The organism is Paracoccus methylarcula, assembly GCF_003007735.2.
GTDB classification, from domain to species: domain Bacteria; phylum Pseudomonadota; class Alphaproteobacteria; order Rhodobacterales; family Rhodobacteraceae; genus Paracoccus; species Paracoccus methylarcula.
This window is the reverse complement of the sequence record NZ_PXNQ02000007.1, coordinates 169,553-262,531: the sequence shown is the minus strand read 5'-3', so window position 1 is coordinate 262,531 and position 92,979 is coordinate 169,553. Positions and strand designations below refer to the sequence as shown.

80 protein-coding genes and 12 pseudogenes (1 of these 92 running past the window's edge) are annotated in these 92,979 nt (G+C 64.5%); 42 read left to right on the top strand and 50 right to left on the bottom strand.

Annotated elements, in window-relative coordinates; genetic code table 11:
• Positions 1-75 precede the first annotated feature (75 nt).
• Entirely contained in the window at positions 76-1,002 is a 927-nt protein-coding gene (fabD, locus tag A7A09_RS13045; RefSeq protein WP_106691800.1) for an ACP S-malonyltransferase, read from the bottom strand.
• A 147-nt stretch (positions 1,003-1,149) separates the two neighbouring features.
• Positions 1,150-1,572 (bottom strand): nucleoside-diphosphate kinase, encoded by a 423-nt coding sequence (gene ndk / locus A7A09_RS13040; protein WP_106691799.1) that lies wholly within the window; start codon positions 1,570-1,572, stop codon positions 1,150-1,152.
• Positions 1,573-1,771: 199 nt separating this feature from the next.
• Between ndk and A7A09_RS13035 the strand changes: the two genes are divergently transcribed.
• A complete protein-coding gene (locus tag A7A09_RS13035) occupies positions 1,772-2,527 on the top strand; it encodes a GNAT family N-acetyltransferase (RefSeq protein WP_106691822.1) in 756 nt (251 codons plus the stop codon).
• 332 nt (positions 2,528-2,859) lie between these two features.
• On the opposite strand, the gene A7A09_RS13030 is transcribed toward A7A09_RS13035, so the two are convergent.
• From A7A09_RS13030 to A7A09_RS13005, 6 genes are all read right to left on the bottom strand, one after another.
• Entirely contained in the window at positions 2,860-3,498 is a 639-nt protein-coding gene (locus A7A09_RS13030; RefSeq protein WP_106691798.1) for a trimeric intracellular cation channel family protein, read from the bottom strand.
• Positions 3,495-3,944, bottom strand: coding sequence for a ribonuclease HI (gene rnhA / locus A7A09_RS13025; protein ID WP_106691797.1), 450 nt, complete (start codon positions 3,942-3,944; stop codon positions 3,495-3,497). Before rnhA ends, A7A09_RS13030 begins: the two co-directional genes overlap by 4 nt.
• The gene (locus tag A7A09_RS13020) at positions 3,941-4,543 is read right to left on the bottom strand and encodes a LysE family translocator (protein ID WP_106691796.1); all 603 of its coding nucleotides are present in this window, start codon (positions 4,541-4,543) and stop codon (positions 3,941-3,943) included. Before A7A09_RS13020 ends, rnhA begins: the two co-directional genes overlap by 4 nt.
• Positions 4,540-5,145, bottom strand: coding sequence for a glutathione S-transferase family protein (locus A7A09_RS13015; RefSeq protein ID WP_245999328.1), 606 nt, complete (start codon positions 5,143-5,145; stop codon positions 4,540-4,542). The genes A7A09_RS13020 and A7A09_RS13015 overlap by 4 nt, the downstream gene beginning before the upstream one ends.
• Positions 5,146-5,218: 73 nt before the next feature.
• Complete coding sequence (ispH, locus tag A7A09_RS13010) at positions 5,219-6,175, bottom strand: 4-hydroxy-3-methylbut-2-enyl diphosphate reductase (RefSeq protein WP_106691795.1); 957 nt, start codon at positions 6,173-6,175, stop codon at positions 5,219-5,221.
• 287 nt (positions 6,176-6,462) lie between these two features.
• On the bottom strand, positions 6,463-7,908 hold the full coding sequence (locus A7A09_RS13005) for a cobyric acid synthase (RefSeq protein ID WP_106691794.1): 1,446 nt from the start codon (positions 7,906-7,908) through the stop codon (positions 6,463-6,465).
• Between the two features lie 71 nt (positions 7,909-7,979).
• Here A7A09_RS13005 and secG point away from each other — a divergent pair, with 71 nt between their 5' ends.
• Together secG and pyrG are read left to right on the top strand one after the other, a co-directional pair.
• Positions 7,980-8,675 (top strand): preprotein translocase subunit SecG, encoded by a 696-nt coding sequence (gene secG / locus A7A09_RS13000; protein ID WP_106691793.1) that lies wholly within the window; start codon positions 7,980-7,982, stop codon positions 8,673-8,675.
• A gap of 153 nt (positions 8,676-8,828) precedes the next feature.
• Positions 8,829-10,472, top strand: coding sequence for a CTP synthase (gene pyrG / locus A7A09_RS12995; RefSeq protein ID WP_106691792.1), 1,644 nt, complete (start codon positions 8,829-8,831; stop codon positions 10,470-10,472).
• Positions 10,473-10,624: 152 nt separating this feature from the next.
• Here the strand turns inward: pyrG and A7A09_RS22145 are convergent.
• From A7A09_RS22145 to A7A09_RS12955, 8 genes and pseudogenes are all read right to left on the bottom strand, one after another.
• Positions 10,625-10,810: pseudogene (locus A7A09_RS22145) on the bottom strand (hotdog domain-containing protein); the annotation flags it as partial.
• 134 nt (positions 10,811-10,944) lie between these two features.
• Positions 10,945-12,033: an acyl-CoA dehydrogenase family protein gene (locus A7A09_RS12985; RefSeq protein WP_106691790.1), complete on the bottom strand. Its 1,089-nt coding sequence runs from the start codon at positions 12,031-12,033 to the stop codon at positions 10,945-10,947.
• Between the two features lie 4 nt (positions 12,034-12,037).
• Positions 12,038-13,222: an acyl-CoA dehydrogenase family protein gene (locus A7A09_RS12980; protein ID WP_106691789.1), complete on the bottom strand. Its 1,185-nt coding sequence runs from the start codon at positions 13,220-13,222 to the stop codon at positions 12,038-12,040.
• A gap of 4 nt (positions 13,223-13,226) precedes the next feature.
• Complete coding sequence (locus A7A09_RS12975) at positions 13,227-15,317, bottom strand: 3-hydroxyacyl-CoA dehydrogenase NAD-binding domain-containing protein (protein ID WP_106691788.1); 2,091 nt, start codon at positions 15,315-15,317, stop codon at positions 13,227-13,229.
• Positions 15,318-15,344: 27 nt separating this feature from the next.
• Positions 15,345-16,534: pseudogene (locus A7A09_RS12970) on the bottom strand (3-oxoadipyl-CoA thiolase).
• Between the two features lie 15 nt (positions 16,535-16,549).
• Positions 16,550-18,034: a class I adenylate-forming enzyme family protein gene (locus A7A09_RS12965; RefSeq protein WP_211341123.1), complete on the bottom strand. Its 1,485-nt coding sequence runs from the start codon at positions 18,032-18,034 to the stop codon at positions 16,550-16,552.
• Complete coding sequence (locus tag A7A09_RS12960; protein ID WP_106691786.1) at positions 17,970-20,048, bottom strand: TRAP transporter permease; 2,079 nt, start codon at positions 20,046-20,048, stop codon at positions 17,970-17,972. Before A7A09_RS12960 ends, A7A09_RS12965 begins: the two co-directional genes overlap by 65 nt.
• A 177-nt stretch (positions 20,049-20,225) precedes the next feature.
• Positions 20,226-21,365: a TAXI family TRAP transporter solute-binding subunit gene (locus A7A09_RS12955; RefSeq protein WP_106691785.1), complete on the bottom strand. Its 1,140-nt coding sequence runs from the start codon at positions 21,363-21,365 to the stop codon at positions 20,226-20,228.
• Positions 21,366-21,599: 234 nt separating this feature from the next.
• Between A7A09_RS12955 and A7A09_RS12950 the strand changes: the two genes are divergently transcribed.
• The gene (locus A7A09_RS12950) at positions 21,600-22,403 is read left to right on the top strand and encodes an IclR family transcriptional regulator (RefSeq protein WP_106691784.1); all 804 of its coding nucleotides are present in this window, start codon (positions 21,600-21,602) and stop codon (positions 22,401-22,403) included.
• A gap of 21 nt (positions 22,404-22,424) precedes the next feature.
• Here A7A09_RS12950 and A7A09_RS12945 read toward each other — a convergent pair whose 3' ends face one another.
• Positions 22,425-23,345, bottom strand: a complete 921-nt coding sequence (locus tag A7A09_RS12945) for a LysR family transcriptional regulator (protein ID WP_106691783.1) — start codon at positions 23,343-23,345, stop codon at positions 22,425-22,427.
• Between the two features lie 458 nt (positions 23,346-23,803).
• Between A7A09_RS12945 and A7A09_RS21535 the strand changes: the two genes are divergently transcribed.
• From A7A09_RS21535 to A7A09_RS12925, 6 genes are all read left to right on the top strand, one after another.
• Entirely contained in the window at positions 23,804-24,283 is a 480-nt protein-coding gene (locus tag A7A09_RS21535) for a TAXI family TRAP transporter solute-binding subunit (RefSeq protein ID WP_245999327.1), read from the top strand.
• The gene (locus tag A7A09_RS21530) at positions 24,223-24,927 is read left to right on the top strand and encodes a TAXI family TRAP transporter solute-binding subunit (protein WP_245999326.1); all 705 of its coding nucleotides are present in this window, start codon (positions 24,223-24,225) and stop codon (positions 24,925-24,927) included. Before A7A09_RS21535 ends, A7A09_RS21530 begins: the two co-directional genes overlap by 61 nt.
• 72 nt (positions 24,928-24,999) lie before the next feature.
• The gene (locus A7A09_RS12935) at positions 25,000-26,943 is read left to right on the top strand and encodes a TRAP transporter permease (protein WP_106691782.1); all 1,944 of its coding nucleotides are present in this window, start codon (positions 25,000-25,002) and stop codon (positions 26,941-26,943) included.
• A complete protein-coding gene (locus tag A7A09_RS12930; RefSeq protein WP_436277799.1) occupies positions 26,940-27,479 on the top strand; it encodes a 3-oxoacid CoA-transferase subunit A in 540 nt (179 codons plus the stop codon). The genes A7A09_RS12935 and A7A09_RS12930 overlap by 4 nt, the downstream gene beginning before the upstream one ends.
• Positions 27,479-27,607, top strand: a complete 129-nt coding sequence (locus A7A09_RS22235) for a hypothetical protein (RefSeq protein WP_436277798.1) — start codon at positions 27,479-27,481, stop codon at positions 27,605-27,607. Before A7A09_RS12930 ends, A7A09_RS22235 begins: the two co-directional genes overlap by 1 nt.
• Entirely contained in the window at positions 27,604-28,239 is a 636-nt protein-coding gene (locus tag A7A09_RS12925) for a 3-oxoacid CoA-transferase subunit B (RefSeq protein WP_106691781.1), read from the top strand. The genes A7A09_RS22235 and A7A09_RS12925 overlap by 4 nt, the downstream gene beginning before the upstream one ends.
• A gap of 187 nt (positions 28,240-28,426) precedes the next feature.
• Here A7A09_RS12925 and A7A09_RS12920 read toward each other — a convergent pair whose 3' ends face one another.
• From A7A09_RS12920 to A7A09_RS12885, 8 genes are all read right to left on the bottom strand, one after another.
• The gene (locus tag A7A09_RS12920) at positions 28,427-29,860 is read right to left on the bottom strand and encodes a hypothetical protein (protein ID WP_148043660.1); all 1,434 of its coding nucleotides are present in this window, start codon (positions 29,858-29,860) and stop codon (positions 28,427-28,429) included.
• Positions 29,861-29,882: 22 nt separating this feature from the next.
• Positions 29,883-30,803: an SDR family NAD(P)-dependent oxidoreductase gene (locus A7A09_RS12915; RefSeq protein ID WP_106691779.1), complete on the bottom strand. Its 921-nt coding sequence runs from the start codon at positions 30,801-30,803 to the stop codon at positions 29,883-29,885.
• A gap of 11 nt (positions 30,804-30,814) precedes the next feature.
• Complete coding sequence (locus A7A09_RS12910; protein ID WP_106691778.1) at positions 30,815-33,088, bottom strand: acyl-CoA dehydrogenase family protein; 2,274 nt, start codon at positions 33,086-33,088, stop codon at positions 30,815-30,817.
• A gap of 12 nt (positions 33,089-33,100) precedes the next feature.
• Positions 33,101-33,955, bottom strand: a complete 855-nt coding sequence (locus A7A09_RS12905) for a MaoC/PaaZ C-terminal domain-containing protein (protein WP_106691777.1) — start codon at positions 33,953-33,955, stop codon at positions 33,101-33,103.
• A complete protein-coding gene (locus tag A7A09_RS12900; RefSeq protein WP_106691776.1) occupies positions 33,945-36,062 on the bottom strand; it encodes an acetate--CoA ligase family protein in 2,118 nt (705 codons plus the stop codon). Before A7A09_RS12900 ends, A7A09_RS12905 begins: the two co-directional genes overlap by 11 nt.
• On the bottom strand, positions 36,052-37,203 hold the full coding sequence (locus A7A09_RS12895) for a thiolase family protein (RefSeq protein ID WP_106691775.1): 1,152 nt from the start codon (positions 37,201-37,203) through the stop codon (positions 36,052-36,054). The genes A7A09_RS12900 and A7A09_RS12895 overlap by 11 nt, the downstream gene beginning before the upstream one ends.
• A complete protein-coding gene (locus A7A09_RS12890; protein ID WP_106691774.1) occupies positions 37,203-37,571 on the bottom strand; it encodes a Zn-ribbon domain-containing OB-fold protein in 369 nt (122 codons plus the stop codon). The genes A7A09_RS12895 and A7A09_RS12890 overlap by 1 nt, the downstream gene beginning before the upstream one ends.
• A gap of 136 nt (positions 37,572-37,707) precedes the next feature.
• Positions 37,708-38,601 carry a LysR family transcriptional regulator gene (locus A7A09_RS12885; protein ID WP_106691773.1) on the bottom strand — a complete coding sequence of 298 codons (894 nt, stop codon included), beginning with the start codon at positions 38,599-38,601 and terminating at the stop codon, positions 37,708-37,710.
• Between the two features lie 108 nt (positions 38,602-38,709).
• On the opposite strand from A7A09_RS12885, the gene A7A09_RS12880 reads away from it, so the two are divergent.
• Entirely contained in the window at positions 38,710-40,443 is a 1,734-nt protein-coding gene (locus A7A09_RS12880) for an acyl-CoA dehydrogenase family protein (RefSeq protein ID WP_106691772.1), read from the top strand.
• 85 nt (positions 40,444-40,528) lie between these two features.
• Here A7A09_RS12880 and hrpB read toward each other — a convergent pair.
• Positions 40,529-42,945, bottom strand: a pseudogene (hrpB, locus tag A7A09_RS12875) (ATP-dependent helicase HrpB).
• Positions 42,946-43,054: 109 nt separating this feature from the next.
• Between hrpB and A7A09_RS12870 the strand changes: the two are divergent.
• From A7A09_RS12870 to A7A09_RS12860, 3 genes and pseudogenes are all read left to right on the top strand, one after another.
• A pseudogene (locus A7A09_RS12870) lies at positions 43,055-44,424 on the top strand (YcjX family GTP-binding protein).
• Positions 44,421-45,492: pseudogene (locus A7A09_RS12865) on the top strand (YcjF family protein). Before A7A09_RS12870 ends, A7A09_RS12865 begins: the two co-directional pseudogenes overlap by 4 nt.
• A 184-nt stretch (positions 45,493-45,676) precedes the next feature.
• On the top strand, positions 45,677-45,883 hold the full coding sequence (locus A7A09_RS12860) for a cold-shock protein (protein WP_106691771.1): 207 nt from the start codon (positions 45,677-45,679) through the stop codon (positions 45,881-45,883).
• A 285-nt stretch (positions 45,884-46,168) separates the two neighbouring features.
• On the opposite strand, the gene A7A09_RS12855 is transcribed toward A7A09_RS12860, so the two are convergent.
• The 5 genes and pseudogenes from A7A09_RS12855 to A7A09_RS12835 form a co-directional block, all read right to left on the bottom strand.
• Entirely contained in the window at positions 46,169-46,729 is a 561-nt protein-coding gene (locus tag A7A09_RS12855; RefSeq protein WP_106691770.1) for a F0F1 ATP synthase subunit B, read from the bottom strand.
• Positions 46,726-47,313 (bottom strand): F0F1 ATP synthase subunit B', encoded by a 588-nt coding sequence (locus A7A09_RS12850; protein ID WP_106691769.1) that lies wholly within the window; start codon positions 47,311-47,313, stop codon positions 46,726-46,728. Before A7A09_RS12850 ends, A7A09_RS12855 begins: the two co-directional genes overlap by 4 nt.
• Positions 47,314-47,387: 74 nt before the next feature.
• Positions 47,388-47,623 (bottom strand): annotated as a pseudogene (locus A7A09_RS12845) (F0F1 ATP synthase subunit C).
• Positions 47,624-47,675: 52 nt separating this feature from the next.
• Positions 47,676-48,431: a F0F1 ATP synthase subunit A gene (locus tag A7A09_RS12840; RefSeq protein WP_279432720.1), complete on the bottom strand. Its 756-nt coding sequence runs from the start codon at positions 48,429-48,431 to the stop codon at positions 47,676-47,678.
• Positions 48,432-48,433: 2 nt separating this feature from the next.
• Complete coding sequence (locus tag A7A09_RS12835; protein ID WP_106691768.1) at positions 48,434-48,784, bottom strand: AtpZ/AtpI family protein; 351 nt, start codon at positions 48,782-48,784, stop codon at positions 48,434-48,436.
• 220 nt (positions 48,785-49,004) lie between these two features.
• On the opposite strand from A7A09_RS12835, the gene A7A09_RS12830 reads away from it, so the two are divergent.
• From A7A09_RS12830 to A7A09_RS12820, 3 genes and pseudogenes are all read left to right on the top strand, one after another.
• Positions 49,005-49,358 (top strand): ArsR/SmtB family transcription factor, encoded by a 354-nt coding sequence (locus A7A09_RS12830; protein WP_106691767.1) that lies wholly within the window; start codon positions 49,005-49,007, stop codon positions 49,356-49,358.
• A 114-nt stretch (positions 49,359-49,472) separates the two neighbouring features.
• Positions 49,473-50,354, top strand: a complete 882-nt coding sequence (locus A7A09_RS12825; protein WP_106691766.1) for a PfkB family carbohydrate kinase — start codon at positions 49,473-49,475, stop codon at positions 50,352-50,354.
• Positions 50,351-51,273, top strand: a pseudogene (locus A7A09_RS12820) (pseudouridine-5'-phosphate glycosidase). The gene A7A09_RS12825 and the pseudogene A7A09_RS12820 overlap by 4 nt, the downstream one beginning before the upstream one ends.
• Here A7A09_RS12820 and A7A09_RS12815 read toward each other — a convergent pair.
• On the bottom strand, positions 51,250-53,133 hold the full coding sequence (locus tag A7A09_RS12815; protein WP_106691765.1) for a Hint domain-containing protein: 1,884 nt from the start codon (positions 53,131-53,133) through the stop codon (positions 51,250-51,252). The pseudogene A7A09_RS12820 and the gene A7A09_RS12815 sit on opposite strands and share 24 nt — an antisense overlap.
• A gap of 273 nt (positions 53,134-53,406) precedes the next feature.
• Between A7A09_RS12815 and A7A09_RS12810 the strand changes: the two genes are divergently transcribed.
• On the top strand, positions 53,407-54,108 hold the full coding sequence (locus tag A7A09_RS12810; RefSeq protein WP_106691764.1) for a DUF502 domain-containing protein: 702 nt from the start codon (positions 53,407-53,409) through the stop codon (positions 54,106-54,108).
• A 101-nt stretch (positions 54,109-54,209) separates the two neighbouring features.
• On the opposite strand, the gene A7A09_RS12805 is transcribed toward A7A09_RS12810, so the two are convergent.
• On the bottom strand, positions 54,210-54,959 hold the full coding sequence (locus A7A09_RS12805; protein WP_106691819.1) for a DsbA family protein: 750 nt from the start codon (positions 54,957-54,959) through the stop codon (positions 54,210-54,212).
• Positions 54,960-55,113: 154 nt separating this feature from the next.
• Between A7A09_RS12805 and A7A09_RS12800 the strand changes: the two are divergent.
• The 5 genes and pseudogenes from A7A09_RS12800 (at position 55,114) to prfB (ending at position 63,617) form a co-directional block, all read left to right on the top strand.
• Positions 55,114-56,246 (top strand): annotated as a pseudogene (locus A7A09_RS12800) (pyridoxal phosphate-dependent aminotransferase).
• An 8-nt stretch (positions 56,247-56,254) separates the two neighbouring features.
• Positions 56,255-57,472 carry an N-acetylmuramoyl-L-alanine amidase gene (locus A7A09_RS12795; protein WP_245999325.1) on the top strand — a complete coding sequence of 406 codons (1,218 nt, stop codon included), beginning with the start codon at positions 56,255-56,257 and terminating at the stop codon, positions 57,470-57,472.
• Positions 57,473-57,622: 150 nt separating this feature from the next.
• On the top strand, positions 57,623-60,166 hold the full coding sequence (locus A7A09_RS12790) for a penicillin-binding protein 1A (RefSeq protein WP_106691762.1): 2,544 nt from the start codon (positions 57,623-57,625) through the stop codon (positions 60,164-60,166).
• Positions 60,167-61,121: 955 nt separating this feature from the next.
• Positions 61,122-62,333: pseudogene (locus A7A09_RS21860) on the top strand (Hint domain-containing protein).
• A gap of 156 nt (positions 62,334-62,489) precedes the next feature.
• On the top strand, positions 62,490-63,617 hold the full coding sequence (prfB, locus tag A7A09_RS12780; protein ID WP_106691761.1) for a peptide chain release factor 2: 1,128 nt from the start codon (positions 62,490-62,492) through the stop codon (positions 63,615-63,617).
• A 1-nt stretch (position 63,618) separates the two neighbouring features.
• Here the strand turns inward: prfB and A7A09_RS12775 are convergent, their stop codons facing one another.
• Complete coding sequence (locus tag A7A09_RS12775) at positions 63,619-64,221, bottom strand: GNAT family N-acetyltransferase (RefSeq protein ID WP_106691760.1); 603 nt, start codon at positions 64,219-64,221, stop codon at positions 63,619-63,621.
• 349 nt (positions 64,222-64,570) lie between these two features.
• Here A7A09_RS12775 and A7A09_RS12770 point away from each other — a divergent pair, with 349 nt between their 5' ends.
• A complete protein-coding gene (locus A7A09_RS12770) occupies positions 64,571-65,056 on the top strand; it encodes an EF-hand domain-containing protein (RefSeq protein ID WP_170167099.1) in 486 nt (161 codons plus the stop codon).
• A 229-nt stretch (positions 65,057-65,285) separates the two neighbouring features.
• Positions 65,286-66,349 (top strand): annotated as a pseudogene (locus A7A09_RS12765) (patatin-like phospholipase family protein).
• Between the two features lie 46 nt (positions 66,350-66,395).
• On the opposite strand, the gene betA reads toward A7A09_RS12765, so the two are convergent.
• The 3 genes from betA to betI are packed head-to-tail and all read right to left on the bottom strand — an operon-like array spanning position 66,396 to position 70,021.
• Positions 66,396-67,982, bottom strand: coding sequence for a choline dehydrogenase (betA, locus tag A7A09_RS12760; protein WP_106691758.1), 1,587 nt, complete (start codon positions 67,980-67,982; stop codon positions 66,396-66,398).
• 30 nt (positions 67,983-68,012) lie between these two features.
• A complete protein-coding gene (betB, locus tag A7A09_RS12755; protein ID WP_211341127.1) occupies positions 68,013-69,452 on the bottom strand; it encodes a betaine-aldehyde dehydrogenase in 1,440 nt (479 codons plus the stop codon).
• Between the two features lie 2 nt (positions 69,453-69,454).
• Positions 69,455-70,021, bottom strand: a complete 567-nt coding sequence (betI, locus tag A7A09_RS12750) for a transcriptional regulator BetI (RefSeq protein ID WP_106691756.1) — start codon at positions 70,019-70,021, stop codon at positions 69,455-69,457.
• 89 nt (positions 70,022-70,110) lie between these two features.
• Between betI and choX the strand changes: the two genes are divergently transcribed.
• The 4 genes from choX (at position 70,111) to choV (ending at position 73,882) form a co-directional block, all read left to right on the top strand.
• Entirely contained in the window at positions 70,111-71,052 is a 942-nt protein-coding gene (gene choX / locus A7A09_RS12745) for a choline ABC transporter substrate-binding protein (RefSeq protein ID WP_106691755.1), read from the top strand.
• Entirely contained in the window at positions 71,049-71,945 is an 897-nt protein-coding gene (locus tag A7A09_RS12740) for an alpha/beta fold hydrolase (RefSeq protein WP_106691754.1), read from the top strand. The genes choX and A7A09_RS12740 overlap by 4 nt, the downstream gene beginning before the upstream one ends.
• Positions 71,946-72,008: 63 nt before the next feature.
• Positions 72,009-72,857, top strand: coding sequence for a choline ABC transporter permease subunit (gene choW, locus A7A09_RS12735; RefSeq protein ID WP_106691753.1), 849 nt, complete (start codon positions 72,009-72,011; stop codon positions 72,855-72,857).
• Positions 72,854-73,882 (top strand): choline ABC transporter ATP-binding protein, encoded by a 1,029-nt coding sequence (gene choV / locus A7A09_RS12730; protein ID WP_106691752.1) that lies wholly within the window; start codon positions 72,854-72,856, stop codon positions 73,880-73,882. Before choW ends, choV begins: the two co-directional genes overlap by 4 nt.
• A 175-nt stretch (positions 73,883-74,057) precedes the next feature.
• Here the strand turns inward: choV and A7A09_RS12725 are convergent, their stop codons facing one another.
• Positions 74,058-74,447 (bottom strand): DUF2147 domain-containing protein, encoded by a 390-nt coding sequence (locus A7A09_RS12725; RefSeq protein WP_106691751.1) that lies wholly within the window; start codon positions 74,445-74,447, stop codon positions 74,058-74,060.
• A gap of 138 nt (positions 74,448-74,585) precedes the next feature.
• Between A7A09_RS12725 and hisA the strand changes: the two genes are divergently transcribed.
• The 6 genes and pseudogenes from hisA to aat all read left to right on the top strand — a co-directional run bounded on the left by hisA (position 74,586) and on the right by aat (position 79,065).
• Entirely contained in the window at positions 74,586-75,302 is a 717-nt protein-coding gene (gene hisA / locus A7A09_RS12720) for a 1-(5-phosphoribosyl)-5-[(5-phosphoribosylamino)methylideneamino]imidazole-4-carboxamide isomerase (protein ID WP_106691750.1), read from the top strand.
• Positions 75,303-75,319: 17 nt separating this feature from the next.
• A pseudogene (gene hisF, locus A7A09_RS12715) lies at positions 75,320-76,080 on the top strand (imidazole glycerol phosphate synthase subunit HisF).
• Complete coding sequence (locus tag A7A09_RS12710) at positions 76,077-76,409, top strand: phosphoribosyl-ATP diphosphatase (protein WP_106691749.1); 333 nt, start codon at positions 76,077-76,079, stop codon at positions 76,407-76,409. Before hisF ends, A7A09_RS12710 begins: the two are co-directional and overlap by 4 nt.
• A gap of 145 nt (positions 76,410-76,554) precedes the next feature.
• Positions 76,555-77,073: an acetyl-CoA carboxylase biotin carboxyl carrier protein gene (accB, locus tag A7A09_RS12705; RefSeq protein WP_106691748.1), complete on the top strand. Its 519-nt coding sequence runs from the start codon at positions 76,555-76,557 to the stop codon at positions 77,071-77,073.
• Positions 77,074-77,080: 7 nt separating this feature from the next.
• Positions 77,081-78,427, top strand: a complete 1,347-nt coding sequence (gene accC, locus A7A09_RS12700; protein WP_106691747.1) for an acetyl-CoA carboxylase biotin carboxylase subunit — start codon at positions 77,081-77,083, stop codon at positions 78,425-78,427.
• An 8-nt stretch (positions 78,428-78,435) separates the two neighbouring features.
• The gene (gene aat, locus A7A09_RS12695; protein WP_106691746.1) at positions 78,436-79,065 is read left to right on the top strand and encodes a leucyl/phenylalanyl-tRNA--protein transferase; all 630 of its coding nucleotides are present in this window, start codon (positions 78,436-78,438) and stop codon (positions 79,063-79,065) included.
• Here aat and A7A09_RS12690 read toward each other — a convergent pair.
• The 4 genes from A7A09_RS12690 to A7A09_RS12675 all read right to left on the bottom strand — a co-directional run bounded on the left by A7A09_RS12690 (position 79,032) and on the right by A7A09_RS12675 (position 82,072).
• Complete coding sequence (locus tag A7A09_RS12690; protein ID WP_106691745.1) at positions 79,032-79,451, bottom strand: DUF2155 domain-containing protein; 420 nt, start codon at positions 79,449-79,451, stop codon at positions 79,032-79,034. The two genes, aat and A7A09_RS12690, sit on opposite strands and share 34 nt — an antisense overlap.
• On the bottom strand, positions 79,452-79,826 hold the full coding sequence (locus tag A7A09_RS12685) for an NADH:ubiquinone oxidoreductase subunit NDUFA12 (protein ID WP_106691744.1): 375 nt from the start codon (positions 79,824-79,826) through the stop codon (positions 79,452-79,454). It abuts the gene before it with no gap.
• 182 nt (positions 79,827-80,008) lie between these two features.
• Positions 80,009-81,274 (bottom strand): ATP-dependent Clp protease ATP-binding subunit ClpX, encoded by a 1,266-nt coding sequence (clpX, locus tag A7A09_RS12680; protein ID WP_106691743.1) that lies wholly within the window; start codon positions 81,272-81,274, stop codon positions 80,009-80,011.
• Between the two features lie 165 nt (positions 81,275-81,439).
• Positions 81,440-82,072, bottom strand: coding sequence for an ATP-dependent Clp protease proteolytic subunit (locus A7A09_RS12675; RefSeq protein WP_106691742.1), 633 nt, complete (start codon positions 82,070-82,072; stop codon positions 81,440-81,442).
• A gap of 165 nt (positions 82,073-82,237) precedes the next feature.
• On the opposite strand from A7A09_RS12675, the gene pth reads away from it, so the two are divergent.
• Genes pth through A7A09_RS12655 form a run of 4 tightly spaced genes read left to right on the top strand, consistent with a single transcriptional unit; the run spans position 82,238 to position 85,093 of the window.
• Positions 82,238-82,969 (top strand): aminoacyl-tRNA hydrolase, encoded by a 732-nt coding sequence (gene pth / locus A7A09_RS12670; RefSeq protein ID WP_106691741.1) that lies wholly within the window; start codon positions 82,238-82,240, stop codon positions 82,967-82,969.
• Positions 82,966-84,054, top strand: a complete 1,089-nt coding sequence (locus A7A09_RS12665) for a DUF2332 domain-containing protein (protein ID WP_106691740.1) — start codon at positions 82,966-82,968, stop codon at positions 84,052-84,054. Before pth ends, A7A09_RS12665 begins: the two co-directional genes overlap by 4 nt.
• A 60-nt stretch (positions 84,055-84,114) precedes the next feature.
• Positions 84,115-84,489, top strand: coding sequence for a DUF2237 family protein (locus A7A09_RS12660; RefSeq protein WP_106691739.1), 375 nt, complete (start codon positions 84,115-84,117; stop codon positions 84,487-84,489).
• Positions 84,467-85,093, top strand: a complete 627-nt coding sequence (locus A7A09_RS12655; RefSeq protein WP_170167098.1) for a DUF4893 domain-containing protein — start codon at positions 84,467-84,469, stop codon at positions 85,091-85,093. Before A7A09_RS12660 ends, A7A09_RS12655 begins: the two co-directional genes overlap by 23 nt.
• Positions 85,094-85,154: 61 nt before the next feature.
• Here A7A09_RS12655 and A7A09_RS12650 read toward each other — a convergent pair whose 3' ends face one another.
• The 8 genes and pseudogenes from A7A09_RS12650 to ychF form a co-directional block, all read right to left on the bottom strand.
• Entirely contained in the window at positions 85,155-85,922 is a 768-nt protein-coding gene (locus A7A09_RS12650) for a hypothetical protein (RefSeq protein WP_106691737.1), read from the bottom strand.
• Between the two features lie 126 nt (positions 85,923-86,048).
• Positions 86,049-87,275: a tryptophan synthase subunit beta gene (trpB, locus tag A7A09_RS12645; RefSeq protein ID WP_106691736.1), complete on the bottom strand. Its 1,227-nt coding sequence runs from the start codon at positions 87,273-87,275 to the stop codon at positions 86,049-86,051.
• A gap of 46 nt (positions 87,276-87,321) precedes the next feature.
• Positions 87,322-87,765 carry a GNAT family N-acetyltransferase gene (locus A7A09_RS12640; protein WP_106691735.1) on the bottom strand — a complete coding sequence of 148 codons (444 nt, stop codon included), beginning with the start codon at positions 87,763-87,765 and terminating at the stop codon, positions 87,322-87,324.
• A complete protein-coding gene (locus A7A09_RS12635) occupies positions 87,762-88,403 on the bottom strand; it encodes a phosphoribosylanthranilate isomerase (RefSeq protein WP_106691734.1) in 642 nt (213 codons plus the stop codon). Before A7A09_RS12635 ends, A7A09_RS12640 begins: the two co-directional genes overlap by 4 nt.
• 6 nt (positions 88,404-88,409) lie before the next feature.
• The gene (locus A7A09_RS12630; protein WP_106691733.1) at positions 88,410-88,829 is read right to left on the bottom strand and encodes a LapA family protein; all 420 of its coding nucleotides are present in this window, start codon (positions 88,827-88,829) and stop codon (positions 88,410-88,412) included.
• Positions 88,830-88,891: 62 nt separating this feature from the next.
• Positions 88,892-89,175: pseudogene (ihfB, locus tag A7A09_RS12625) on the bottom strand (integration host factor subunit beta).
• Positions 89,176-89,375: 200 nt separating this feature from the next.
• Positions 89,376-90,179: a GNAT family N-acetyltransferase gene (locus A7A09_RS12620; protein WP_106691732.1), complete on the bottom strand. Its 804-nt coding sequence runs from the start codon at positions 90,177-90,179 to the stop codon at positions 89,376-89,378.
• A gap of 58 nt (positions 90,180-90,237) precedes the next feature.
• Entirely contained in the window at positions 90,238-91,335 is a 1,098-nt protein-coding gene (ychF, locus tag A7A09_RS12615) for a redox-regulated ATPase YchF (RefSeq protein WP_106691731.1), read from the bottom strand.
• Positions 91,336-91,417: 82 nt separating this feature from the next.
• Between ychF and A7A09_RS12610 the strand changes: the two genes are divergently transcribed.
• The 3 genes from A7A09_RS12610 to trpA form a co-directional block, all read left to right on the top strand.
• A complete protein-coding gene (locus A7A09_RS12610) occupies positions 91,418-91,855 on the top strand; it encodes a VOC family protein (protein WP_106691730.1) in 438 nt (145 codons plus the stop codon).
• Between the two features lie 149 nt (positions 91,856-92,004).
• Entirely contained in the window at positions 92,005-92,229 is a 225-nt protein-coding gene (locus A7A09_RS12605) for a hypothetical protein (protein WP_106691729.1), read from the top strand.
• A gap of 208 nt (positions 92,230-92,437) precedes the next feature.
• Positions 92,438-92,979, top strand: partial view of a tryptophan synthase subunit alpha gene (gene trpA, locus A7A09_RS12600; RefSeq protein WP_106691728.1) — the 5' portion only. It continues 256 nt past the right edge of the window; 542 of the gene's 798 nt are visible here — the first part of the coding sequence; it begins with the start codon at positions 92,438-92,440; the stop codon falls past the right edge of the window.

The window sequence follows — 92,979 nt, the reverse complement described above, 5'->3', positions numbered from 1 at the left end:
CTCTTCTTCTTCATTCAAATATCCTCTGGGGGGTCCGGGGGGCGAAGCGCCCCCGGAAAATACCCCCGGCCCGTCTTACCCCTTCAACGCCGCGATATCCGCCGGAACGCCGACATTCTTCACCACCGCCTCGCGCGAAATCCGCTTGATCATGCCCGACAGCGCCTTGCCCGCACCGATCTCCCAGAACTCGGTCACGCCCGCCTCGGCCAGATGCGCCACCGATTCGCGCCAGCGGACCGTGCCGGTCACCTGCTCGACCAGCAACCGCCGGATCGCACCGGGCTCGGTCACCGGTTCGGCGCGGACATTGGCGATCAGCGGCACGGCAGGCGACTGGATATCCACCCCGGCCAGTGCATCCGCCATGACCGCGGCGGCAGGCTGCATCAGCACCGAATGGAAGGGTGCGGATACCGGCAGCATCAGCGCCCGCTTCGCCCCGGCCTCCTTCGCGGCGGCGGCGGCCCGCTCCACCGCCTCCTTGTGGCCCGAGATCACCACCTGCGCCGGATCATTGTCATTGGCGGCCTGCACGACCTCGTCGCCCGCCGCCTCGCGCGCGATCCGGTCCACAGTTTCGAAATCGAGCCCAAGGATCGCCGCCATCGCGCCCTGCCCGACCGGCACCGCCTCCTGCATGGCCCGTCCGCGCAGGCGCAAGAGCTGCGCCGTATCGGCCAGTGTCAGCGCACCCGCCGCGCAGAGCGCCGAATATTCGCCCAGGGAATGCCCGGCAACATAGCTGGCCGCGGAAATACCGATCCCCTCGGCCTCCATCGCCCGGAATGCCGCCATCGAGGCCGCCATCAGCGCCGGCTGCGCGTTCTGCGTCAGCGTCAGCGTCTCGATATCGCCCTCCCAGATCAGCGCCGACAATTTCTCGCCAAGCGCCTCGTCCACCTCGGCGAAGACCTCGCGCGCCGCCGGATAGGCCTCGGCCAGTTCGCGTCCCATGCCCACGGTTTGCGCACCCTGCCCCGGAAACACAAATGCCCGCATCTCAACCCCCAGAATTGTTTTCCTTATGCTCCGGCATAGCGCGCGTGGGGCATTGCCGCAACTCGTGGGCAACAGGAGCGCGGCTGCCGCAATGAAAAAGGGGGCCCCGAAGGCCCCCTTTTCCGAATTCTGAGCCGTGAGAACCGATCAGCCGACCAGTTCCAGCCCCGAAAAGAAGAACGCGATTTCCTGCGCGGCGGTTTCCGGCGCATCCGAGCCGTGGACCGAGTTCTCGCCGACCGACAGGGCGAATTCCTTGCGGATCGTGCCCTCGGCAGCATCGGCCGGATTGGTCGCGCCCATCACGTCGCGGTTCCTGGCAATGGCGTTCTCGCCTTCCAGCACCTGCACCACGACCGGCTCCGAGGCCATGAACTCCACCAATTCGCCATAGAAGGGGCGTTCCTTGTGGACCTCGTAGAACTTGCCGGCCTGTTCGGGCGACAGCTTGATGCGCTTTTGTGCGACGATGCGCAGGCCCGCCTCTTCGAATTTGGCGTTGATCTTGCCGGTCAGGTTGCGCTTGGTGGCGTCGGGCTTGATGATCGACAGGGTGCGTTCGGTGGCCATGGATATACCTTTGTCTGCGGCAGGCTGTGCCCGCCATGAATGAGATCCGCGTCCGGTTATCAGGCTTCCTTCTGACCGGCAAGACTACGCGCCCGCCAGTCCGGCCGGGGTACAAAAAATCGCCGCCCCATTGCGCTTTCGTGAAACCGATACAACATTGAGGTAGTTGATCCGCGTGGCAAGCAAAGGCGGCGCCGACATGCAACCATTCCGCAAGGGCCAGTATCAGGCGAGACTGGCCGAAACGCCCGAGGATATCCGCGCAGCGCAGCGCCTGCGCTGGCTGTGCTTCATCGCCCGCAACGAAGCGGGCGACGGCGGCGACCAGATCGACAGCGACGCACTCGACGCGGAATGCCGCCACATGCTGGTCGAGGACATGGCGACCGGACAACTCCTGTGCTGTTTCCGCTTCCTGCCCCTTTCGGGCGGATCGGAAATAGCCCGCAGCTATTCGGCCCAGTTCTACGATCTCGACGCATTGGCGGATTTCGACGGTCCGATGGTCGAGATGGGCCGCTTCTGCATCCATCCCGAGGCCCGCGATCCGAATATCCTGCGGATCGCATGGGCGGCCATGACCCGCTTCGTCGACGAGGCCGGGATCGAGATGCTGTTCGGCTGCTCCAGCTTTACCGGCACCGAGCCCGAGGAACATGCCGAGGCATTCGCCATGCTCAAGGAGCGCCATCTCGCCCCCCGGCGCTGGCTGCCGCGGGTCAAGGCGCCGAAGGTCTTCCGCTTCGCCCGCGCCCTGCGGCTGCGCAAGCCCGACCCCAAGCGGGCGATGGCCGCGATGCCGCCGCTCTTGCGTAGCTACCTGGCCATGGGCGGTTGGGTTAGCGATCACGCCGTGGTGGATTCCTCGCTGCGGACCATGCATGTCTTTACCGGCGTCGAGATCCGCGCCATCCCGCCGGCCCGCAAGCGGCTCTTGCGCGCGGTCGCGGGATAGCGGCGCATCGGCGGGTTTGCGTCCCGCGATGGCCGGGGCTCTGCCTCGGACCCCGGGATATTTTCATGAAGAAGAAGCGGCGAGTCGGCATGATCGCAACCGTTTTAGTATGTTTTTCATACTGAACTTGGATGCGTCGATCCGGGCCTTTCGCATGGAATGCCCCGGTTTCGGCATGAATGGCGGCCGATGACCACGCAGCGCGTGCATGCGGGCTGTGACGGCAAATTCCCGCCATTTCCGAGAGGAGCCGGGTGCGTGTTGCGTGGCGGTTCCGATGCAACGCAGGCTACCGCAGCGTTTCGCCATCTCGCCCGTCCTCTGCCTATATGCTAACCCCGCATCCGGGGAGGACGTGGCCGGTAGACCGGCAGCTTCCAGCCCCAGATCAGGCTTCCCGCGCGCAGCACCCAAACGAGTGTGGCGCAGGCGATCAGGGCTTCCCCGCGCTGGAATTCCAGCCAATCCATCGCCGCCGCCATCAGCGCGCCCCCAAAGGCCGCGGTCAGGTAAAGCTGTCCCTGCTTGAGCACCAGCGGCACCTCATTGCCGACGACATCGCGCATGAGCCCGCCGAACGTGCCGGTCACGATGCCCATGATGACAATGATGACGGGCCCATGCCCCTCTTCCATCGCCACGCCCACCCCGGCGGCGACGGCCACGGCCAGCGCCACGCTGTCCAGCCAGACCAGCAACCGGTAACGGCTCTCGAACAGATGCGCGGTCCAGAAAACCAGCAGGGCAGCGCCGGCGGCGATCAGGATATAGGCCGGCTGTTCGACCCAGAACACCGTCTCGCGCCCAAGGATCAGGTCGCGCAAGGTGCCGCCACCCACCGCCGTCAGCGCTGCCATGAAGATGAACCCGACCGGATCGAGCTGCGCCCGGCTGGCCACCAGCGCCCCGGTCAGCGCGAAGATCAGCACCGAGCCATAATCCAGCGCGACAAGCAGCCCCGCAAAGCTCATTTGAACGGAGCCATCCCGGCACGTGCAAGCTTGTCCGCCCGCTCATTCTCGGCATGACCTGCATGGCCCTTGATCCAGCACCATTCGACCTTGTGCCGCGACCGGGCCTCGTCAAGCCGCTGCCAGAGTTCGATATTCTTGACCGGCTTCCTCCCGGCCGTGCGCCACCCGTTCTTCTTCCAGCCATGAATCCACTGGCTGACACCGTTTTTCACATAGGCACTGTCAGTCGTGATGGTGATTTCGCTTGGCCGCGTCAAAGTCTCCAATGCCGAGATCGCGGCCATCAGTTCCATGCGGTTATTGGTCGTCTCGGCTTCCCCGCCCTGCAATTCCCGCTCTTTCACGATCCGTTCGCCATCCATGGCGCGCATCAGAACGCCCCAGCCACCGGGACCGGGATTGCCGCTGCACGCCCCATCCGTCCATGCAAACAACTTTGTCACGCCCGGCTCACCGCCAGCTTCAGGCCCAGCATCGCGAAGGACGCCGCGAAGATACGCCGCATCCAGCGCATCGCACGCTCCGAGGCCAGCAGGGCGTCACGCCCGCTCGCCGCCAATCCCGCATAGATGGCGAACACCGCGAATGTCATTCCGGTGAAGCCGAGACCCAGTTCAACCAGCGCCCCCAACCCGGCCCCGGCGGGCAGAAATTGCGGCAGAAACGCCATGAAGAAGATCGGCAACTTGGGGTTGAGCAGGTTGAGCATGATCCCGCGCCAGACCAGCCGCCCGGCGGGCATCGGCCTCCCGGCGCCGAATTGCAATCCGCCCGAGCCTTGCAGGGCGCCCCAAGCCATCCAGAGCAGATAGGCGACACCTGCGAATTTCACCACCTGGAACAGCACGGCGCTGGCATGCAGCAATGCCGCCAGCCCGGCCATCGCGACCAGCATATGCATGACCGTCGCGATCGTGCAGCCGAGCGCCGCCCAGAGCCCGGCCCGCATGCCCCCACCCAATGTCGAGGAGAGCGTGTAGATCACCCCCAGCCCCGGCACGACGCAAACGATGAAGGCAGTGAGCAGATATTCGGGGTTCATTGATCCAGCCTCACATATCCGGGCATCGCCTCTATCCGGCGCAACCAGGCCGTGATCGCGGGAAAGCGGCCCATCTCGAATCCCCCGCGGGTTCCCGCGCTGTGGGTGTAGGCGTAAAGGCACAGGTCAGCCAAGCTGGCCCCGCCCAGAAGCCAGTCATGCACGGCAAGCCGATCCTCCATCACCTGCAATACCGCGTGCCCCCGTTCCAGCAACTCGGCCAGGTTTTCAGGCGTAGCATCTGACGCCCGATGAGGATAGCACAGCAGCGCCTGGCGAACCGCGATGACAGGCTCATGGTTGTATTGCTCCCAGAACATCCAGCCCAGCATTTGCGCCCGCTCGACCGGATCACTCGGGATAAAGGAGGTTCCCTCGCCCAGATACCACAGGATCGCGTCGGATTCTCCCAGCTTTCGCCCGTCATCGAGCACGAGCGCCGGTACCTTGCCAAAAGGCAGCGCCGCCTCGGCCTTGGCTCGCGCCAGCGCCTCCGAGCCGTTTTCGCAATCGATCACCTCGGCGTCGCGCCCCGTCAGCGCCAGCAGAAGCCGGATCTTGTAGCTATTGCCCGACGAGGGCATCGAATAAAGCCGCATCATCGCCCCTTCTTCCATGTCCCCGAGAACTCGACGAAACCCGGCCGGACAGGCCTGGCGGGAACCGCGCCCACACTCACGCGATCTGCCGCAACACGCGCGGCACCTTGAACTCGATATTTTCCTGTGCCGTCTCGACGATCTCGACGGTGACCTCATAGCGGGCCCGAAAGGCGTCGATCACCTCGTCGATCAGCACCTCGGGCGCGCTTGCCCCCGCCGTCACCCCGACATGACGAACGCCTTCGATCGCGCGCCAGTCGATCTGATCGGCCCGCATCACCAGTTGCGAATAATTGCAACCTTCCGCACGCCCGACCTCGACCAAGCGCTTGGAATTGCTCGAATTCTGTGCACCGATCACGAGCAGGGCCTCGATCCGCGGCGCGATCGCCTTGACCGCCGCCTGACGGTTGGTGGTCGCATAGCAGATATCCTCTTTCGCCGGGCCGACAATTTCCGGGAATCGTGCCTGCAGGGCGGCGACGATCGCTGCGGTGTCATCGACCGACAGGGTCGTCTGCGTGATGAAGGCCAGCCGGGCCGGATCGCGGGGACACATCCGGGCGACATCATCGACCGTTTCAACCAGGATGACCTCACCCTCGGGCAATTGCCCCATCGTGCCCAGCACCTCCGGATGACCGGCATGGCCGATCATGACCAGTTGCAGGCCGTCGGCATGATGGCGCGCCGCCTCCATATGCACCTTGCTGACCAGCGGACAAGTCGCGTCCACAAAGACCATGTCGCGCCGCCGGGCCTCGGCCGGGACCGACCTGGGGACGCCATGCGCCGAAAAGATCACAGGCCGGTCGTCGGGACATTCTTCCAATTCCTCGACAAAGACAGCCCCCTGCGCCCGCAATGAATCGACGACATATTTGTTATGTACGATCTCATGCCGGACATAGACCGGCGCGCCCCATTTCTGCAGTGCCATCTCGACGATCTTGATGGCGCGATCCACGCCGGCGCAAAAGCCGCGTGGCGCGGCGAGAAAGAGTGTCAAAGGCGGTTTTGCATGTTCCATATCCCTGCCCTAACGTGACCATGATGCATCGTCCAGACACAGCGCGTTTACATCCCGCATATCGATACCGCGTAGGCATTGCGGCGCCAACCCATGAAATCATGAGCTTTATACATAAATTTTAATGACTTGGAAATTGACCCAGGCCCGGATGGAGGATTTGATGACATCACCACCCCAGGCAAGTCCAAGGTTGATACATGTCTCGATTTCCGGCCCATGTCACAAATGTATTCCTTGACTGCGCAAAGCGAATGCGGGCCGGTTTGGCCCGAATCCGACTTCCTTCAATCCGCAAGGGCGAGAATCGCGGCCACATCCAGATGCGTTTCAAGATGTCGGGCCAATTCATCCAGCGTCTGCTCCACCCCCGCTTCGTATCCCGATTGCGAGGCAGCACCCAAGCGTTCCAGATAAGCAGCACGGAACCGGTCATCAGCGAACAATCCGTGCAGATAGGTGCCCATGATTCGCCCGTCGCGGCTGACTGCGCCGTCCGGCCCGGGCACATGCGCAAATGGGCGGGTACAATCCGGGCCGGCGCTCAGGCCCATATGGATCTCGTATCCCGACACAGGCTGGCCCAGGGCTTGGCCGTTCACGCGGACCAGACGCTTTGTTTCGGCTATCTCGGTCACGATGTCGAGCAGGCCGAGCCCCTCGGTTGCGCCCCTGGCTCCATCGGCACCGGACGGATCGCGGATCATCTTTCCCAGCATTTGATAGCCACCGCAGATGCCCAGCACATGCCCCCCGCGCCGGACATGCCCGGCCAAATCCTGTTCCCAGCCCTGCGCACGCAGAAAGGCCAGATCGGCAAGGGTCGATTTCGTCCCGGGGATGATCACCAGGGCGGCATCCCCCGGAATCGGCTTTCCCGGCGCCAGCATCGTCAGGCGCAATCCGGGCTCGGCCGCCAGGGGATCGAGATCGTCGAAATTGGCAATGCGGGACAGGGTCAAGCACACGACATGCGGCCCCTCCCCCCGCGACATCCGCAGATCGACCGCATCCTCGGCAGGCAGGCGATGGGCGCCGTCGAACCAGGGCACCATGCCGAATCCCGGCCAGCCGGTCCGGGTCTCGATCAGCCGGAAACCGTCGTCGAACAATCGTGGATCGCCGCGGAACTTGTTGATCAGAAAGCCGCGGATCATCGCTGCATCCCGGGCCTCGATCACCGCCTGCGTGCCGACAATCTGGGCGATGACCCCGCCGCGATCGATATCGCCCGCCAGAACCACCGGCACATCCGCCGCACGGGCAAAGCCCATATTGGCGATATCCCTGGAGCGCAGGTTTACTTCGGCCGGGCTGCCCGCGCCCTCGACGATAACAAGATCATGCGATGCGGCAAGCCGGTGGAAACTGTCCAGGACAGCTTGCAAAAGCCGGGGCCTGAGCGCCGCGTAATCGCGCGCCTGTGCCCGGGCGATGGCATGCCCGTGCAGGATCACCTGTGCTCCCGTATCCGTTTCCGGCTTGAGCAGGACCGGGTTCATGTCCGTCACGGCCTCCAGCCCGCAGGCACGCGCCTGCAGCGCCTGTGCACGGCCGATCTCGCCGCCATCGACCGTGACCGCCGCGTTGTTCGACATGTTCTGCGGCTTGAAAGGAGCGACCTTCATCCCCCTTCGGAGAGCCACCCGGCACAGTCCCGCGACCAGCATCGACTTGCCGACATTCGAGCCGGTTCCCTGAATCATCACCGCGCGAGAGTTCTTGGTCGGCATGGGACACTCCGCTTGCCATCATCTGCACGGATGACTAGATAGGCCCGTCCGCAAATGAAAGGCCGAATTCCGTGCAAAATGTCGTGCTGACCATTCACCTGATCCTGGCGGTCCTGCTGACCGGGGTCGTATTGCTGCAACGCTCCGAAGGCGGCGGGCTCGGAATGGGTGGCGGCAGCGGCGGAGGCGTCATGTCCGGCCGGCAGGCCGCCAATGCGATGACCCGGCTGACATGGATTTTCGGCGTGGCGCTGTTCGTGACCTCGATCAGCCTGACGATCATCGCGGCACGGCAATCCTCCACCAGCTCGATCATGGATCAGCTTGGCGTCCCTGAATCGCAGCAGGGGTCGGGCCGGGAACAAGGCCTGGAATATACGCCTCCACCTTCGACCGGGGACGATCCCCTGACGCCGCCCTCGCCCGCGGCCTCTACCACGGATGACGATGCGGCCGGAGCAGATGGTGACGCGGAAGCGCTTACGCCGCCCGCACCGGAAAACACTGCGACCGAAACGCCGGCGACAGAAGGTTCCACCACCACAGGGGCGGATGCCGATGCGACCGGGGCAGAAGACGATGCGGCAGCCCCCACGGTGCCCGCGGCCGAAACCGGCGCGACCGAGGCACCGGCAGTGGAGGAAACCCCCGAAGCCATGGACGGCGCGGCGACCGAATCGACCGACCCCGCCACGGATGACGCCGCCGCCAGCGGGTCCGGAAACGACGAAACGGCCGGATCCGGGACTGACCAACAGTCGAATTAAGAACACACAATAGATAGGGGCAGAATAAATCTGCCCCACATCAACTTGCGGTCCATTGCGGCCACGGGGCGAATCGCTTATAACTTAAGTCCCGTGATGCTGGCTGTTCGATGGCCCGCAGACATACCGAATTTGCACATCACGGGGGCTTCCATGGCGCGTTATATCTTTATCACCGGCGGCGTGGTTTCGTCCCTCGGCAAGGGGCTGGCATCCGCCGCGCTCGGGGCATTGCTGCAGGCCCGTGGTTTCACCGTCCGGCTGCGCAAGCTGGACCCCTATCTGAATGTCGATCCCGGCACCATGTCGCCATTCGAACATGGCGAGGTCTTCGTCACCGATGACGGGGCCGAGACGGATCTGGATCTCGGCCATTACGAACGCTTCACCGGCGTGTCGGCCCGCAGCACGGATTCCGTCAGTTCCGGGCGAATCTATTCCAATGTGCTGGAAAAGGAACGCCGCGGCGAATACCTGGGCAAGACCATCCAGGTCATTCCCCATGTCACGAACGAAATCAAGGACTTCCTTTCCATCGGTGCGGACGAGGTCGATTTCATGCTCTGCGAGATCGGCGGCACGGTCGGCGATATCGAGGGCCTGCCCTTCTTCGAGGCGATCCGGCAGTTCAGCCAGGATCGGCCGCGCGGGCAATGCATCTTCATGCATCTGACATTGCTGCCCTGGCTGGCGGCATCCGGCGAGTTGAAGACCAAGCCGACCCAGCACAGCGTCAAGGAATTGCGCTCGATCGGGATCGCGCCCGATGTGCTGGTCTGTCGCTCGGAGCAGCCGATCCCGGAAAAGGAACGCGCCAAGATCGCGCTGTTCTGCAATGTCCGTCCCGATGCGGTGATCCCCGCCTATGACCTGAAAACCATCTACGAAGCCCCGCTGGCCTATCACCGCGCCGGTCTTGACCGGGCGGTTCTGGACGCATTCCAGATCAGCCCGGCCCCGCGCCCCGACCTGTCGCGTTGGGAGGACGTGATGGATCGGCTGGAACATGCGGAGGGCAAGGTCAGGATTGCCATCGTCGGCAAATACACCCAGCTTGAGGATGCCTATAAATCCATCGCCGAGGCGCTGACCCATGGCGGCATGGCGAATCGGGTCCGGGTCCATACCGAGTGGGTCGATAGCGAGAAGCTGGAAGGCGACGGCATATCCCTGCTTGACGGCTATCACGGGATCATCGTGCCGGGCGGTTTCGGGGAACGCGGCACCGAGGGCATGATCGCCACCGCCCGCTATGCGCGCGAGAAGAAGGTGCCCTATCTGGGCATTTGCCTGGGCATGCAGATGGCCGTGATCGAAGCGGCGCGAAACCTTGCGGGCATGCCCGATGCGGGCTCGGAGGAGTTCGATCACGAGGCCGGCAAGACCCGCTTCACCCCGGTGGTCTACCATCTGAAGGAATGGGTGCAGGGCAATTACAAGGTTCAGCGCAAGCTGACGGATGACAAGGGCGGGACGATGCGGCTTGGCGCATATACCGCCATTCTCGCGCCTGATTCCAAGGTTTCGGCGGCCTATGGCGGAGCATTGCAGATCGAGGACCGCCATCGCCACCGCTACGAGGTCGATGCAACCTATCGCGAGGCGCTGGAAAAGGTCGGGCTGTCATTTTCGGGCATGTCGCCGGATGGCAAGCTGCCCGAGGTGATCGAATATCCCGACCACCCCTGGTTCATCGGCGTGCAATCGCATCCCGAACTGAAATCCAAGCCCTTCGATCCGGCACCGCTTTTCGCCGGCTTTGTTCGTGCCGCGATGGAGGAAGGCCGGCTGGTATAGTGAAATGCCCGGATCAAGGGATCCGGGCATTTCATGACCTGTTCGACGTGACCTTGACGGGGCTCAGCGTTTTTCACTACCCGGAATATCGCGGACGCCGTAGCGAGCAGGCGTCCATCTTCGGCACGCAAATCCGCTTCGATGAATTTCAGGCTTTGGCCGCCACCGGTCACGCGACCCGTGGCGGTGACCCGCCCTTCGCTGGCGCCTGCAATGAAATTCACGTTGATCGAGACCGTCACCACGCCACCGCCGACATCTCCCAGGTGGTTGCGCAGGGCGGTGCCGCAACCGTTATCCAGCAGCATCGAGACAAAGCCGCCATGCAGCACCCCCATCCGGTTGAGATGCTGCGGACCGATTTCAAGCGAACATGCCCCGGTCTGGTCATCCGGCAGGAAAGACCTGTAACCGACCAGTTCCCTCGCGCCCGACCGATCGATCGGTAACAGATCGTCGGCCTCGCCCTCCATCATGCGGCCCTGCCCTTTGCCGCATCGCCCAGTTCGAGCAAGCGCAGCACATGGTCATTGTGATCGCCCAGCTGATGGTCGATCATCACCAGCCGCTTGGCATAATGCGCACCGGGATATTCCCAGGTCATGCCGATACCGCCATGCATCTGGATGGCCTCCTCGGCGATTTTCCGGCCCATCCGCCCGATCAGGTTCTTGGCCATCGACACGTTGCGCGCCTGATCCTGAGTGCCGAAACCGGCCACAGCCGCGATGGTGATGGAACGGCATTGCTCCAGTTCCACCAGCATATCCACCAGGCGGTGTTGCAAAGCCTGGAAGGTCGCGATGGGCCGGCCGAATTGCTGGCGCTGGCCAAGGTAATCCATGGTCAGATCGATCAGATGGGCCATCGCGCCCACCGCCTCGGCACATAGCGCGACGCGGCCCATGTCCAGCGCATCCTCCAGATCGGCGCGGCAATCGGGCGACAGGCATTCCGCCTTCAGCTCATCCATGACCAGGTCCGATACGCCGCCGCCATCGACCATCGTGGCAGAGATCAATTCAGGACTCTCGACCAGGAACAGGCCGATCCCCGCATCTGTCCGCGCCGCGACCAGCAGATGATCGGCACCGGGCGCGCCATAGATGGCCGATTTGCGGCCCGTCAGCCGCCAGCCATCGCCCTCTTGCCGCGCCTGAGCCTCGATATGGGACAGGTCACAGGCGACATGCGGTTCATAGACGGCCAGCGCGACGCGCGTGCTGCCCGCCACGATCGCCTCGGCCAGATCGCCACGACCGAGACGCGCCAGCAGCCGCAGCCCCATCAGCGCACCCAGCAGGGGTTCGGCGCACAGGCCCCGCCCGATCTCTTCGAAGATGACCGAGACATCCTCGGCGCTGCCGCCGAAGCCGCCCTGTTCCTCGCTGATGAAGGCACCGATGATGCCAAGCTCTGCCAGCCCGGCCCAGGTCTCGGACGAATGCCAGGGCTCGGCATAGGCCTGCGCGTTGCGTGTCTCGATATCGTAATTGTCGGTCAGATAGCGGCGCAGGCTGTCCGCTAGCATCTGGTGGTCCTCGGAAAGATTGAAGTCCATGGGCTCACCTCCGGAACAGTTCTTTGGCAACGATGTTGCGCTGGATTTCATTCGAACCGCCGAAGATCGACAGCTTGCGATTGTTGAAATAGGCGGGGGCGGCGCGGGCGGCCTCGACCGGCACCGCCAATTCGTTCTCGGACAGTTCATTGGCCATCGGCGCGGCCTGCGGCCCGAGGGCCGAGCGATACAGGTCCTGAATCGCCTGCCGCACCTGCGTGCCCTTGAGCTTCAGCATCGAGCTTTCGATACCGCCTGCCGCACCGCCCTTCGCATTGGCCAGCATCCGCAGATTGGTGATCCGCAATGCCTCCAGCTCGGTCTCGATCTCGGCGGCGCGGGCGGCATAGACCGGGTTGTCCGCGATCTTGCGGCCGTCGCGGGTCATCTGCCGCGACAGGCGGTGAAACCGCTCCATGTCCTTCATCGAGAAACCGGTGCCGGCGATATTGGTGCGCTCATGCGTCAGCAGGTATTTGGCGATGGTCCAGCCCTGGTTTTCCTCGCCCACCAGGTTGGCGGCGGGGACGCGGGCATCGGTGAAGAACACCTCGTTGACCTCGTGCCCGCCCTCGATCAGCCGGATCGGGCGCATCTCGACACCCTTTGTGTCCAGATCGACCAGCAGGAAACTGATCCCCTCTTGCGGCTTGCCCTCGGTCGAGGTCCGCACGAGGCAGAAAATCTTGTTGGCGTGCTGGCCAAGCGTGGTCCAGGTCTTCTGCCCGTTGACGACGTAGTGATCGCCGTCGCGAACCGCTTTTGTCTTGAGACTGGCCAGATCGGACCCCGCCCCCGGCTCGGAATAGCCCTGGCACCACCAGTCGCTGCCATCCAGGATCCGGGGCAGGATCTCGCGCCGCTGCTCTTCGGTGCCGAATTTGAGCAGCACCGGCCCCAGCATGTTCAGGCCGAAGGGCACCAGCCGCGGCGCGTTGTGCAGCGCGCATTCCTCGGCGAAGATATGGCGCTCCACCGCGCTCCAGCCGGGACCACCATATTCCTCGGGCCATGTCGCGGCCAGCCAGCCGCGCGCGTGCAGGATCGCCTGCCAGCGCAGCAGATCCTCTTTCGTCAGCTCCTTGCCCGCCGCCACTTTCTCGGCCAGTTCCTCGGGCAGATTATCTTTCAGGAAGGCACGCACCTCGTCGCGGAACGCGCGCTCTTCTGGGGTGAAATCGAGATCCATCCGTTCAATCCTTGTTCAAATCGGCAAAGCTGCGGCCAGTATCGGCCAATTCACGCAAGAGCGGCGGAATCTGCCAGTAATGCGCATCTTCGCTGGCATAGGCTTCGATCCGCTCGATCAGCGCCTTGGGTCCGATCCGGTCGGCATAATTGAGCGGCCCGCCCAGATGGCGCGGGAAACCATAGCCGAACAGGAACACCGCATCGACATCGACGGGACGCTGCGCGACCCCCTCCTGCACGACGCGGGCGGCTTCGGAGATCATCGCGGTCATGTAGCGGGCGGTGATATCCTCGTCGCTGAACTCGCGCGGGGTTACGCCTGCGGCCTTGCGCTCGGCTTCGACGATGGCGACGGCATCCGGGTTCGGCTTGCGCGTCTTGGGATCGTCATAGAGATAATAGCCGCGCCCGGTCTTGCGCCCGAACCAGCCATTCTCGCAGATCCGGTCGGCGATGGTGACATAGCGTTCCTCGGGCGGACGGTCCGGTGCCTTGCGCTTGCGCGTTGCCCAACCAATATCCAGCCCGGCCAGGTCGCCCACGGCAAAGGGCCCCATCGCGAAGCCGAAATCCTCCAGCGCCCGGTCGATCTGTTCGAAGGACGCGCCGTCCAGCAGCATGTAATCCGCCGCCTTGCGGTAATGGGCGAGGATGCGGTTGCCGATGAAGCCATCGCAGACGCCCGAACGCACCGCGACCTTCTTCATCCGCGCCGCCAATGCCCATGCCGTCGCCACCACCTCGGGCGCAGTCTTGTCCGCCACCACGACCTCGAGCAGCCGCATGACATGAGCCGGAGAGAAGAAATGCAGCCCGATCACGTCCTGCGGGCGAGAGGTCATCTCGGCGATGGCGTTCACGTCAAGATAAGAGGTATTCGTGCCGAGCACCGCACCGGCTTTGCAGATCCGGTCGAGCTTGCCGAAGATCTCGGCCTTGACCGACATCTCCTCGAATACCGCCTCGATCACCAGATCGACGGGGGCGAGGCTTTCCAGCTTGGTCGTGGCGGTCAGGGCGGCCAGCGCCTTGTCGCGGCCCTCTGCCGTCATCTTTCCGCGCTTGACCGCGCCATCAAGGTTCCTGGTCACGGCAGCCTTCGCCGCCTCGGCCCGCTCGGGTGCCATCTCGATCAGCGTCACCGGGATGCCGGCCTGCAACAGGGCAGTGGCGATACCCACCCCCATCGTGCCGCCGCCGATGACCCCGGCGGTCTCGATCTTGCGCGGCTCTGCCTGAGCCTCGGGGATGCGCTTGACGGCGCGTTCGGCGTTGAAGGCATGGATCAGGCCCTGCCGGTCGGGGCTGTCCATCAGCTCCATGAACAGCGCCCGTTCGGCCTTCAGCCCTTCGGCGAAGGGCTTCGCGATCTGCGCCACGGCCTCGACCGCCTTGATCGGCGCGGCCAGCGCCGGGCGTTTCTTGCGCAGGCGCTCGGTGGCGGCCTCGATCAGCGCGGGGTCCAGATCGACCGAGATCTCCGCTGTGCGCCGGGTTGGCAGAGAGCCGTCCCGCACCGCTTTCGCCCCGGCCAATGCGGCCTCGCGCGGGGTGGCGTCGTCAATGCGATCCACGATTCCCAGCTCTTTCGCCTCATCAATGGGAACCTGACGGCCCGAGCTGATGATATCGATGGCCTTGTCCAGCGCGATCAGGCGCGGCAGGCGCTGCGTGCCGCCCGCGCCGGGCAGCAGGCCCAATGTCACCTCGGGCAGCCCGACCCGCGCTCCGGGCAGGCCGATCCGCGCGTGGCAGGACAAGGCAAGCTCCAGCCCGCCGCCAAGGGTCGTGCCATGCACCACGGCGATCACCGGCTTGTCGCTGGCCTCGATCCTGTCCAGAACGTCGGGCAGGCGAGGCTCTACCGGCGGCTTGCCGAATTCGCGGATATCGGCACCCGCCGACAGCGCCCGCCCCTCGCCATGAATGGCGATGACGCGGATCTGCGGGTCGGCATTCAACGTGTCGATCGCATCCGACAGCCCCTGCCGCAGGGCTGCCCCAAGCGCGTTGACCGGAGGATTGTTCAGGCAGATCAGCCCGATCTCGCCCTCGGTCTCGACCCGCACCGGCATTGTTTCACTCTGGCTCATATCTGATCCTTTCGTTTCCTGCCGCGTTCAGGCGACGCGCTCGATGACCATGGCGATGCCCTGCCCGACACCGACGCACATAGACAGGCAGGCATAGCGCCCACCGCTGCGTTCCAACTGGCGCATCGCGGTCAGGATGATCCGCGCGCCCGAGGCGCCAAGCGGATGGCCGATCGCGATCGCGCCGCCATTGGGGTTCAGGCGGCTGTCGGACGGGTCCAGATCCAGTTGTTTGCAGCAGGCGAGAACCTGGCTGGCGAAAGCCTCGTTGATCTCGATCAGGTCCATGTCCTGCATGGTCAGCCCCGCGCGTTCCAGCGCCTTGGGCACGGCGAAGCCCGGCCCGATCCCCATGATCCGGGGCGGCACCCCGGCAATCGCGCCCGACACGATCCGCGCCCGCGGCTTCGGCCCCAAATCCTTGGCCCCCACCAAGAGCGCCGCCGCGCCATCATTGCGCCCGAGGCATTGGCCGCCGTCACCACGCCGCCCTCGAAGATCGGCTTCAGCGACGCCATCTTTTCCAGCGTCGTCTCGGGGCGGGGATGTTCATCCGCATCGACCACGGTCACCGCACCCTTGCGGCCCGGGATCTCGATGGGCAGGATTTCGTCCTTGAAGAAGCCATCGGCCCGCGCCGCCTCGTATTTCTGCTGGCTGGCATGGGCGAAGGCATCGCTTTCCTCGCGCCCGATGCCGTATTCACTGGCCAGGTTATCGGCGGTCTGCGGCATGGTGTAGTCGCCGAACTCCTTGGCGAATTGCTTGTTCGGAAAGCGGGTGCCGATGGTCGAGTCGTAAATCTTGGGCTGGCGGTCCCATGCGCTTGGCGATTTGCCCATCACGAAGGGCGCGCGGGTCATGCTTTCGGTGCCACCGGCCAGATAGAGACCGGCCTCGCCCACCGTGATCGAGCGCGCCGCGTCCAGCGCCGCAGCCATGCCCGAGCCGCAAAGCCGGTTGACGGTCAACCCGCCTGCCTCTTCGCGCACGCCACCCAGAAGCCCTGCGAAACGCGCCACGTTGCGGCTGTCCTCGCCCGACTGGCAGACATTGCCGAGAATGACATCCTCGATCCGCTCCACCGGCAGGTCCGAGCGTTCGACCAATGCGCGGATGACCCTGGCCGCCAGATCATCGGGGCGAACCGCCGCCAGCGCGCCCGCGTGACGCCCGAAGGGGCTGCGCAAACCGTCATAGATATATCCCTGAAGCATGATCGTCCTCGTCCTCTAGATGTCGTCCAGTGCTGCCCGGAAATGTTCCAGCAGCTTGTTTTTCAGGATCTTGCCTGTCGCCGCCTGTGGCAAGGCATCGGCGATGATGACCCGCGCGGGCACCTTGTAGGGCGCCATCCGTTCACGCACCCAATCGCGCAACTCGGCCTCGGTCACCTTGTCCTGCGTGGTCACGAAGGCCAGCACGTCCTCATTGCCGTTCCGCGCCCGTCCGACCACGGCGGAAAGCGCGACGGCGGGATGGGCGGTCAGCACGGCCTCGACCTCGGGCGGGTAGACGTTGAAGCCGGAATGGATGATCAGCTCCTTCAGCCGCCCGGCGATATGCAATGTGCCGTCGGCTTCCTGCCGTGCCAGATCGCCGGTGCGCAGGAAACCGTCCTCGGTCAAGGTAGTGCGGGTGGCTTCCGGGTTGCGGAAATAGCCCTTCATCACGTTGGGGCCGCGCGCCCATAGCTCGCCCACCCCGTTCTCGTCGGGCTCATGGATCAGCACCTCCATCCCCGGCACAGGCAGGCCCACCGCCGTATCGCTGCGCGGACATTCAAGCCGCGTGGTGGCGATACCCGGCGATGCCTCGGTCTGGCCATAACCATTATGCAGGACCTGTCCGAAGATCCGCTCGGCCCGTTCCTTCAGGCTCAGGTCCAAAGGCGCGCCGCCTGCATAGATATAGCGCAGCCGATGTTCGGGCTTTTCGATGCCAAGCTCTTTCAGGCGGCGCAGCAGGGCGGCGAAAATCTGCGGCACGGCGGGCAGGATGGTCACGTCCTCGCGGATATGGCCCAGCACCTCGTCGGCATCGAAACGCGGCATGGCAATGAGCCGCGATCCCCCCATCAGCCCGGCCAGGAAAACCGAGGTCAGCCCGAAGATATGGGTTCCCGGGATCACCGCCAGCGTCGTGTCCTCCGGCCCGATCCGGCGCAGCCCGGCCGAGGTCCGGCACATGAACAGAAGGTTGCCATGGGTCAGCATCACCCCCTTGGGCTCTCCGACCGTGCCGCTGGTATAGATCAGCGCGGCGGTCTGGCCGGGGCCATCCTCGACCGGCTCGGGCATTGCCTCGCGCGGGGGCGTTACCAGCAGGTCGCCACAGCGCAATTGCCCCAGTGACACGGCCTCCAGCCGTTCGGCATGCGCCCTTGCCGCCGATGACGCCTCGGGGGTAAAGATGGCGCAGCGCGCATCCGCGACCTCTGTCAGCCGATCCAGTTCGGAGGGGGTCAGCCGGGCATTGGCCAATGTCGCCCAGGCATCCAGGTGGCTCAGGGCAAGCATCGCGGCCAGATAGGTCACGCAATTCTCGCTGACCACCAGCACCCGATCGCCCGGACGCACCCCATGATCGCGAAGCTTACCGGCGATCGCCGTGACAAGTTCGCCAAGCTCGGCATAGCTGTATTGGCTGCCATCATGATCGACGATGGCGGTATGGGTGGGTTTGCCCTGCGACAGAACCTCGTGAATACGTCTCAATACCGGTCTCCCTTCCGCAAGTTTGCCGATCTGTTCCATCACGCTGCCCCAGTTCCGCGACCACGGGACGGCCGCGCCGATAGGCCACGAGGATCGGCAGGATCGTCAGTGCCGCGCCGATGGCCGCCGTCGTGCCGAAACCGATCCCAGCAAAGGGCATCGCAGGCAGGGCGAACAGGAAACCGCCCAGGCACAGCATGGCGCGCAGAAGATAATCCCCGCGCCCCGCCAGCGACCCGGCGGCCACGACATAGCCCTGCAACCCCATGCCGATGATCCCGACCCCGATCACCGCGCAGACCAGCGCCACAATGACTTCGAGCGCAGGGGCATTGCCGATCAGCGCCGGGTTCAGCACGAACAGGAAGGGCACGATATAGATGATGCTGCCAAGCCGCATCGCCTCGAATCCTGCCTTCATCGGACTGGTGCCCGCAAGCGTCGCGGCGGCATAGGCACCAAGGGCGACAGGCGGGGTGATATAGCTGACCATGCCCCAGTAGAGGATGAACAGATGCACCGCGAGCCGGTCCAGTCCCCCCGCCTCCAATGCCGGGGCAAGGACGATGGCGAGGAAGATGTAACAGGCCGTCGCCGTCATCCCCATGCCGAAGATAAAGGCCGTCAGCGCGCCCATCACCAGCAGGATGAAGACATTGTCGCCTGCGATGAACAACAGCTCGTTCACCAGCGTCCCGGCAAGGCCGGTGGCCGAGAAGGATCCGACGATCAGCCCGACGCCAAGGATGACGGCGGTCAGTTCGGCGAGGCTGGAGCCGACGCCCATGACGATCTCGACCAGCTTGCGCCATGTCATGCGGCTGCCGGGAAGGAACTGGTTGATCGCCAGCAGCAGCAGCACCGAATAGAAGGGTGCCTTGGTTTCCTGCCGCAGCACCACCATCATGAAGATCAGCAGCGCGAAGACCAGCACATAGGGCCAGCCCTTGCGCAGCGTGTCGCGCAGGGCCGGAACCTCGCCCCGCGGCAATCCCTTCAGGTTGCGGCGCGCCGAATAGGCGTCGATCTGCGCGAACAAGGCGAGATAGAACAGCAGCGAGGGGATGGCGGCGGCGACCACGATCTCGGCATAGGGAAGCGACAGGAAGGACGCCATGACGAAGGCCGTCGCCCCCATGATCGGCGGCATCAGCACACCCCCGGTCGAGGCGCAGGCCTCGGTCGCGGCGGCGGTCTTGGCGGAAAAGCCGGTGCGGCGCATGGTCGGGATCGAGACGGTGCCGGTGGTCAGCACGTTCGAGATGACGCTGCCCGACATCGACCCCATGAAACCGCTGGCAAAGATCGAGACCTTGGCGGCCCCGCCGCGATAGCGCCCCACCAGCCCCAGGGCGAGATCGTTGAAGAAGGCTCCGCCGCCCGTGTGTTGCAGCACCGATCCGAAGATGATGAAGCCGATCACCACCCCGCCGAATGCCCGCATCGGGATGCCGAATATGCTTTCCGAGGAATAGACATGATAGGAGAATGTCTCGCTCAGCGTGCTTTGAAAGCCCGAGAAGGGTGCAGGGACATGCCCGGCAAAGCTGGGATAGAAGGCGACGAGGGTCACGATGATGGCAAGCACCAGCCCCCCGGCGCGGCGGGTCGCCTCAAGGACCAATCCGGCGAACAGGAAGGCCACCCATTGCGCGCCCACCGGCGCGGCGAATTCCCAGCCCTCGTTGAGGTTCTGCTGCGCCGTCACCGCGATATAGGCCCCCGCCCCCAGAGAGGCCGCGGCCAGCAGCCAGTCCAGCGGAGAGACCGAGCCGAAACGCCTGCCCCGGATGTCGAACACCAGGAAGGTGGCCGCCAGAAACAGCGTGGCGAGGATGTTGAGATAGCGGCCTTCCAGCATCACCATCCCGAAAGGCCTGATATTGAACAGCTGGTTGATCACCAGCAGGACCGCAGCGACGGTCAGGACAAACAGGGTGATATGTCGGGGGTTCCGATATCCGCTGTCGGGCGTTTTCTCGGGGTCTTCCAAGACGGTGTCGGCGGGTTGCACACGGACCTCCTCTCCAGGCGCGGGGGGCTGGCGGAGCGCGAAGGGAACTGCGCGATCCGCCCTGGCTGTCGGGGCCGGATATCCCGGCCCGTGTCTCGCCCGTCCCGCATGCGGCGGGGCGGGGCGATTAAAGGCGGAGGCCTGCTTACGCCGCCGCCCGAACGCTCGGATGAACGGTCAGAACACCACCTTGAAGCCCGCCGCTTCCAGTGCCTCGCGGCGCTTTTGCGACCAGGCGGCGGTCCAATCCTCGGGGTTCTCGGCCTCCAGTTCCTCCCAGGCAGCCTGCAGGATTCCCTGCCGCTCGATCAGCCGGTCGTTATGGGCCTGCGCCTCGTCGGTCCAGACACCGAGTTCCTTGAAATAGGCGATGGCCCCCTCGTGATAGGGGACAACCCAGGTGAAGTTCTGCTTGTCGATATTCCAGCCGCCGATCCCCGGCGCCTTGCCGTCATATTGCGGGAACAGCTCGACCATGGCCTTGGTCATGTTGTAGACCAGATCGGGATCCGCATCCGCCATGCTCACCAGCACCGGATAGGCATAGGTCGCCCCCTCAACGCCATCGGTGCCATCGATACCGGCACCGATGGTCGCCTTGTTCCGCGTATAGAAGGGCGCGATATCGGTCAGCCGCTTGAACGCCTCTTCATCCTCCGGATCCATCGCCGGCCAGAACAGGCCGCGCGGCCCCGCCGTCGCCTCATATGCCGGGCCGGTATTGGTCGAGCCGAACATCGCGTCCACCTCTCCCTCGATCAGCCCGGTCCAGGCGGCACCGTAGCCGCCGAACTCGACCTTGGTCACATCGTCCCAGGTCAGGCCCGCATAGGCCAGGTAGGCGTCCATGTTGACATTCAGCCCGGGCGCCCCGGCAATCCATGCCACGCGCTTGCCGCGCAGATCGTCATAGGTCTCGATCCCCGCATCCGCCGCCACGCCGACCGAAAGATTCACGTCGCCGCCGAAATTCGCCAGCAGGACGCGCAGGGGCTGCGGCCCCCAGTTCTTCTCGCCGAATTCGAACGCTCCCTCCTGCGCCATGAAACTGCCGCCGATCCCGGTTGCCGAGAACTCGACACGGCGCTGGCGCAGAGGCTGGGTGCGCGACACATCGTTCTTGCCGGGCAGGACCCGCAGGCTGGTGCCGGTGGCCTTCTGAAGCTCGCCGCCGATGGCGACGGCCTGGTTGAATCCCGCCGATCCGGTGTCATAGGCGGTCCAGGACATCTGCCTGGGCAATTCGATCTCCTGCGCGCCGGCCCCACCCGCCAGGAACAAGGCGATTCCGGCTGCGGCCCCTTTGAGAATATTCATCGATCTCCTCCCTGCGGATAACGGCTGCGCCGGAATCCTTGTCAAATCAGTATTGCGAATTATTGTTTCGCACAGCGAACGGATAATGTTTGGATACCTTCTGAGTCAAGTGATTCAGCATCCAAATCTGCAAAACATCGGTTCGCATTGCGAAATTTCTTGCATCGGTATCATCTTTGCCGAAGATTGGCTATGTGCTCACCAAGGCAAACAGGCATGATATTGAAAGATCGAATGACGCAGGAAACAGACCAACCGGAAGAGACGGAAACCGGCGACCGGCAATTCGTCAGCGCATTGGCGCGGGGACTGGACATCCTCGGCTGCTTCCGCACCGATGACCGTTTCCTGTCCAATCACGAGATTTCGCGCCGGACCGGGCTTGCCAAGCCGACGGTCTCGCGCCTGACCTATACGCTGACCAGGACCGGCCACCTGCTGCGCGACGAGGGGAGCGGCGAATACCGGCTTGGCGCCAAGGTCCTGCAACTGGGCTTCGGCGTGCTCGCCGCGACCAGCATTTCCGACCGCGTCACCGCGGAACTGGGCGCGCTGTCGAAAGGGCCGAATCCCTATGTGACCGCGGCCTTGGCCGAGCGCAGCGGCATCCGCGCCGTCTACCTGGCGGTGCGGCGCTCGCATCAGGCGGTGTCGCTGTCCATCGGCGTGGGCGCGCGGCTGCCCCTGTTCTATTCCGGCATCGGGCGCGCCATCATCGCCGGGCTGTCCGAAGAGGAACGCGCCGAGCTGTTGGCCATGGGCATCCGCGAATTTCCCGAGCAGCAGGAACGGATGGCGCAAAGCATCCGCGACGCGGTCGGCGATTACGAAGCCCATGGCTATTGCACCAGCTTCGGAGCGTGGAAGCCCGAGATCAACGCCATCGCCGCCCCGTTGCGGTCGCTGGACGGCACGACGGTCTATGGCGTCAATGTCGGCGGGCCTTCTTTCCTGATCTCTCCCAAGGAACTGCACGAGGAATACGGCCCGGCCTTGCTGGAAACCGTCCGCAAGCTGGGCGGGATCCCGGCGGGCTGACAGGCCCCCGCAACCGCCAGATCAGAGCCAGCGCGCCTCCCATGTCCCGGATTCGACCAGGATCCGCGCCTGCTCGACCAGCATTTCGGCAAAACGCCTGACCAGCCGGTCATTCCCGGTGAGCCCGGGTGTCCACAGGACCACTGTCCGCCCCAGCTCGGGCGAGATGATCGGACGGGCCGCCAATTCGCCATTGGCCAGCATGTCGCGGACCGAGATGCGCGACAGGATCGTGTTGCCAACCCCCTGCTGGACGAAATTGAGCATCACCTGCACGATATCCACCTCGAGCACGACCTCGGGCGTGATCCCCTGCCCCGCCGCCGCCGCCTCGATCAGGCGGCGCAGGCCATGGGCCGGGCTCGGCAGGATCAGGGGTTGCTCGAAAGCTTCGGCGAATCCTATGGGTTGAGAGCCGGTCCGGCCGGATGCCGGGCAGACGAGATAGAGCTGCTCATAGACCAGCGCGCGCGCGTGATGGTCGCTCGACGGGCCGGTTTCATAGGTGATGCCCAGATCGATCGTGCCGCGCTGCAACCAGTCCCTGACATGACCGGTGAATCCCGACACGATACGCAGCCGGACTTGCGGGTATCGCGCGTTGAAATGCGCAATCAGCGGTTCTGCCAGCAGTTCCGCCACCGAGGGTGGCAGGCCCAGGGTCAGGGTGCCGCGCAACTCGTCCTCGTTGCCCGGAACATCGCGCAGGATGCTGTCGGCATCGGCCAGGAGCTGCTCGGCACGGGTCAGCAGCAATTCGCCCTGCTCGGTCGGCTCGACTCCGCGGCCATGACGGCGCAGCAGCGCAACCCCAAACTCGTCTTCGAGCGCCTGCACCTGCCGGCTGAGCGCGGGCTGGGCGATATTCAACCGCTCGGCCGCGGCGGTAATGCTGCGCATCTGGCAGATTCGGATGAAATTGCGAAGCTGGCGAAGTTCCATGATGCCGGTATTCTATCGCTGATAGATCTCCAATGCATTTGAAATATGGTCGCGATATGACGAAGATGCCGAAAAGATGTTCAGCTTTTTCGCGGCTCATCCGGGATGTGGTTCATCTGCAGGAGGGTAAGACAGCGCAGCAGCCGGAAGGTAATGCAGATGGGATCGGTCATTCATAAAGATATATCGAACAATAGGCCGATAGTATTGGAAATCATATCCTGAAATATGGCCTTCTTCCGCAAAGCCCGCGATACCGGAAAGCCTTCATGCCCAGGGGAAAGTCACCAGAGCAGCCCCGGCATGAAGACCTTCGGATTTTCGAACGGATGCCGACATGGCATGCCGCATCGCAATACCGATCCGAGGAGGAGAATAATCGGCGAGGTTCCCGGGGTGATCGCGGCAAGACATCGCAAGACGCGACACGCCATGACAACAATAATGGGAGGAATATCATGATACTACGCTCTATACTGACGACAACGGTCCTGGGTCTCGGCACGCTGGCCGCTTCGGCACAGGAATTGCCCAAGACGATGATCTGGACGGCCTATGATGTCGGCTCGGCGGGATATGCCGAAGCCTCGGCCATCGCGGATGCCTTCGGCAAGCAATTCGGCACCAAGGTCCGCATCCAGCCCTCGGGCACCGCCATCGGACGATTGCAGCCGGTCCTGCAGGGCCGGGCCGATTACGGTTTCCTGGCCACCGAGTCGTTCTTCGTCGCCGAGGGAGATTTCGATTTCGCCACGCCGGAATGGGGGCCGCAGAACCTGCGGGCGGTCGCCGGGCGGCCTGCCTCTTTCGCCATGGTGACGGCGGCGGATGCGGGGATCGAGGAGATCGCCGACGCCAAGGGCAAGCGCGCCGCTTCGTGGTCGGCAATCCCTCGGTCAATCTCAAATGCGAGGCGATCCTGGCCTTTGGCGGGCTGACCACCGACGATGTCGAGGTGGTGATGTTCCCCACCTATGCCGCCGCCATGTCCTCGATGACCAAGAACGAGGCCGATTTCACCTGCACCACGCCCACCACCAGCCAGCTTTACGAACTGGCTGAATCGCCGCGCGGCATCCGCTGGATTCCGCTGGAAGCGGAAAACCAGGAAGGCTGGGCCGCGCTGGACGGCGTCCTGCCGATCATGTCCCCGTTCGAAGAGGATATCGCCGCCGGGCTGGCAGAGGGCGAGAATGTGCAGATGGCAGCCTATCGCTATCCTGTGATCGCCACCACGGCCGAGAAATCCGCGGACGAGGTCTATGCCTTCATCAAGGCGCTGGACGAGACCTATGATCTCTACAAGGACGGCACCGCGACCATGATCCGGTGGGATCTGGCCCAGGCCGGGCTGCCGCCCGCCGATGTGCCTTTCCATGAAGGCGCGATCCGCTACCTGAAGGAGAAGGGCATCTGGACCGACGAGGCCGAGGCCTGGAACCAGAAACGCATCGCCCGGCTGGATGCGATGATCGCGGCATGGGAAGAGTTCCTGCCCGCCAACCAGGATCTGCCGGCCGAGGAATTCGCCGCGAAATGGAAAGAGAAGCAAGCCGAGGTCATTGCTTCGCTCGACTCGTAAGTCAAGCTGCTTGCCGGTCGGATCGTGCCTGCGGGTCCGGTCCGACGCTTTCCCTGTAAAGGATTTCCCGAGATGAGCCAGACCGATCCCATGTCCGGTGATCCCTCGCCATCACCTGCCGCAACCCCGCCTCGCCTTTCCGGCGCAGCGGGAATCGCGGTCCATATCCTTGGCGCTGCCGGTATCCTGCTGGCCATCAACCAAGTATTCCTGCTGAACCTGTTCGGTTTTCAACCGCTCGGGAATTCCTATCTCTACTACCTGATCGGCATCTTCCTCGCGATCGCCTTTCTCAGTCTGCCCGCCCGGTCATCACAATCCACCCGGGTGCAATGGTTCGACTGGATTCTCTCGGCCATCGCGCTGAGTGCCTGCGGCTTTCTTGGCCTGCATGGCATGGACATCATCCAGAAGGGCTGGGAATTCTCTGCCCCGCTATCGATAAACATCGCCGCCGGAGCGGTCCTGATCGCCACGCTGGAAGGCGTACGGCGCGGGGGCGGGCCGTTGCTGCTGGGAACGGCATTGCTGTTCGGCGCCTATCCGCTATTCGCCGATTACATGCCGGGATTCCTCTGGGGCACCTCGTTCTCGCTGCCCGAGACGATCCGCGTCCATGTCCTGGGTGTCGAGAGCATCATCGGCATCCCGATGCAGGTCGTGGCCGAACTGGTCGTCGGCTTCGTCATCTTCGGGTCGGTGCTGACGGCGACCAAGGGGGCCGATTTCTTCATGGACCTGGCCTCGGCCCTGCTGGGGCGCAGCCGGGGCGGACCGGCCAAGGTCGCGGTCCTGGGCAGCGGTATCCTGGGATCGCTGTCGGGCAGCGTGATCTCGAACATCCTGACCAGCGGGCCGTTCTCGATCCCGACGATGAAACGGGTGGGCTACCCCCCGACCTATGCCGCCGCCATCGAAAGCTGCGCCTCGACCGGGGCCACGCTGATGCCGCCGGTCATGGGAACGGTCGCCTTCATCATGGCATCCTTTCTCGGCGTGCCCTATTCGCAGGTCGTTGCCGCCGCCTTCCTGCCTGCCCTGTTGTTCTATATCGCGCTACTGTTCCAGGTCGACATGTTCGCCGCGCGCAAGGGGCTCAAGGGCCTGCCCGCCTCGGAAATCCCGCCGCTGCGGGGCGTGCTGCTGCGCGGCTGGCCCTATCTTCTCTGCCTTGCCGTCCTGATCTATGTGCTGATGGTATTGCGGCTCGAGACCTATTCGCCCTATGCGGCCTCGGTCGTCCTGCTGCTCGCCACCGCCCTGCGCAAGGAGACCCGCCTGAACTGGGAGCGGGCAAAGCGGCTGCTGACCGACACCGCCTGCAATATCGCGGCACTGGTGGCGATCCTGGCCGGGATAGGGCTGGTCGTGGGCGGGCTGTCCTATACCGGCGTCGCCGGCGCCTTCTCGCGCGAATTGCTGCTCTATGCCGGAGGCAACGTGCCATTGATGCTGATCGCGGGCGCGGTCACCAGCTTCGTGCTGGGCATGGGAATGACCGTCAGCGCCTGCTATATCTTCCTGTCGATCCTGCTTGCCCCCGCGCTGATCGAAGCTGGCCTGAACCCCTTGGCAAGCCATCTGTTCATCCTCTACTGGGGAATGCTATCCTATATCACCCCACCGGTGGCACTGGCCTCGATCACGGCGGCCAGCATCGCCGGATCGAACCCGATGCGGACCGGGATCTATTCGATGCGCTTGGGCGGGGCGCTGTTCCTGCTGCCCTTCATCTTCGTCTACGATACCGGGCTGGTCTTTGCCGGATCGCTGCCCGATATCGCCACCTCCTTCCTGATCGCCGCCCTGGCGCTATGGGCGCTGACCTCGGCGATGGAAGGCTATCTCTACGGGATCGGCCCGGCGGGTCCGGTCAGCCGCGTGCTGATGGGCGCGGCCGGACTGATGGCCATCGTGCCGGAATTCTATTCGGACCTTGCCGGGCTGGGGCTGATCCTGGGCGTCTACGGGGCGAACCTGATTTTCCTGCGCAATGAAAAGAGGACTTCTTCATGATCGACAAACGGATCGGCGATCTGGCCACGGCCGTCGCGCCGATATTCGATGGCGCCGTGGTGATGGTCGGAGGCTTCGGCAATTCCGGTATCCCGGCCGGATTGCTGACCGCCCTGCTGGATCAGGGCGCGCGCGAGCTGACCATCATCTCGAACAATGCCGGGGCGGGCGAGGACGGCATCTCGTCGCTGCTGCGCGAAGGCAGGGTCCGCAAGGTCATCTGCTCCTACCCGCGCAGCCCCGGCTCGATCTGGTTCGAGCGGCGCTACGAGGCGGGCGAGATCGAGCTCGAGATCGTCCCGCAAGGGACGCTGGCCGAACGCATCCGCGCCGCAGGGGCGGGGTTGGGCGGTTTCCTCACCCCGACCGCCTATGGAACGCTGCTTGCCGAAGGGAAGGAAACGCGGGAAATCGACGGCGTGGGCTATGTGTTCGAGAAACCCCTGGCGGCGGATTTCGCGCTGATCCGGGCCGAGGCCGGAGATCGTTGGGGCAATCTGCGCTATCACGTGACGGCGCGGAACTCAATCCGGTGATGGCCACCGCCGCGAGCCACAGCATCGCCGAGGTCCGGCACCTGTCCGGCGAAGCCCTGGACCCCGAGGCGGTCATCACGCCCGGCATCTTCGTCGACAGCATCGTTGAATACGGGGTAAGACCATGAAGAAACTTGATGAAAACGCCATGGCGGCGCGTCTTGCGCAGGACATCCCCGATGGGGCCTATGTCAATCTCGGGATCGGGCTACCCAACAAGGTGGCGCATTTCGTCCCCGAGGGGCGCGAGGTGATGTATCATACCGAGAACGGTTTGCTGGGCGTCGGCGGCGCGCCTGCTGCGGGCGAGGAGGATCCCGAACTCATCGATGCGAGCAAGAACCTCGTTACCATGCTTCCCGGCGCGGCGCTGTTCGACCATCCGCTGGCCTTCTCGATGATGCGCGGCAACCATCTCGGCATCGCGGTGCTGGGCGCCTACCAGGTCGCCGAGAACGGCGATCTGGCGAATTGGGCGACGCTGGAGCAAAGCTTCCCTCCCGCGGTCGGCGGCGCGATGGATCTGGTCGCGGGTGTTCCGCAAATATTCGTCCTGATGCGCCACACCGCCCGGGACGGCTCCCCCAAGCTGTTGAAACAATGCAGCTACCCGCTGACCGGAGCAGGCGTCGTGACCCGCGTCTATACCGATCTCTGCGTCCTCGAAGTCACGCCCGAGGGCTTCCGGCTGGTCGAACTCGCCCCCGGAAACAGCCTCGAAGAAGTGCAGGCGGTGACCGAGGCGCGCATCCTCGCATAGCTCCATGGGCATTGCACAGCGGGGCGCAGCCCCGCACAGGCAAGGCAAGGTCCCTGCTGTTGCCCCATGCCTCGCGCCCTTCTTCTTCACGCAAATATCCCGCGGGGGGTCCGGGGGGCGCGAAGCCCCCCGGCCATCGCGGGACGCAGGACGCAACCACGCCTCATCCGGGCCGATCCATGACGGCTCAGAGCAGCCCGAAATGCACCGCCAGCGACATGCCGCAATTCCACAGCAACAACAGCCCGATGCTGTAGGGCCAGTTCCAGCGGATGCCGACACTCACCGGCGACTGCCCGATCAGCGCACCGGCATAGGCGACGGTGGTGATGAAGGGTGAAAAGCACATCACCGCCGCCCAGGTTCCCATCAGCGTCAGGGCCGCCGCCGGGGTGGCGAGCCCGGCGATACCCAGCTGCGAGACAAGGCTGCCCAGGACCGAGGCCGAGATGATCGGGTTGATGCCGATGCAGCCGCTCAGGAACATCGTCAGGCTGATCGCCCAGACTGCTGCCACCGGCGTCATGCCAAGATCGCCCGTCAGCACCCGGATATCCTCGACCGGCAGGACCGAGATCACCAGGACCGAGAGCAAGCCACCGGAGGCGAAGACGCCAAGCTCGGATGTCGCGGCGCCGAAACTGCGCAGGCTGTCCCGGATCATGCGGCCCGTGGCGGGTATCGCGCCCCCTGTCGCCCGCCACCCCGTCCGGGCCATCCACAGCAGGGCATAGCTTGGCAGCACCAGCAGCAGGGCCTGCTGGAAACTGACCGGCGCAAGGCTGCTGAGCGCGATCACGGCCCCGCCCAGCACACCCAGATGGGCCAGCAGCAGGCCGACCGCCCCCCTGTCGGCGGGATCGGGCGAGGCGGTTCCCCGCGGCAGGTTGCGCCCTTTCGGGGCCAGCCTGCGATCCAGGAGCCAGCCATAGCCGGCAACAACAAAGGACAACGCGAAGCCGACCGGCCCGACATCCAGGTAATCCAGATCCGGCATCGACAGCAGCAGCGAATTCACCGAGAAGGCCAGCGGCGACCACAGCGCTACAAGGCCGAATCCGCGCGTCACGGCCAGGGTCATCCGGCGCAGTTTCAGCCGCTGCAGATCGGGCGGCAGATGCGCCGATCCCCTGCCCATGGCCCGCGCCGCCATGTCCAGCAGGATCGCCATTCCGCCAAGATTGATCAGCATGCCAAAGACATGACCGCCGAAATTCAGCGCCAGGTAGCGCCGCCCGGGCGGCTGCGCGGTGATATAGCGCCCTGCCCGCTCGATCTCGGGCGCGGCCGAAGCGGCAACGCGCAGCATCCCCAGCAGGGCCAGCAGCGAAGCAAGGAAGCAGGCGCGTTCGAAGGCATGAATGAAGCTTTCCAGCGGCACATCGCGCAGCACGGCCAGGACCAGCATCACCAGCGACAGGGTTATCGGAATCGCGCTGATCAGCGTCAGCCGCCGCCATGACAGCAGGAAATACGCGACCAGCGCCGCGCCGCCGATCAGCCCAAGCAGAGGGCGCGGAGCAAAGATCTCGATCAGCGAAACGGCAATGACAAGGCAGATGCAGCCCCGTGCCGCCAAGGCGGAAACACTCCGCTGCGACGGTTCCGCAGTTACCGACACGAGACCTTTTCCGCGCCCCGGCTCACATCGGATCCCATGCGAAGACATCGCCGCTGACATCTACCGGCTGGAAACCGGCGCGAAAGGCGGGCAAGGCGCGCTCGGCGATCATTTCGGGCGTCCAGCCGCCATCGGCATGGGCGCTGCGGACCGGGCGGGGCTGGTTGAACAGGAACAGTTCGTTCAGCCGGGCGGCAAAGATCTGGCCCGTCACCTCGCGCGCGGCCTCGGACGCCAGGAAGACCGCCAGCGGGGCGTTGGTCTCGGGTGTCATGCGTTGCAGCTTTTCGACCCGCGCCTTTTCCTCGGGCGTATTGGCGGGGATCGAGCTGGTCATCCGGCTCCATGCGAAAGGCGCGATGCAGTTCGAGCGGACATTATAGCGTTTCATGTCCAGAGCGATGGATTTCGACAGCGCCGCGATGCCCAGCTTGGCCGCCGAGTAATTGGCCTGCCCGACATTGCCGATCAGCCCCGAGGTCGAGGTCATATGCACGAAGGCACCGCCATGCTGTTCGCGGAACAGCGGCGCGGCGGCGCGGCTGACATAGAAGCTGCCGTTCAGGTGCACGTCGATGACGGATTTCCAATCCGCCGGGTCCATCTTGTGAAAGATCGCGTCGCGCAGGATACCGGCATTGTTCACCACCGCGTCGAGACGACCGAAACTGTCCATCGCGCATTGCACGATCTTTTGCGCGCTGTCCCAATCGGCGACGCTGTCAGTGTTGATCGCGGCTTCGCCCCCGGCGGCCTCGATCATCGCCCTGGTTTCCTCGGCCGGGCTGGCCGAGCCGCCCTCGCCGCCCAGTGAGACGCCGATATCGTTGATGACGATCTTGGCACCCGCGCGGGCCATTTCCACGGCTATGGCCCGGCCGATGCCGCCCCCCGCCCCGGTCACGATTGCCACCTTGTCCTTCAGCCCCAGGTCGATTGTCATCTTTTCCTCCTTCAGCGCATGGTTTCGCTCAGGCCCAGCACTTGCTTGGCCACGATATTCTTCTGGATCTCGGATGAGCCGCCATAGATCGAATGAGGCCGCGCCTGGATGAAGGCACTGGCCGGGTAGAGACTGCGATCATCCTGCAGCGGGTCGAGCAGCGCGGCATGCTCACCGGCGATCCCGATCATCCGGTCGGTGATCTTCTGATACAGGGCCGAGAGGTTGATCTTGAGCATCGACACATCGGGGCCAAGGCTTTCTCCGCGCCGGACCTGATCGGCGAAGGTCGTGTAGAGGGATTTGTGATCCTCCAGTTCCATCCGCAATTCGTTCAGCATTACCCGGATGGCGGGATCGTCCTGGCGGCCCAGATGACGGATCAGCCGCGTCAGGTGATCCAGCGCGCCGGTGGCCTGAAACGGTGAGCCAAGGAAGATGCGCTCGAAGCCGAGCAGGTTCTTGGCGATGGTCCAGCCCTGGTTGACCTCTCCGACGATCGAGTCGGCGGGGATGCGGACATCGCGGAAGAACACCTCGCAGAATTCGTCATGGCGGTCGAGATTGAGGATCGGGCGGATCTCGATCCCCTTTGTGGTGACCGGCATGATGAAAAAGCTGATGCCCTTCTGCTTTGGCGCCTGCATGTCGGTGCGGGCAAGGACGAAAATCCAGTCGCCGTCCAGGCCGAGCGTCGTCCAGATCTTCTGGCCGTTGATCACCCATTCATCGCCCTCGCGCATGGCACTGGTGCGCAGCGCCGCGAGATCCGAGCCCGCATCGGGTTCCGAATAGCCCTGGCACCAGATGATCTCGCCCGACAGGATCCGCGGCAGGTGATGGGCGCGTTGCGCCTCGGTGCCGTGGCGGATCAGCAGCGGGCCGACCATGGTAATGCCCTGATCGGGCAGCCGGGCAGCACCGTGACGTTCCATCTCCTCGATCAGGATCAAATGCTTGGCGGGGGACAGGCCCATGCCGCCATGTTCACGCGGCCAGTTCGGGGCAAGCCAGCCCTGCCGGGACAGCGCGTCATACCATGGCCGCCCCTCGGCAATATGCAGGCGGCGTTGCGGGTTGCGCAGATGCGGCGGGTAATTGGCCTCGATCCAGCGCCGGACGGTGGCGCGGAAATCCAGGTCTGGCAGCGGGTTCAGGTCCTGGTGCGGTTCGGGCTCGATGGCGGGCAGCGGCGCGGGATCCTGACGAAGCGCGATACGACCTTCGGCGATGTCATCTCCGGTCAGTTCGGCATGGCGTGCGCGGTGCCAATCGGGCGACCCGTAGCGATTGCCGATCGTCAGCGCCTTGCGCAGGAACAGGCCGATATCGGCCTCGTCGGTATAACCTATCGCGCCGTGCAACTGGATCGCCTGACGCGTGACCAGCATCGCGGCATCCGCGGCCCGCGCCTTGAGCCGCGACACCGCAGCCGCCACGTTTCGCCCGTCATCCATCGCCACGCAGGCATCACGCAGGACCGCGCGGGTGATCTCGATCTGCAGCTTCAGATCAACGGTGCGGTGCTGCAGCACCTGGAAACTGCCGATGGGGCGACCGAATTGCCGCCGCGTCTTCAGGTAATCCAGCGTGATTTCGAAGCTGCGCTCCATCGCGCCCAGCAGATAAGCCGAAACCGCAAGCGCCGCTGCCTCCAGTGCCGGGCCGGGCGATCCGGGAACCGGTGTCGCGGGACTGTCCCGGAACCGCAGTACCGCCAGATGCCCGCCATCCTGAGTCGGCCTGCTGTCGACCTGCACATCGGATCTCGCCACGAGGAACATGCCCTCACCGGTCGTCACCAGCAAACGGTCGGCGGCCTCGGCCATCGGCACGAAAAGCTTTTCGCCGTTCAGGCGATTGCCCCCCTCGACCTGCACGCCCCCTGCCGGATCCAGCCCATCGGGGACAGAGGCCCATGCCGGCAGGATGATCTCGTCCCCTGTCAGCACCGCTGGCGGGGTCACCGCGCCCATCATGTCGATGGCAAGCTGCGCCTCGATAAGGGGTTCGGGCAGCAGGGCTGCGCCTGCCTCGCAGGCAAGCGCGGCATATTCGAGCGCGCCGAGCCCCGCGCCGCCCGCATCCTCGGGCAGGCGCAACCCGAGCCAGCCCATTTCCGCGATCCTCGACCAGGTGGCGCGGTCGATCCCCGGCTGCGTGAAGCGCAGACCCCGCAACCGCGAGAAATCGCCCTGCCGGGGGGCGATCCCCGCCGCGCTGTCGATCAGCATGCGGATCTGGTCCTGCCGTTCTTCATCCTCGATCTGTGCCGCAAGACTCATCCGGGCATCTCCTCAGCTAACGAATATGCAGCGGCCATTGCCGATGGCGATCACGTCGCGTTCGACCACGCGGGTCCGGAAAGAGCCGTCCTTCCAGATCTCGGTCCGCAATGTCTCGCCCGGAGTCACCGTCGCGGTAAAGCGCGCCTCCAGCCCCCGGAACCGCGCCGGATCATTGCTGCATAGCCCTTGCAAAAGCGCCTTGGCCGCCACGCCGAGCGAACAGAGCCCGTGCAGGATCGGCCGCTGGAATCCCGCCTGCGCGGCGATTTCCGGGTCAAGATGCAGCCGGTTGTCATCGCCGTTCCAGCGATACCAGAGCGCCTGCTCGGGCCGGGTCGGGCTGTCGATCACGATATCCGGTTCCGTCTCGGGCAGGTGATGGGTGGGTTTGGCCGGGCTGTTCGGGCCGCCGAAACCGCCATCGCCGCGCAGGAAGGTAGTGCTGGTCGTGGTCGCCAGAAGCCTGCCGGTCGCCGTGTCGCGCAGCTCCTTTTCGGAATACATCAGCGCGCCGCGCCCCTCGCCCTTGTCGATCAGCCCGGTCACACGGGTCTTGCCGGTGACACTGCCCGATGGCGGCAGGGGTTCATGGATGGTGATGCCCTGCTCGCCATGCACCACCTTGACGGCATCGACCCCGGTGCGCGGATCGACCAGCCAGAAACCGGGATGGCCCAGCACCAGCGGCATGGTCGGAAAGGGCGGGATCTCGGGCAGTCCCCCGGCAAAGCGCAATTGCTCAGGGTCCATCGGATCCTGCCCCAACCCGATCGACAGCGCGTAAAAGGCGCAGTCGCGGGGGCCATAATCCTGACGGATCTCGGGGATGTCAAAATTCAGCAGATGCTGGGGATCAATCGGCATGAGCGGGTTCCTCCTCTTGCAATTCGATCACCGCGTCCAGCGCCACGGCGCCCTGCCCCGCTGGCAAGGCCATGACCGGGTTGAGATCGACCGAGAGCAGGCGCGGACCGGCTCCGGCTGCGAAATGCGACAGGCGAGAGAGCGTGCGGGCCAGCGCGTCCAGATCGGCCGGGGGGCGGCCACGCGCGCCGGTCAGGATCGTAGCGCCGCGGATCGACAGGATCATCTCGCGCGCGGTTTCCTGATCGAAGGGGCATTGGCGCAGGGCGATGTCGCGCAGGATCTCGACAAAGATCCCGCCCAGCCCGAAAGCGGCGATGGGGCCGAAAGAAGGATCGCGGCTGATGCCCATGAAGCACTCGACCCCGCCGCTGACCTGCTGCGCCACCAGTATCCCGTTGATGCCTGCATCGGGGCGATGCTTGCGGGCGGCGGCAAGCAACTCGTCATGGACGGATGCGGCCTCATCCGCAGAGGTCACGTTCAGGCGAACCCCGCCGATATCGGATTTATGCAGGATGTCGGGCGAGACGATCTTCATCACCACGGGAAAGCCGATCCCGGTCGCGGCATCGCGCGCCTCTTCGGCGCTGTGGACCATCTTTTCAGGCGAAACCGCGATGCCCGCCTTGGCCAAGAGCGCCTTGGACTGGAACTCGTCGGGCGCGGTCGAAGGCAGGTGAATATCGGACCGGGCTTCCAACCGCGCGCCCCTTGCCGACAGGAGTTTGCCCACCCGCCCCATCGCAGCCAGCGCACGGGTCGCGCGGCTTGGATCCTCGAAGACCAGGAAGCCCGCCTTTTCATAGCGTTCGACGATCTCGGGCGGGGCGACCGCGCAGATGACGATCAGCCGGTCGGGGAATTCCTCGCGCAGGGGCAAGAGCGCCTCCAGAAGCCGGGGCGCCATGTCCGGGCTGCCCGCGACGGTGGTGGCAAAGCAGATCACCGAGCGGTAACCCCCCTTGTCGAGCGCGGCATGGATGAAGGCCCTGAACAGGTTCAGGTCGTTCAGCGCCTGCGCCGTGCAATCCACCGGGTTGGCGGGCGCGCAAAAGGGCAGAAGCGCGCGCAGTTCGGCCTGCGCCTCGGGCGGCATGGGCGGCATCGGCAGGCCCTGCTGCTCGGCCTCGTCGCTGGCAACGATCCCCGCCCCGCCCGAGACGGTGATCACGCCAAGGCTGTTATCGACGGGATAGATCCGCTTACGCGCCACATAGGCCAGGTCCAGCATCTGCTCGGTATCATTGACACGCATGGTCCCATGCGCGCGCAGAACCTCGTCCGCGACGGCATCGTCACCCGCCAGCGAGGCGGTATGAGAGGCGGCGGCGCGTCCCCCCACCTCGCTGCGCCCGCTTTTCAGGATGAACACGGGCTTGCCCGCCTGCCGCGCGGCATCAAGGGCCGCGAGCATCCGGCCCGGATCGGTGAAACCTTCCTGATAGGCGCAGATCACGTCGATGCGGTCGCTCTGGGCCATCCAGCCGATGGCATCGGCAACCGTGATATCGGCCTCGTTCCCGGTCGCGACCAGGACCGGCACACCGATCCCGCGCCTGCGCGCCACCGCCGCGACATGGGTGCCGAAAGCGCCGGACTGGCTGGCCATGCCGATCTTGCCCGGCAGCGGGTAGCCCAGATCCAGCGACGAGGTGAAACTGCCGAAATAGCCCAGATCCACATTCCAGCATCCAAGCGTATTCGGCCCCAACAGGCGCATGCCATGCTGCCGAACCAGCGTGACGAGACGCTCTTGCTCCCTGCGCCCATCCTCGCCCAGTTCCGCGAAACCGGCAGTGAACATCGTGACCGTCTTGCATCCGCGCTGGCCCAGGGCATCGACGGCATCCAGGGCGGCATGGGCGGGAACCGCGACGATGGCGGCATCCGGCGCCTCGGGCAAGGCGGCAATATCGGGATAGCAGGTCAGGTCCTGCACGCGGTCGCGCTTGGGGTTCACCGGCAGGATGCGCCCGCGAAAGCCCCCTTGAAGCATGACCCGGATCGGTCTGCCACCTATGCGGGTCGGATCGGCGGAGGCGCCGATGATCGCGACAGAATCCGGTTCAAGAAGCCGCGACAAGCCACCGAAATCATATCGCATTTTCGGATCCAAGGAATGCCGTGACCTGGCTGGAGAGCGTGCCGCCATTGCCATGCAGCAAGGCGATATCGGCGCGCTCAAGCTGACGCTCGCCCGCCTGTCCCCGGATCTGCGCGACGGCCTCGGCGATCAGGAACATGCCATACATGCCGGGATGCACGCAGGACAGCCCGCCGCCATTGGTATTCACGGCCAGTTCCCCTCCCGGCGCGATCCGTCCGCCCTCGACGAAACGCCCGCCTTCGCCCTTTGGGCAGAAGCCGAGATCCTCCAGGAACAGGATCGTGTTGATGGTGAAGGCATCGTAAAGCATCAGCAGATCGACATCGCTGTGCCGCAAGCCCGCCATCTCGAACGCCCGGGGCCCGCTTTCAGAAGCCGCGGTCACGGTCAGGTCCGGCATCGCGACGATCGAGCGGTGCCAGTTCGCCCCCGCCGCGCCAAGGAAATAGGCGGGCTTTTGCGGGAAATCCTTTGCCCTGTCGGCGCTGACGAGGATGCAGGCCGCCGCGCCGTCGGTGACAAGGCAGCAATCCCCCTTGGTCAGCGGATCGGACACCATCCGGCTGGCCAGCACATCCTCGCGTGTCAGCGGGCCATGGGCAAAGGCCTCGGGGTTCAGGTTGGCCCATTGCCGCGCCGCCACCGCAACATCGGCCAGTTGTTCCCGGCTGGTGCCGTATTCATGCATATGCCGTGCCGCCGCCAGCGCATAGGCAGTGATCGGGTGACGCGGTCCATAGGGGGTCTCGTGCCATTGCGGCTCGGACATCGAGACCAGCCGCCCCCCGGCGGTGCGCTGGTTCGAGCCATAGCAGATCAGCGCCACCTCGCAGAGCCCGGCCTCGATGGCCAGCGAGGCCTGCAGAAGATGCATCTCGAAGCTGGAGCCGCCGATATTGGTGCCGTCGAAGAATTTCGGCTTCACCCCCAGATATTCGGCCACGCTCATGGTTGGAAAGGCATGTCCGCTGGTGGCCGCGAAAATGCCGTCGATATCCGAGAGCTTCAGACCCGCATCGCTCAGCGCGCCGAGCGTCGCCTGCCCCAGCAATTCGATGGCGGAATAGCCCGGAGCCTCGCCCATGCCCGCCGTAGCCATGCCGACAATCGCCGTGCGTCCCCTGATCGGATGAGCCATCACGCGTCCTCCCCGACCGGATCAAAGACCACGCGCGGCGTTTCCCCGGCCTCGATCCGAGCGCGCACGCGGGCGCCGATGGCGATGGTTTCAACCCCCGCCACGGTCGCCATCATTCGCGGTCCCTCGTCAAGATCGATCAGCGCGACGTTGTGATCGCCATCCCGCTTGCGATTGACGGTGATCGAATAGACCCGGCCCATGCCGCTGGCGGGAACCCATTCGAGATCAGCCTCGCCCGAACCCGGCACCATCACCCGCGGCCAGAACAGGTAAGTCCCGGTCGAACGCGATCTCTGGATCATGAATTTGCCGTCGGCCAGATAGGCCTCGAATGCCTTTTGCGGCCCGAGCGCGTCATGCGACATGCTCTCCTCCCCGGTTTATCTCGTCATGGGGATGATGTCCGCTGGCGGGCCATTGTTCAAATGCATGTTGATGATTTCAGCCATGCCGGATCGGCATTTCCTGTGGGCGGGGCTTTCGAGGCCCCGGCGCGAACAATCAGAACTGATCCGCCTGCCCGGTCACGAAGCGGATGAAATGCCGTGCCGTGTCGGTGAGGTTCTCATCCCTCCAGATCAGCGAGATCCGATGCTCGGCTGCCGCTTCCTCGATCTCGATATATCGCACATTGGCAAAGCTGCTTCTGGCCAGCGATTGCGGAACCAGCGAGATCCCCATCCCCTGACCGACCAGCGCCACCACGGTAAACCAGTGCTGGATCCGATAGCCGTCGAAAGGCCGGTTATCCGCCGCCTGCAAAAGCGTGGCGATCTTGTCATGGAAATGCGGGGCGAATTCGCGCGCGAAGATCAGCACCCGTTCGCCCGCCAGATCGGACACCCGTATCCGGCTGCGCCCCGCCAGGGGGTGGTCACGCGGCACGCAGCACAGCATCCGTTCGGTGCCAAGCACATGTTCGGTGATCGTCTCAGGGAACGGCACGGAATGGACGAAGCCGAGATCGACTCGATGCGCAAGCAACGCCTCGACCTGCCGGGCGGTGTTCATCTCGTGCAGGCGCAACTCGATTTCGGGATAGGCGTCCTGCACCTCGCGCAATGTCTCGGCCAGCCGGCGAAACAGCATCGAGGGCACGAAGCCGATGGTGACCTTGCCGGCGACCTGCTTGGCCGCCTGCGCGGCCAGCGCCTCGGCCGCGTCAAGCTGGCCCAGGATGCGCCGGGCATGTTCGGCATAGACGGCCCCGGCGGGGGTAAGCCGCACCAGCCTATGCGAACGCTCCATCAGCGCGAAGCCAAGGGTCTCTTCAAGCTGCTTGAGACTGGCGCTCAGCGGCGGCTGCGAGATGTGCAGCTTTTGCGCCGCGCGCCCGAAATGCAGTTCTTCTGCGAGGACGAGGAAATAGCGCAATTGTCGAAAGGTGATGGCCATGGCATTCAATCATTCGGAAACATGTATTGAATTATAGGTCGATAGTATTGGAAATCATATCCATGAATATGGCCTTCTCCTGCCGAACAGATCAGCCCGGAGAGCCCCATGCCCAAGGAAATCCATCAGAACATCCCCGACAGTTCCGGCATGAACGCCTTTCGCGCCGATCCCGCGATGGCCGATCTGCTGCGCATCTACCTGCCGCCCGATATGGCCTCGCTGGCGCAGGCTCAGGCGGACCGGATGGGCGCGCTGGTCGGCGAAAGGCTGGAAGAACTGGCGCTGAGCGCCGACAAGAACCCTCCGGTCCTGCATATCCGCGCCCGCAACGGTGCACCGGATGAGAGGATCGTCAAGCATCCGGCCTATGAGGAACTGGAACAGGTCGCCTTCGGAGATTTCGGGCTGGCGGCAATGTCGCATCGGGCCGGGGTGTTCGGCGCGGACAGCAAGCTGCCGCCCCTGGTGAAATACGCGCTGGTCTATCTGTTCGTGCAGGCCGAGTTCGGGCTGTGCTGCCCGCTGTCGATGACCGACTCGCTGACCCGCACCTTGCTGCGCTTCGGCTCGGACGAGCTGATCTCGCGCTATGTCGAGCGTCTGACCAGCCAGGACATGGATCAGCTTTTCCAGGGCGCGATGTTCATGACCGAACAGGTGGCGGGCTCGGATGTGGGGGCGATCGACACCGAGGCGCGGCAGGTCGATGGCGAATGGCGGCTTTACGGCGACAAGTGGTTCTGTTCCAATCCCGATGCCGCGCTGGCGATGGTTCTGGCCCGGCCCGAGGGCGGGGCGGCGGGCACGCGCGGGTTGTCGCTGTTCCTGCTGCCGCGCGAGTTACCCGACGGGCAGCGCAACGCCTATCGTATCCTGCGCCTCAAGGACAAGCTGGGCACGCGGTCGATGGCCAGCGGCGAGATCGCGCTGGAGGGTGCCACGGCCTATATGGTCGGCGATCCGGGACAGGGCTTCCGGCAGATGACCGACATGATCAACATGTCACGGCTGGCCAATGGCGTGCGCTCGGCCGGATTGATGCGGCGCTCGACAGGCGAGGCCTTGTTCATCGCCCGCAACCGCACCGCCTTCGGCAAGCGCCTGATCGAACTGCCACTGATGCGCCGCCAGCTTGCCAAGATGCTGGTCACCGCCGAACAGGGCCGCGCGATGGTGTTCCACACCGCCCGGGTGCTGGAGGCTTCCGACAAGGGCGATGCCGCCATGGCCAGGGTGCTGCGGATCCTGACCCCGCTGATCAAGTTCCGGACCTGCCGCGATGCCCGCAAGCTGGCCGGGGATGCGATGGAGGTGCGGGGCGGCTGCGGCTATATCGAGGAATGGTCCGATGCGCGGGTGCTGCGCGATGCCCATCTGGGATCGATATGGGAAGGCACCAGCAATATCGTCGCGCTGGACGTGGCCCGAGCGGCGCGGCGCGAGGATGCACTGACGGCGCTTGCCGCCTATATCGGGGGTCTGAACCGGGAAACAGAGGCGGTTCTGGGTCCCCTGCCCGGTTTTGGCGAGGCATTTCACCGCGCTACGGATCTGCTGCAAGGCGTTGCGGGTGATCCCGCCCGCGAGATCGAGACCCGGCAGGCGGCAAGCGCAGTCTACAATGCCGTTTCGGCCTGCATCATGGCATGGGAAAGCGCCCGGCTGACATCGCTTGGCGCGGCGGGCGCCCCGGATCGCCTGCATCTGGCGCAGGCCGTGCTGCGCCACAAGCTGAACCCGCGCGACCCGCTGGCTGCGCCGGAAGGCGAGGACGATCTGGTGCTGGACATGCTCGACGCCGAACCGGGTGAGGATATTTTCGAAGAGGTCACGCGGTGACAGTCAGGTCACCGGAATTGCGGCGGCACCCATTCGCGCCTCCTTCCGGGTGGAGGTCCGGCTATGCCTGCACCCAACCCATCTTCTACGTCCCGCGCGGCTTGGCACGCGTGGTCGGCGCGGCCTCGGTCGGATCCTCCGGCCATGGGTGGCGAGGATAGCGGCCACGCATATCCTTGCGGACATCATCATAGGAGGACGCCCAGAAACCGGGCAGGTCCGTCGTCACCTGCACCGGCTTCCCCCCCGGCGACAAGAGCGAGATGCGCAGCGGGCGTCCGCCCACCACCGGATGACGGGTCACGCCGAAAAGCTCCTGCAGGCGCAGCTCGATCGAAGGCGTCTCGTGATCGTAATCGATCGGCACCTTGCGCCCGAGCGGGGTGGTGAAATGCGCCGGTATCTCCGCGGCAAGGCGTTGCTGACCGTCCCAGCCTATCCGCGCCTTCAGGGGTTCGGTCAGATCCAGCGCGCGCAGATCGGCCAGCGTCCTGCACCGCCCCAGCCATGGCAGCAGCCAATCACCATCGGCCAGCAGGCCGACATCATCCACCGGCCCCAGCCTCTCGACCAGCGCGATGCGGGCGCGCAGGCGGGCGGCGGCGGACGTCCATGGCAAGCCGTCCTGCCGCAAGCCTTCCAATGCCGCGCGCGCCACGGCGTCCTCCGGCGCGTCCTTCCAGATCCGGTCCGACAGCACCAACGCCCCGAACCGCTCTTGCCGACGGGCCAATACGCGGGCCTCGCGCCGGGACCATTCGCAGATCGCCACCCCTTGGATCTGTTCACCATAGAGCGCCCGCAATTCGGCCTCGTCCAGCGCGGCGGCCATACGGATCCGCGCCTCGCGCTGATCGCCGTCCAGATCGACCGCCACGATCAGGTGTTGCCCGGCAAGGGTATCGCCCTCGTCCAGCGCCGCCCCCTTGCCCCCCGACAGCACGAAACGCGGCGCCTCGCCCTTGCGGCGCAGTCCTATCCGGTCGGGATAGGCGAATGCCGCCATCGCCCCCGGTGTCATCGGCGCGGCCTCGGGAACCAGTTTCCGAAGCCTGCGCGACTCCTCGCGGATGCGCTGCAGGGCGGGGCGGTTCAGATCATGGGGATAGCGGTCGGCAAATGCCCTGGGATCGCGGATCGCCGCCAGGCGCAGCGCCAGGTCCGAGGGCGCGCCGCGCAGAGGATCGCGATCCGACAAAAGCGCCGCCAGATCCGCCGCTCCGCGTCCGGCACGCAGCAGCATATGCGCCAGCCTCGGATGCAGGGGCAGCCGGGCCAGCGCCTTGCCGTGGCCGGTAATCCGCCCTGCCCGATCCAGCGCCCCGAGTTCCGTCAGCAATGTCTGCGCCTCGGTCAAGGCCGCTTCGGGCGGCGGCGTCAGAAAGGCCAGATCGGCAGGTTCCGCCCCCCAAGCGGCCAGTTCCAAGGCCAGCCCGGCCAGATCGGCAACCATGATCTCGGGCGGGGCGAAAGCGGGCAGCGCGCCCTCCTCGGCCCGCGCCCACATGCGATAGCAGATACCCGGCGCCACACGCCCCGCGCGCCCCCGGCGCTGGTCCGTCTCGGCGCGGCTGACACGCTCGGTCACCAACCGGGACATGCCGCTGCCGGGATCGAAACGCGCACGCCGCGCCCGGCCGGCATCCACGACCACCCGCACCTCGGGGATGGTCAGCGAGGTTTCGGCAATCGCCGTCGCCAGCACGATTCGCCGCCTGTCCCCCGGTGGGGCAAGCGCCGCCCGCTGCGCCCTGGCGTCCAGCGCCCCGTAAAGCGGCAGCACCTCGCAACCCGTTGCCCCCAGCATGCCGGACACACGCCGGATCTCTCCCTCTCCCGGCAGGAAGGCGAGGACCGTGCCGCCGGTCTCGCGCGTCTCCTCCTCGGCCCGCAGGATCAGCCGCACCGCCTCGTCGGCCAGCCGCGCACGGGCAGGCAGGGGCCGCTCCAGCCATCGGGTTTCGACCTCGAAGGCCCGCCCCTCGGATCGCAGCACCGGCGCATTGTCCAATAGTGCCGCGACGGGTTCCGCCTCCAGCGTGGCCGACATCACCAGCACCGCCAGATCCTCGCGCAGCGCGCCCCGCGCCTCCCAGACCAGCGCAAGGCCCAGATCGGCATTCAGGCTGCGTTCGTGGAATTCATCGAAGATCACGCAGCCGATGCCCTCCAGCGAGGGGTCCGACTGGATCATCCGGGTCAGGATTCCCTCGGTGACGACCTCGATCCGGCTGCCCGGCACCGCTTCACCCCGGATACGATAGCCGACCTGACCGCCGGGTTCTTCTCCCAATCCCGAGGCCAGCCGTTCCGCCGCCGCCCGTGCAGCCAGCCGCCGTGGCTCCAGCATCACGATCTTGCCAGGGGTCTGATCCATCAGGGCCAGTGGCACCCGCGTCGTCTTGCCCGCCCCCGGCGCGCGACCAGCACCGCCCGGCCATGCGCTGACATCGTGTCGCGCAGGGCGGGAATGGCATCGTCTATGGGCAACTTTTCAAGCATTTGCGGCGTTATGACAGAAGCGCGAATGACGCGAAAGACGGCCGTGACCTATGCAAAGCCGCATGGCCGACATATCTTCCGGTGAAACGGGGCAAGGATAGCGGGCGGAATGGGAATCGGCAGTGATCTGATGCGCGGGCTCGGGTTTGGCGATCCGGTGATCCGCTTGGGCGTCACCGGCCTGTCGCGGGCGGCAAGACGGTGTTCATCACCTCGCTGGTGGCGAACCTGATGGATCGGGGGCGGATGCATGCCCTGCGCGCCGCCGCCGATGGCAGTCTCAAGACCGCATGGCTGCAGCCCCAGCCCGACGACACCGTGCCGCGCTTCGATTTCGAGCGCCACCTTGCCGCCATGACCGGAACCGATCCGCATTGGCCCGACAGCACGCGCCATGTCAGTCAGTTGCGCCTGTCGCTGCGGATCGAGCCACGCGGGTTCTTTTCCGGCCTGCGCGGACCGCAGACCGTGCATCTGGATATCGTCGATTATCCCGGCGAATGGCTGCTGGACCTGCGGCTGATGGAGAAGGATTTCGGGGATTGGTCCGCCGAGGTCCTGGCGCGGATCGATGGCCGCCCCGGCGCGGGGGAATATCTCGACGCGCTGTCCGGCCTCGATCCCGTTGATCGGCTCGACGAACCGACCGCGCAGCGCCTGGCCGAGGCCTATACCGCCCATCTGCAGGCCGCGCGCGCGGCGGGCTGGTCGGACTGCACCCCCGGCCGCTTCCTGATCCCCGGCGAATTGGCGGGCTCTCCGGCGCTGACATTCGCGCCCCTGCCCGAGGGACTGCAGGGCGGCAAGCTTTACAAGGAGTTCCGCCGCCGCTTCGACGCCTATAAGTCGCGGGTGGTCAAACCTTTCTTCCGCGATCATTTCGCCCGGATCGACCGGCAGGTGGTGCTGGTCGATGTGCTGGGCGCGATCCATCAGGGTCCGCAGGCGGTCGAGGACATGCGCCGCGCCATGGCCGATATCCTGACCGCCTTCCGCCCCGGCCGCGCGGGATGGCTGGCGCAGCTTCTTGGCACACGGCGGGTCGAGCGGATCCTGTTTGCCGCCACCAAGGCCGATCACCTGCACCATATCCAGCATAACCGGCTGACCGCGATCCTCTCGGCCATGCTGCGCGAGGCGCGCGACCGCGCCGATTTCTCGGGCGCGCGGACCGAGGCCATGGCCATTGCCGCCCTGCGCGCCACGACCGAGGACGTGATCCGGCAGGAGGGCGAGGAACTGCCCGCCGTGCGCGGACGGCTGACCGATGGGCGGCAGGCGGCCTTCTATCCCGGAGAACTGCCCGCCGAGCCGTCGCAATTGCTGAACCCGGCCCGCGACGGGGCAAAGGACTGGCTGGATGCCGATTATGCCGTGATGAATTTCGCCCCCGCGCCGATGACCCGCCGTCCGGGGGATGGCCCGCCCCATATCCGGCTGGACCGCGCCGCCGAATTCCTGATCGGAGACATGTTGTGAGCGACACCCCGAAACGTGGCCCCATGCTGGTGGAGCTCGACTCTCCTGCCCCCGCCGATCCCGCGACCGGTCCGAGCCAGGAGGCACGTGACGAGGCAGGGCGTGCCCAGCCCAATCCCGCCGACGCGCCCCCCATCGACGAGACGGACAGCGCGCTTCCCCGCCCGCGCACGATGGAGATGGTCACCCGGCTGATCGGCCGCCCGCCCTCGCCTCTGACACGGCTGTTCATCAATTCCGGCGTGGCGCTGTTCGTGTTCCTGCTGACCGTCGCCGCGCTGGATTTCATCTCGGGGCTGCTGAACAGCTATCCGCTTCTCGGCTGGATCGGCATCGGCCTTCTGGGCCTGTTCACGCTGGCCAGCCTGGGGATGGCATGGCGCGAATACCGGGCATGGGCGCGTTTTGCCCGGATCGATGCGATCCAGCGGCAGGCCGGGCAGGCATTGACCGAGGAGAGCACCGACAAGGCGCGGCGCGTCATCGATCAGCTGGTGTCCCTCTATCATCCTCGCCCCGATCTGAAATGGGGCGCGAGCGGCTCGCAGAAAGGCGGGACGAGGCCTATGACGCCCGCAGCCTGATCACCATGGCCGAGACCGAATTGATGGCGCAACTGGACCAGGAAGCCCGCCGAGAGATCGAGCCGCCGCCCGCACCGTCGCCGCCGCCACCGCGCTGATCCCGTTGGCACTGGCCGATGTCGCGGCGGCGCTGGCGGCCAATCTGCGGATGATCCGGCGCATGGCCGAGATCTATGGCGGCCGGGCCGGCACGGTCGGAAGCTGGCGGCTGGCGCGCACGGTGATGACCCATCTGGTCGCCACCGGAGCCGTCGCGGCGGGCGACGACCTGATCCACACCGTTGCCGGCGGCGGCGTGCTTGCCAAGCTGTCGCGCCGTTTCGGCGAAGGCGTGGTCAATGGCGCACTGACCGCCCGCGTGGGCATTGCCGCGATGGAGGTCTGCCGCCCGCTGCCCTTCCTTGCCCAACCCCGCCCCAGGGTCGGCAACCTGGTCACGCGCGGATTGCGGGGATTGTTCGGCAACGATGACGGCGGACGCTGACCCGAGGGGCCCGCGCCTCTCGGCGAATTTGCTTGCGATCCCGAGGAAAACAGCTTAAAGGGGAGGCGCTACGTTATCGCTTCTTCGACCTGTCTCCTTCATCTGGCTTCAGTCTTAGAGTTTGAACTGACAAAGCCGGGTTCGTCGCACTCATGCGGACGACATAAGTAAAGGAGATCTCACGATGGCCAACGGCACCGTGAAATGGTTCAACGCCACCAAAGGTTATGGCTTCATCGCGCCGGAAAACGGCAAGCGGGACGTGTTCCTGCATATCTCGGCCCTGGAGCGCGCCAACCTGGCCGCCCCGGCTGATGGTCAGGCCGTGACCTTCGACATCGAAACCGGTCGCGACGGACGCGAATCGGCAATCAACGTCGCTTTCGCCTGAGCGCGATCCGCGCCCATTCGACCGAATGACCGACATGAGCCCCCGCCCTTGACCGGCGGGGGCTTTTCTCATGCGAATGCCGGAAGGGTTTCCGGCAAACAGCTGCCCGCCCCCGAGAACGCGAAATATCCCGGGATCGCCATGGAGAATGATCGTTCCGGCATGCGGTGCCCGCGCGGATTCCGGCCTGCGCCCCCCTTTTTGCCCCAACCTATGCCACCGCATGAAAAAACCCCCGGCCCTGATGAGGCCGGGGGTTTCGGTTCACTGTCCGTCGTGAATGCTTCAGTTCAACCGGCGCGCCACGTCTTCGATGGCGTCGTCGATACCGGCGGAACGCTGCCCGGCCTTGACCTGCGCGGCCAGCAGCTCGGATGCGGCGGCCACCGAAGCCTGCATGGCCTGGTTCTGAACGGCACGAACGGCGTCCTTCTCGGCGCTGGCGATCTGGTCTTCGGCTGCCTTCAGGCGGCGCTGGATCGAGGTCTTGAGGTCCTCCTTGGCCTTGGCGGCCTGTGCCTCGGCCTCGCGGCGGGCATTCGCGATGATCTCGTCTGCCTGCCCCTGCACCTCGCGCTGGCGGCGCTCGTAGCTGGCATAGATCTCCTGCGCTTCCTCGCGCAGGCGGCGAGCCTCGTCCAGATCCTTGCGGATACCGTCGGCACGCTCGTCCAGCTTGCCACCGAGGATCGAGGGCACCTTGAAATAGATCAGGACGCCGACAAAGACCAGGAAGGCCAGCAACACGATGAAATCGGTATTGCGCAGCGAGAAGAACGACCCGCTTGCCGCTGCCGCCGGAGTGGCGGCCAGCAACGAGATGGCGATTGCGCTGATACGGTTCATTGCAAGGCCCCCTTCAAGCGGCTCTCGACGGCGCTGTCCACGGCAGCCTGATCGACATTGCCACCAAAGCTGCGCACCAGTTCGGCGGTGACGTCGCGGGCCACCTCGCGCGCATCGGTCGCGGCGGATTCGCGGATCTCGCGGATGCGCTTTTCGGATTCCGCGGTGCGGGCCGCGATCTCGGAATCGGCATGGGCGATGGCGGCGTCGAGTTCCTTCTGGATCTCGGCCCGGTTCGCCTCGACGATCTTGTGCGCCTCGGTCCGGGCATCGGCCAGCGCCTTGTCATAGGCGGCCTCGGCTTCTTTCGCCTTCTGCTTGAACTCCTCGGCAGCCATCAGATCGCCGGTGACGGCGCCCTGACGATCCGACAGAACGGCGGCAATCCGGGGCAGCGCGATGCGGGACAGCACCCAGTACAGCACCGCCAGCGTGACGATGAGCCAGAAAATCTGGTTCGGGAAGGTGCTGAAATCCAGCTGCGGCATGCCCGAGGATTGCTCGGCGCCATGACCGGCTGCAGCAGCAGCTTCTTCCGTATGTTCGGCGGCCGTCGCGGCTGCCGTTTCTAACAGGCTGATCATTTCCTACCCCTTGGCCTTTCAGGTCACGATGGGGCGGAGGCGAACCTCCACCCCGCCGCAAGGATGGCAGGTGATCAGACCGCGAACATCAGCAGAAGCGCGACGAGGAACGCGAAGATCCCCAGGCTTCCGCGAAGGCGATGCCGATGAACAGCGTAGCGGTTTGACCGCCGGCAGCCGACGGGTTGCGCAGAGCACCCGACAGGAAGTTCCCGGCGACATTGCCCACACCAACGGCGGCAGCGCCCGAACCGATGGCGGCCAGACCGGCACCGATATACTGACCGAGTTCGGCGATATTCCCTTCCATGATGAATCTCCTTGCGGTTGGAAGTAGTGAATGAGGATTGAAGAACCTGGCCCTAGTGCTGCGGATGCAGCGCGTCCTTCAGATAGACGCAGGTCAGGATGGTAAAGACATAGGCCTGGATGAAGGCGACAAGCACCTCGAGGCCATACATGGCGGTCACGGCGAGGATCGACACCGGCGAGATGACGGCGATGGCGGCAAAGCCCGCGAACACCTTCATCACGGCGTGGCCCGCCATCATGTTGCCGGCAAGACGAATGGAATGGCTGACCGGACGAACGAAATAGCTGATCACCTCGATCACCGCGAGGATGGGCCGCAGCACCAGCGGCGCCGAGGTCACCCAGAACAGGCCGAGGAAATGCGTGCCGTTCTTGACAAAGCCAAGCACGGTGACGCTGACGAAGACGGCCAGTGCCAGCACGCCGGTCACGGCGATATGCGAGGTGACGGTGAACGCCTTGGGCAGCAGGCCCAGCATGTTCGAGAACACGATGAACATGAACAGCGTCATGATATAGGGGAAATATTTCAGCCCGTCCTTGCCGGTCACGTCCTCGACCATCTTGTAGGTCATGCCATAGGCCAGCTCGGCGACGGATTGCACACGGCTCGGCACGATGGCGCGTCCACGGGTCCCGGCCACCAGGAGCGCGATGATCGCGGCGGCGACGATGAACAGCCAGAGCGTCACGTTGGTCGGCGTGTACCAATGCACCTCGCCGGTCCCGAACAGGGGTTTCACAAGGAACTGGTCCATCGGGTGGAACGACAGGCCGGTTTCTTCACCATGTGCATCGGATGCCACGATCAATCCCTCTTTTCCCTGTCCGGCGCTGTCTCGCCGGGCTTTGTGCCAAGCTCGGACGCGGTGCGCATCATCGTCTTGATGCCGGCCGCGAAGCCGAGAAATACGAACAGGATCATCAGGAACGGCGTCGTGCCGAACAGATAATCCAGACCAAAACCGATCCCGAAGCCAAGCCCGATGCCCGCCACGAGTTCGATCACCATGCGCCAGGCAATATGCGCCTGGTCATAGGCTGCCTTCGGCCTTTCGGCCTCGGGCTTGGGGGTCATGCGGGACAGCCGCTTCTCCAGATCGCGCAGCCGGTCGGTATTGTTTTCCCGATCCGCGCCATTCTGGGGCCCTTCGGCCATCTGTCACGCCCCCGTTATCACTCGGCCCGGTGTCTAGGGTGGATCCCGGTTCAAGTCAAGCAACTGAGGCGGGATCGCAAAAGACTGATTTCGCTTTATTTTCCCAACCACCCGATTCTGTCGCCCGGCTTGCATTCCGGTGACCCGGCAGACATTATTCAACCGCCAAGTTGAGCATTCCGCGCCATCCGCCCATTCCATCACCAAGGGACCGCCCTCCATGCCCGCCCCCTCTCCCGACCGGCTGGACCTGATCTTCGCCGCCCTCGCCGATCCGACGCGGCGGAAGGTCCTGTCGATGCTGCTCGAGGATGACATGGCGGTCAGCGATGTCGCCGCACCCTTCGAGATGAGCCTTGCGGCGATCTCGAAGCACCTGGGGGTACTTGCGGCGGCCGGGCTGATCCGGCAGGAACGGCGGGGCCGGATCAACTGGTGCATGCTGGATCCCGAGGGAATGCGTGCGGCCTCGGTCTGGATGCAGGGTTTCGGGCAGTTCGATCCGGTGGACCTGGACGAGTTCGAACGGTTTCTGGATGTGCAGATGCGCGAATGGGGCGAGGATCAGGCATGATGTTGCTGCGTTATCCGGTGATGGCCGGTGCCAGGCCGGGCGCTGCCCCGTCGCCGTTCCGGCGACTCCCCGGGATATTTGGATGAAGAAGAAGCGACACAGGGTGGGAGTGGCATGAGCCTTCGCCCGGATATCCTGTGCATCGGCGCGATGCTGTGGGACGTGATCGGGCGGTCGCCCCGTCGGATGGCCCCTGGTGCCGATGTGCCCGGACGGATCCGGCATTTGCCGGGGGGCGTGGCGCTGAATGTCGCCATCGCGCTGGCGCGGTGGCAGTTGCGGCCCGCCGTGCTGTCGGCGGTAGGGCGCGATCCCGAGGGCGAGGCACTGTTGGCCGAGGCCGAGCGGCTTGGCGTGCTGACCGGATGGCTGACCCGCGATGCCGGGCCGCCCACCGATTGCTACATGGGAATCGAGGACAGCCAGGGCCTGATCGCCGCCATCGCCGATGTCCACGGGCTGGAACAGGCGGGCGAGGCGATCCTTGCGCCGCTCTCCGGTGATCTGGCCGGATGGACCGGGCCGGTGGTGCTGGACGGCAACCTGACCGAGGATCTGCTGGCCGCAATCGCCCGCGATCCCGCATTGGCCAAGGCCGATCTGCGCATCGTTCCCGCCAGCCCCGGCAAGGCCGAGCGGCTGGAGCCGCTGATTGCCGCCCGGCGCGGATGCTTCTATCTCAACCGGCTGGAGGCCGAGATCCTCGCCGGACGGGCCTGTCCCGACGCCGCCTCTGCCGCCGAGGCCGTGGTGGCGCGCGGTGCGGCGCGGGTGCTGGTCACCGATGGCCCCCACCCTGCCGCCGAGGCTGTCGCGGGCGGTACGACATTGACCGCCGCGCCGCCGGTGGTGCATGTCGCACGTGTCACCGGGGCGGGCGATTGTTTCCTGGCCGCGCATCTGGCGGCCGAACTGAACCACCAGCCGCGCGACGCGGCCCTGCGGCAGGCAGCCTTCGCCGCCGCCGCCCATGTTTCCGGAAAGGATGTTCCATGAAAGACGCCCCGCTGACATTCTCGCCCGAGGTTTCGGCCGCGCTGGCCGATCATCGCCCGATCGTGGCGCTGGAATCGACGATCATCACCCATGGGATGCCCTATCCGCAGAACCTGGAAATGGCGCGCGAGGTCGAAGGCGTGATCCGCGACGCGGGCGCACCCCTGCCACCATCGCGGTCATGGACGGGCGGATCCATATCGGCCTGACGGACCAGACGCTGGAGGCGCTGGCGCAGACCCCGTCCGACCAGGCCATGAAGCTTTCCCGCGCCGACCTGGCCGTGTGCCTGGCCCTGGGCCGCACCGGGGCAACCACCGTTGCCGCGACGATGATCTGCGCCCATCTGGCCGGGATCCGGGTCTTTGCCACTGGCGGCATCGGCGGGGTTCATCGCGGGGCCGAAAGCAGCTTTGACATCTCGGCCGACCTGCAGGAGCTGTCACAGACCCCGGTGACCGTGGTGGCGGCGGGCGCCAAGGCGATCCTCGACCTGCCCAAGACATGGGAGGTGCTAGAGACGCTCGGCGTACCTGTCTTCGCCTATGGGCAGGACGAGTTGCCGGCCTTCTGGTCGCGCAGCTCGGGGATCGTGGCACCGCTGCGCGCGGACAGCCCGGCCGAGATCGCCGCAAGCGCCGCGATGCGCGCCCGGCTCGGGCTGACAGGCGGGCAGTTCGTCGCCAACCCGATCCCGGCGGAGGCGGAAATTCCGCGCGACGAGATCATGCCGGTGATCGAACAGGCGCTGACCGAGGCCGAGGCACAGGGTGTCGCCGCCAAATCGGTCACGCCCTTCCTGCTGCAACGGATCTTCGAGCTGACCGAAGGGCGGTCCCTGCAATCGAATATCGCGCTGGTGATGAACAATGCGCGTTTGGCGGCGGGCATCGCCTCAGCCATGAGCGCCGAGACGTGAATCGGGCTTCTGCAGGGATTTGCCGTTCCTGATATGCCGCGCGACCAGGCGGCGGGCCCGTTGCGTCCGCATCAGGCTTGCGGCGGGTGAGACCGTGCCGAAATCCCGGAATATCTCGGCATATTCCGCGACCACCGCCTTGGGCAGCACTTGCATCGCCTCTTCGCCGGGATAGAAGCTTTCGCTCCAGCAGCCATCGGCCTCGATGATCTCGTGGGTTTCGAAGACCAGGTGCATATAGGTCACCGGCGCATCGGGACGCGGCTGCGTCACCCCCGGCAGATCCAGCAATGCCTTGGCCGGGATCAGCGCGGTCGATCCGGTCATCCGGCTGGCGATCCTGCTGTTGACGAGAATGCGATGCTGCGGCGAGACGCGCATGTCGCACCGTGGAACGCCCTCTCCCAGGGCTCCGGCTGAAATGAGCACCGGCCACAGGTGGCGGCGATCCCGCAATTCCCGCAACCCCAGGGTCCGGCTGTGAATGGCCCGCAATGTCCTGGCCGAGCCATCATAGCTTGGCACCATCTCGCCCGGAACCAATGTGCCGATCTCTTTCTCGCCCGCCGCTGTCCGGATCGAGGTGCCGGCGGCAAAGCAGATGACATTGAGATTCGCCGCGTTCAGATCCGCCGTGGTCGTATTCAGCACCCTGACGAACCCGTCACCCGAACCGCCGGACAGGTCGATCAGGATCGAGCCGTCATCCATCTCGGTGGTTGCGGCCACGACATCATCCATCGTCTGGAAATAGGAGCCGAGATCGATGACATCGCCGCCCCCGGCCTCGAAATCGGTAATCAGGTCGGTCGTGCCGCCGCCGAATCCGCTTCCGGCGAACCAGTCCGCCCCCGCGCCGCCGGTCAACATGTCATCGCCGCTGCCGCCATCGACATAATCCGCACCCGTTCCGCCATCGATGCTGTCGCCGCCCTCGCCGCCGAAGATGCGATCGTCCCCGCCCGCGCCAAGCAGCGTGTCCGCGTTCACCCCTCCATGGATGTCCTCGTGAAAGAACTGCCCCTGCACGGTGGTCAGCGTGGAGCCCGCCGTTTGCGCCGAAAGCAACGTCATGCGTGCGAAATCATCGGCGGTCCGGGCGGCATCGCCGTCCAGCCCCTCGATGGCACTGGCCAGATCGGCGTAATGCGGCGAGAAGGAAGGGGATTCGGCCCAGATCTCGTGCAATGGCGTCCCGGGCGCACCCGATTCATAGACGCGGGCAGTGGTTCCGATCAGATAGGTTTCTGCCGTGCCGTCGCCATCGGCATCGTAATCGAGGTAATTCGCGCCGCCGCTCATCCCGCCGACCACCTCGGCGCCATCTATGCGGAAATAGCCGCCGATATCGCCATTCACATCCTGCTCGGTATAGGAGGTCAATGTTCCGCTGGTCTGGTGTAGCGTCCCCTCCTGCCCGTCCAGCGAATTCGCCGCACCCGGATACCCGGTGATCGTGACAATGCCCGACAGGTCGTTCGGATCATTGGCGATCAGAAGCGGGATGGCGGGACCATCATAGAATTCGCCGGTGCTGGCGAGGCGGTCGCCGACATGCATGCTCATGTCGAAACCAGCCTTCACGAAGTCCGGATTCCCGTCGCCATCGGTATCATCGCGATAGGCGTCCCACGGCTCGCCCCCTTCGGGCAGGGTATAATCCAGCTCCGTCGTGCCGTGGCTCTCTGCCTCACCGGCAAGGCTGCGTTGGGGGACCGCCGTGCTGCTGCCGCCCGGTGCCGGATTGTGATTGGCGCTGAAATATATTCCGCCACCGATATGCATGCCCGAGAATTTCACGTCCACCGAGGTGAGATGTTCATCCTCGGTCGAATTGGGATCGACGATTTCCAGAGCCATGATGTCCCCGAGTTGCCTGCGAATGTTGAGACAGATCAACAAGCAAAACTGGAACGCGGGAAAAAACCTGTCCTCCCTCCCATAGCATGAGAATTCTCACGAGTCATTATTAATTTTTAGCGATTTCAACTTATTGAGATATATTTCTAGAATCATGCAACCGTGGCGTGACGCCTCCTTGCCGCCGCCCGAAGGGATCGCGGCAGATAAAATGACCGCCGCATCCAAATAGAGTCTTGACCGGAACGCGGCCTGCCCTGTTCTCTGCATCCCATGTCGAACCCCGAGCCTACCCCCCTGCAATTGCCAACCCGCAAACCGGGGCTGCTGGCGATGCTGCGCTCGAATTTTCTTGCCGGGCTGGTGGTCGTCGCGCCGATCGGCATCACCGTCTGGCTGATCTGGACGCTGACCGGCTGGATGGATAGCTGGGTGCTGCCGATGATACCGGCCCGCTGGCGGCCCGAGAATTACGTCGGTCTCAACCTGCGCGGTCTCGGCGTGGTCGTCTTCCTGCTGTTCACCGTGCTGATCGGGTGGCTGGCCAAGGGGTGGCTCGGACGGGCCCTTTTGCGCACGGGCGAGCAGATCGTGGCACAGATGCCCATCATCCGCTCGGTCTATGGCGGGCTCAAGCAGATCGCCGAAACCATCCTGTCACAAAGCGAGGCCCGGTTTGATCGCGCCTGCCTGATCGAATATCCGCGCAAGGGATTATGGGGCGTGGGCTTCGTCGCGGGCCCGGCAAAGGGAGAAATCCTCGACCATAGTTCCGAGGACCTGATCGCGGTCTTCGTGCCGACAACGCCCAACCCGACCTCGGGCTTTCTTATCTACACCCCCGCCAGCGAGGTGGTGTTCCTGGACATGTCGGTCGAGGACGCGGCCAAGCTGGTCATCTCGGCCGGGCTGGTCTATCCGCCAGCAAGAAAGCCCAAGCAGAAAGGCGGCAGGCAAACGCCCAAGACCGAATAGAAGGGCCGCCGGGTCTTCCGGGTGGCGCCCTCTTCTTCATGCAAATATCCCCGCCGGAGGCATCCGCGACCGCAGGCGCGCCAAGGCCGGGATAACGCGAATCAGCCCTCTTCCGACATCTTCGCGCGCAGCCCCTCGACCGCGGCGGTCAGCCCTTCGGCGGGCACGCCCCGCAAAAGCTCGTCGCCGATCACGAAGGTGGGCGTGCCCATGATCGCCATCCGCTCTGCCAGTTGATGGTTCTCGCGCAGCACGTCGCTGACCTCGTCGGTATTCATCCGGTTCACGACCTCGTCGGCATCGACCCCGATCTTTTCCGCGACCTTCTTCAGCGCCTCGATGGTTGCCGGGCTGCGCAGGGTGATCAGCTCGTCATGGGCCTTCATATAGGCTTCGTCCCCGGCGATCTGCTTGACGGCCACGGCAAAGCGGGAAGACGCTTCGCTATCCTGCCCGAGAATAGGAAATTCCTTCAGGATCAGCTTGATATTACCATCATCCTCGACAACCTTCTTGACTTCGTCATTGAAACGGCGGCAGACGCCGCAGCGGTAATCGATGAACTCGACCATGGTCAGGTCGCCATCGGGATTGCCGCCGACCCATGAATGCCCGTCCTCGAAAATGGCCTCGCGATTCGCCGCGACCAGTTGCTGGTCGTTCTGCACCGTCTCGGCGGCGCGGCGCTCCTCCAGCACGTTGATCGATTCGACCAGCACCTCGGGATTGGCCATCAGGTATTCGCGCACCGCCTCGCCGAAGGCGGTTTTCTCCTCTTCGGACATCGAATTGATATCGAATGCCATTACCGGGGTCGCGGTGAGCAGCAGCGCGGCGATCAGTCGTTTCATCGAAAACCTCTGGACATAATTCGGATGCAACTTGGCCCCTGTGCGCGGTAATGGCAAGAAATGCCGCAACACGGCTCTGTGAAGCCGCCCAAAAGACTAGAGCCTGCCGCCGCGCCGCGTTAAGAAGGCGCAAAACGAATATCGAGGCCCGAGCATGCGCCAATCCGCCCGCGGACAGGTTGATCCGTTCATCGTCATGGATGTGATGGCGGCTGCCGCGCGGGCCGAGGCCGCAGGCCGCCACATCATCCATATGGAGGTCGGCCAGCCCGGCACCCCCGCCCCCGCAGCGCGCGCAAGGCGCTGGCCGCGGCACTGGATCAGCCGCTTGGCTATACCGTCGCCCTCGGCCTGCCCGAATTGCGCCGGGGGATCGCGGATTTGTATCGCCGCTGGTACGGGATCGATCTCGATCCGGCCCGCGTGGTGGTGACATCGGGCAGCAGCGGGGCCTTTATCCTGGCCTTCTCGGCACTGTTCGATGCCGGGAACCGGGTGGCGATGGGATTTCCCGGCTATCCCAGCTATCGCCAGATCCTGCGCGCCATGTCGCTGGAACCCGTGGGGATCGAGACCCGGCCCGAGGACCGCTATCAACCCCGGCCCGACGCGCTGCCCGATGCGCAGGGGTTGATCCTCGCCTCGCCCGGCAACCCTTCGGGAACGGTGCTGCGGCTTGATGAGATGCGGGCATTGACGCAAGCCGCTGCGGCAAAGGGCATGGCCGTGATCTCGGACGAGATCTATCACGGGCTCAGCTATGGCGACCGCTGCCATTCGGCACTTGAGGTTACAGATGAGGTTTTCGTCGTAAACTCTTTCAGTAAATACTTTTCCATGACCGGGTGGCGGGTCGGATGGATGATCGTTCCGGAAACGCATCTGCGCACGGTCGAGCGTCTGGCCCAGAACCTGTTCATCTGCCCGCCCCATGCCAGCCAGGTCGCGGCGCTGGCCGCGCTGGATTGCGAGGACGAGGCGCAGGCCAATCTGGCCTTCTATCGGGAAAACCGCCGCCTGATGCTGGAAGGGCTGCCGAAAGCGGGCTTTACCCGGATCGCACCGCCGGAAGGGGCGTTCTACATCTATGCCGATGTGTCGGATTTTACCGATAATTCGCTGGCATTCGCGACGGAAATTCTTGATCGTGCCGGGGTGGCGGTCACGCCGGGACTGGATTTCGACCCGGATCGGGGTGCCCGGACCCTGCGGTTCTCCTATGCCCGCGCGACATCTGATATTGCCGAAGGGTTGCGGCGATTGACGGAATTCATGGCGTCACGATGAGCCTTGCCTTGCCCAGATGGCTGCTGCTGAGCCTCTTGCTGCTGATCCCCGCCCCCGCCCCGGCGCAAGAGGCCGCGCGGCTACTTGTCGGCGCCTCTTCCCTGACCGCCGAGGAGAGTGGCTGGGGATGGGGTTGGGGCCGCGAACCGACACTGGAACTTGAACTCGCGCTAAGCCGGGCGGTGCCCTATCGCGCCGTTATCGTGGGCGATCCGGTGCGGCTGATCGTCGATTTGAAGGAGACCGATTTCAGCGGGTTGCGGACCGAGGATCTGTTCGGCCACGATGCCGTCCCGGCGATCCGCTGGGGCGCGTTCCGGCAAGGATGGTCCCGTATCGTGGTGGAACTTCCCGGCCCCTACAGGATCACCAGCGCAAGCCAGCGGACCAAGGCTCCGCAGCCGGTCATCCGGGTCAGGCTGGAGCCGGTCGCCGAGGATGAGTTCGCTCCGCTGCCCAGTGCCACCGCGGCGCTGCGCAACCTGCCCGCCCCCGCCGATCTGCCTCCCCCCACAGCCGATGCCGAAGGCCTGACGGTGGTGCTGGATCCCGGGCATGGCGGCTTCGATCCCGGCGCGCAGGCGGGCGGAGAGACCGAGGCCGACCTGGTCCTGGGCTTTGCGAAAGAGCTGCGAACCGCGCTGGAGGCGCAGGGCGTCACGGTCAGGATGACGCGGGAAGATGACAGCTTCGTCAGGCTTGAGAAGCGGATGACCATGGCCCGGGATGCAGGCGCGGACCTGTTCCTGTCGCTCCATGCCGATGCCCTGCCGAGCGGTCAGGCGGCGGGGGCGACCATCTTCGTCTGGAATCCCAAGGCCAATGGAAAGGCGGCCAGGCAACTGGCCACGCGCCATGATCGCAGCGACCTGCTGTCGGGGATAGACCTGACCGGCAAGGATGACGGGCTGGCCTCGGTGATGATGGATTTCGCCCGCACCGATACCCAACCGAGATCCGAGAATTTCGCCCGTTTCCTGACTTCGCGCATGGCCTTGCAGGGGATCGGATTGCATGACCGGCCGATCCAGGGCGCGGCATTCTCGGTGCTGAAATCCCCCGACATCCCTTCGGCCCTGCTCGAACTGGGCTTCATCACCGATGAGCACGACCGTGCCAATCTGACCGATCCGCAATGGCGCGCCCGCATGGTGCGGGTGCTTGTCGAGGCGATTTCCGGTTGGGCAAGGGACGAGCGGTTCCGCGAAACGAATCTGCGGCACTGAATGACCCGGCCTTTCCGAACCCGGCTTGCCCGCGCGGCAATCCCCCTCCGGCGGCCCGCAATTTGCCGCGTTCCGATGACCCAGTGTTGTTTTGACGCTTGTTGATGCTCCCGCTATAGACTGGGACAAACAGCGAAAGGCCTCTCTTCCGTGCTGCGCAGCATTCTCTCATTTTTCGGCTCGATCTTCTCGTGGTTCGTGACCGCCTGTTTCTTCATCGCGCTGACCCTTGGCGGGATTTTCTGGATGTATTCCCGCGACCTGCCCAGCCATGAGCAATTGGCGCGCTACACGCCCAAGACCATCAGCCGGATCTATTCGAGCGAAGGCCGCCTGATCGACGAATTCGCCGAGGAACGCCGGATCTTCGTTCCGGTCGAGGAAATCCCCGACCTGCTGAAACAGGCCTTCATCAGCGCCGAGGACAAGCATTTCAACGATCATCCGGGCTATGACATCCGGGGCATTGGCAGCGCGATCTGGCAAGCGGTCCGCAGCGGCGGAGAAAGCGTGCGGGGCGCTTCGACCATCACCCAGCAGGTGATGAAGAATTTCCTGCTCTCCAGCGACCGCAGCGTCGAGCGCAAGGTGAAGGAACTGATCCTCGCCTCGCGGCTGGAACATTCGCTGAGCAAGGACCAGATCCTCGAACTCTATCTGAACGAGATCTATCTTGGCCAGAACAGCTACGGGGTGGCCGCCGCCGCGCAGACATTCTTCAACAAGTCGCTGTCCGAACTGGCCCCGCACGAGGCCGCGATGCTGGCGGCCATGCCGCAGGCACCGGGCCGCTATCACCCCGTCCGCGCCAAGGAGCGGGTGACCGAGCGGCGCAATTACGTGCTGCGGGAGATGTGGCAGAACGGCTATATCGACGAGGCCACCTATGAGGCCGAGGCGAAACTGCCGCTCAAATCCGTGCAGAATGGCGATTATCCCTCCTTCCGCGAGCAGATGCCGTCGCGCGATTATTTCACCGACGAGATCCGGCGTCAGCTCAGCCGCGAATTCGGGCATGACGAATTCTTCGGCGGCGGGCTGACCATCCGCGCGACCATCGACCCGGAAATGCAGGACCAGGCCGCCGATGCGCTGCGCGAGGCGCTCGAGAAATACGACCGCGGTCTTGGCATCTGGAACGGCACGGGAGAGACGATCCCGCCCGGGAAACTGGCGAACGAGGCGTCCTGGCGGGGCGCGCTGTGGGATCTGCAGGTGCCGCGCGACATTCCCGGCTGGTATCCGGCGGTGGTGCTGGAACAGGGCGAGCAGGATGCCCGTATCGGCATCGAGGGCATCGAGGAGGATGCCGACGGCCACTGGATCCCGGCCCAGGACGTGCAATGGGCGCGCAAGCGGCTGTCCGATGGCAGCCTCGCGTCCCGCGCGCAGGTCGCAAGCGATCTGCTTGAAATCGGCGATGTGGTGCTGGTGCGCGCCATGACCAGCGACAGCGACGGCAGCTTCATCCGCTGGACGCTGCGGCAGGTCCCCCGGGTCCAGGGCGGCTTCATGGCGATGGATGTCAATACCGGCCGCGTCATCGCCATGCAGGGCGGATTTTCCTACCAGTCCTCGGTCTTCAACCGCGCCACGCAGGCGCAGCGGCAGCCGGGCTCCAGCTTCAAGCCCTTCGTCTATGCCGCCGCGCTGGACAACAATTACACCCCCGCCACGATCGTCGTGGACGAGCCGATCCGCGTGAACACTCCCGCCGGATTGTGGGAGCCGAAGAATTCCAGTGGCCGCCATTACGGCCCGACCCCGCTGCGCACCGGGATCGAGCAGTCGCGCAACCTGATGACGATCCGCATCGCACAGGATATCGGCATGGAGACCGTTGCGGCATATGCCGAGAAATTCGGCGTCTACGACCGTCTCAAGCCCTTCCTGGCGAATTCGCTCGGCGCGCAGGAGACGACGCTGTTCAAGATGGTCGCCGCCTATGCGATGTTCGCCAATGGCGGCGAGCGGGTGGAGCCGACGCTGGTGGACCGGGTGCAGGACCGTCGCGGGCGGACCATCTATCGCCATGACCGCCGGGTCTGCGAGACCTGCGGCCTGCAGGCCCTGCCCGCCGGCCGCGCGCCGGTGATCGACAGCAATCGCGAGCGGGTCATGGATGCCGTCACCGCCTATCAGCTGACCTCGATGCTCGAAGGCGTGGTCGCGCGCGGATCGGGGAAGGGCGTGAACCTGCCGGTGCCGATCGCCGGCAAGACCGGCACCACGAATGACGCCAAGGATGTCTGGTTCATCGGCTTTTCCAGCAATATCGTGGCCGGCTGCTATCTTGGCTACGACCAGCCGCGCAGCCTGGGCTCGCATGCCTATGGCGGGACATTATGCGTGCCGGTCTTCAACGCCTTCATGCGCGAGGCGGTGAAGGAATTCGGCGGCAGCGAATTCAAGGTTCCGCCCGGCGGTTACTGGGTCAAGATCGACCGCGTGACCGGCCAGCGCCTGCCCGACGATGCGAACGGCCCCAATGTCATCGCCGAATATTTCCGCGACGGCACCGATCCCGACTGGCTGTCGCCCTATGTCGTCGCCGGTTTCGGAGACGAGAATGTGGTGCTCCCCTGGGAGGCCGGATCCGATGGCGGAACCGCTGTCACCACCTCGACCGGAGAGCGCAAGGTGATCCCGAAAAAAGCGGATTTCGGGACGATGTCCTCGGGCGGGCTGTATTGATCGAAGCCGGGGCATGCTGGACCGGAACAGGCGTTCGGGCCGCGTGACCCGGGGCGAGCCTATGGGGGGGCGATCTCTCGGGGGAATGATCCGACGAGCAGAATACGCGGCTATCCTGATCGTTGCGGGAAAAGCGCTATCAACCGACGGCTGTAATATCGATGCGGCGGAACATTGATCCGTGCTGGCGGACTCCCTGCCTTACCATGCCATGGGCGCCTATTAACCAGCCAGTCAAGTTTCCATTTACAGATCCCGGTGAAGAGACGCATTTTCACATGTGAATCGACGCATTTAGCGGAAAGCGAATGCAGTCGCCTTCACGCGATTTATGCGCATCTGGTTAACATTGTTCGGTCAAGGGTAAGGAAGTTTCGTGGTTATATCTGTAAAAAACTCCGATGGAACGGGACAGGGTGAAGTTGCCGCCGACGGGGAATCCTACTCCGGTAACATCAACCAGGGCGATAACGACGCCAACTACGTCATCGACAATAACAGCACCTATACCGGCAGCTTCGCGACCGGCGCCGGAAATCACACCATCCTTCTGGATTCCGGTGGCGTTGTTGAGGGCACCATCCAGCTCGGCGGTTACGGAACACATTCCAACACGATAGAGGTTTTCAACAATTCCGCAGATGATCTGCCCCCACGACAAACCCAGATAGGCGGCAGCCTCAGTGGCGGCGGAGGTCGGGACACCATCATCGTGGACGGATCCGGTTACGCAGGGTCCGATGAATACGCGATTTCGATCGGTGCCGCGAATGGAATTGGCGGTATAGACGCCGGTACTGGCGACGACTCAATCACCATTGCGAACGGGGTTCACATCGCCAAGGATGTTCACCTTCAATCCGGCAATGATACGCTTTCGATCGGTCCCGATGTCCTTATCGATGGAAATGTTCTGTCAGGGGGCGAGCCTGTCGATGGCACCGCCGACGCAGTCATGATCCATGAAGGCGCAATTGTCAACGGATCGGTGATCCTGGCGGACAGCGACGATTCTCTCACCATTTCCGGCCATGTCGGGAACGGTTCCACCTATGACCAGATCGCGTCGGGCGAGGGTGAGGATACCGTAACGATCACATCTACAGCGGTCGTGGATGTTGCCCGGATCAATATCGGATCAACGCATGGCAGCTCGCTTGTCCTCGAAGCCGGCTCGCATGTTACATTCACACCAGGCGGATATGCCGGTGCCTCCATAAGTTCCAGTCATGCCAATGACTATTTTTTCCTGGGTGGAACGATTGAAAGTTCTTACAGCGGAAATTACCTGACCGGGCCGGATATAACAGCGAATTACGGCGCCGATACGATCGAGATCGGGAAGGAATTCTCTGCCATCAAGGAAAATTCAAATCCATTCCTTATCGACGGCGGCGGAGGTTCCGATGATAACGATACGCTTGACCTGAAGGCTCTTGCCGGTCGCATTGTCAGCCACGAAATAGATCCGAAAAATTCGGAAAGCGGCAAAGTCATCCTGGATGACGGCACGATTATCGAATACCGGGATATCGAGAATGTCACCATACCCTGTTTCACAGCCGGAACAATGATCGAGACGGCTAGTGGTACGCTTGCAGTGGAAGATCTGCGATCCGGCGACTTGGTCATGACCGCCGATAACGGCCCTCAGCCAATCCGCTGGATCGGCTCGCGCAAGCTTTCCGCGATCCATCTGAAAAAAGCTCCGAACCTGCGCCCCATCCGAATCCGAGCCGGTGTGCTTGGCAAGAACACACCGACTAGCGAACTGGTTGTCTCTCCGCAGCACCGTGTGCTGGTCCGCTCGAAAATCGCACAGCGCATGTTCGGAACCGACGAGGTTTTGGTTGCCGCCAAGTAATTGCTGGCCATTGACGGGATCGAACTCGCCGAGGATATGACCGGGGTCGAATATTGGCATTTCATGTTCGATCGGCACGAGGTCGTCCTGGCAAACGGCGCCAGGACCGAGAGCCTCTATACCGGGCCAGAGGCTCTGAAATCGATTGGCAAGGAGGCGTTGAAGGAAATTTACCAGATCTTTCCCCGGCTTCGTGACGATGATGGCTTCAAGCCTGAATCGGCGCGCAGGCTCGTGAAAGGGGCGCTTGGCCGCAAGCTCGCGACACGTCATCTCAAGAACGCTGTCGCGCTGGTCAACTGAAACCCTGCTGCGAAGCGGATTGGTGACACGCCTGTTCCAGCAGTGATCGCATTTTTCCTGACAGCTCATGAAAGATCGTATTCGGGCTTGGACTTGTCGTGTCGCCCTGCGCGCGCTATCACCCCTGACCTGACGCAAGAGCCCCAGGAGCCGATCATGCGCGCCGAGACGCAGTCCACTATCGAAACCATCCGACGCTCGCTGAACCTGCTGGGGCAGCGGATGGATTGGCAGACCGCTCCACATCGGCTGGAAGAGATGAACGCGATGATCGAGGCCGGGGATCTGTGGTCCGACCCGGCGAGGGCGCAAAAGCTCATGCGCGAGCGGCAGGCGCTGGTCGATGCCATCGACACCTACAAGCGCATCGAAGGCGATCTGACCGCCAATGCCGAGATGGTCGAACTGGCCGAAGCAGAGGGCGACGAGGAACTGGTCACCGAGGCCGAGGGCAATCTCAAGGCACTGGCCGAGATGGCCGCACAGAAAGAGCTAGAGGCGCTGCTGAATGGCGAGGCGGATGCCAATGACACCTTCCTCGAAATCAATGCCGGCGCGGGCGGCACGGAAAGCTGCGATTGGGCCGCGATGCTGGCACGCATGTATGTGCGTTGGGCCGAGAAGAAGGGTTACGAGGTCGAGCTGATGAGCGAAAGCGCCGGGGACGAAGCCGGGATTCGCAGCGCCGCCTACAAGATCACCGGGCATAACGCCTATGGCTGGCTGAAATCGGAATCGGGCGTGCATCGGCTGGTGAGGATCAGCCCCTTCGACAGCTCGGCGCGCCGGCATACCTCATTCAGCTCTGTCTGGGTCTATCCGGTGGTCGATGAGAATATCGAGATCACCGTGCCCGATAATGAAATCCGCATCGACACCTACCGCTCCTCGGGCGCGGGCGGACAGCATGTGAACACCACCGATTCGGCGGTGCGGATCACCCATATCCCCACCGGAATCGTGGTGACCAGTTCCGAGAAGTCGCAGCACCAGAACCGCGCCAATGCCATGGCAGCGCTGAAATCACGGCTTTACGAGATGGAGCTGCGCAAGCGCACCGAAAGCATCCAGGCGCAGCATGACGCCAAGGGTGATGCTGGCTGGGGCAACCAGATCCGCTCTTATGTGCTGCATCCCTACCAGATGGTGAAGGACCTGCGCACATCCGAGGAAACCAGCGATACGCAAGGCGTTCTGGACGGCGATCTGGACGCTTTCATGGCCGCCACCCTGGCGATGGATGTCGCGGGCAAGAGCCGTGCCGAGGCGCAATCCGAGGACTGACCTATCCCGGCAGGCAGGGAATATGAGGGGCGACGCTTTCGGGCAGCAGCCCGTTCAGACGCGGATCGGGGATAATTTCGACCTGACGCCGGATCGGGGTAAAGCCCGAGCGGCGATAGAAATCCACTGCCGCCGGATGATCCATCGTGCAGGTATGCACCCATAGCCGCGCCAGGGGCCGCGCCCAAGCGATTTCCAGGGTCCGGTTCATCAACCAGCGCCCCGCGCCGCTGCCGATGAGTTCCGGGGACAGGCCGAAAAACGCCAGCTCGCATTCATCCCCGCCCCGGAAGTCCAGCTCCAGCAGGCCGACCCCCTCGGGGGTGACAAGCCTGCGGATCTCGACCTTCGGATCATGGATGATCGCGGTCAGTTCGTCATCCGCCATCATCAGCCGCGAACACCAGAGCCAGTCCTCGCCGACACGACGGAACAGGCTGCGATATTCCGCGGGCGGAGGCCGGTGCCAATCTTCGAGCCGCCAATCGCCGGCCTCGCGTTCCGGTCGCGGTGCCGGGGGGCTGCGCATCTCGAACGAGGTCACCACGGTTGCGACCGTTCCCGGCGCGGTGTCGTGATAGCCCGAAGCCAGGGCAGATTGCATGGCCGTCCTCCTTCATCTGCTCCCGGCGAGCGTTTCGGCGGCACCCTAGCCGCCCCGAACCCTGCCGGCAATATCGCCGCAAGGAGGAAAACCCACGGATCATCGGCAGGGAACCGGCCATGCCGCGCAGCAAGATCGCCCGATGCCATGGACAGGTTCGATCCAGTCACCGGTTTCTCTCGATATCGTCAGTGTTCTTAGCTGAAAACGGCCAACCCGCCCCCGCAGCCCCGGCAAGATAATGCCCAAAATACGCAAACCATCGATGCACGGGAACGTGCGGTTGTCCTGTCCCGTTAAGGTCGTGGACAAAAAACCCGTCGAGTTAATCAACCTCAAGGAGTCTGACATGAAATCGATGATCAAAGCCGGAGTGATCTCCGCCCTGACTGGCCTGGGTGCCGTCGCGATGCTTGCACCCGCATATGCTGCCGGGTTCGCCGAGCTGGACGCGAATGCCGATGGCCAGCTCGACATGACCGAGCTGCAGACGGCCTTCGACACCCATGCCGAGGCAACGCTGGAAGCATATGACACGGATGGCGACAGCATGATCAGCGTCGAGGAAGCCGAGGCGATGGCTGCGGGCTCGGCGGCGGCTTCGGCCGAAGCATCGACCGAGGCAGCCACCGAAGCGACCGCCCAGGGTGCAGCCAATGCGGCACAGGGGCTCGAACAGGCAGGCAGCGTGGCCGCCGATGCCGCGGAGACCGGATTGTCGACGGCGACGGAAGCGACCGAAGGGGCGGCCGAGGCAGTCGGAAATGCGCTGCCCGTCACCGGTGGAGTCGAAGCCGACGCCTCGGTCGAGGCGGGTGCCGAAATGTCGAACTGATCGCATACCGATCCCATGACAGGGGCTCTGGCCGGGTATCCCGGCCGGAGCCTTCGCTTTTTCAAGGGTTCGCGCCCTGCCCATGGCGGTGCCATGGCGTTTCGGAAGCCCATCTCATTTCACGAATCCATAGCTCCTTGTTTTGTGCTTATTTTCGGACGGAAAACCGGTGTCGCCCGGTGTGGTAAATGCTCTATGCTGCCCCTGTATCGAGTTCGGGAACCGGGACATGAAAGAAAAAAGCATCAATCTCGCATTGCAGGGCGGCGGCGCGCATGGCGCCTTTGCCTGGGGCGTTCTGGACCGGCTCCTGGACGAGGACTGGCTGAGGATATCGGCGATCACCGGCACCTCGGCGGGGGCGCTGAACGGCGCGGCACTGAAAGCCGGGCTGTCCCGTCGCAGCGGCGTCAGGGGGCGGCAGGCAGCGCGGGAGAATCTCGATCGTCTCTGGGGCGAGGTCGGGCAGATCTCGGACAACAATGTCGTGCGCTGGATGCATTCGCTGATTCCCATGCCCCGCGGTTTCCATCGCCTGACCGAGATGTTCTCTCCCGCCGCATGGATGGACAGCATGACACGGGTCTTCAGCCCGTATGATTACGGTCCTTTCTACGTCAATCCGCTGGCGGCGGTGCTGCACGAGTTGCCCTATCCGGATTTCAGCACCGAACAGGGGCCAGAACTATTCGTCGCGGCAACCAATGTGCGCACGGGGCGCATGCGCGTCTTTACGGGGCGCCAGGTGACACCCGACGCGGTGATGGCCTCGGCCTGCCTGCCAAGCCTGTTTCGCGCCGTCGAGATCCGGGATTCGGAAACCGGCGAGACCGACGCCTATTGGGATGGCGGCTTTACCGGCAACCCGGCCCTGTTCCCGCTCTATCGCGCCCATCTGCCGCGCGACATCGTGATCGTGAATATCAACCCGATGATCCGCGACTGCGTGCCCAGAACCCCGGTCGAGATTGCGACCGCGTCAACGAGATCAGTTTCAACTCGGCGCTGATGGCCGATCTGCGGGCGATCAATTTCGTCAAGAAACTGGATGCCGAGGATCGCTTGGGCGACCGGGCGATGAAGGTTCCGCTGATCCACATGATCCTTGACGACACGCTGATGAACGATCTCTCCGCGCGTTCCAAGATGATGCCCGAGCCGGGAATGCTGACCCGGATGAAAGAGGCCGGGCGCGTGGCCGCCGACAGTTTCCTGAACGATCACGCAGATGCGCTGAACAGCAGCGATACGGTGGACCTGTCGGCACTGTTCACCCGGGTCACCGTCGGATAACCGTCGGGCGCTTTCTTGATCGAGAGCGCCCGCTCCGGCCGGGAATTTACCCTTTCAGGATATGATCGGCGGCCTTTTCCCCGACCATGATCGAGGGACCGTTCAGGTTGCCATTGGTGATACGCGGAAAGACCGAGCTATCGGCCACGCGCAGATTCTCGGCCCCGATGACGCGAAGTTCGGGATCGACCACGGCCATGGGATCATCCGGCCGACCGATCTTTGCGGTGCCGCAGGGATGAAACGCGGATTCGGCATGTTCGCGGATGAAGGCGTCGATCTGCTCGTCGCTTTGCACATCGGCACCCGGCTGGATCTCGTCGCCGCGATATTCCTCGAACGCCTTTTGATCGAAGATCTGCCGGGTCAGGCGCACGCAGGCGCGGAATTCCTTCCAGTCATCGGGATGCGACATGTAATTGAAGCGGATCTCGGGTGCCTCCGCCGGATCGCCCGAGGCCAGCCGGATGGTGCCGCGCGATTTCGACCGCATCGGGCCGACATGAGCCTGGAACCCGTGCCCCTTGGCCGCAGCCTTGCCGTCATAACGCACCGCCAGCGGCAGGAAGTGATACTGGATATCCGGATAATCGATATCCTCGCCCGAACGGATGAAGCCGCAGCTTTCGAACTGGTTCGACGCGCCAAGGCCGGTTTTTTGCAAGAGCCACTCGATCCCGACCCGGCTTTTGCCCAGCAGATTATAGTAAGTATACAGGCTGACCGGCTTCAGCGCCTTGTATTGCATGTATATTTCAAGATGGTCCTGCAGGTTTGCCCCGACGCCCGGCCGGTCGGCCAGCGGCGTGATCCCGTGTTCGCGCAGGTGGTCCGCCGGGCCGAAGCCGGACAGCATCAGCAGTTTCGGCGTATTGATCGAACTGGCCGAGACGATCACCTCGCGCCCCGCCGTGATCTTCTCGATCCGTCCCTTGCGCTCGATCTCGACGCCGTAGGCGCGATTGCCTTCGAGCAGGATACGGCGGGCAAAGGCGCGGATCACCTGCAACCGGCCGTTCTTGCGGGCCGGGCGCAGATAGGCATTGGCCGCAGACCAGCGGCGGCCCTTCCAGATGGTCGCCTCCATCGGGCCGAAACCCTCCTGGTGCTCGCCATTGTAATCGTCGGTGCGCGGCCAGCCCGCCTGTGCTCCGGCCTCGATGAAGGCGTTGAACAGCGGGTTCTTGCGCTTGCCGCGGGTGATATGCAGCGGACCGCTGTCTCCGCGCCATTCCGAGACGCCGCCATGCCATGTCTCCATGCGCTTGAAATAGGGCAGAACATCGTCATAGCCCCAGCCCGTCGCACCGGATTCCTTCCAATATTCAAAGTCCTTGCGGTTCCCCCGTACGAAAACCATACCGTTGATCGAAGAGGAACCACCCAGCACCTTGCCCCGTGGCGTGACCAGCCGCCGCCCTCCCAGATGAGGCTCGGGTTGCGACGAGAATCCCCAGTCATAGCGGGACATGTTCATCGGATAGCTGAGCGCGCCCGGCATCTGGATGAAGGGGCCGATATCGCTGCCCCCGAACTCGATCAGGGTGACGCTGCGGCCCGCCTCGGTCAGGCGATAGGCCAGTGCGCAACCGGCGCTGCCTGCGCCGATGATGACATAATCGGATTGGCTCATTGCTGCATCTTTCCAGAACGGCGGGGCGGATCAGTAGGGCGCGTCAACGCCACCCATGCCCACATAGACGGATTTCAGTTGCGAATAGTGCTCGATCGCGGCGGCGGAATTCTCGCGCCCCAACCCCGACAGCTTGACGCCGCCGAAGGGCATCTCGACCGGGGTCAGGTTGTAGGTGTTGATCCAGCAGGTGCCTGCCTCCAGCCGTCCGACGACGCGATGGGCGCGGGTCAGGTCCTGCGTGAACACCCCTGCCGCCAGCCCGAAGCCGGTCGCATTGGCGCGGCGGATCACCTCTTCCTCGTCATAGAAGGCCAGCGTGGTCATGACCGGGCCGAAGATTTCATCGCGGGCGATGGTCATCTCGTCCGAGGCATCGGTGAACACCGTCGGCGGGATGAAGGCGCCCTCGCCCAACCCGCCGCAGACAAGCTGTGCGCCCTCGGTCTCGCCCGCGGTGATGGCGGCGCGGATCTTTCCGGCCTGCGCGGGGCTGACGATGGGGCCGTGCTGCGTTTCGGGATCCAGCGGATCGCCCATGCGGACATTGCGGACACGTTCCGCAAGGCGGTCGAGAAAGGCTTCACGGATGCCCTCTTGCAGGAATACCCGCGTCCCGTTCGAGCAGATCTGCCCCGAGGAATAGAAATTCGCCAGCATCGCCGCGCTGACCGCGTCTTCCAGGTTGGCATCGTCGAAAACGATCAGTGGCGACTTGCCGCCAAGCTCCATCGTGACGTGACGCATCCCCTCGGCGGCGGCGGTATAGACGCGGCGGCCGGTGGGCACCGAGCCGGTCAGCGACACCTTGGCCACGTTGGGATCGGTGGTCAGCGCCGCGCCGACCTGTCCGCGACCCTGCACGACGTTGTAGACCCCTGCGGGAAGCCCCGCCTCCAGCAGGATTTCCGCCAGTTTCAACGCGCCGAGGGGCGTTTCCTCGGAGGGTTTGAAGACCATGGCATTGCCCATGACCAGCGCCGGAGCGGCCTTCCAGCAGGCGATCTGGCTGGGATAGTTCCATGCCCCGATACCGGCGCAGACGCCAAGCGGTTCGCGCCGCGTATAGGCCCAGTCCTGCCCCAGGGGGATCATCTGGCCGGTGATCGATGCAGCCAGCCCGCCAAAGAATTCCAGCGCCTGCGCCCCCGATTCCCAATCGGCCACCAGCGTTTCCTGGATCGGCTTGCCGGTATCCAGCGTTTCCAGCCGCGACAGCTCCTCGTTCCGTTCGCGGATGATCGCGGCGGCGCGGGTCAGCACCCGACCACGCTCGACCGGTGCCAGTGCGGCCCAAGCGGGCTGAGCCGCCGCTGCGACCCGGCAGGCATGGGCGACCTGATCGCCCGAGGCCTCGCGCAGGCTGGCGATCTCTTCGCCGGTATAGGGGTAAAGGACCGGCAGCGCCGCGCCCTCGCCCTCGACCGGGCGTCCGTCGATGAACAGGCTGGCGGTGGGTTGGGCGTTCAGACTCATGCGAGTGCCTCTTCAAGATAATCGTTGATGATGTTCAGGGCGGCGGCGCCGTCGGTCGGCCCCGGAGTCAGCACCGCCCGCAGGTAGACCCCATCGATCAGCGCCCCCAATGTGTCGGCGATATTCGTGGGATGATCGGTAAGCGGCCGCAGCGCCACGATCAGATTCGACCGCAGGCGCCGGTGATAGACCCGCAGCAGGCGTGCTGCCTGATTATTCAGCAGGGCCAGTGCATAAAAATTCAACCATGCGCTGATCACCTCGCGCTGGAAATTCTGTGGTGCGAAGCTGGCGGTCAAGATGGCGTCCAGCCGTGCGCGCGGCCCCTGCCCCGGCAAGGCCGCACGCACGGATTTTCCATAGGTTGCAAGGATATGGCGCATCGCCGCCAGGAAAATCTGTTCCTTCGAACCGAAATAGTGATGAGCCAGCGCGGGCGACATGCCGGCGGCACGCGCAATCTGGGCCACGGTCACGTCAAGGGACCCCGCCCGCCCGATCTCGGCAATGGCGGCGTTGATTAACGCGGCTTTTCGGATAGGTTCGGCCCCAAGTTTCGGCATCTGGATATCCGCTGTCGGAGTTTTCGGTTGCTTTTGCAGTCTAACCGATCTTTAATTGACTGGTCAATCAAGAACACAGGGAGCACATAATGACCCTCACCCGTTTCACCGCCGTCCTGGTGCTGACAGCCGCCACCTCCACCGCCGGTTTCGCCCAGGAGTCCGAGCAATGCCAGGAGATCGTCTTCTCGGATGTCGGCTGGACCGATATCACCGCGACGACCGCGCTGGCCACGACCGTGCTGCAGGCGATCGGTTACCAGACCGAGACCAAGATCCTGTCGGTGCCGGTCACCTATACGGCGCTCTCCACCGATGATGTCGATGTTTTTCTGGGCAACTGGATGCCAACGATGGAGGCCGATATCGGCCCCTATGCCGAGGCGGGCACCGTCGATACCGTCCGCACCAACCTGACCGGCGCGAAATACACGCTGGCCACGAACAAGGCCGGCGCCGATCTGGGTATCGACGATTTCGGCAAGATCGCCGAGCACAAGGACGACCTGGACGGCAAGATCTACGGCATCGAGCCCGGCAATGACGGCAACCGCCTGCTGCTGGAAATGGTGGCCGAGGACAAGTTCGGCCTGGGCACTTTCGAGGTGGTCGAATCGAGCGAACAGGGGATGCTGGCGCAGGTGTCGCGCGCCGACGGCGCGGCCAAGCCCGTGGTCTTCCTTGGCTGGGAGCCGCATCCGATGAACGCTCAATTCGAGATGACCTACCTGACCGGCGGCGACGATGTTTTCGGCCCCGACCTGGGCGGCGCCGAAGTCCGCACCAATACCCGCGCAGGCTATGTCGAGGAATGCCCGAATGTCGGGAAATTCCTGCAGAACCTGGAATTCACGCTGGAGATGGAAAACGAGGTCATGGGCAAGATCCTGAATGACGGCCAGGATCCCATGGATGCCGCGAAGGAATGGCTGCAGGCCAATCCCGACGCCGCGACCCCATGGCTGGATGGCGTGACCACGGTGGATGGCAACGACCCGCAAGGCGCCCTGAACGAGGCGCTTGAGGGATGAGGCTGGCCTTCGCTGCGCTTGCCGCGGCGGCAACCCTGCCGCTCGCGGCCCTGGCCGGGCCGCCGGACCAGGCAGGTTGGGACGCCGCCCGCAAGACGATATCCGTCGGCCCGGAACTGGTCGCCGGATATGTCGAACTCGGCGCGGCTCCGGACGAGGCCGAGGGCGTCCCGGTGGTGCTGATCCATGGCTATACCGACAACAGCCGCAGCTGGTCGCTGATGGCGCCCACCCTGGCCGAGACATTGCCCGGCCGCCGGATCGTCGCGATAGATCTGCGCGGTCACGGGATCTCGTCGGCCCCCGATTGCTGCTACGGCCCGGCCGATCTGGCCCATCATGTGACAAAGGCGATGGATGGGCTGGAGATCGGGCAGGCCGATCTCGTCGGCCATTCGCTCGGCTCGATCACCGGCGCCTACCTGGCCGCGACGGAACCCGAAAGGGTCAACCGGCTGGTGCTGATCTCCAGCACGACACGGATGCCCGCCGAGCCGACGCAATGGCTGTGGGACAATGTTCCCGGACTGCCCGGGAAGATTGATCCCGACAGCCAGTTCATGCGCGACTGGTTCTCGAACCCCAACCCGGTGCCGGCAGAATTCCTGGACCGCGAACGGGCCGAGGGTGCGAAGGTTCCGCATCATGTCTGGCTGGGTGTGCTGCAATCGCTCAGCGCAACGGACTGGACACTTCTGGCACCGCGGATCGAAGCGCCGGTTGCCGTTCTCTGGGGCGATCAGGACCCGCTTTTCGGCCAGGAGACGCAAGACTGGCTGCAAGACGCCTTACCCGACGCGACACGCCTGACCTATGAAGGCGCGGGCCATAACATGTTCTGGGAACAACCGGACAAGCTTGCGGCGGATATCGCCGCCTTCCTGCAGCAATAGCAAGACCGGGCGCGCCGTATCCGCTCGGTGCGGCGCGGGTCCAGGCAAGCGAAAGGACATCCGATGGAAGAGCTGACCTCCCTGGTCACCGACAACAAGATCCCGGTAGGAAACACCGCGAAGACGGTTTTCGACTGGCTGAACGCGAATGCGACATGGCTGTTCAATACCGTGGCAACCGTGATGGAATGGCTGATCGGCCGTATCCTCGCGGCGCTGGAATATCCGCATCCCTTCCTGTTCATCGCGCTGGCGGTGGCATTGACATGGGCCCTGCAGAGAAGCTGGAAGACCTGCCTGCTGATCGGGCTGGGCCTGCTCTTCGTGCTCAACCAGGGTTACTGGGAAGAGACGCTGCAATCGCTGACGCTGGTGCTGGCGGCCTGCATCGTCTGCATGGCGATCGGGGTGCCGATCGGTATCGCCGCCGCCCATCGCCCCCGGCTTTACGCGTGGATGCGGCCGGTGCTCGACCTGATGCAGACCCTGCCGACCTTCGTCTACCTGATCCCGGCCATCGTGTTCTTCGGCATCGGCATGGTGCCGGGCCTGCTGGCCACGGTGATCTTCGTGCTGCCCGCGCCGATCCGGCTGACACAGCTTGGCATCAGTTCGACCCCCGAGCCGCTGATCGAGGCCGCCACCGCCTTTGGCGCGACCCCGCGGCAGCTTTTGTGGAAGGTGGAACTGCCAAGCGCCCTGCCCCAGATCATGGCCGGGCTGAACCAGACGATCATGCTGTCGCTGTCGATGGTGGTCATCGCGGCGCTGGTCGGGGCCTCTGGCCTTGGCGTGCCGGTGGTGCGGGCGCTGAACAGCGTGAACACCTCGCTCGGTTTCGAATCGGGTTTCGTCATCGTCATCGTGGCGATCATGCTTGACCGGATGCTGCGGATGGAGGGCCGGAAATGAACGGGCAGACACAGAACGCCGTCGAATTCGACCGGGTCAGCATCGTCTTTGGCGACCGGCCCGAAACCGCCCTGCCCTTGATGGACCAGGGCCAGGAACGCGGCGCGATCAAGGCCGAGACCGGGCAGGTCCTGGGTGTCCATGATTGCAGCGTGGATGTCCGGCAGGGCGAAATCCTCGTGCTGATGGGGCTGTCGGGTTCGGGCAAATCGACGCTGCTGCGCGCGGTCAACGCGCTCAACCATGTCTGCCGGGGCGAGGTTCGTGTCTGGGACGGCGGCAAGATGATCTCGGTCACCGGCGCCGGCAATCGCTCGCTTCGGGACCTGCGCCTGCGCCATGTGGCGATGGTCTTCCAGCAATTCGGCCTGCTGCCATGGCGCACGGTGCGCGAGAATGTCGGGCTGGGCCTGGAACTGGCCGGCATGTCCGCCAGTGACCGGCAGGATCGCGTGGACCGGCAGCTTGAAACCGTGGGCCTCACGGACTGGGCTGAGCGCAAGGTCGGGGAATTGTCAGGCGGCATGCAGCAGCGCGTCGGCCTTGCCCGCGCCTTCGCGACCGAAGCCCCGATCCTGCTGATGGACGAGCCGTTCAGCGCGCTCGATCCGCTGATCCGCGCCCGCCTGCAGGACGAGTTGCTGGAATTGCAGGCTAAGACGCAGCGCACGATCATCTTCGTCAGCCATGACCTGGACGAGGCCTTCAAGCTGGGCAACCGCATCGCGTTGATGGAGGGAGGCCGGATCGTCCAGATCGGCACCGCGCGCGAGATCATCGCCAATCCGGTCAATGATTACGTCGCCGATTTCGTCGCCCATATGAACCCGCTCGGCGTGCTGACCGCCTCTGACATCGCGGAACCGGGCGAGGCCGAGGGCGCGCCCGTGCCCGCCGACATGCCGGTCCGCGAGATCATGGGGCTTCTGGCCGATGCCCCGGAGGGCATGGTGCCGGTCGAGGGCGGCGGACGCATCACCCGCGATGCCGTATTGGCCCGGCTGATCGATCCGCGTGGCAAGTAGAACGGAGCGGCAGAGCACTTACCCGCATCGCGCAAGATGCGCTTCTGCCGTTCTTCTTCACGGAAATATCCTCGGGGGGGTGAGGGGGACGGACAGTCCCCCTTTCAACCGATGCACCAGTCCCAAGCGCTACCGGCTCGCCGCCCGCCATCCATTGGCGAGACGGGAACACAGCTTACTGGATGCGCACCCAGGTCTGGCTCTTGCACAGCAGCCCGCCGGCGACGCAGCCCGAAAGGCTCATCTGTTCGCCCGAGACCTGCGCCTTGCCCATATAGATCTTGTTATTGGCGGGCCGCCACACCTTGCCCTCGTAATTGCCGCCGCCCTTTGCAGCCATGTCGATCACGATCTGGCGGCCGATATTGGGAGAAGCATATTCGGCCTTGTCCTTGAAGGTCCGGCTGATCGTGCCGCAAAAGGCGTTGCCGCAGGGGGCGATCGTGACATGGGCGAAGGCGCCGTCATCCGGTTGGGTCTGCCAGACGCCCTCGATCGGGTCCGCTGCCGCGGCGGCGGCGGTCGCGCCAAGCAGGAATGCCGCGGCCATGAACAGTTTTCTCATTATCATTCCTCCTCGGATGTCATCTGCCAGTTTGTGCCGCAAAATCACCGCATGGCAAGGATGACGTGAGGTGACACCCTTTCCCTTCGGCTGCCGAGATGGCAAAGGAGACGGGAACCGATGACAGCGAGAGCCGAGATGATCCTGTACCCAGCCATCGACCTGAAAGACGGCAATTGCGTGCGCCTGCTGCGCGGCGACATGGAGGCGGCGACCGTGTTCGGCTCTGACCCGGCGGCACAGGCGCGGGCCTTTCGGGATGCCGGGGCGGAATGGCTGCACCTGGTTGATCTGAACGGCGCCTTCGAGGGCAAGCCGGTGAATGCCGCGGCGGTCGAGGCGATCCTGGCCGCGATCGACATCCCCGCGCAGCTTGGCGGCGGCATTCGCGACATGGCCACGATCGAGACCTGGCTTGAACGCGGTCTGACGCGGGTCATCCTCGGCACCGTCGCGGTCGAGAACCCCGCCCTGGTGCGCGAGGCGGCGGATGCCTTTCCGGGCCGCATTGCCGTGGGCATCGACGCCCGCAACGGCCGCGTGGCGACACGGGGATGGGCGACCGAAACCAAGGTGAAGGCCACCGATCTCGCCCGCGAATTCGAGGATGCGGGCGTGGCGGCGATCATCTATACCGATATCGACCGTGACGGGGCGATGCAGGGGCCGAATATCGCGGCGACCGAGGCGCTGGCCCGGACGGTCAATATCCCGGTCATCGCCTCGGGCGGTGTATCGAGCCTGAACGACCTGACTGCACTGGCCCGGACCGGCATCATCGCGGGTGCGATTTCCGGCCGCGCGCTTTATGATGGGGCCCTGGACCTTGGCGAGGCGCTGGCGGCGCTGCGCTGACCTTTCAAGGAAACACGATGCTCAAGACCCGGATCATCCCCTGTCTCGATGTTGCCGATGGCCGCGTGGTCAAGGGCGTGAATTTCGTCGACCTGGTCGATGCCGGCGACCCGGTCGAGGCCGCGCGCGCCTATGACGCGGCGGGGGCCGATGAGATCTGCTTTCTCGACATCCATGCCACGCATGAGAATCGCGGCACCATGTTCGACCTGGTTACCCGCACGGCCGAGCAATGTTTCGTGCCGCTGACCGTGGGTGGCGGCGTGCGCAGCCATCGCGATGTGCGCGACCTGCTGCTGGCGGGGGCCGACAAGGTCAGCTTCAACTCTGCCGCCGTGGCCGATCCCGATGTCGTGGCTGCCGCCGCCGACCGTTTCGGCAGCCAATGCATCGTCACCGCCATCGATGCCAAGACCGTATCCCCCGGCAGATGGGAGATCTTCACCCATGGCGGGCGCAAGCGACGGGCATCGACGCGGTCGAGTTCGCACGCCTCGTCGAGGCAAAGGGCGCCGGGGAAATCCTGCTGACCAGCATGGATCGCGACGGCACGAGGGCGGGCTTCAACCTGCCCCTGACCCGTGCCATCGCGGATGCGGTGAATATCCCGGTCATCGCCTCGGGCGGGGTCGGCACGCTGGATCACCTGGTCGAAGGCGTCACGCAGGGCCATGCCAGCGCCGTCCTTGCCGCCTCGATCTTCCATTTCGGCACCTATACCATCGCCGAGGCCAAGGCCCATATGGCCGCGGCCGGCATCCCGATGAGGCTGACATGACGCCATCCGACCGCCCTCGCCCGCTCGACCGGCTGGCCGCCACGGTGACGGCTCGCAAATCCGCCGATCCGGAAAGTAGCTGGACCGCGAAGCTGCTGGCCAAGGGCCCCGAGAAATGCGCCGAGAAATTCGGCGAAGAAGCCATCGAGGCGATCATCGAGGCGACCCGCGGCGACCGCGAGCGCCTGACATCGGAGGCCGCGGATGTGATCTATCACCTGCTGGTCATGCTGGCCGCACGGGATCTGACCCTGGCCGATGTCGAGGCAGAGCTGGAACGTCGCGAGGGCGTTTCGGGACTGGCGGAAAAGGCCGCGCGCGGGGAATGATGGGGATTGCCGCAAAAAACGGCAGGGCGCTGAAATCGGCCCGATTGACGCGAAACCCTTCCCCTCGGGCAGGCTTGGGGGCTATAAGCGGCACAATCGCCGCCTTCCACCGGAAGGACGGCCTGAAAACACGGCAGAGGACTGCATGAGCAACGATTCGAAAGACGGCAAGCTTCACGATGGCGACGTGGCCTTTATCCAGTCACTGGCCGAACTGCTGAATGCAAGCGATCTGGCCGAACTGTCGGTCAAGCGCGAATATGGCGAACATGACCGGCTGACCGTCAGCCTGTCCAAACAGGGCAAACAGGTCGCGATGCAGGCCATGATGCCCGCCCCGGCACATCCCGCGCCTGCGCCCTCGGCTCACGCGGCGTCCCCGGCAGCCACGGCACCTGCGGCTCCGGCCAGCGAGGACCCGGCCGATCTTCCGGGCGTGGTGACCTCTCCCATGGTCGGCACCGCCTATCTCGCGGCCGAGCCCGGCTCAGCCCCCTTCGTCCAGATCGGCCAGAGTATCGAGGAAGGCGACACGCTGCTGATCGTCGAGGCGATGAAGACCATGAACCACATTCCCGCCCCCCGCTCCGGCACCGTCAAGCGGATCCTGGTCGATGACGGCAGCCCGGTCGAGTTCGGCGCCCCCCTGATGGTCGTCGAGTGAGGCCCTGATGTTCGACAAGATCCTGATCGCCAATCGCGGCGAGATCGCCCTTCGCGTGATCCGCGCCTGCCGCGAGATGGGCGTCGCCTCGGTGGCGATCCATTCCACGGCGGACGAGGACGCGATGCATGTGCGCATGGCCGATGAATCGGTCTGCATCGGCCCCGCGCCTTCCTCGGCCAGCTATCTGTCGATGCCCGCCATCATCTCGGCCTGCGAGATCACCGGCGCGCAGGCGATCCATCCGGGCTACGGCTTCCTGTCGGAAAATGCAGGTTTCGTGCAGATGCTGGAGGATCACGGCATCACCTTCATCGGCCCGCGCGCCGAGCATATCCGCATCATGGGCGACAAGATCACCGCCAAGGACACGATGAAGGCGCTTGGCGTTCCCTGCGTGCCGGGCAGCGAAGGCGGGGTCGATGATGTCGACGACGCCAGGAAAGTCGCAGCCGAGATCGGCTATCCGGTCATCATCAAGGCCACCGCCGGCGGCGGCGGGCGCGGGATGAAGGTGGCGCAGGACGAAAAGGGTCTGGAGGTCGCCTTCCGCACCGCCCGGGCCGAGGCCAAGGCCGCATTCGGCAACCCGGATGTCTATATCGAGAAATACCTGCAGAAGCCGCGCCATATCGAGATCCAGGTCTTTGGAGACGGCAAGGGCCGCGCCGTTCATCTGGGCGAGCGCGACTGCTCGCTGCAACGCCGCCACCAGAAGGTGCTGGAAGAGGCCCCCGGCCCGGTGATCACCGATGAGCAGCGCGCCCGTATCGGCCAGGTCTGCGCCGACGCGGTGGCCAAGATCGGCTATGCGGGCGCGGGCACGATCGAATTCCTGTTCGAGGATGGCGAATTCTATTTCATCGAGATGAACACCCGCCTGCAGGTCGAACACCCGGTGACCGAGGCGATCTTCGGCGTCGACCTGGTCCGCCAGCAGATCCTCGTCGCGGCGGGCGAGGAGATGGAGTTCCAGCAGGACGAATTGTCGATCCGCGGCCATGCCATCGAAGTGCGCATCAACGCCGAGAAGGTGCCGGGCTTCAGCCCCTGCCCCGGCAGGATCAGCCAGTATCACGCTCCGGGCGGGCTTGGCATCAGGATGGATTCGGCGCTTTACGACGGCTATTCCATCCCACCCTATTACGACAGCCTGATCGGCAAGCTAATCGTGCATGGCCGTGACCGGCGCGAGGCATTGGCGCGGCTGGACCGCGCATTGGGGGAATTGATCGTGGATGGCATCGATACCACGGTGCCGCTGTTCAGCGACCTGCTGCAAGAGCCCGACATCCAGTCCGGCAATTACTCGATCCACTGGCTCGAGCGGTGGCTGGACCGGAAATACGGCTGAGTCACCGCGTGCTGACGCCTGCGCAACTGCTCTCCGGTTATGCGCAGGGCGTCTTTCCCATGGCGGAAAGCGCCGATGATCCGCGCCTGTTCTGGTTCGATCCGCCCATGCGCGGGGTGCTGCCGGTGGGTGGTGTCCACGCCTCGCGCTCGCTCTTGCGCGACCTGCGGCGCGGGGGCTGGTCTGCCCATCTCGACGGCGATTTCAGCCATGTCGTGGCAGCCTGCGCGGATCGCGACGAGACCTGGATCAACGCGCCGCTCGCCCGGCTGTATGACGATCTGCACCGGGACGGCTATGCCCATGCCATAGAAATCCGTCACCATGACCGCTTTGCGGGCGGCATTTTCGGCATCACCCTGGGGACGGCATTCTTCGGGGAATCCATGATGTCCGCGCAACGAAACGGTTCGAAAATGGCCCTGCTCTGGGCATCCAGCCACCTGGCGCGCTGCGGCTTTACCCTGTTCGACACGCAGTTCCTGACGCCGCATCTGGAAAGGATGGGGGGGATCGAAATCCCGCGCCATCTCTACCATCGCGAACTCGCCAAGGCATTGCGAAAGAAAGCCGATTTCCTGGGCAGGCCACTACCGGATGCGGGTCAGATCTGGCAGGAAATCACCCAGATGTCGTAACGCGCATCGTCCAGCGCCGACAATGCCGGGGAAGAGGCGATCATCCAGCCGCTGAACCGCGTCACGTTTTCCGACAGGTCGCTGATGGTCAGTTGCGCAAAGGCGTCCGAGCTCGGGTCATCGGCCGGATAACGGCACTCCCCAAGACGGATTTCCAGCCGCCCCAAGCGGACGGAATCGCCAACCTGCACGCGCAGATCGGTCGTGCGCCCCGAAACCTTGTCGAGCCCGCGCAGCAGCGCCCCATCGGCGCGCGCCACTGTTTCCTGCGGTGCCGCCGGTTTCGCCTCCGGCTCCTGTGCCATTACTCCCGCACCGGACAGGACCGACAGCAGCAGGGCTGTTGCGAAAAGCGCGGTGCCTCGCCTCTGCCTTGCCAAGCTCATCTATTCCGGCTGCCACGCATCGTAGTCGCGCCGCTTGGCGAGATCGGCACGGTAAAGCGAGCCTTCCGGATGATAGGCCTCGCCGGTTCCGGTCATATTCGCCAGATGCGGCTCTTCCCAGGGCTTATGCGGCAAGGGCGCCTCGGTCGGGGGCTCGGCCCAGGTGTGATGCAGCCAGCCATGCCATTCGGGGCTGACCCGGCTGGCTTCGGATTCGCCCTTGAAGATCACCCACCGGCGCGATCCGTCCTTGTTCTGGTAAAAGACATTGCCCTCGGCATCCTCGCCCACCCTGGTGCCGTTGCGCCAGGTCCAGACCTGGGTATTGATCGTCTGGCTGTTCCACCAGGTCAGGGCACGAAGCAGAAAGGACATGGGCGCAGACCTCAGTTTTTCAAATTCGTCCGAGATATGGCGCAACTCGCCGACAAGATCCAGTCTCCACGGCAAGAAACCGTATCAACCTTACCGGGGCGGGCTTCTTCTTCATGCCAATATCCTCGGGGGAGTCGCGGCGGGCCGCGACGGGGGCGGACAGCCCCCTGCTCGCCCCGGCGTCAACCGGCCGAGGCGCTTTCCTTCTTGGTGTCGGCATGGATCAGGAGCGGCTTGACCGAGGCATTCTCGACCGCATCCTCGTTCACCACCACCTCCTCGACGCTTTCCAGGCCGGGCAGGTCGAACATGGTATCAAGCAGGATATCCTCCATGATCGAGCGCAGCCCGCGAGCGCCCGTCTTGCGCGCGATCGCACGCTTGGCAATGGCGCTCAGCGCGTCTTCGGTGAAGGTCAGCTGCACGCCTTCCAGGTCGAAGAGCCGCTGATACTGCTTGACCAGCGCATTCTTGGGCTTGGTCAGGATGATGATCAGCGCATCCTCGTCCAGGTCGGTCAGCGTGGCGATCACCGGCAGGCGGCCGACGAATTCCGGGATCAGGCCGAATTTCAGCAGATCCTCGGGCTCCAGGTCCTTGAACACCTCGCCCACGCCGCGATCGTCGTTTTCCTTGACCGAGGCGCCAAAGCCCATCGCCGTGCCCTTGTTGCGCTGCGAGATGATCCGGTCCAGCCCGGCAAAGGCGCCGCCACAGACGAACAGGATATTGGTCGTGTCCACCTGCAGGAATTCCTGCTGCGGATGCTTGCGCCCGCCCTGCGGCGGCACGCTGGCAACCGTGCCCTCCATGATCTTCAGCAGGGCCTGCTGCACCCCCTCGCCCGAGACGTCGCGGGTGATCGAGGGGTTGTCGGACTTGCGGGTGATCTTGTCGACCTCGTCGATATAGACGATGCCGCGCTGCGCCCGCTCGACATTGTATTCGCTGGCCTGCAATAGCTTGAGGATGATGTTCTCGACATCCTCGCCGACATAGCCCGCCTCGGTCAGCGTGGTCGCGTCGGCCATGGTGAAGGGCACATCCAGGATCCGCGCAAGCGTCTGCGCCAGCAGCGTCTTGCCGCAGCCGGTCGGGCCGATCAGCAGGATATTCGACTTGGCCAGCTCGATATCCGATTTCGAGCCGTGATTCAGCCGCTTGTAATGGTTATGCACGGCGACCGAGAGCACGCGCTTGGCATGTTCCTGGCCGATCACGTAATCGTCGAGAACCTGGCAGATCTCTTTCGGCGTGGGCACCCCTTCGCCGGATTTCAGCCCGGTCGACTTGGTTTCCTCGCGAATGATGTCCATGCAGAGTTCGACGCATTCGTCGCAGATGAACACCGTCGGCCCCGCGATGAGCTTGCGAACCTCATGCTGGCTCTTGCCGCAAAAGCTGCAATAAAGCGTGTTCTTGCTGTCTGAGCCGGACTGGTTTGCCATCGTCCACTTCCTTCACTACCGCCCCGCGCTTCCCTGCGAGGCGGGCGATGCCGGGACAGGCCCGGCCATCGCCATCCAATTCATCCGCCCCGGATCGGTGACCGTTGGCGTATTGCTCGGGCTCCATGTTAGGGATGACGCGCTTCCGTCACAATCCCCCTCGCCCTATTTCTTCTCTGCCTCGGCCTTGCCGCGCGGCTCCAGCACCTCGTCGATGATGCCCCAATCCTTCGCCTCGTCGGGCGACATGAAGCGATCACGTTCCAGTGCCTCTTCCACGTCTTCCAGCGTTTTACCAGTGTGTTTCACATAGATTTCATTCAAGCGGCGTTTCAGCTTCTCGGTTTCGCGGGCATGGATCAGGATATCGGTCGCCTGCCCCTGGTAGCCGCCCGAGGGCTGATGCACCATCACCCGGCTGTTGGGCAGCGAATAGCGCAGCCCCGGCTCCCCCGCCGCGAGCAGCAGCGAGCCCATCGAGGCCGCCTGCCCGACCACCAGCGTCGAGACGCGCGGGCGGATATATTGCATCGTGTCATAGATCGACAGGCCCGAGGTCACCACGCCACCGGGGCTGTTGATATACATGCTGATATCCTTGGACGGATTCTCCGCCTCGAGGAACAGCAGCTGCGCGCAGATCAGCGTGGACATCCCGTCATGGACCGGACCCGAGACGAAGATGATCCGCTCCTTCAGGAGGCGCGAGAAGATGTCGTAGGATCGTTCCCCGCGCGAGGTCTGTTCGACCACCATGGGAACAAGGGTGTTCATGTAGAATTCTGCCGGATCGCTCATCACTGTTCCTTGCCTGATTGTCCCTGTCCCCGCGATTCGTCCGGGCATTGAGCCCCGTCTTAGCGGTGAAAGCTTGACAGAGTCTTAGTAACCGGCAAGGTCCGCCGCAAGGGATGGAACGCAATTCACCTGACACCGCGATGGACGGGACGGCAGGAGGCAGAGATGAAACTGATCGTGGGCCTTGGCAATCCGGGCACGAAATATGCGAATAACCGCCACAATATCGGCTTTCTGGCCGTCGATCGGATCGCCGCCGACCACGGGCTGGGGCCGTGGAAATCCCGCTTCCAGGGTCAGGTGGCCGAGGGGCGCCTTGGCGATATCCGGGTGACATTGCTGAAACCGCAGACCTTCATGAACCTGTCTGGCCAGTCCGTGGGCGAGGCGATGCGCTACCTGAAACTGACGCCCGCCGATGTCACCGTGCTACATGACGAACTGGATCTCGCCCCCGGCAAGTGCCGGGTCAAGCGCGGCGGCGGGCATGCCGGGCATAACGGGCTGCGCTCGATCCATCAGCATATCGGCGCGGATTACGACCGGGTGCGGCTTGGGATCGGGCATCCGGGGCACAAGGACCGGGTGGCGGGTTACGTGCTGTCGGATTTCGCCAAGGCCGATCAGGAATGGCTGGACGACCTGCTGCGCGGCGTCTCGGACGGGGCGGCGGCGCTGGCGGCGGGCGATAACGGACGGTTCCAGAACGCCGTGGCCAATCGCGTGGCGCCCGCCCGCAACAGCGGCACCGCCCCCGAAGCACCGCCAAAGCGCGAACCACCTGCCGCCGCAAAGCCTTCGACCAGCAAGCGGGAACAGAATCCCCCACAAGAAACAGATCAGGAACCGCACAGCCTCGCCGACCGCCTGCGCGCCCTGACCGAGCGTTTCAAATGACCACAGCCGATCACCGCGAATCTTTTCGCAAGCAGGTGGTCGCCTGCCGCGCGCTCGGTTCTCCGCTGACGGCGGATATCTGCGAAATCCTTGCCGAAACCCTGCAAGAGGATCAGGGAGAGGTCGCGCGCCGGATCCTGAACTGGCCCGGCAATTCCTCTCCACGTGCCGATGCGGTTCCGCTCAGGCTCTGCGGAGGGCTGCATGCGCTGGTGCTGACCGGGGCGGACAAGGCATTGGCGGCGGCCTATGCCAATGCCCGCCCGACCGCCGGGGTCCTGCTGCAGGCAATCGCCAGGCACGAGGATCACCTGCTGGACTGGCTGCAAGGCCCGCCCCAGACAAACGAGGTCGGGCGGGCGGCGGCGATCATCGCGGCGGCACGTTTCGCGGCCGGGTTTTGCCCCTTGCCGATCAGGGCGCTGGAGCTGGGTGCGTCGGCCGGACTCAACCTGAATTTTCATCGCTACGAGTTACGCCCGCAGGGGGCGCTGCCCCCATCCGGTCCCGGGGAACCGGATTCCCCCGGGATATTTCTTGAAGAAGAAGGGCTTTCCCCGGTCGTGCTGCGCCCCGGCTGGACGGGTGATGTGCCGCAGGCGGACATCAAGGTTACCGAGGCCGAGGGGGTGGATCTGCGCCCCGTCGATCCGGTGGGCGACGAATTACGGCTATTGGCCTATTGCTGGGCGGGACAGCCAGATCGGATGGCGCGATTGCGGGCGGCGCTGGCGATCGCGCGGCGATATCCGCCACGGGTCGCGGCGGGCGATGCGGCGGGATGGCTGGAATCCCGGTTGGCGCGACCTGCGCCGGGACGGATGACGCTGGTCTATCACACCATCGCCTGGCAGTATTTTCCGCCAAAGGCACAGGCTGCCTGCGAAGCGGCCCTGCAGGCGGCGGGGGCGCAAGCGACGCGCGAAGCACCCTTGGCGCATGTCTCGATGGAGGGGGATGGCGGCAAGGGGGGCGACGGCGCGGCACTGACCTTGCGTCTTTGGGATGGCAAGCCACGCGGCTGGCGATTGGGACGGGTGGATTTCCACGGCCGCTGGATCGACTGGAAACCCACGGCGCTTTGAAGCGTCGGGGGCTTGGCGCGGCGCGAGGATCGGGCTAGCCTGAAGGGAAAGGAGGCACCGATGGAGCCATCGCTGAACGTGCTGGGCGGGCCCTTGCAGCCCTGTTCGAACGAGCCGCTGACCGGTTTCTTTCGGGATGGCTGCTGCAATACCGGACCCGAGGATCGCGGCAGCCACACGGTCTGCGTGATCGTCAATGCCGAGTTCCTGGCGCTGTCGAAATATCTGGGCAATGATCTGAGCACGCCGCGGCCCGAGTTTCATTTTCCCGGCCTGAAACCCGGCGATCACTGGTGTCTCTGTGCCGCCCGCTTCCTGCAGGCCGCGCAGGAATTCGCCGCCCCGCAAGTGGTGCTGGAGGCGACCCATGCCCGTGCCGCCGAGATCGTCCCGCTCGAACTGCTGCGCGCTCATGCCGTCGATACGCAGAGTTAACCCCGCATTCCTCGCATCGCTGCTGGCGCTGGCCTTCCTGCCCGCGATGGGTGCGGCTCAGGCGAAGCTGGCAGATGGAACAACGATCCGGCCCGACGATCAGCGCCGCCTCGAGGAACTGGATGCCAGTGCGGGCAGCGCGCTGCGCGAGGCTTTCGCCTCTGGCGACCCGGATGATCTGGCCCTGTTGGCCGAGGCACTGGCAGGGGAAGCGCTGCCGCCCGAACGGGCACTGGAACTGCTTCCCGGCGAATGGTCATGCCGGATGATGAAACTGGGAAACGGGGTTCCACTGGTCGTCTATCAAGGCTTTTCCTGCGTTGTGACGAAAGATGGCGGCTTCGAGAAGCTCACCGGATCGCAGCGCAGCAAGGGACATCTGCACCGGGATGATGGCCGGCTGGTCTATCTGGGAACCGGTTTCATCGCGGGCGATACACCGCCGCCCTATGCCGAATTGCCGGATGAGATCAGTCCGCAGGACATGCCGCAACGCATGCCTGAAGTCGGTATGGTCGAGATCACCGGTCCGGATCGCGGGCGCATCCTGTTCCCCGATCCCTACCTGGAATCACGCATGAACCTGCTGGTGCTGCAACGTTGAAGCATCGAAAAAGCCGGCAGGTTGTCCCTGCCGGCTTGCTGCGTCATTCGTATTCGGCCTGTCAGATGCTGCTCTCGCCGCCTTCCGACCCGCCATCGGAATCCGATCCGCCATCCGAATCGGAGCCGTCACCGGAATCCGATCCGGAATCGCCATCGGCGCCGTCCGTGCCGGAATCGCTGTCAGTGCCGTCCGTGCCGGAATCATCGCCGGTGGAGCCGTCGTCACCGCCCGTCCCGTCATCAGCGCCATCATCCGAGGTGCCGTCACCGGTTGCGCCATCATCGGCCGAACCGGTGTCGGTTCCGTCCGACACGCCGTCATCCGCAGTGTCGTCGGTGGCGTCATCCGTCGCGCCGTCATCGGTCACATCCTCGTCGGGGGGCATGTCGTCCGCGATCTCCTCGGTGGCGGTGCTGGTTTCCGCCGACGAGGCTTCCTCACCTCGGCGCAACTCGACTCCGTCGACGGAAACGAGGCTGCCATTGGCGACGCTGTAGACCAGCTCGGTCGGCTGTCCGTCGCGTTGAGCGGTCACGGTCATCAGCGCGCCCTGCCGAAGGATATGAATATCGGTATAGCCCTGCTCGACCAGGGTCACGGCGACAGCCTCGTCATTCTCCCACTGTTCGAGGATCGGATAATCGGTCTCGCGGATCGCTCCGACCGGAGATTCCGTGGTCTGCGCGGCCTCGGGGATGGCGACGGTATTGCCCTCGGGTGTTTCCACCACGGTCTCGTCCTGGGCCAGCGCGGTCGTTCCCAGAAGCACGCTCAGCGCGGCCACCTTGCCGCCCAGCAGGGCGAATTTGATCTTGTCAGTCAGCATTTGTTGCCTCCTTGATCGGTCATGGCAACAAAACGCATTGTTCGAAGCGCGGGTCCGGGTCTTCACGCAGCCGTCATATCAGGCAGCGGAACCTCGCCGACGCAACATCCAATATGCTGATTTAAATCAGATCTTAATATCGACACCAAGATGCTTGGCAACGGTGAAGATGTCCTTGTCGCCGCGCCCGCACATGTTCATCACGATCAGGTGGTCCGCGGGCAGGCCCGGTGCGATCTTCATCACATGGGCCAATGCGTGGCAGGGCTCCAGCGCCGGGATGATGCCCTCGGTCTCGCAGCACATGCGGAAGGCCGCCAGCGCCTCGTCATCGGTGATGCTGACATATTCGGCGCGGCCCACATCCTTCAGCCATGCATGTTCGGGACCGATGCCGGGATAATCCAGCCCGGCACTGATCGAATAGCCTTCGAGGATCTGGCCATCCTCGTCCTGCAGCAGATAGGTGCGATTGCCATGCAGCACGCCTGCGCGCCCGCCGGAGAGCGAGGCGCAATGCTCCATCCGGTCATCGACGCCCTTGCCGCCGGCCTCGACACCGATGATGCCCACGCTCTTGTCGTCGAGGAACGGAAAGAACAGCCCCATCGCGTTCGAGCCGCCGCCGATCGCGGCGATGATCGTGTCGGGCAAGCGCCCCTCGCGGGACAGGATCTGCTCGCGCGCCTCCTTGCCGATGATCGACTGGAAATCGCGGACCATCGCCGGATAGGGATGCGGTCCGGCCACCGTGCCGATGCAATAGAAGGTGTCGCGGACATTGGTGACCCAATCGCGAAGCGCGTCGTTCATCGCGTCCTTCAGCGTGCCACGGCCCGAGGTGACCGGCACGACCTCTGCCCCCAAAAGCCGCATGCGGAAGACATTCGGGGCCTGCCGCTCGACATCATGGGCACCCATATAAACCACGCATTTCAGCCCGAACCGCGCGCAGACCGTCGCCGTCGCCACGCCATGCTGGCCCGCCCCGGTCTCGGCGATGATCCGGGTCTTGCCCATGCGCCGCGCCAGCAGGATCTGGCCCAGCACATTGTTGATCTTATGCGCGCCGGTATGGTTCAACTCGTCGCGTTTCAGGTAGATCTTCGCCCCGCCCAAGCGTTCGGTCAGCCGCTCGGCATGATAGAGAGGCGAGGGCCTGCCCACGTAATGGGTCCAGAGATCGTCCATCTCGGCCCAGAATGCCGCATCCGTCTTGGCGCGCTCATATTCGGCCTCGAGATCGAGGATCAGCGGCATCAGCGTCTCGCTGACGAAGCGGCCGCCATAGATGCCGAAGCGGCCCTGTTCGTCGGGTCCGTTCCTGAAGCTGTTCACCAGATCATCGGGCATGGGATGCGCCTTCGCGGTTGAAGAGGTATTTGGACAAAGAAGAAGCCTAGAGTGGTTTCTTATAACCGATATGGCTGGGCGTGAAGCCCATGCGGTCATAGAAGCGATGCGCCTTGTCCCGGCTCTTGTTCGTCGTGAACTGCATCAGGCCGCATCCGGCGGCGCGGGCGCGGCTCTCGGCATCCTCGATCAGCGCCTCGCCGATCTTCTGGCCGCGATGGGAGGTGGCGACGCGGACGCCCTCGATCTGGGCGCGGCGAGCGGCGGAAAGCGAAAGGCCTGAGATGAAGGTGATCTGGTAGCAGGCCACGACCTGCCCTTCGGCCTCGCCGACGATCAGGTGGTTGTTGCCCTCTGCCTGCATGGCATCGAAAGCGGCAAGGTAATCATCGGAGATGGCGGTTTCGCGATCGCGCCCAAGCACGTCATCGGCCAACAGCGCGATGACGGTCGGCACGTCTTCCCGGCGGGCGAGGCGGAATTCGGTCATGGCGCCTCCTTTGCGGCAGCGATGAAATCGCGGATGAGGCCGGAATCCTTCTGCCCCGGCGCGGTTTCGACCCCGGAGGAGACATCGACGCCGGGCGCCTTGGTCAGCCGGATCGCCTCGGCCACATTCGCGGGAGTCAGCCCCCCGGCCAGCAGCCATGGCTTCAGCCAGCGGCGGCCGACCAGCAGGCGCCAGTCAAAGGCCAGCCCGTTGCCGCCCGGAAGAACCGCGTCTTTCGGAGCCTTCGCATCGACCAGCAGCATATCCGCCACCGTCCCGTAATCGATCAGCTGCGGCAAATCCTCCTGGGTGGCGATTCCCACCGCCTTCATCACCGGAAGACCGAAACGCGCCTTGATCTCGGTCACGCGCTCCGGGGTTTCCCCGCCATGCAGTTGGATCATGTCCAGCGGAACCTCGGCCAGCACCGATTCGAGCAGCGCGTCTTCGGGATTCACGAACAGGCCGACCCGGGCGATTCCGGCGGGCACCATATCCGCCAGTTCTGCCGCCTGCGCGCCACTTACGGCGCGGGGAGATTTCGGAAAGAAGTTAAAGCCCAGATACCGCGCCCCGGCATCAAGCGCGGCGGTGACATGTTCCGGCTCGCGCAGGCCGCAGATCTTGACCTGTGCCATCGGGCGTCAACGTGCCGCTGGCAACGTCGTGCCGGAAGCGGGCCCCGTCGAAGCGGCGGATTGCGAAGCGGTCCCGGCTTTGGGCTTGTCGATGATCGCCAGAACCTCGTCGCGGGGATTGGCATGACGCTCGCGCAGGCTGCCGACCTCGCGTTCCAGCCGCGCCACTTCGGCGCTGCGGTTGCGGGCCTCGCGCCGGACATGCGCCTCGCGCAGATATTCCCAGATCAGCCCCATCAGCATGCCAAAGGCCACGGCAAGGAAAATGACAAGGAAGAGCGGCAGTTCGATCGACCACCTGCCGCCAAGATACTGCCCCAGATTCGCCGGGAACGCATTCAGCGTCACGATCCCGCGATTGGCGAGAGCCACCGCCACCAGGATGATGGCCAGCAATACGATGAACAACAGGCGAAGAAAGCGCATCTGGATCCCCTTTGCTGGCGCGAGGATGTCGCGCCCTTCCCGAAGGTCTCTACTTAGGACGATCAGGCGTCGCCGTTCAACCGGTCACGCAGCAGTTTTCCGGTCTTGAAGAAAGGCACATGCTTTTCCTCGACCTCGACGGATTCGCCGGTACGCGGGTTGCGGCCGATGCGGGCATCGCGTTTTTTCACAGAAAATGCACCGAAACCGCGCAGTTCGACCCGGTCCCCCCGTGCCATGCGTCGATGATCTCGTCGAAGACGGTGCTGACGATCTTTTCGACATCTCGCCGGAAAAGATGCGGGTTATCATCAGAGATTTTCTGGATAAGCTCGGACCGGATCATTTTACCTCCCAGGACAGCGGTGGTGATGGCGGCAGCCGCAGAGCTGGCAGCTTCCCACCTAACACTTTGGCAACGCAAGAAACAACGCAAGGGTTCCCCTAGCGATGCCAGCTTTCTGGCAAACACGCAAGCCGGATATTATCCAAATTCGCGGCAATTGGCACCCTGTCCGGGCCTTTCGGGCTGCTCACGCCGCCGAATCACAATGCGGCAAAGGCACCCGCATGGCGTATCACGCTGCCCGAGGCGAGCTCGCCATGCACCTGCAGATGGGGCCCTGCATAGGGTGAGTTCAACTCGGCGGGAACGAAGCCGAAGCGGCTGTAATAGGCGGGATCGCCCAGCACCAGCACCGGCGTCTTCCCTGCCCGTCCCAGGGCCTCGTGGACAAGCGCACCGCCGATCCCCAGCCTTTGCATCTTGGGCGCAACGGCCAACGGAGCCAGTGCAAAAGCCTCGGCATCGCCGGTCAGCGGCGACAGGGCCAGATGGCCGATGACCGTGCCAGCGGCCTCGGCGACCAGGGACAGGCTCAGATCGCCCTGACGGCGGAGTTCCGCGACCAGCCGCGCCTCATCGCCGCCGTCGAAAGCATCGCGTAGCAGCGCATCGATCGCATGGACATCCGGGACCTGCTCGGGCCGGACTGTCGGCCGGATCTCGCGCCTGTCGAAATCGCGTTCGATACCGGTGCTTTGCCTGCCCCATTCGCTGGCGCCCGTCCGCGCCTGATGCGCCGCGAAGGCATCGGCGTCGGTGAACAGTTCGGACAGATGCCAGATCATCGGATCGTCGTCCTGCCAGATATCGAAGCGCAGGCAGCCGGGCTCGGCGCGGCTGAGCGCGACATGATCCGGCAAGAGCGACAGGGCGGTCATCATCTGCGCGGTATCCGAGCAGATCAGCCGCCCCGTCAGCGCGATCATGGGCCGGACCAGGGCAATCGGCACGCCCTCGCCGCCGTGATCGTGACGGGGATGGTGATGTCCGCAGGCGCAGCTCATGGCGGTGATCCTTTCGCTAAATCGCCCTCTGCATAGCAAACACGCGGATCACGGCCAATCAGGCATTGAAGAGGAAATGCAGCACGTCGCCGTCCTTGACCTCGTAGGTCTTGCCCTCGACGCGCAGCTTGCCGGCTTCGCGCGCGCCTGCCTCGCCATTACCTGCGATATAGTCGTCAAAGGCGATGGTCTCGGCGCGGATGAAGCCCTTCTCGAAATCGCCATGGATCTCGCCCGCCGCCTGCGGTGCAAGCGTGCCCTTGCGGATGGTCCAGGCGCGCGCCTCTTTCGGGCCGACGGTGAAATAGGTCTGCAAGCCCAGCAGGTCGTAACCCGCGCGGATCAGCCGATCGAGACCGGCCTCGTCAAGTCCCATCTCGGACAGGAACATCTGCGCCTCTTCGGCGTCAAGCTGGCTGATCTCTTCCTCGATCCGGGCCGAGATCACCACATGCCCGGCACCCTGCGATGCCGCCATCTCCGCCACCTTGGCGGACCAGTCATTGCCGGTCGCCGCCTCGTCCTCGGCGACGTTGCAGACATAGAGCACCGGTTTCGAGGTCAGAAGCTGAAGCATGTTCCATGCCTTGCGGTCCTCTTCGCTGATCTCGACGCTGCGGGCGGGCCTGCCGTCCTCAAGCGCCGCCAGCGCGAGCTTCAGCAGCCGCTCCTGCGCCACCGCCTCCTTGTCGCCGCCCTTCAGCTTGCGGGTCAGGCCGGACAACCGCCGTTCGATCGATTCCATGTCGGCGATCATCAGTTCGGTCTCGATCACCTCGGCATCGGCGATGGGATCGACCCGGCCCTCGACATGGGTCACATCGCCATCCTCGAAACAGCGCAGCACATGGGCGATGGCGTCTACCTCGCGGATATTGGCCAGGAACTGGTTTCCCAGCCCCTCGCCCTTGCTGGCGCCCTTCACCAGCCCGGCGATATCGACGAAGGTGATCCGCGTCGGGATGATCTGCTTGCTGCCCGCGATCCCGGCCAGGCTGTCCAGGCGCGGATCGGGCACGGCGACCTCGCCGACATTCGGCTCGATCGTGCAAAAGGGGAAATTCGCGGCCTGCGCGGCGGCCGTTCTCGTCAGCGCGTTGAACAGCGTGGATTTGCCGACATTCGGCAGCCCCACGATCCCCATCCGAAAACCCATTTCAAGCAACCTTTCCTGATCTCGGCGGTTACTTAGGCTGAGGCCCGGCACAAGTCCACCCCGCGGCCCAACAGGAGGAGCCATGACTTTCATCCCTTACCTGTCATTCCAGGGCGAATGCGCCGAGGCATTCAGCACCTATGCAAGCCTGTTCGGCGGCGAGGCGCAGCTCAACCGCTTTGACGAGTTGCCCGAGGCGACCGGCATGCCGCCGCTCGAACCCGACCAGGCCGGTTGGGTCATGCATGCGCAACTGACCCTGCCCGATGGTAGTCGGCTCCTGGGCTGCGACAATCCCCCGCAATTCGGCGGCGAGCGCATGGCCGGCTCCTCCATCGCCGTCACGCTGCCGTCCGAGGCCGAGATCCGGCGGATCTTCGACGGGCTGGCCGAGGGCGGGCATGTCAGGATGGAGCCCGGCCCGACCTTCTTTGCCCAGTCCTTCGCCATGCTGACCGACCGGTTCGGCGCAAGCTGGATGCTGGTGGTCGAAGCCGAGGAAGCGGGTGAACAAGGGTGACCGCCATCCGGTTTCCTTGCTGCCAAGGGAAACTTTGAATTGAGAGATGGCGTGCTATACTGCGCCGGAACGGGTGGGCAAAATGCGCATCCTCCTGGCGATGAGCGGGAAGAATGCCCATATCGTCGTTGCGGGTTCGAAGGTTGAAGATGAGCGATAACGTCACGAATGAGCTGCTTTTGGAGCATTTGAAGGCTATACAGGCCAATCTGGGCCATGTGGCGAATGATGTAACCGATGTGAAGACAGACATGAGGGGCATCAAGGAGCATATGGCTGCCTTCATGCGTTCCGAAGTGTCGCAGGACAGCGGGATCGCCCAACTGACCTTGAGGGTCGAGCGTATCGAGAAAAGACTCAGCCTGAGTGACTAGCCGCACTCCCGTCCCTGCCCTTTCCCCTGCCACGCCTCAGACGCCTTCGGGGCGTTTCGATTTTCACGCTCCGGCATCCGGACAAATGCCCACGGCTGCCGGGATCCGTGCGGGCGGGCGGCGAAACCCCGGCATCTCGGCCTCGCCCCGCATTGCACCGCACGCATATGCAGGCTAATCCTGCCGGAACGGATTTCAGGGGCGGGCCATGACCAGGATAGACGACAGATTCGCACAGCTTCAGGCACAGGGCAAAAAGGCCTTCGTCGCCTATATGATGGCCTCGGACCCCGATGACGCCACCGCGTTCGAGATCATGCGCGGCCTGCCCTCTGCCGGTGTCGACATCATCGAACTGGGCATGCCCTTCACCGATCCGATGGCCGATGGCCCGACCATCCAGGCTGCGGGACAACGGGCGCTGGCCGCCGGGGGCAGCGTCACCCGCACCCTCGACATGCTGCGCGAATTCCGCAAGCAGGATGACAGCACCCCGGTCGTGCTGATGGGCTATTACAACCCGATCTATGCGCGCCCGGGCGGGGTGGAGCAGTTCCTGCGCGATGCGAAAGAGGCCGGGGTCGACGGGCTCATCATCGTCGATCTGCCGCCCGAGGAGGATGACGAGCTCTGCGTTCCCGCCGCCCGCGCCGGGCTGAACTTCATCCGCCTCGCGACGCCCACCACCGATGACCGCCGCCTGCCCGCCGTGGTCCAAAACACCAGTGGCTTCGTCTATTATGTCAGCGT

Bases quoted from the DNA above. Each gene is read 5' to 3' on its own strand.
- A7A09_RS12725 (WP_106691751.1), bottom strand. From the start codon at position 74,447: ATGAGAAAACTGTTCATGGCCGCGGCATTCCTGCTTGGCGCGACCGCC.
- A7A09_RS12675 (WP_106691742.1), bottom strand. From the start codon at position 82,072: ATGAGCGATCCGGCAGAATTCTACATGAACACCCTTGTTCCCATGGTG.
- A7A09_RS13015 (WP_245999328.1), bottom strand. From the start codon at position 5,145: ATGATGCGGCTTTATTCGATGCCCTCGTCGGGCAATAGCTACAAGATC.
- pyrG (WP_106691792.1), top strand. From the start codon at position 8,829: ATGGCGCGTTATATCTTTATCACCGGCGGCGTGGTTTCGTCCCTCGGC.
- A7A09_RS12665 (WP_106691740.1), top strand. From the start codon at position 82,966: ATGACCACAGCCGATCACCGCGAATCTTTTCGCAAGCAGGTGGTCGCC.
- A7A09_RS12685 (WP_106691744.1), bottom strand. From the start codon at position 79,826: ATGTCCTTTCTGCTTCGTGCCCTGACCTGGTGGAACAGCCAGACGATC.
- A7A09_RS12825 (WP_106691766.1), top strand. From the start codon at position 49,473: ATGAGCCTTCGCCCGGATATCCTGTGCATCGGCGCGATGCTGTGGGAC.
- A7A09_RS12900 (WP_106691776.1), bottom strand. From the start codon at position 36,062: ATGCGATATGATTTCGGTGGCTTGTCGCGGCTTCTTGAACCGGATTCT.
- A7A09_RS12690 (WP_106691745.1), bottom strand. From the start codon at position 79,451: ATGAGCTTGGCAAGGCAGAGGCGAGGCACCGCGCTTTTCGCAACAGCC.
- A7A09_RS12950 (WP_106691784.1), top strand. From the start codon at position 21,600: ATGACGCAGGAAACAGACCAACCGGAAGAGACGGAAACCGGCGACCGG.
- A7A09_RS12890 (WP_106691774.1), bottom strand. From the start codon at position 37,571: ATGTCGCATGACGCGCTCGGGCCGCAAAAGGCATTCGAGGCCTATCTG.
- A7A09_RS12650 (WP_106691737.1), bottom strand. From the start codon at position 85,922: ATGCTGACTGACAAGATCAAATTCGCCCTGCTGGGCGGCAAGGTGGCC.
- prfB (WP_106691761.1), top strand. From the start codon at position 62,490: ATGCGCGCCGAGACGCAGTCCACTATCGAAACCATCCGACGCTCGCTG.
- A7A09_RS12815 (WP_106691765.1), bottom strand. From the start codon at position 53,133: ATGGCTCTGGAAATCGTCGATCCCAATTCGACCGAGGATGAACATCTC.
- A7A09_RS12880 (WP_106691772.1), top strand. From the start codon at position 38,710: ATGCCCAAGGAAATCCATCAGAACATCCCCGACAGTTCCGGCATGAAC.
- A7A09_RS12915 (WP_106691779.1), bottom strand. From the start codon at position 30,803: ATGACAATCGACCTGGGGCTGAAGGACAAGGTGGCAATCGTGACCGGG.
- betI (WP_106691756.1), bottom strand. From the start codon at position 70,021: ATGCCGAAACTTGGGGCCGAACCTATCCGAAAAGCCGCGTTAATCAAC.
- hisA (WP_106691750.1), top strand. From the start codon at position 74,586: ATGATCCTGTACCCAGCCATCGACCTGAAAGACGGCAATTGCGTGCGC.
- A7A09_RS12885 (WP_106691773.1), bottom strand. From the start codon at position 38,601: ATGGCCATCACCTTTCGACAATTGCGCTATTTCCTCGTCCTCGCAGAA.
- A7A09_RS12805 (WP_106691819.1), bottom strand. From the start codon at position 54,959: ATGAAACGACTGATCGCCGCGCTGCTGCTCACCGCGACCCCGGTAATG.
- fabD (WP_106691800.1), bottom strand. From the start codon at position 1,002: ATGCGGGCATTTGTGTTTCCGGGGCAGGGTGCGCAAACCGTGGGCATG.
- A7A09_RS13020 (WP_106691796.1), bottom strand. From the start codon at position 4,543: ATGAACCCCGAATATCTGCTCACTGCCTTCATCGTTTGCGTCGTGCCG.
- accC (WP_106691747.1), top strand. From the start codon at position 77,081: ATGTTCGACAAGATCCTGATCGCCAATCGCGGCGAGATCGCCCTTCGC.
- A7A09_RS12860 (WP_106691771.1), top strand. From the start codon at position 45,677: ATGGCCAACGGCACCGTGAAATGGTTCAACGCCACCAAAGGTTATGGC.
- A7A09_RS12930 (WP_436277799.1), top strand. From the start codon at position 26,940: ATGATCGACAAACGGATCGGCGATCTGGCCACGGCCGTCGCGCCGATA.
- A7A09_RS13030 (WP_106691798.1), bottom strand. From the start codon at position 3,498: ATGAGCTTTGCGGGGCTGCTTGTCGCGCTGGATTATGGCTCGGTGCTG.
- A7A09_RS12975 (WP_106691788.1), bottom strand. From the start codon at position 15,317: ATGAGCCAGAGTGAAACAATGCCGGTGCGGGTCGAGACCGAGGGCGAG.
- A7A09_RS12770 (WP_170167099.1), top strand. From the start codon at position 64,571: ATGAAATCGATGATCAAAGCCGGAGTGATCTCCGCCCTGACTGGCCTG.
- A7A09_RS21535 (WP_245999327.1), top strand. From the start codon at position 23,804: ATGATACTACGCTCTATACTGACGACAACGGTCCTGGGTCTCGGCACG.
- A7A09_RS12710 (WP_106691749.1), top strand. From the start codon at position 76,077: ATGACGCCATCCGACCGCCCTCGCCCGCTCGACCGGCTGGCCGCCACG.
- ispH (WP_106691795.1), bottom strand. From the start codon at position 6,175: ATGGAACATGCAAAACCGCCTTTGACACTCTTTCTCGCCGCGCCACGC.
- choX (WP_106691755.1), top strand. From the start codon at position 70,111: ATGACCCTCACCCGTTTCACCGCCGTCCTGGTGCTGACAGCCGCCACC.
- A7A09_RS12620 (WP_106691732.1), bottom strand. From the start codon at position 90,179: ATGAGCTGCGCCTGCGGACATCACCATCCCCGTCACGATCACGGCGGC.
- A7A09_RS22235 (WP_436277798.1), top strand. From the start codon at position 27,479: ATGGCCACCGCCGCGAGCCACAGCATCGCCGAGGTCCGGCACCTGTCC.
- A7A09_RS12605 (WP_106691729.1), top strand. From the start codon at position 92,005: ATGAGCGATAACGTCACGAATGAGCTGCTTTTGGAGCATTTGAAGGCT.
- A7A09_RS12955 (WP_106691785.1), bottom strand. From the start codon at position 21,365: ATGAATATTCTCAAAGGGGCCGCAGCCGGAATCGCCTTGTTCCTGGCG.
- ndk (WP_106691799.1), bottom strand. From the start codon at position 1,572: ATGGCCACCGAACGCACCCTGTCGATCATCAAGCCCGACGCCACCAAG.
- A7A09_RS12895 (WP_106691775.1), bottom strand. From the start codon at position 37,203: ATGGCTCATCCGATCAGGGGACGCACGGCGATTGTCGGCATGGCTACG.
- A7A09_RS12660 (WP_106691739.1), top strand. From the start codon at position 84,115: ATGGAGCCATCGCTGAACGTGCTGGGCGGGCCCTTGCAGCCCTGTTCG.
- A7A09_RS12945 (WP_106691783.1), bottom strand. From the start codon at position 23,345: ATGGAACTTCGCCAGCTTCGCAATTTCATCCGAATCTGCCAGATGCGC.
- A7A09_RS12850 (WP_106691769.1), bottom strand. From the start codon at position 47,313: ATGATCAGCCTGTTAGAAACGGCAGCCGCGACGGCCGCCGAACATACG.
- A7A09_RS13005 (WP_106691794.1), bottom strand. From the start codon at position 7,908: ATGCCGACCAAGAACTCTCGCGCGGTGATGATTCAGGGAACCGGCTCG.
- A7A09_RS12740 (WP_106691754.1), top strand. From the start codon at position 71,049: ATGAGGCTGGCCTTCGCTGCGCTTGCCGCGGCGGCAACCCTGCCGCTC.
- A7A09_RS12985 (WP_106691790.1), bottom strand. From the start codon at position 12,033: ATGGACTTCAATCTTTCCGAGGACCACCAGATGCTAGCGGACAGCCTG.
- A7A09_RS12775 (WP_106691760.1), bottom strand. From the start codon at position 64,221: ATGCAATCTGCCCTGGCTTCGGGCTATCACGACACCGCGCCGGGAACG.
- A7A09_RS12630 (WP_106691733.1), bottom strand. From the start codon at position 88,829: ATGCGCTTTCTTCGCCTGTTGTTCATCGTATTGCTGGCCATCATCCTG.
- A7A09_RS12640 (WP_106691735.1), bottom strand. From the start codon at position 87,765: ATGACCGAATTCCGCCTCGCCCGCCGGGAAGACGTGCCGACCGTCATC.
- A7A09_RS12610 (WP_106691730.1), top strand. From the start codon at position 91,418: ATGACTTTCATCCCTTACCTGTCATTCCAGGGCGAATGCGCCGAGGCA.
- A7A09_RS12830 (WP_106691767.1), top strand. From the start codon at position 49,005: ATGCCCGCCCCCTCTCCCGACCGGCTGGACCTGATCTTCGCCGCCCTC.
- pth (WP_106691741.1), top strand. From the start codon at position 82,238: ATGAAACTGATCGTGGGCCTTGGCAATCCGGGCACGAAATATGCGAAT.
- choV (WP_106691752.1), top strand. From the start codon at position 72,854: ATGAACGGGCAGACACAGAACGCCGTCGAATTCGACCGGGTCAGCATC.
- A7A09_RS12980 (WP_106691789.1), bottom strand. From the start codon at position 13,222: ATGGATCTCGATTTCACCCCAGAAGAGCGCGCGTTCCGCGACGAGGTG.
- A7A09_RS13035 (WP_106691822.1), top strand. From the start codon at position 1,772: ATGCAACCATTCCGCAAGGGCCAGTATCAGGCGAGACTGGCCGAAACG.
- A7A09_RS12810 (WP_106691764.1), top strand. From the start codon at position 53,407: ATGTCGAACCCCGAGCCTACCCCCCTGCAATTGCCAACCCGCAAACCG.
- A7A09_RS12655 (WP_170167098.1), top strand. From the start codon at position 84,467: ATGCCGTCGATACGCAGAGTTAACCCCGCATTCCTCGCATCGCTGCTG.
- choW (WP_106691753.1), top strand. From the start codon at position 72,009: ATGGAAGAGCTGACCTCCCTGGTCACCGACAACAAGATCCCGGTAGGA.
- betA (WP_106691758.1), bottom strand. From the start codon at position 67,982: ATGAGCCAATCCGATTATGTCATCATCGGCGCAGGCAGCGCCGGTTGC.
- A7A09_RS12855 (WP_106691770.1), bottom strand. From the start codon at position 46,729: ATGAACCGTATCAGCGCAATCGCCATCTCGTTGCTGGCCGCCACTCCG.
- clpX (WP_106691743.1), bottom strand. From the start codon at position 81,274: ATGGCAAACCAGTCCGGCTCAGACAGCAAGAACACGCTTTATTGCAGC.
- A7A09_RS12905 (WP_106691777.1), bottom strand. From the start codon at position 33,955: ATGCCGATTGATCCCCAGCATCTGCTGAATTTTGACATCCCCGAGATC.
- A7A09_RS12935 (WP_106691782.1), top strand. From the start codon at position 25,000: ATGAGCCAGACCGATCCCATGTCCGGTGATCCCTCGCCATCACCTGCC.
- accB (WP_106691748.1), top strand. From the start codon at position 76,555: ATGAGCAACGATTCGAAAGACGGCAAGCTTCACGATGGCGACGTGGCC.
- trpB (WP_106691736.1), bottom strand. From the start codon at position 87,275: ATGCCCGATGATCTGGTGAACAGCTTCAGGAACGGACCCGACGAACAG.
- ychF (WP_106691731.1), bottom strand. From the start codon at position 91,335: ATGGGTTTTCGGATGGGGATCGTGGGGCTGCCGAATGTCGGCAAATCC.
- A7A09_RS12635 (WP_106691734.1), bottom strand. From the start codon at position 88,403: ATGGCACAGGTCAAGATCTGCGGCCTGCGCGAGCCGGAACATGTCACC.
- A7A09_RS12835 (WP_106691768.1), bottom strand. From the start codon at position 48,784: ATGGCCGAAGGGCCCCAGAATGGCGCGGATCGGGAAAACAATACCGAC.
- A7A09_RS12925 (WP_106691781.1), top strand. From the start codon at position 27,604: ATGAAGAAACTTGATGAAAACGCCATGGCGGCGCGTCTTGCGCAGGAC.
- A7A09_RS12910 (WP_106691778.1), bottom strand. From the start codon at position 33,088: ATGAGTCTTGCGGCACAGATCGAGGATGAAGAACGGCAGGACCAGATC.